Source organism: Nonomuraea sp. NPDC049419 (assembly GCF_040676995.1).
GTDB lineage: Bacteria > Actinomycetota > Actinomycetes > Streptosporangiales > Streptosporangiaceae > Nonomuraea > Nonomuraea salmonea.
The window spans coordinates 29,724-122,472 of the sequence record NZ_JBFAQB010000026.1 but is presented as its reverse complement, the minus strand read 5'-3'; the positions used below and the strand labels follow the sequence as shown (position 1 = coordinate 122,472).

General features: G+C 71.7%; 84 protein-coding genes. 41 read left to right on the top strand and 43 right to left on the bottom strand.

Translation table 11 applies throughout. The features are described 5' to 3' along the window. Positions 1-85 precede the first annotated feature (85 nt). The 4 genes from pafA to prcB form a co-directional block, all read right to left on the bottom strand. Positions 86-1,444, bottom strand: a complete 1,359-nt coding sequence (pafA, locus tag AB0K12_RS43485) for a Pup--protein ligase (RefSeq protein ID WP_364574307.1) — start codon at positions 1,442-1,444, stop codon at positions 86-88. 131 nt (positions 1,445-1,575) lie between these two features. Then, positions 1,576-2,100 carry a hypothetical protein gene (locus AB0K12_RS43480; protein ID WP_364574305.1) on the bottom strand — a complete coding sequence of 175 codons (525 nt, stop codon included), beginning with the start codon at positions 2,098-2,100 and terminating at the stop codon, positions 1,576-1,578. Between the two features lie 250 nt (positions 2,101-2,350). After that, on the bottom strand, positions 2,351-3,193 hold the full coding sequence (gene prcA, locus AB0K12_RS43475; RefSeq protein WP_364574303.1) for a proteasome subunit alpha: 843 nt from the start codon (positions 3,191-3,193) through the stop codon (positions 2,351-2,353). 22 nt (positions 3,194-3,215) lie between these two features. Next, positions 3,216-4,064, bottom strand: a complete 849-nt coding sequence (gene prcB, locus AB0K12_RS43470; RefSeq protein ID WP_364574301.1) for a proteasome subunit beta — start codon at positions 4,062-4,064, stop codon at positions 3,216-3,218. A gap of 196 nt (positions 4,065-4,260) precedes the next feature. Between prcB and AB0K12_RS43465 the strand changes: the two genes are divergently transcribed. Further along, positions 4,261-5,355, top strand: coding sequence for a DNA polymerase IV (locus AB0K12_RS43465; protein ID WP_364574299.1), 1,095 nt, complete (start codon positions 4,261-4,263; stop codon positions 5,353-5,355). A 9-nt stretch (positions 5,356-5,364) separates the two neighbouring features. Here AB0K12_RS43465 and AB0K12_RS43460 read toward each other — a convergent pair whose 3' ends face one another. After that, positions 5,365-6,363, bottom strand: a complete 999-nt coding sequence (locus AB0K12_RS43460; RefSeq protein ID WP_364574297.1) for an endonuclease VII domain-containing protein — start codon at positions 6,361-6,363, stop codon at positions 5,365-5,367. Positions 6,364-6,394: 31 nt separating this feature from the next. Further along, on the bottom strand, positions 6,395-6,604 hold the full coding sequence (locus tag AB0K12_RS43455; RefSeq protein WP_355428146.1) for a ubiquitin-like protein Pup: 210 nt from the start codon (positions 6,602-6,604) through the stop codon (positions 6,395-6,397). 166 nt (positions 6,605-6,770) lie between these two features. Here AB0K12_RS43455 and AB0K12_RS43450 point away from each other — a divergent pair, with 166 nt between their 5' ends. Further along, a complete protein-coding gene (locus tag AB0K12_RS43450; protein WP_364574317.1) occupies positions 6,771-7,154 on the top strand; it encodes a hypothetical protein in 384 nt (127 codons plus the stop codon). Positions 7,155-7,196: 42 nt separating this feature from the next. Here AB0K12_RS43450 and dop read toward each other — a convergent pair whose 3' ends face one another. From dop to AB0K12_RS43420, 6 genes are all read right to left on the bottom strand, one after another. Next, positions 7,197-8,711: a depupylase/deamidase Dop gene (dop, locus tag AB0K12_RS43445; RefSeq protein ID WP_364574294.1), complete on the bottom strand. Its 1,515-nt coding sequence runs from the start codon at positions 8,709-8,711 to the stop codon at positions 7,197-7,199. Positions 8,712-8,797: 86 nt separating this feature from the next. Then, a complete protein-coding gene (locus tag AB0K12_RS43440) occupies positions 8,798-9,922 on the bottom strand; it encodes an acyltransferase (RefSeq protein WP_364574292.1) in 1,125 nt (374 codons plus the stop codon). Positions 9,923-9,944: 22 nt separating this feature from the next. Next, positions 9,945-10,970 (bottom strand): pyridoxal-phosphate dependent enzyme, encoded by a 1,026-nt coding sequence (locus tag AB0K12_RS43435; RefSeq protein ID WP_364574290.1) that lies wholly within the window; start codon positions 10,968-10,970, stop codon positions 9,945-9,947. A 10-nt stretch (positions 10,971-10,980) separates the two neighbouring features. Then, complete coding sequence (gene hypF / locus AB0K12_RS43430) at positions 10,981-13,374, bottom strand: carbamoyltransferase HypF (protein ID WP_364574288.1); 2,394 nt, start codon at positions 13,372-13,374, stop codon at positions 10,981-10,983. Positions 13,375-13,666: 292 nt separating this feature from the next. Next, positions 13,667-15,430, bottom strand: coding sequence for a proteasome ATPase (gene arc, locus AB0K12_RS43425; RefSeq protein WP_364574286.1), 1,764 nt, complete (start codon positions 15,428-15,430; stop codon positions 13,667-13,669). A gap of 204 nt (positions 15,431-15,634) precedes the next feature. Continuing rightward, positions 15,635-16,486: a tRNA (adenine-N1)-methyltransferase gene (locus AB0K12_RS43420; protein ID WP_364574284.1), complete on the bottom strand. Its 852-nt coding sequence runs from the start codon at positions 16,484-16,486 to the stop codon at positions 15,635-15,637. A 55-nt stretch (positions 16,487-16,541) separates the two neighbouring features. Here AB0K12_RS43420 and AB0K12_RS43415 point away from each other — a divergent pair, with 55 nt between their 5' ends. The 3 genes from AB0K12_RS43415 to AB0K12_RS43405 all read left to right on the top strand — a co-directional run bounded on the left by AB0K12_RS43415 (position 16,542) and on the right by AB0K12_RS43405 (position 19,470). Continuing rightward, on the top strand, positions 16,542-17,636 hold the full coding sequence (locus tag AB0K12_RS43415) for a GNAT family protein (protein ID WP_364574282.1): 1,095 nt from the start codon (positions 16,542-16,544) through the stop codon (positions 17,634-17,636). Positions 17,637-17,859: 223 nt separating this feature from the next. After that, complete coding sequence (locus tag AB0K12_RS43410; protein ID WP_364574280.1) at positions 17,860-18,363, top strand: hypothetical protein; 504 nt, start codon at positions 17,860-17,862, stop codon at positions 18,361-18,363. Positions 18,364-18,633: 270 nt separating this feature from the next. Beyond that, a complete protein-coding gene (locus AB0K12_RS43405) occupies positions 18,634-19,470 on the top strand; it encodes a sugar nucleotide-binding protein (protein ID WP_364574278.1) in 837 nt (278 codons plus the stop codon). A 105-nt stretch (positions 19,471-19,575) separates the two neighbouring features. Here AB0K12_RS43405 and AB0K12_RS43400 read toward each other — a convergent pair whose 3' ends face one another. Both AB0K12_RS43400 and AB0K12_RS43395 read right to left on the bottom strand, forming a co-directional pair. Then, complete coding sequence (locus AB0K12_RS43400) at positions 19,576-21,087, bottom strand: FHA domain-containing protein (RefSeq protein WP_364574276.1); 1,512 nt, start codon at positions 21,085-21,087, stop codon at positions 19,576-19,578. Between the two features lie 344 nt (positions 21,088-21,431). Next, positions 21,432-22,568, bottom strand: coding sequence for a site-2 protease family protein (locus tag AB0K12_RS43395; protein WP_364574274.1), 1,137 nt, complete (start codon positions 22,566-22,568; stop codon positions 21,432-21,434). 111 nt (positions 22,569-22,679) lie between these two features. Between AB0K12_RS43395 and AB0K12_RS43390 the strand changes: the two genes are divergently transcribed. The 3 genes from AB0K12_RS43390 to AB0K12_RS43380 all read left to right on the top strand — a co-directional run bounded on the left by AB0K12_RS43390 (position 22,680) and on the right by AB0K12_RS43380 (position 25,483). Beyond that, on the top strand, positions 22,680-23,540 hold the full coding sequence (locus AB0K12_RS43390) for a RecB family exonuclease (protein WP_364574272.1): 861 nt from the start codon (positions 22,680-22,682) through the stop codon (positions 23,538-23,540). Between the two features lie 90 nt (positions 23,541-23,630). Then, positions 23,631-24,803 (top strand): sensor histidine kinase, encoded by a 1,173-nt coding sequence (locus AB0K12_RS43385; RefSeq protein ID WP_364574315.1) that lies wholly within the window; start codon positions 23,631-23,633, stop codon positions 24,801-24,803. Beyond that, a complete protein-coding gene (locus AB0K12_RS43380) occupies positions 24,800-25,483 on the top strand; it encodes a response regulator transcription factor (protein WP_346114457.1) in 684 nt (227 codons plus the stop codon). Before AB0K12_RS43385 ends, AB0K12_RS43380 begins: the two co-directional genes overlap by 4 nt. A gap of 32 nt (positions 25,484-25,515) precedes the next feature. On the opposite strand, the gene AB0K12_RS43375 is transcribed toward AB0K12_RS43380, so the two are convergent. The 8 genes from AB0K12_RS43375 to metH form a co-directional block, all read right to left on the bottom strand. After that, a complete protein-coding gene (locus AB0K12_RS43375; RefSeq protein ID WP_364574313.1) occupies positions 25,516-26,493 on the bottom strand; it encodes a dipeptide ABC transporter ATP-binding protein in 978 nt (325 codons plus the stop codon). A gap of 32 nt (positions 26,494-26,525) precedes the next feature. Further along, positions 26,526-27,551, bottom strand: a complete 1,026-nt coding sequence (locus tag AB0K12_RS43370; RefSeq protein WP_364574269.1) for an ABC transporter ATP-binding protein — start codon at positions 27,549-27,551, stop codon at positions 26,526-26,528. Continuing rightward, entirely contained in the window at positions 27,548-28,561 is a 1,014-nt protein-coding gene (locus AB0K12_RS43365; protein WP_364574267.1) for an ABC transporter permease, read from the bottom strand. The genes AB0K12_RS43370 and AB0K12_RS43365 overlap by 4 nt, the downstream gene beginning before the upstream one ends. Positions 28,562-28,648: 87 nt before the next feature. Then, complete coding sequence (locus tag AB0K12_RS43360) at positions 28,649-30,415, bottom strand: ABC transporter substrate-binding protein (RefSeq protein ID WP_364574265.1); 1,767 nt, start codon at positions 30,413-30,415, stop codon at positions 28,649-28,651. A 50-nt stretch (positions 30,416-30,465) separates the two neighbouring features. After that, positions 30,466-31,458 (bottom strand): ABC transporter permease, encoded by a 993-nt coding sequence (locus AB0K12_RS43355; RefSeq protein ID WP_345385906.1) that lies wholly within the window; start codon positions 31,456-31,458, stop codon positions 30,466-30,468. A 237-nt stretch (positions 31,459-31,695) separates the two neighbouring features. After that, positions 31,696-32,229: a cellulose synthase gene (locus tag AB0K12_RS43350; protein ID WP_364574263.1), complete on the bottom strand. Its 534-nt coding sequence runs from the start codon at positions 32,227-32,229 to the stop codon at positions 31,696-31,698. A 100-nt stretch (positions 32,230-32,329) separates the two neighbouring features. Further along, complete coding sequence (locus AB0K12_RS43345; protein WP_345385910.1) at positions 32,330-32,974, bottom strand: HAD family phosphatase; 645 nt, start codon at positions 32,972-32,974, stop codon at positions 32,330-32,332. Between the two features lie 104 nt (positions 32,975-33,078). Next, positions 33,079-36,543, bottom strand: coding sequence for a methionine synthase (gene metH, locus AB0K12_RS43340; RefSeq protein ID WP_364574260.1), 3,465 nt, complete (start codon positions 36,541-36,543; stop codon positions 33,079-33,081). A gap of 253 nt (positions 36,544-36,796) precedes the next feature. Here metH and AB0K12_RS43335 point away from each other — a divergent pair, with 253 nt between their 5' ends. Continuing rightward, entirely contained in the window at positions 36,797-37,651 is an 855-nt protein-coding gene (locus AB0K12_RS43335) for a PAC2 family protein (RefSeq protein WP_364574258.1), read from the top strand. 366 nt (positions 37,652-38,017) lie between these two features. After that, positions 38,018-38,353, top strand: coding sequence for a TetR/AcrR family transcriptional regulator C-terminal domain-containing protein (locus AB0K12_RS43330; RefSeq protein WP_364574256.1), 336 nt, complete (start codon positions 38,018-38,020; stop codon positions 38,351-38,353). Positions 38,354-38,365: 12 nt separating this feature from the next. Here the strand turns inward: AB0K12_RS43330 and AB0K12_RS43325 are convergent, their stop codons facing one another. After that, on the bottom strand, positions 38,366-39,088 hold the full coding sequence (locus tag AB0K12_RS43325) for a CbiX/SirB N-terminal domain-containing protein (protein WP_364574254.1): 723 nt from the start codon (positions 39,086-39,088) through the stop codon (positions 38,366-38,368). Between the two features lie 124 nt (positions 39,089-39,212). Further along, on the bottom strand, positions 39,213-40,379 hold the full coding sequence (locus tag AB0K12_RS43320; protein ID WP_364574252.1) for a uroporphyrinogen-III synthase: 1,167 nt from the start codon (positions 40,377-40,379) through the stop codon (positions 39,213-39,215). A gap of 229 nt (positions 40,380-40,608) precedes the next feature. Here AB0K12_RS43320 and AB0K12_RS43315 point away from each other — a divergent pair, with 229 nt between their 5' ends. Next, positions 40,609-41,088, top strand: a complete 480-nt coding sequence (locus tag AB0K12_RS43315; protein WP_364574250.1) for a peptide deformylase — start codon at positions 40,609-40,611, stop codon at positions 41,086-41,088. Here the strand turns inward: AB0K12_RS43315 and AB0K12_RS43310 are convergent. The 3 genes from AB0K12_RS43310 to AB0K12_RS43300 are packed head-to-tail and all read right to left on the bottom strand — an operon-like array spanning position 41,030 to position 42,861. Continuing rightward, positions 41,030-41,311 (bottom strand): WhiB family transcriptional regulator, encoded by a 282-nt coding sequence (locus tag AB0K12_RS43310; protein WP_345385920.1) that lies wholly within the window; start codon positions 41,309-41,311, stop codon positions 41,030-41,032. The genes AB0K12_RS43315 and AB0K12_RS43310 overlap by 59 nt on opposite strands. A 30-nt stretch (positions 41,312-41,341) precedes the next feature. Next, positions 41,342-42,271 carry a glycosyltransferase gene (locus AB0K12_RS43305; RefSeq protein WP_364574247.1) on the bottom strand — a complete coding sequence of 310 codons (930 nt, stop codon included), beginning with the start codon at positions 42,269-42,271 and terminating at the stop codon, positions 41,342-41,344. After that, complete coding sequence (locus AB0K12_RS43300) at positions 42,268-42,861, bottom strand: HAD-IIIA family hydrolase (protein WP_364574245.1); 594 nt, start codon at positions 42,859-42,861, stop codon at positions 42,268-42,270. The genes AB0K12_RS43305 and AB0K12_RS43300 overlap by 4 nt, the downstream gene beginning before the upstream one ends. Before the next feature lie 179 nt (positions 42,862-43,040). Between AB0K12_RS43300 and AB0K12_RS43295 the strand changes: the two genes are divergently transcribed. The 9 genes from AB0K12_RS43295 to AB0K12_RS43255 all read left to right on the top strand — a co-directional run bounded on the left by AB0K12_RS43295 (position 43,041) and on the right by AB0K12_RS43255 (position 52,299). After that, positions 43,041-44,669: a carbamoyltransferase C-terminal domain-containing protein gene (locus tag AB0K12_RS43295; protein ID WP_364574243.1), complete on the top strand. Its 1,629-nt coding sequence runs from the start codon at positions 43,041-43,043 to the stop codon at positions 44,667-44,669. Further along, the gene (locus AB0K12_RS43290; RefSeq protein ID WP_364574241.1) at positions 44,669-45,649 is read left to right on the top strand and encodes a glycosyltransferase; all 981 of its coding nucleotides are present in this window, start codon (positions 44,669-44,671) and stop codon (positions 45,647-45,649) included. The genes AB0K12_RS43295 and AB0K12_RS43290 overlap by 1 nt, the downstream gene beginning before the upstream one ends. Positions 45,650-45,720: 71 nt before the next feature. After that, entirely contained in the window at positions 45,721-46,740 is a 1,020-nt protein-coding gene (locus AB0K12_RS43285) for a glycosyltransferase family 9 protein (RefSeq protein WP_364574311.1), read from the top strand. After that, positions 46,737-47,924 (top strand): glycosyltransferase, encoded by a 1,188-nt coding sequence (locus AB0K12_RS43280; protein ID WP_364574239.1) that lies wholly within the window; start codon positions 46,737-46,739, stop codon positions 47,922-47,924. The genes AB0K12_RS43285 and AB0K12_RS43280 overlap by 4 nt, the downstream gene beginning before the upstream one ends. 2 nt (positions 47,925-47,926) lie before the next feature. After that, positions 47,927-48,472 (top strand): SIS domain-containing protein, encoded by a 546-nt coding sequence (locus AB0K12_RS43275; protein WP_364574237.1) that lies wholly within the window; start codon positions 47,927-47,929, stop codon positions 48,470-48,472. After that, positions 48,469-49,806: a PfkB family carbohydrate kinase gene (locus tag AB0K12_RS43270; RefSeq protein WP_364574235.1), complete on the top strand. Its 1,338-nt coding sequence runs from the start codon at positions 48,469-48,471 to the stop codon at positions 49,804-49,806. The genes AB0K12_RS43275 and AB0K12_RS43270 overlap by 4 nt, the downstream gene beginning before the upstream one ends. Next, positions 49,803-50,477 carry an SDR family oxidoreductase gene (locus AB0K12_RS43265; RefSeq protein ID WP_364574233.1) on the top strand — a complete coding sequence of 225 codons (675 nt, stop codon included), beginning with the start codon at positions 49,803-49,805 and terminating at the stop codon, positions 50,475-50,477. Before AB0K12_RS43270 ends, AB0K12_RS43265 begins: the two co-directional genes overlap by 4 nt. After that, the gene (locus AB0K12_RS43260) at positions 50,468-51,340 is read left to right on the top strand and encodes a glycosyltransferase family 9 protein (RefSeq protein WP_364574231.1); all 873 of its coding nucleotides are present in this window, start codon (positions 50,468-50,470) and stop codon (positions 51,338-51,340) included. The genes AB0K12_RS43265 and AB0K12_RS43260 overlap by 10 nt, the downstream gene beginning before the upstream one ends. Next, positions 51,337-52,299 carry a UDP-glucuronic acid decarboxylase family protein gene (locus AB0K12_RS43255; protein WP_364574229.1) on the top strand — a complete coding sequence of 321 codons (963 nt, stop codon included), beginning with the start codon at positions 51,337-51,339 and terminating at the stop codon, positions 52,297-52,299. The genes AB0K12_RS43260 and AB0K12_RS43255 overlap by 4 nt, the downstream gene beginning before the upstream one ends. Before the next feature lie 116 nt (positions 52,300-52,415). On the opposite strand, the gene mshC is transcribed toward AB0K12_RS43255, so the two are convergent. From mshC to AB0K12_RS43230, 5 genes are read right to left on the bottom strand one after another with little or no spacing between them, the layout of a single operon-like run. Beyond that, positions 52,416-53,639, bottom strand: coding sequence for a cysteine--1-D-myo-inosityl 2-amino-2-deoxy-alpha-D-glucopyranoside ligase (gene mshC, locus AB0K12_RS43250; protein ID WP_364574227.1), 1,224 nt, complete (start codon positions 53,637-53,639; stop codon positions 52,416-52,418). Between the two features lie 10 nt (positions 53,640-53,649). Then, on the bottom strand, positions 53,650-54,300 hold the full coding sequence (locus AB0K12_RS43245) for an NRDE family protein (RefSeq protein WP_364574225.1): 651 nt from the start codon (positions 54,298-54,300) through the stop codon (positions 53,650-53,652). Between the two features lie 33 nt (positions 54,301-54,333). Then, entirely contained in the window at positions 54,334-55,098 is a 765-nt protein-coding gene (locus AB0K12_RS43240) for an SCO1664 family protein (RefSeq protein ID WP_355429520.1), read from the bottom strand. Then, positions 55,095-55,643 carry a DUF3090 domain-containing protein gene (locus tag AB0K12_RS43235; protein WP_355429523.1) on the bottom strand — a complete coding sequence of 183 codons (549 nt, stop codon included), beginning with the start codon at positions 55,641-55,643 and terminating at the stop codon, positions 55,095-55,097. The genes AB0K12_RS43240 and AB0K12_RS43235 overlap by 4 nt, the downstream gene beginning before the upstream one ends. Positions 55,644-55,652: 9 nt before the next feature. After that, the gene (locus tag AB0K12_RS43230) at positions 55,653-56,339 is read right to left on the bottom strand and encodes a histidine phosphatase family protein (protein WP_364574222.1); all 687 of its coding nucleotides are present in this window, start codon (positions 56,337-56,339) and stop codon (positions 55,653-55,655) included. A 64-nt stretch (positions 56,340-56,403) separates the two neighbouring features. On the opposite strand from AB0K12_RS43230, the gene AB0K12_RS43225 reads away from it, so the two are divergent. Next, on the top strand, positions 56,404-57,351 hold the full coding sequence (locus AB0K12_RS43225; protein WP_364574220.1) for an aldo/keto reductase: 948 nt from the start codon (positions 56,404-56,406) through the stop codon (positions 57,349-57,351). Between the two features lie 148 nt (positions 57,352-57,499). Continuing rightward, complete coding sequence (locus AB0K12_RS43220) at positions 57,500-58,339, top strand: hypothetical protein (RefSeq protein WP_364574218.1); 840 nt, start codon at positions 57,500-57,502, stop codon at positions 58,337-58,339. 86 nt (positions 58,340-58,425) lie between these two features. Here AB0K12_RS43220 and fabI read toward each other — a convergent pair whose 3' ends face one another. Together fabI and AB0K12_RS43210 are read right to left on the bottom strand one after the other, a co-directional pair. After that, the gene (gene fabI, locus AB0K12_RS43215) at positions 58,426-59,190 is read right to left on the bottom strand and encodes an enoyl-ACP reductase FabI (RefSeq protein WP_364574216.1); all 765 of its coding nucleotides are present in this window, start codon (positions 59,188-59,190) and stop codon (positions 58,426-58,428) included. A gap of 1 nt (position 59,191) precedes the next feature. Beyond that, the gene (locus tag AB0K12_RS43210; protein WP_355429537.1) at positions 59,192-59,887 is read right to left on the bottom strand and encodes a beta-ketoacyl-ACP reductase; all 696 of its coding nucleotides are present in this window, start codon (positions 59,885-59,887) and stop codon (positions 59,192-59,194) included. A gap of 77 nt (positions 59,888-59,964) precedes the next feature. Between AB0K12_RS43210 and AB0K12_RS43205 the strand changes: the two genes are divergently transcribed. Beyond that, complete coding sequence (locus tag AB0K12_RS43205; RefSeq protein WP_364574214.1) at positions 59,965-61,458, top strand: TldD/PmbA family protein; 1,494 nt, start codon at positions 59,965-59,967, stop codon at positions 61,456-61,458. Beyond that, entirely contained in the window at positions 61,455-62,822 is a 1,368-nt protein-coding gene (locus tag AB0K12_RS43200) for a metallopeptidase TldD-related protein (RefSeq protein WP_364574212.1), read from the top strand. Before AB0K12_RS43205 ends, AB0K12_RS43200 begins: the two co-directional genes overlap by 4 nt. Before the next feature lie 261 nt (positions 62,823-63,083). On the opposite strand, the gene AB0K12_RS43195 is transcribed toward AB0K12_RS43200, so the two are convergent. Continuing rightward, positions 63,084-63,296, bottom strand: a complete 213-nt coding sequence (locus AB0K12_RS43195) for a dodecin (RefSeq protein WP_344873910.1) — start codon at positions 63,294-63,296, stop codon at positions 63,084-63,086. Positions 63,297-63,394: 98 nt separating this feature from the next. Between AB0K12_RS43195 and AB0K12_RS43190 the strand changes: the two genes are divergently transcribed. Continuing rightward, complete coding sequence (locus AB0K12_RS43190) at positions 63,395-63,709, top strand: DUF3099 domain-containing protein (protein ID WP_355429547.1); 315 nt, start codon at positions 63,395-63,397, stop codon at positions 63,707-63,709. 305 nt (positions 63,710-64,014) lie between these two features. Here AB0K12_RS43190 and AB0K12_RS43185 read toward each other — a convergent pair whose 3' ends face one another. The 5 genes from AB0K12_RS43185 to AB0K12_RS43165 form a co-directional block, all read right to left on the bottom strand. Further along, the gene (locus AB0K12_RS43185) at positions 64,015-64,869 is read right to left on the bottom strand and encodes an NTP transferase domain-containing protein (RefSeq protein ID WP_364574209.1); all 855 of its coding nucleotides are present in this window, start codon (positions 64,867-64,869) and stop codon (positions 64,015-64,017) included. Beyond that, positions 64,862-65,851, bottom strand: coding sequence for a GTP 3',8-cyclase MoaA (gene moaA, locus AB0K12_RS43180; protein WP_364574207.1), 990 nt, complete (start codon positions 65,849-65,851; stop codon positions 64,862-64,864). Before moaA ends, AB0K12_RS43185 begins: the two co-directional genes overlap by 8 nt. A gap of 195 nt (positions 65,852-66,046) precedes the next feature. Continuing rightward, positions 66,047-66,550, bottom strand: coding sequence for a hypothetical protein (locus AB0K12_RS43175; RefSeq protein ID WP_364574205.1), 504 nt, complete (start codon positions 66,548-66,550; stop codon positions 66,047-66,049). A 145-nt stretch (positions 66,551-66,695) separates the two neighbouring features. Continuing rightward, positions 66,696-67,979 (bottom strand): hypothetical protein, encoded by a 1,284-nt coding sequence (locus tag AB0K12_RS43170; RefSeq protein ID WP_364574203.1) that lies wholly within the window; start codon positions 67,977-67,979, stop codon positions 66,696-66,698. 70 nt (positions 67,980-68,049) lie between these two features. Further along, complete coding sequence (locus AB0K12_RS43165) at positions 68,050-69,885, bottom strand: AMP-dependent synthetase/ligase (RefSeq protein WP_364574201.1); 1,836 nt, start codon at positions 69,883-69,885, stop codon at positions 68,050-68,052. Between the two features lie 146 nt (positions 69,886-70,031). Between AB0K12_RS43165 and AB0K12_RS43160 the strand changes: the two genes are divergently transcribed. Beyond that, positions 70,032-71,513 carry an oligopeptide:H+ symporter gene (locus tag AB0K12_RS43160; RefSeq protein WP_364574199.1) on the top strand — a complete coding sequence of 494 codons (1,482 nt, stop codon included), beginning with the start codon at positions 70,032-70,034 and terminating at the stop codon, positions 71,511-71,513. Between the two features lie 11 nt (positions 71,514-71,524). Further along, positions 71,525-72,133, top strand: a complete 609-nt coding sequence (locus AB0K12_RS43155; RefSeq protein ID WP_355429566.1) for a trimeric intracellular cation channel family protein — start codon at positions 71,525-71,527, stop codon at positions 72,131-72,133. Positions 72,134-72,136: 3 nt separating this feature from the next. Here AB0K12_RS43155 and AB0K12_RS43150 read toward each other — a convergent pair whose 3' ends face one another. Beyond that, complete coding sequence (locus AB0K12_RS43150) at positions 72,137-73,570, bottom strand: PLP-dependent aminotransferase family protein (RefSeq protein ID WP_364574196.1); 1,434 nt, start codon at positions 73,568-73,570, stop codon at positions 72,137-72,139. 63 nt (positions 73,571-73,633) lie between these two features. Here AB0K12_RS43150 and AB0K12_RS43145 point away from each other — a divergent pair, with 63 nt between their 5' ends. Further along, complete coding sequence (locus tag AB0K12_RS43145; protein WP_364574194.1) at positions 73,634-74,236, top strand: hypothetical protein; 603 nt, start codon at positions 73,634-73,636, stop codon at positions 74,234-74,236. 80 nt (positions 74,237-74,316) lie between these two features. Beyond that, the gene (locus AB0K12_RS43140) at positions 74,317-76,071 is read left to right on the top strand and encodes a glycoside hydrolase family 15 protein (protein WP_364574192.1); all 1,755 of its coding nucleotides are present in this window, start codon (positions 74,317-74,319) and stop codon (positions 76,069-76,071) included. Positions 76,072-76,101: 30 nt separating this feature from the next. On the opposite strand, the gene AB0K12_RS43135 is transcribed toward AB0K12_RS43140, so the two are convergent. Continuing rightward, entirely contained in the window at positions 76,102-77,010 is a 909-nt protein-coding gene (locus AB0K12_RS43135; protein WP_364574190.1) for a transglycosylase SLT domain-containing protein, read from the bottom strand. Between the two features lie 331 nt (positions 77,011-77,341). On the opposite strand from AB0K12_RS43135, the gene AB0K12_RS43130 reads away from it, so the two are divergent. Together AB0K12_RS43130 and AB0K12_RS43125 are read left to right on the top strand one after the other, a co-directional pair. Next, entirely contained in the window at positions 77,342-78,022 is a 681-nt protein-coding gene (locus AB0K12_RS43130; protein WP_364574188.1) for an AMP-binding protein, read from the top strand. A gap of 240 nt (positions 78,023-78,262) precedes the next feature. Then, positions 78,263-80,323: a serine/threonine-protein kinase gene (locus tag AB0K12_RS43125; protein WP_364574186.1), complete on the top strand. Its 2,061-nt coding sequence runs from the start codon at positions 78,263-78,265 to the stop codon at positions 80,321-80,323. Between the two features lie 12 nt (positions 80,324-80,335). Here AB0K12_RS43125 and AB0K12_RS43120 read toward each other — a convergent pair whose 3' ends face one another. Next, entirely contained in the window at positions 80,336-81,619 is a 1,284-nt protein-coding gene (locus AB0K12_RS43120; protein WP_364574184.1) for a cation:proton antiporter, read from the bottom strand. Between the two features lie 131 nt (positions 81,620-81,750). On the opposite strand from AB0K12_RS43120, the gene AB0K12_RS43115 reads away from it, so the two are divergent. From AB0K12_RS43115 to AB0K12_RS43070, 10 genes are all read left to right on the top strand, one after another. Beyond that, positions 81,751-83,544, top strand: a complete 1,794-nt coding sequence (locus AB0K12_RS43115) for an aldehyde ferredoxin oxidoreductase C-terminal domain-containing protein (protein WP_364574182.1) — start codon at positions 81,751-81,753, stop codon at positions 83,542-83,544. A gap of 172 nt (positions 83,545-83,716) precedes the next feature. Continuing rightward, a complete protein-coding gene (locus AB0K12_RS43110; RefSeq protein ID WP_364574180.1) occupies positions 83,717-84,475 on the top strand; it encodes an SDR family NAD(P)-dependent oxidoreductase in 759 nt (252 codons plus the stop codon). 2 nt (positions 84,476-84,477) lie between these two features. Then, a complete protein-coding gene (locus AB0K12_RS43105; RefSeq protein WP_364574178.1) occupies positions 84,478-85,935 on the top strand; it encodes an adenylosuccinate lyase family protein in 1,458 nt (485 codons plus the stop codon). Further along, positions 85,932-86,879 carry a thiamine pyrophosphate-dependent dehydrogenase E1 component subunit alpha gene (locus tag AB0K12_RS43100; protein ID WP_364574176.1) on the top strand — a complete coding sequence of 316 codons (948 nt, stop codon included), beginning with the start codon at positions 85,932-85,934 and terminating at the stop codon, positions 86,877-86,879. Before AB0K12_RS43105 ends, AB0K12_RS43100 begins: the two co-directional genes overlap by 4 nt. Beyond that, positions 86,872-87,846, top strand: coding sequence for a transketolase C-terminal domain-containing protein (locus AB0K12_RS43095; protein ID WP_364574174.1), 975 nt, complete (start codon positions 86,872-86,874; stop codon positions 87,844-87,846). Before AB0K12_RS43100 ends, AB0K12_RS43095 begins: the two co-directional genes overlap by 8 nt. 40 nt (positions 87,847-87,886) lie before the next feature. Further along, positions 87,887-88,372, top strand: a complete 486-nt coding sequence (locus AB0K12_RS43090) for a VOC family protein (RefSeq protein ID WP_364574172.1) — start codon at positions 87,887-87,889, stop codon at positions 88,370-88,372. A gap of 34 nt (positions 88,373-88,406) precedes the next feature. Next, positions 88,407-89,252 carry an amidohydrolase family protein gene (locus tag AB0K12_RS43085; RefSeq protein WP_364574170.1) on the top strand — a complete coding sequence of 282 codons (846 nt, stop codon included), beginning with the start codon at positions 88,407-88,409 and terminating at the stop codon, positions 89,250-89,252. Beyond that, positions 89,249-90,337 carry a Gfo/Idh/MocA family oxidoreductase gene (locus AB0K12_RS43080; protein WP_364574168.1) on the top strand — a complete coding sequence of 363 codons (1,089 nt, stop codon included), beginning with the start codon at positions 89,249-89,251 and terminating at the stop codon, positions 90,335-90,337. Before AB0K12_RS43085 ends, AB0K12_RS43080 begins: the two co-directional genes overlap by 4 nt. After that, positions 90,334-91,347: a LacI family DNA-binding transcriptional regulator gene (locus tag AB0K12_RS43075; RefSeq protein WP_364574166.1), complete on the top strand. Its 1,014-nt coding sequence runs from the start codon at positions 90,334-90,336 to the stop codon at positions 91,345-91,347. Before AB0K12_RS43080 ends, AB0K12_RS43075 begins: the two co-directional genes overlap by 4 nt. 353 nt (positions 91,348-91,700) lie before the next feature. Next, complete coding sequence (locus AB0K12_RS43070) at positions 91,701-92,660, top strand: arabinan endo-1,5-alpha-L-arabinosidase (protein ID WP_364574164.1); 960 nt, start codon at positions 91,701-91,703, stop codon at positions 92,658-92,660. The last annotated feature ends 89 nt before the right edge of the window (positions 92,661-92,749 follow it).

Below are 92,749 nucleotides of genomic sequence, written 5' to 3'. Positions count from 1 at the left end.
CCGCCGGACGACCCGCCTGCCACCCCGGAACCACACCGCGGTTCAGGGGCGTGGTTCCGGGGCGTGGTTCCGGGGCGCCCGCCGATCACATCCCGGCGATCAGCTTGTCGACCCGCTCGTCCACACTCCTGAACGGGTCCTTGCACAGCACCGTGCGCTGCGCCTGGTCGTTGAGCTTGAGATGCACCCAGTCGACGGTGAAGTCGCGCCGCTTCTCCTGCGCCTTGCGGATGAACTCGCCCCGCAGCCGCGCCCTGGTCGTCTGCGGCGGCACCGACTTCGCCTCGAAGATCTTCAGATCGGACGCCACCCGCTCCACCGAGCCGCGCTTCTGCAGCAGGTAGAACAGGCCGCGCTTACGGTGCACGTCGTGGTAGGCCAGGTCGAGCTGGGCCACCCGCGGCGACGACAGCGGCAGGTCGTACTTGCGGCGGTAACGCTCGATCAGCTGATATTTCGTCACCCAGTCGATCTCCCGCGACACCAGGTCGAGATTGCCCGTGTCGACCGCGGTCAGCGTGCGCTCCCACAGCTCCAGCACCTGGTGGGCGATGGCGTCGCCGCCGCGGCGGTCGACGAAGTCCTTCGCCTTCGACAGGTATTCCTGCTGGATCTCCAGGCTCGACGCCTCGCGCCCGTTGGCCAGCCGCACCCGCCGCCGGCCCGTCATGTCGTGAGAGACCTCGCGGATCGCCCTGATCGGGTTCTCCAGCGACAGGTCGCGCATCACCGTGCCCGACTCGATCATGCGCAGCACCAGGTCGGTCGCGCCGACCTTCAGCAGCATGGTCGTCTCGCTCATGTTGGAGTCGCCCACGATGACGTGCAGGCGGCGGAACCGCTCGGCGTCGGCGTGCGGCTCGTCCCGCGTGTTGATGATCGGGCGGGACCGCGTCGTCGCGCTGGAGACGCCCTCCCATATGTGCTCGGCCCGCTGGGAGACGCAGTAGACGGCGCCGCGCGGCGTCTGCAGCACCTTGCCCGCGCCGCACACGATCTGCCGCGTCACCAGGAACGGGATCAGCACGTCGGCCAGCCGGCCGAACTCGCCGTGCCGGCCCACCAGGTAGTTCTCGTGGCAGCCGTAGGAGTTGCCGGCCGAGTCGGTGTTGTTCTTGAACAGATAGATGTCACCGGCGATGCCCTCTTCGCGCAGCCGCTTCTCGGCATCCACCAGCAGGCCCTCGAGGATGCGCTCCCCGGCCTTGTCATGGGTGACGAGCTCGATGACGTTGTCACACTCGGGTGTTGCGTACTCAGGATGGCTGCCCACGTCGAGATAGAGACGTGCGCCGTTGCGGAGGAAGACGTTGCTCGATCGGCCCCAGGACACGACCCGCCGGAACAGGTAGCGCGCGACCTCGTCGGGGGACAGCCTGCGCTGGCCCCTGAACGTGCAGGTCACGCCGTACTCGTTCTCCAGCCCGAAGATGCGACGATCCATCACCTCACACTATGCCCACGGATCGGCGAGCGGGAGAGATCTTCGCACGTGTTTTCCGGTCCGGGTCCCGCGAGACGCGTTTTCGTCCCCCGCGCCCGCCCCCACGGGGCGCGGGTCGTCCACGACGTACGTCAGGGGGTGAAGATCTCCTGAACCTTGACGATCTGCCCCTTGTAGACGGTGATGAGCGAAGGCCGCGGCGTCTTCCCGTGCCGCTTGATCAGCGTCGCCCTGGAGCACCGCTTGACGCCCAGGCTGCTGTTAAGGCTGACCGTCAGCTCCGCCTGGGAGGCCTTGCAGCCCAGCGCCGACAGGTAGACGACGTCCTTGGCGATGCGCGAGGCGTACGCCATCGCGTCGCCCTCGGGCGGGCCCGCGAAGTAGCCCTCGGTGTGCTTGCCCTTCTTCCACTTGACCGGCACGTACTCGGCGACGCCGCCTCGCACCGCGACGATCTGGCCGCGCAGGATCCCGTTGCGGCGGGAGTGGATGCCCTTGGTGAAGTCGTGCTTCGGGTCGGGCTGGAACGAGGTGCCGAAGGTCTTCGGCGCCTTGAACTTCGGAATCGCGGGGGCCGCCTGTGCCGGCGCACCGGAGGCCAACAGCACGGCGGCGGCGGCTCCGGCCACCAGCAGGCCACGTAGTGGAGTTGTCACGGCTCTTAAGATCCACGAGCGGCCCGGCAAGTTCGGACGTATCACAGTGAAACAGGTCACACTCCCCCGGCCCTCACGTCCGCGCCTGGGAGCCCTCCCACCCCGCAACGGAACCCCAGACGCCCCACCGGCGCTCAAAGCCCGCAACGGGCCCCTCACGGCCCGCCCGGGGGCCTCCTGAAGCGCCGGGAGCAGCCGGACACGACAGTGGGGCCGCCGGATCGGCGGCCCCACCGGATGACGTCAGGAACTACAGCGGCGACGAACCGTCGTCCACCGGACCCTCGGGACCCGTGGGCGGCGGCGTGGACGGCTTGTCGCCGGACGACGGCGCGCTCGGCCCGGCAGACTCACCCGAGGACTCACCCGAGGGCTCGCCCGAAGGCTCTGCCGCATCGGCCGGCGGGGTCGAGGTCTGGGCGAGCAGCCGATCGAGCCGCGCCCCGGTCAGCCGCAGGAACTTGCGGTGCTCACGGTTGCGGTCGAGCACCGCCACCTCGAGCTGACCCACCGGCGGCCGCTCACCGCCCGGCTCGGTCAGCGCGGTCAGCGCCACCTCCAGCGCGTCGGCCAGCGTCATCGACTCGCGGTAACGCTCCTTCAGCCGGGACGCCACGGCCTCGGCCTGCCCGCCCATCGCCGCGAAACCGTGCTCGTCGAACACCGAGCCGTCGAAGGTCAGGCGGTAGATCGCGTCGCCGTCCTTCGTCTCGCCCACCTCGGCCACGACGACCTCGACCTCGAGCGACTTGATCGACTCGGTGAAGATGCGGCCCAGGTTGGAGGCGTAGAGGTTGGCCAGGCCGCGCCCGGTCACGTCGGAACGGTCATAGGTGTAACCGTTGATGTCGGCGTAGCGGATGCCGCCGAGCCGCAGCTCCTCGAACTCGTTGTAGCGCCCCACGGCCGCGAAGCCGATGCGGTCGTAGATCTCGCTGATCTTGTGCAGCGCCCTCGACGGGTTGGGCGCCACGAACAGAATGCCGTCGACATATTGGAGCACGACCACGGAACGGCCCCGCGCGATGCCCTTGCGCGCGTAGTCGGCCTTGTCCCGCATGATCTGCTCGGGGGACGCATATCCGAATGGCATGGACACAGTGGTGATCCTTTGCTTAGCGCAGCGGGGCGATGGGACCGTCGGGCGAGATCAGGCGGGCGTCGAGCATCTGCTGGACGTAGGTGCTCACCTCGTCGTCCGACAGGCGGCGGAAGCCGTCGGCGTCGATCACGGCCACGACCGGCCAGATCTTCCTGGTCACGTCGGGCCCACCGGTCGCCGAGTCGTCGTCGGCGGCGTCGTAGAGCGCCTGGATCAGCGTCATCACCATGTCGTCGGCCGTCGAGCCGTCGCGGTAGAGCTTCTTCAGCGACCCACGCGCGAAGATCGAGCCTGAGCCGATCGCGTCGAACCGCTCCCGCTCGTAAGGCCCGCCCGCCACGTCGTAGCTGAAGATGCGGCCCTCGTCCTTGTCGGGGTCGTAGGCGGCGAACAGCGGCACCACCACCAGCCCCTGCATCGCCATCGCCAGGTTGCCCCTGATCATCGTGGCGAGCCTGTTGGCCTTGCCCTGGACCGACATCGTGCGGCCCTCGAGCTTCTCGTAGTGCTCCAGCTCCACGCGGTAGAGGCGGGCGAACTCAAGACCCGTGCTGGCCGTGCCCGCGATGCCCATGCACGAATAGTCATCGGCGCGGAACACCTTCTCCACGTCACGCTGCGAGATGATGTTGCCGGACGTGGCCCGCCGGTCGCCCGCCATGACCACGCCACCGGCGAAGGTGGCGGCCACGATCGTGGTCGCGTGCGGAACCTGGTCGCCGATCGGGGTGGCCAGCATCTCGTCGCGCCGTGGCAGCAACTCGGGCGCGTACGAGCTGACGAACTCCGTGAACGAGGAACTCCCGGTGTTCTGGAAAAGCTGATTCACCAAGCCGACGGGCAGATCCCTGTGCGATGCCACGCGACTCCCTCCAAACGTTCAGTGTTCCTAGGGCGACCCTACTCATGTTGGGTTGCTGTCTGCACTTCCCACGATCAGCTCACGGCGAACCAGGATCGCCCTGCCGCCCGAAAGATTCCGTACGCCCGAAAGGTCGGTAACCGCCCTCCGCAACCACTCCCCCAGCCCGCCGCCACGCTCACGCCATACTGGCGACATGGGCACCACGCCCCAGCGAGACTGGATCCTGCACCTCGACCTCGACCAGTTCATCGCCGCGGTCGAACTCCTGCGCCACCCCGAACTCCGCGGCAGACCCGTCGTCGTCGGCGGCACCGGCGACCCCACCCAGCCACGCACCGTCGCAGCCACTGCCACCTACGAAGCCCGCGAACACGGCATCCACTCCGGCATGCCCCTCCGCACCGCGCTCAGGCGCTGCCCCGACGCCGTCTTCCTGCCCACCGACCCACCCGCCTACGAGGCCGCCTCCCAACGCGTCATGGCCGTCCTGCGCGAACACCCCGTCCGCGTCGAAGTCTGGGGCTGGGACGAAGCCTTCATCGGCGCCACCACCGACGACCCCGAAACCCTCGCCGCCACCCTCCAGCACGACGTACGCCGCCGCACCCACCTCGACTGCTCCATCGGCATCGGCGACAACAAGCACCAGGCCAAACTCGCCTCCGCCTTCGCCAAACCCGCCGGCATCCACCGCCTCACCAGCGACGACTGGGCCGACGTCATGAACGACCGCCCCACCGACGCCCTCTGGGGCATCGGCGCCAAAACCGCCAGAAAACTCGCCGCCCACGGCTTGCACACCGTCGCCCAGCTAGCCGCCGCCGACCCCCGCGACCTCGCCCGCCACTTCGGCCCCACCAACGGCCCCTGGTACCGCTACCTCGCACTCGGCAAAGGCGAAGCCGAAGTCGTCACCACCCCCTGGATCGCCCGCGGCCACAGCCGCGAGACCACCTTCACCCACGACCTCACCGACCCGGCCGCCGTCGCCGCCCACCTCACCACCCTCGCCACCCAGGTCGCCCACGACGCACGAGAAGCCGGCCGCGAGATCACCCGCGTCACCGTCAAGATCCGCACGACCCCGTTCCAGACCAGAACCCGCCAGACCACCCTCACAACCCCCACCACCGACCCCGCCGCCATCACCGAGGCCGCCCACACCACCCTCGCCCGCCACGACCTCACCCGCCCCATCCGCCTCATAGGCGTGGCCGTGGAGTACACGATGCCCGACCCACCCACCACCTCAGAAGAACCAGAGCCGGGCCCCACTCCCGGCCCCTGACACCACCCCTCACCCCACCCGCGTCACCCGCGCATAGAACTCCGACCGCAACTCCTCCTCGGCCCTGATCAGCTCCTCCAGTTCCTCATCCGACACCGCCACCTCACCGAAATCCCCGACCGTCGCCTCCACATAGCAAAGCGCCCGCCGCACCACCCCCGGATCATCACGGAACTGCCCGATCCCGGTATTGCACGGCAAACACAACGCATGCCGCACCGCCCCCGACCGATGACAATGATCCACATGCTCCGGCGGCCGATCCCAGCACACCACGCACAACCCGTGCTGAGCCGCAATCATCCGCTCGACGTCCTCATGCCGCACGCGATAACGCCGCGACAAGTGATATGTCCGCGACGGCGCCACCGGAGAATCACCACGCCCCTCAGGAAGGACCACGAACTCCGGCCAGAGCACCTCCCCTTCCAAATAGAGCGCGGCCAGCTCCAGCAACACCAGGTTGTCGGTGAAATGCCCCAGCCCGTTGTTGCAGTTGAAACAGAGCACGCCACGCACCCTGCCGGTCGCGTGACAGTGATCGACGAACGTCCCGGGAACGACCTGGCAGATGGCGCAGAGCCCGCCCTGACGGGCGAGCATGCGCCCGAAGTCGTCCTCGGTGATCCCATAGCGGTACTGGAGCAGATAGTTTCGCTCGCTCCCGTACTTCTTGACCTTGTTCTCCCGCGTCACGATGGTGTGGCACGGGCGGCAGTAAGCAGTCAGGCCGTCTTTCATCGCGTTGTTACTGCCGAACTCGGTCGTGCTTTTCACGTCCGCACAACGGGGGCAATACTTGCACCCTTCGGGCACCTGCACCCGCTCGCGCACGGTTTTCCCCTGTTCGGCCTTGCGTTTGCGATAACTCGCGGTGGAACGCCGCCGGAAGCAGACCTTGCAGTAGCGCGCCCGCCCATCGGACATGCGCTTGTTGGCCCCGAACGCAGCAAGCTCTTTCACTTCCTGACAGTCAGGACACCACTTCAATCCGTCCGGCGTTTCCACCCGATTACCCCTTATGCCTGTCCGTTTTGCCCTACTCCCCGCCCTTTTGGACGTAGCTGCGCACGAATTCCTCTGCGTTCTCTTCGAGAACTTCGTCTATTTCGTCCAGAATGGAGTCGACGTCGTCCGTGAGCTTCTCCTGACGCTCCTGGACGTCCGGCGCCACCGATGCCTCGGTCTCCTCGACCTCGTTCTCGCGCCGCCCGGTCTGCTTCTGACCACCGGTGTCCTTGGTTGCCATGTCCTACCTCCGTTGGGGGACTGCCTCTAGGCATATCTTCCCCGAACCGGGCGACATTTCGCGCCGATCGCCCCGCGATCTTGCCGGCTTGACTGGATAGCGAAACTATCCAATACTGGATCCCCGTATCCACAGGAGGTGTGAGATGTCCGAAATGTCGTTGACCATGGCCGGTGTGCTCCTCATCACAGTCCCGCTCGTCGCCTACGGCGGCACGACGCTGCTGACGTTCCTCATGCGGAACGTCCCCGGCTACCTGGACAACCCGGTGCGCCGCGGCCTGTGGCGGGCCGGGCACGCGCATGCGGGCGTGCTGGTGCTGTTCGCACTGGTGGCGATGCTGTACGTGGACCAGACGGGGCTGCCGGAGCCGGCGCGGATGGCGGCGCGGGTGCTGATCGCGGCGGCGCCGATCCTGATGCCGCTGGGTTTCTTCCTGTCGGTGGTGCGTCCGCGGGACACGAGGCCGAGCCGGTTGATCTGGCTGGCGGTGGCTGGTGGGGTGTCGCTGGCGGCGGGCACGCTGACGCTGGGGGTGGGCCTGCTGTGAGTGCGGGCCGCCCCTGGCGGGTGTCCGCCAGGGGGCCTGGTGTCATTCGCCGCCGGTGAGTGCGGAGACGAGGTCGGCGGCGGTGCGGCAGCGGTCGAAGAGTTCGCCGACGTGGGCCTTGGTGCCGCGGAGGGGCTCGAGGGTGGGGACGCGCTGGAGGGATTCGCGGCCGGGGATGTCGAAGATGACGGAGTCCCAGGAGGCGGCGGCGACGGATTCGCTGTATTGGCTGAGGCAGCGGCCGCGGAAGTAGGCGCGGGTGTCGGTGGGCGGGTGTTCGACGGCGCGCTGGACTTCTTCTTCTGTGACGAGGCGTTGCATGCGTCCGCGGGCGACGAGGCGGTTGTAGAGGCCGCGGTCGGGGCGGATGTCGCTGTATTGGAGGTCGACGAGCTGGAGTCTGGGGTGTGACCAGGCGAGGCCGTCGCGGCTGCGGTAGCCCTCGAGGAGTTCGAGTTTGGCGACCCAGTCGAGTTCGCGGGCGAGTTGCATGGGGTCTTCGGCGAGGCGGGTGAGGACGGATTCCCAGCGGTCGAGGATGTCCTTGTTCATCTCGTCTTGGGCGGTGCCGCGCTCTTCGACATATTTGCGGGCCTGCTCGAGGTATTCCATCTGGAGCTGGACGGCGGTGAGCTTGCGTCCGTCGCGCATGGGGATCTCGTAGCGGCAGCTGGGGTCGTGGGAGACGGCGCGCAGGGCTTGGACGGGGTTTTCGACGGCGAGGTCGCGGGTGAGGAAGCCCTCTTCGATCATGGCGAGGACGAGCGCGGTGGAGCCGAGTTTCAGGTAGGTGCTGATCTCGGACATGTTGGCGTCGCCGATGATGACGTGGAGGCGCCGGTATTTCTCGGGGTCGGCGTGGGGTTCGTCGCGGGTGTTGATGATGGGGCGTTTGAGGGTGGTCTCGAGTCCTACTTCGACTTCGAAGAAGTCGGCGCGCTGGCTGATCTGGAAGCCTTCGCCGCGGCTGTCCTGGCCGATGCCGACTTTGCCGGCGCCGGTGACGACCTGGCGGGAGACGAAGAAGGGGGTGAGGTGGCGGACGATGTCGGCGAAGGGGGTGGCGCGCCGCATGAGGTAGTTCTCGTGGCAGCCGTAGGAGGCGCCTTTGGCGTCGGTGTTGTTCTTGTAGAGCTGGATGGGGGCGTTGGAGGGGATGGCGGACGCGCGGGTCGCGGCGTCGTACATCACCCTTTCGCCGGCTTTGTCCCAGATGACGGCTGCCCGGGGGTTGGTGCACTCGGGCGAGCTGTACTCGGGATGGGCGTGGTCGACGTAGAGCCTGGCGCCGTTGGTGAGGATGACGTTGGCCAGCCCGAGGTCCTCGTCGGTGAGCTGGGTCGGATCCGCCACCTCCCTGGCCAGGTCGAATCCGCGCGCGTCGCGCAGCGGGTTCTCCTCCTCGAAGTCCCATCGTGCCCTGCGCGCGCGGGCCGCCGAGGCGGCCAGGTAGGCGTTCACGACCTGTGAGGAGGTCACCATCGCGTTGGCGCCTGGCTGGCCGGGTACGGAGATGCCGTACTCGGTCTCGATGCCCATCACCCGACGCACCGTCATGCAACACCCTCTGTTCGTCCGGGTCTGTCTATCCGCCGTTTATATGCCCGAGCCTATGCCCTTCACAGTGCCCCAGGGTCACAGAGTTATGGCACCGACGCCTTTTCAACCTGTACAACCGGAGCTGATGTGATTTGCGGGGATCTGCGGGGCTTGAGTAGCCGCTGGATGGGGCGTTCGGCAAAGGAGTAGACGAGATACGACACCACGATGGCGGTCAGGGTCGTGATCGTGACGACCGCCCAGGGGGGAAGATCCCCGACGAGCAAGGGGATGAGGGCGACCGCGATGACGCTATGGAACAGGTAAAGCGGGTATGTCGTGCCGCCGAGCGCGGTGAGCAGCCTGGAGGGCCTGAGCCGGACGAGGCCGAGGGCGACGAGGGCCGTCGCGGCGAAGACGAGGGTGATGGTGACGATGACGCCGGCGTCGGTGACCGGCATGTTCTTGAACCCGGCGGCGTCGATCCTGCTGTGCACGCGGCCGAGCGCGGATTCCCAGGACAGGCCGTATCCGGCGAGCACGTAGAGCCACGGGAGCCAGGCGTTGCCGTGCTTGTGGATGAGGTAGAGGGCCATGCCGGCGACGAAGTAGGGGGCGTACTTCGGCATGACGATCTCGTCGACCACGGGGTTCTCGAGCTGCCTGGCGATGACGACGGCGGCCAGCCAGACGCCGCCGAAGACGAGCACCCGCCGGTACGTGACGCCGACGATCACCAGGATGGCGATGAGGAGGTAGAAGCGCAGCTCGGCCCAGAGCGACCAGTAGACGCCGCTGGCATCTGTGATCTTGAACAGCCGCTGGAACATGGTGGCGTTCACCAGGTATTCGGCTGGGGAAAGTTTTGGGTTGAGCGGCTTGGCGGCGGTGAGCCCGTAGAGGACGGCGATGGCGGCCAGGCTGAGCCAGTACGCGGGGTAGAGCCGGACGAGCCTGGATCGTGCGAACGCGCCGAGGCCGCGTCCCCAGACGCTCATGAGGATGACGAACCCGCTGATGATGAAGAACAGCTCGACGCCGAGGATGCCTAAGCCCGCGAGGGGGGCCAGTGCGGGGAAGAGTTCGGCGGGCCGGTCTCCCCACACGCTGGCGTAGGCGACCAGGTAGTGGAAGGCGACGACGGCCAGGGCGGCGAGGAAGCGCAGCAGGTCGAGCTCGGCCAACCGGCCGTTCTCCCGTGCGTGTCTGGGCCGGTTCGGAGCGTGCACGCCATCTTTGACGTATCAGTGATCACTCTGGTTCCACTGGTCCCTCTGTTCCCACCAGCAACACACGTGAGGTGTCGTCGAGGCCGAGGGCGTCGCGGGCGGCGGGGGTGAGGGCGAGCAGGCCGGCGGCTCCCGCGGCGCCGCAGCCGGACAGAGCGATGCCGTGGCCGGCGAGCAGCCGGGCGGCGGCGCCGGCCTGCTCGTCGGTGACGGTGACGTAGAGGTCGGCGAGGTGGCCGAGGAGGCGGTGGGCGAGGAGCGAGGGTTCGCGGCAGTCGAGCCGGCCGAGTGTGGTGTGGCCGCCCGGGACGCGGACGGGGCGGCCCGCGCGGGCGCTCTCGGTCAGGCAGGGCGCACCCTCGGGTTCGACCACGACGATCTTGGGCCGATCGCCCCACCGGTCGCGTACATATCCGGCCGCGGCGGCGGCCAGCCCGCCGACGCCCGCCTGGACGACCACGTGCGTGTACGGCCCGGTCTCGGCGGCCTCGTCGAACAGCACGGTGTAGCCGCGCATGACGTCGAGGGGGACGTCGGTGTAGCCGGGCCATGAGCTGTCGGACACGAGGCGCAGGCCGTGCGTTCTGGCGTCGTCCAGGGCGGCCGCCATGCTGGCCTCGTAGTCGGGGCCGCTGCGGCGTACCTCGGCGCCGAGGCCGCGCAGCCGGTCCGCGAACGTCTCGGGCACGCCTTCGCCGAGGTGGACGACGCAGGGGACGCCCGCCTCCGCGGCTCCTGAGGCGACGGAGATGCCGTGGTTGCCGGCGCTGGCGCAGACGAACGGGGCGCCGCCGGGCTCGCGTTCGTGGAGCAGGTGGACGGCGTACGCGCCGCCGAGCGCCTTGAAGCTGCCGAGCCCCATGCGGCCGCTCTCGTCCTTGACGTCGGCGGCCAGGGTGCCGGCCAGCCCCGGGACGGTGCGCAGGGGCGTGGGCCGGTAGCGGGGGTGGCGGGCGAAGCGGGCGCGGGCCCGCCTGGCGTGCCCGGCCCCGATGAGTGCACGGTCGTCCGCGGTGTACGGGGTGCGGGCGGGGTTGAGGAACTCCATGATCGCCATGCTAGGCGGGGTGGTCGCGGGCGGCGGCGACGGCGGCCTGGCCGAGGCTGAGCCCGCCGTCGCCGGGTGGCACGCGTACGTGCCGCAGGACCCGGAACCCGGCCGCCCGCAGCCGCTGCAGGGTGCGTTCGAGCAGGAGCGCGTTCTGGAAGAGCGCGCCGGTGAGCGCGACGGCGGTCAGGCCGGTGGCCTGCCTGAGCGCGGCGCAGGTGCGGGTGACGGCGGCGGCGAGGCCGTTGTGGAAGCGTCCGGCGATGACGGCGGGGTCGGTGCCGGCGGTGAGGTCGTCGGCGGCGGCCCGCACGAGATCGGCCGCCTCCAGGACGAGGAGGCCGCCGACGGGGGCGAGCCCGGCGAAGGCCGGCTCGCCGGGGGCCGGCTCAGCGCGGGCCGGCTCAGCGCGGGCCGGCTCAGCGCGGGCCGGCTCAGCGGCGGCCGGCCCGGCCGGGGATGGCCCTGCGGTCATGAGTCCGGCGGTCTGTCTCAGGGCGGCCGGGTAGGCGCCGGTTTCGGCTGGGTCGGTGAGCTGTTCGAGTTCGGCGGCGGCCTGCCCCTCGTACGTGATGGTGTCGCGCAGGCCGAGCAGCGCGGCGACGGCGTCGAACAGGTGGCCCGCGCAGGAGGTGAGCGGCGCTTCCTGGCCGGTGCCGGCCTGCTGGAGTGCGCCGGCGAGCCGGTCGCGCAGCTCGGGGTCGCAGGGGTGGCCGCGCAGGTAGGCGGCGGCCATGCGCCAGGGGCGGCGGGCGGCGGCGGGCCCGCCCGGCATGGGCACCGGGGCGAGGTGGGCGAGGCGCTGGTAGCCGGTGAGGTCGGCGCGCAGGAACTCGCCGCCCCACAGGGTGCCGTCGGGTCCGTGCCCGAGCCCGTCGAGGACGACGCCGATGACGGGGCCGAGGTCGCCGTTGTCGGCCAGGCAGGCGGCGACGTGGGCGTGGTGGTGCTGGACGGCGACGTGGTCGACGCCGGTGAGCTCCAGGGCGTGGCGGGTGGCGAGGTGGCCGGGGTGCGCGTCGTGGGCGACGATCTCGGGGTGGATGCCGAGCAGGGCCTGGTAGTGGCCGATGGTCGCGGTGAAGGTGCGCAGGGTGTCGTGGTCGTCGAGGTCGCCGAGGTGCTGGGAGAGGTGGGCGCGGCGCCCTTGCAGCAGGCAGAAGGTGCCGGCGACGGTGGCCCCGCAGGCGAGGACGGGTCGTGGGGCGGGGCGGCGCAGGGTGATGGGTTCCGGGGCGTGACCACGGCCGCGGCGCAGCACGGTGATCTCGCCGGCGATGGGCCGCAGGACGGTGTCGTCGGCGCGGCTGTGGATGGCGCGGTCGTGGGTGAGGAAGGCGTCGGCGATGCCGGACAGGCGGGTGAGCGCGTCGGCGTCCTCGTAGGCGAGGGGCTCCCCCGCGACGTCGCCGCCGGTGAGCGCCAGGGGCGCGCCGAGTTCGGCGAGCAGAAGGTGGTGCAGCGGCGTGGCGGGGAGGGTGATCCCCAGCGTGCGGCGTCCCAGCGCGCCCGAGGACGCTGAGAGGGCGATGGGGGCGTCTGGGCGGAGGGGTAGCAACACCACGGGTCTGGTGGGGCTGGAGAGGAGGGCGGCGGCGGTGTCGTCGATGACGCAGTACTGCCGGGCCTGGTCGAGGTCGGCGGTCATGACGGTGAACGGCTCCTCCGCCCGGTGCTTGCGTCCGCGCAGGGTGGCGGCGGCCCGTTCGTCGGTGGCGGCGACGGCGAGGTGGTAGCCGCCGAGCCCCTTGACGGCGACGACGCGGCCGGCGCGCAGGAGGGCGGCGGCGCAGGCGACGGGGTCGCCGCACAGTTCGGTGCCGCGCGGGTCGCGCAGCGTCAGGGTGGGGCCGCAGGCGGGGCAGCAGGTGGCGGGGTCGTGGTGGCGGCGGCTCGCGGGGTCGTCGTGTTCGCGGGCGCAGTCGGCGCACATGGTGAAGGGCGCCATGGTGGTGTGGGGCCGGTCGCCGGGCAGGGCGCGGGTGATGCTGAGGCGGGGGCCGCAGTTCGCGCAGCCGGTGAAGGGGTAGCGGTGGCGGCGGTCGGTGGGGTCGGCCAGTTCGCGCAGGCAGTCGTCGCAGGTGGCGGTGTCGGCGAGGGTGGCGGCGCGGGGCCTGGCGGGGTCGGTCGCGGCGATGGTGAAGCCGCGGTGGCCTGCGGGTTCGCCGCTGACGACGGTGACGCGCTCGATCTCGGACAGGGCGGGGGCGTCGCGTTCGAGTGCGGTGAGGAATTCCTCGACGCCTTGGCAGGCGCCCTCGACTTCGATGTGCACGCCGGTGACGTCGCCGCGCACCCGGCCGGACAGACCCAGGCGGTTGGCGAGCGAGTGGACGAACGGGCGGAAGCCCACCCCCTGGACGATGCCTTCGACGTGCACGTCTACCCGTTTGAGCGTGGTCACAGGGCCAGTGTGCGCCTGTCGGGGGTGGCGTGCATGCGTATCGGCTCGTGTCGGCGCGCCGCATGGAGGGACGTTTCCGTCCTTCCTGGACGTACGCGACACGTGTGAGGGCTGGGCGCACGTCCGAAACCCACCGGCAGGTCCGAAACCTGCGCCGCGTCCGAGGCACTACGGCCTGTCCGAAATGGCCCACCGTCCCCACTCGGTGAGGGCCGGCCGAGGTGCGAGCGGGGCGTGGAGATGCGGCAGGGCCGCGCGGTGGTGGCCGCGCGGCCCTGCCGTCCGAGAGGTTCTACAGGTATTGGCCGGTGTTGGCGACGGTGTCGATGGACCGGCCGGCTTCTGTGCCCTGCTTGCCGGAGACCAGCGTGCGGATGTAGACGATCCGCTCGCCCTTCTTGCCGGAGATGCGGGCCCAGTCGTCGGGGTTGGTGGTGTTGGGCAGGTCCTCGTTCTCGGAGAACTCGTCCACGCAGGCCGTGAGCAGGTGCTGCACCCGCAGGCCCTTCTGGCCGGTTTCGAGGAACTGCTTGATGGCCATCTTCTTGCCCCGGTCGACGATGTTCTGGATCATCGCGCCGGAGTTGAAGTCCTTGAAGTAGAGGACTTCCTTGTCGCCGTTGGCGTAGGTCACCTCGAGGAAGCGGTTCTCCTCGCTCTCGGTGTACATGCGTTCGACGACGCTCTGGATCATCCCCTGGATGGTGGCCTCGCGGGAGCCGGAGTGCTCCGTCAGGTCGTCGGGGTGCAGAGGCAGGTCGGAGACGAGGTACTTCGAGAAGATGTCCTTGGCCGCCTCGGCGTCGGGCCGCTCGATCTTGATCTTGACGTCCAGGCGGCCGGGCCGCAGGATCGCCGGGTCGATCATGTCCTCGCGGTTGGAGGCGCCGATGACGATGACGTTCTCCAGGCCCTCGACGCCGTCGATCTCCGACAGCAGCTGAGGGACGATGGTGTTCTCCACGTCGGAGGACACGCCGGAGCCTCGGGTGCGGAAGATCGAGTCCATCTCGTCGAAGAACACGATCACCGGGGTGCCCTCTGAGGCCTTCTCGCGGGCGCGCTGGAAGACCAGGCGGATGTGCCGCTCGGTCTCGCCGACGTACTTGTTGAGCAGCTCCGGGCCCTTGATGTTGAGGAAGAAGCTCTTGCCGGACTGGCCGGTCTTCTCCGCGACCTGCTTGGCCAGGGAGTTGGCGACGGCCTTGGCGATGAGCGTCTTGCCGCATCCGGGCGGGCCGTAGAGCAGCACGCCCTTCGGGGGACGGAGCTTGTGCTCGCGGAACAGGTCGGAGTGCAGGTAGGGCAGCTCGATGGCGTCCCTGATCTGCTCGATCTGCCGCATGAGGCCGCCGATCTCCTCGTAGGAGATGTCGGGGACCTCTTCGAGCACGAGCTCTTCGACTTCGGACTTGGGTATGCGCTCGTAGACGTAGCCGGAGCGAGGTTCGAGCAGGAGCGAGTCGCCGGCCCTGATGGGCTGGCCGACGAGCGACTCGGCCAGTCGCACGACGCGCTCTTCGTCGGCGTGCGAGATGACCAGGGCCCGCTTGCCCTCGTCGAGCAGTTCTTTGAGCATCACGATCTCGCCGACCTCTTCGTAGCCGAGGGCTTCGACCACGTTGAGCGCCTCGTTGAGCATGACCTCCTGGCCACGCCGCAGCGAGTCGACGTCGACGGACGGGCTGACGTTCACCCGGAGCTTGCGGCCGCCGGTGAACACCTCGATCGTGCCGTCTTCTCTGGCCTCGAGGAAGGTGCCGAAGCCGGATGGCGGCTGCGCCAGCCGGTCGACCTCCTCCTTGAGAGCGACGATCTGGTCCCGGGCCTCCTTGAGTGTGGCGACCAGGCGCTCGTTCTGGCCTGTCACGGCCGCGAGATTCGCCTGCGCCTCATGGAGACGTTCTTCGAGGACCCTGGCCTGACGGGGTGACTCGGCCAGCTTCCGCCTCAGCGCGGTGATCTCCTCCTGGAGGAAGGAGACCTGTGTTGAAAGATCAGCGACCTCCCGTTCGCGCTGCGCGGCTCGAGCCTCAGCATCATCGCGAGCTGCCACGCCCCGTCACCTCCTTCCCAGTCGAGGGCGACTACTAAGGACCTTACCTATCTCGGGCCCCTCCGTAACCTGGCCGGGCAGTGTTCGTAGAGTGACATTCAGTATTCGGCGAATAATCCCCAATAGTGCGTTTAATACTCCCAGCATAGGAACACTGCGATCTGTTCCCGTGTCACGCACCAACGCGCCCTCGTGGCCAAATTGTCATAGTTCTTCAGTCGTCCCCTTCGGTCGGCGGCGGCGCGGCGGCGGGGTCACGCCGTCGGCCATGCGGCGGGCCGAGACGAGGAACCCGGTGTGGCCGATCATGCGGTGATCAGGCCGTACGGCGAGCCCTTCGACATGCCAGTCGCGAACCAGGGTCTCCCACGCATGCGGCTCGGTGAAACACCCGTGATCGCGAATGGCCTCGACCGTCTTGGACATCTGCGTGGTCGTGGCGACGTAGCAGCAGATCACGCCGCCCGGCGTGAGGGCCTTGGCGGCGGCGTCGACGCACTCCCACGGGGCCAGCATGTCGAGGATGACGCGGTCGACGTCGGCCTCGTCGATGGAGGCCACGAGGTCGCCCACGACCAGGCGCCAGTTGTCGTCCATCGGGCCGCCGTAGAACTTCTCGACGTTCTTGCGCGCCACGTCGGCGAACTCCTCGCGGCGCTCGTAGGAGGTGACGTGGCCGTCGGGGCCGACCGCGCGCAGCAGGAAGCAGGTCAGCGCGCCGGAGCCGACGCCGGCCTCGATGACGCGGGCGCCGGGGAAGATGTCGGCCATGCCGACGATCATCGAGGCGTCCTTGGGGTAGATGACCGCCGCGCCGCGCGGCATCGCGAGCGTGTAGTCCTGCAGCAGATGGCGGAAGGCGAGGTATTGGGTGCCGCCGGACGAGCGCACCACGGAGCCCTCGGGCTGCCCGATCAGGTCGCTGTGGGGGATGGCGCCCTTGTGGGTGTGGAAGACGCCGTCCTCTTTGAGCGTGATCGTGTGGCGCTTGTTCTTGGGGTCGGTGAGCTGCACCTGATCCCCTGCCTGGAAAGGCCCATGCCTGCGGAAACCCATGGCGGCAAGGTTATAGGGCTTTCGGGCGCGTCAGGACGCACGATATCTATGGGGGATGCTCCCTCGCGACGTGATCTCCACCGGCCCGCTCATCCTGCGTCCCCCCGTGGAGGCGGACGCGGCGGCGATCGCCGAGGCGTGCGGCGACGCGGTGACGGGGCGGTTCCTGCCGTGGCTGCCCCGGCCGTACGCGGTGGAGGAGGCGCTGGCGGAGGTCAAGCGGGCGGCGGTGCGGTGGGAGGACGGCGGGGCGGCGTACGCGATCGTCCGCGACGGCCGTTACGCCGGCGGCGTCTGGGCGAGCCCGCCCGACCACTACGAGACGGCCGGGCTGGGCTGCCTGGTGGCGCCGTGGGCCCGGGGCGGCGGCGTGGCGGCGACGGCGGTGCGGGCGGTGACCGACTGGCTGTTCGACCACGGGGTGCGCAGGGTCGAGGTGCAGGCCGAGGTGGAGAACGTGCCGGCGCTGCGGATGGCCTACCGCTCCGGGTTCGTCGAGGAGGGCCGACGGCGTGACGCGGTGCGGCTGCGTGACGGGCGGTGGGCCGACGTCGTGACGTTCGCCAGGCTGCGGGGCGAGGGGGTGGCGGGCGCCGAGCCGTACCTGCCGTTCTTCCCCGGCGGTGAGCTGAGCGACGGCGTGGTGCGGCTCGCGCCGATGGGGCCGGGCGACGCGGGCGACTTCCACCGGATGATGGCCGAGCCGAGCGTGTCCGCCTTCTCCGTGGGGCCGCCGACCTCGCTGGAGGACGACGAGCGGCGCTGCCGCTACACCGGCTACTGGTGGCGGTCGGGGCAGCGCATCGAGCTGGCGATCAGGGACGCCGCCTCCGACTCCTTCGCGGGGCATCTGCAGCTCATGCAGGTCGCGCCGGCGCTGGGGCAGGCGATGATCGGCTACTCGCTGGTGCCGGAGTTCCGCGGGCGCGGGTTCATGACGCGGGCCGTACGGCTGCTGGTGGACTGGGCGTTCGCGGCGACGCCGCTGCACCGCATCGTGGCCGGCACCGACGTCACGAACACGGCCTCGCACGCGGTGCTGGAGCGGGCCGGGTTCCAGCGGGAGGGGCTGCACCGGGAGCTGCTGCCGCGGCGGGACGGGACGCGGGCCGACGACGTCTACTGGGCGGTCGTACGCTCCGGGTCCTGAGCGGCGATGAGGCGCGGCCGGGCAGGGGCCGGCGACGGCGCCGGCTCGGGGACGGGTGGGGCCTCCGTGACGGGACGAGCGTCACGAGTGAGCAAAAATCCCGATTTCCTGTTGGAGGCTGGTCAAGAGCCGCGTCGGGGGCGATAGTCAGGGAACCCGCAGGTGAGTTTCGTGCGAACGGGCTGCGCGAGCTCGCCGCCTCCCGCCTCGAGGGATCACCGCGATGCCATACAACCGTGTCGATGTCGCCGTGCGTGAACTCATCACCGTGTTCTCCGGCGTGGAGCTCACGGACCTGATCGATCGGCTGGCGCGTGCCGCCGCCGCGGTCGCGGGCACCGCGTACGCCGGGTTCGTCCGCGTGGACCCGCTGCGGCAGGACGCGTGCTGCGTCCACGTGCACGGCCCGCCCGGCGACCCGCTGCGCGTGCGGGCGTGGCTGCGCGAGTCGGGGGTGCTGAAGGAGCTGGCCACCTCCCGGCAGGCGCTGCGCCTGGCCAGGGACGAGCCGGTGGGCGAGCCCGGTTTCCTGGCGATGTCCGTGCCGGTGCCGGCGCGCGATCACGCGTTCGTGTGGGTCGCGGGGCGGGAGTTCTGCGAGGCCGACGAGCACCTGCTGAGCCGGTACGCGACGGCGGCGGGCCGGGCTCTGGAGGCGGCGATCGGGATGGAGGCGGCGGTGCGGCTGTTGCGCGGCGTACGGGCCTTCCGGCCGTCTCCGCTCTGATCCCCCGCTCTGATCCCCCCGGCTGCTTCGGGACGGGCCGGATCGCGGAATCGGGAGGACCGGTTCCGGGGTGCTTTTCCCCGTGGACGCGGCCGGTAATCGCGTTCCCGTACGGAAAGATCTTCCTATTGGGCCGGACGGAAAGAGTAATGCGAATTTCCGGGAGTTGCGGATTTCGCCGGTGATTCCGCCGCTCTCCCGCGGGCAGCCGGATCCCCGACCGCGCCGGGGATCCGGCCTCCTCCTGAGGAGGTTGTAGCGTGGCCGCTCATGAGGGTGCTGATCGTGGGTGGCAGCGGGTTCCTGGGCGGCGAGCTGATCCGGCTGTGCGCCGGCCTCGGCCACGTGGTGGGTGCGACCCGCTTCAGCGGGCGGGCGGGCGGCGGGTCCTCGCCGGCCGAGTGGTTCCCTGTCGATGTGCGGTCGCGGGCGGCCGTGGCGGAGGTGGTCGGCGGGTTCCGTCCCGATGTGACGATCAACGCGGCGTACCGGCCGGGTGACTGGGCCACCACGGCGGACGGGGCGGCGCACGTGGCGGCGGCGGTCGCCGGCTCGGGTGGCCGGCTGGTGCACGTCTCCAGCGACGCCGTCTTCTCCGGAGACGCCCCCTCCTATGACGAGACGTGCCCGCCCGACCCGGTCAACCCGTACGGGGCGGCCAAGGCGGCGGCCGAGACCGCCGTGCGGGCCCTGGTGCCCGGGGCGGCGATCGTCAGGACGTCCCTGATCGTCGGTGGCGGCGCCTCGGCGCACGAGACGTTCGTACGCGCGCTGGCGACCGGCTCGGCCTCGGGCGTGCTGTTCACGGACGACGTACGCTGCCCCGTCCACGTCGCGGACCTGGCGGCGGCCCTGCTGGAGCTCGCCGAGCGCGACCTGCCCGGCGCCCACCATGTGGCGGGCCCCGATGCCGTGAGCCGCTATGAGCTGGGCCTGCTCATCGCCCGCAGAGACGGCCTGCCGGAGGAACTCCTGCGCCCCGGCCTCCGCGCCGCCGCAGGAGTGCGGGGCCCGCTGGTGGTCAACCTGGACTGCTCGGCCACCCAGCGTCGTCTCCGGGTCCGCCTCCGCGGCGCCTCGGAGTTCCTCAAGCCCACCCGGTCCTGACAGCTCGACGGCACGCGGCTCCGCCCGCACCTCAATCCAACGCGAAGCGCCCGCTCCTCCGGGACGGGTCCGGAGGGGCGGGCGCCCTGGCGTCGGAGACCGGGGTCAGCCGCGGTGGGCCTCGAAGCGGAGGGTGCGGGAGACGCCGACGCGGACGGTGGTGCCCGGTGCGATGGTGACGGGTTCGTTGGGCGGGATGTCGTAGAAGTTGGGGTCGCCGGGCGGCTGGATCTGGGTGCCGTTGACGGAGCCCAGGTCGACCAGGTTGACGTCCCAGCCGTCGAGGGCGACGCGCAGGTGGCGCCGGGAGACCGAGCCGTCGGGGCTGGTCACCTTGGCGGGCCTGGCGCTGCCGCCGGCCACCTCGGGGGCGCGCTCGGGGTCGCGGCCGAGCAGGTAGTCGCTCTCGAGGGGCAGCGCGGTGCCGTCGTCGAGGATGAGGACGCCGAGCGAGGGGCGCGGGCCCTTGTAGGGGACGAGGGTGCGCTGGACGAGGGCGATGCCGCAGACCGCGCAGTAGGGCACGCGCGGGTCGTTGAAGTGGTCGTTCTTGCAGTCGACGCCGTAGACCATCGGCCGGTCGCCCTGCTCGGGCTGCTCCTGCTGCGGCGGGCCCGGGTGGTCGAACTGGTCGGGCGGGCCGAGCACGGGCGGCGCGGGCTGGTCGTAGTGGTCGGGCGGGCCCATGTGCTGGGGCACCGGGTGGTCGCCCGAGCCGTTGCCGGAGGGCTGCGGCTCGTCGTAGGTGGGGAACTGCTGCTGCTCGGGCAGCGACGGCTGCTGCTCCTGCGCCGGCGGGTAGGGCGGCTCGGGAGGGGTGAGGTAGGCGGGCGGCTCGTGGTAGCCGGAGTCCTGCTGCTGGTAGGAGGGCTCGGGCTGGTAGGGCGGCGGCTCGGGGGCCGGGTGGACGGGCTGGGGACCCGAGTGGGCGGGCTGGGGGCCCGACTGCGGCCCAGGCGTGAACGGGGGCTGGTCGGCCAGCGGGTAGGGGGGCCGCTGCTCGGCGGGCTGCTGCACCGGCTCCGGCGGGGCGGGCGGCGGCTGCTGGGCGGGCGGCTGGATGAGGTCGGGCTCCATGTGCAGGCCGGTGGCCGGCATCTCGCTGGTCAGCATCCTGGCCGGGGCCGGCGCCTGCGGGGCGGGCTGGTCGGTGAGGTCGCCGATGAGGCCGCCGCCGTGGACGACGCCGCCGTCGAAGCGGACGGCGTGGTGGGGGCTGCCGGCGCCGGGCAGGCTGAGCTCGACGCGGTCGACGGGGCCGGTGACGAGGCGGTCGGCCCAGGTCAGGGAGTCGCTGCCGGCCAGCCGCGTGTCGCCGCCAGGAGTGGTGACGGTGGCGGAGGCGGAGCCGCTGACGAGGACGGCGACGCCGTCGCCGACGGGGCCCGCGACGGCGCAGGTGGCCGGGTCGCCCGCCATGTTGGCCGCCAGCACCTGCGCGGCGCGGCGGGCCAGGGCGCGGCCGTCGCCGCCTGATTCGGCCGTCTCGCGCAGCGCCTCGAGCAGCGCGTCGGCGGCGGACTCGGCCGAGTCGCACACCAGCAGCAGGCCGCCGGTGTAGGCGACGAGCCCGTTTCCGGGAAGCGGACGCACCACTCCGAATCCATGGCCGGTCATGCGTCCTCCCTCAAGACGACCGTGCTGCGCTCATCGGTGCCCTCGCTGCGCTCGGTCACTCAACTCTCCTCCCCGGAAGCCGGCGATGTTACGGCACCCCGCACTGCCGTGCCGGCCACCAGCCATACGCATACCCAGACGCAGAGGCCGTGTCGCGGCCCCGTCGTCTCGATTCGATGAACCGGTGGGCCGCAACAAACCTCTTAACTGTGCAAGTTTGGCCAAACAGAACACTATCGGCCAGTCGTCGCATCGCAGAAATCGCACGGGGACCGGCGGCGGCCGGCGCGAAACTGCTGGACACGACCCTATCGATGGGCCGCCGCTTAAACGAGTGGGACAAATCAGACGCCGATGAAAACCCTGTTCACATCGGCCGTGGCGAGCACGCCGTAGATCTCGCCGCCGGGCTCGACGAGCAGGTATTCGCTGCCGGGAGCGTCGCGCATGGCCTCGATGAGCGCCTCGCCCTCCAGGTCGGCGCCCAGGATCATGGTGCGCTCGAGCGACTTGGCCAGCGAGCCGACGTTGACCCAGGGGCGGCGGTGCTCGGGGGTGGCCTGGACGGCCGCCTCGTGCACGATGGCCACCGGCCTGCCCTCGTGGTCGACGACGACCATGGCGCCCGCACGCTGCTCGCCGGCCTGGCGCAGCGCCTCGGAGAGCGGTGTCTCAGCGGTGACCGGGATCGCCCTGCGGGCCAGCGAACGGGCGTTGACCTGCGGGATCCGGGCCCGGATCTTGGCGACGCGCAGCGACTGGCTGGCTCCCATCCAGATGAACGAGGCCAGCACCAGCGGCCACACCAGGTCGGCGAAGTCGAAGTCGCGCTCGCTGGTCAGCGCGGTCACCAGCGGGAAGGCCACGAGCGCCACGGCCAGCACCCGCCCGCCCCAGGCGGCCACGACGGTGCCTGAGCCGGGGTTGCCCGCCAGCTTCCACACGCCGGCGCGCAGCATCCTGCCGCCGTCGAGCGGCAGCCCCGGCAGCAGGTTGAAGACGCCGACGATGAGGTTGGCGAACCACAGCTGCCAGGTGAGCACCTCGAGGATGCCGCCGTCGTTGATGAGGAAGAGGTCGGCCAGCCCGCCGAGGCCGGCCAGCGCGAGCGACAGCGCGGGCCCCGCGGCGGCGACCATGAACTCCTTGCCGGGGGTGGGCGGCTCCTTCTCGATCTCGGAGACGCCGCCCAGCAGGTAGAGGGTGATGCGGCGGACAGGCAGTCCGTAGGCCTTGGCGAGCACGCTGTGCGCCAGCTCGTGCAGCAGCACGGAGACGTAGAGGAGGACCGCGAAGACGAACGCGATGCCGTAGGCGGCGAACTCGTCCAGGTACGGCAGCATCTGCCGCATCTGTGGCCCGAACATCACGGTGATGAAGCCCGCCACCAGGAACCACGTCCAGGAGACGTACACCGGAATGCCGAAGGGTCTGCCCATGCGTAGTCCGGAGAACTCCTGCCGCGGGCTCTGCTCGCTCACCGCACTCCTCGTCCAATACGTGCTGTTGCTGCCTTGATGCTACGCGCCGGATCACGTGATCCTGGTTCCGCGAAGGTTATTCTGTCGGCGTCTTGACCTAGAGTGCGGTGCATGACGTTGACCGAGCCGGTGATCATCGGAGCTCTCTCCCCGTCCCGGGCGGGCGATTTCATGACCTGTCCCCTGCTCTACCGCTTCCGGGTGATCGACCAGCTCCCTGAGAAGCCGTCGCAGGCGGCGGTGCGCGGCACGGTGGTCCACGCGGTGCTGGAGCGGCTCTATGACCTGCCTGCGCCGCGCCGCTCGGTCCAGGCGGCGCTGGAGCTGCTGGAGCCGCAGTGGGAGCGGCTGCTGGCCGACGACCCCCAATACGCGCAGATGTTCGCCGACGAGGCGGAGCAGGCCGAGTGGCTCGCGCAGGCGCGAGGCATGCTGGAGCGCTACTTCACGCTGGAGGACCCGACGCGGCTGGAGCCGGCCGAGCGCGAGCTCTATGTGGAGGCGGTGCTCGACGGCGGGCTGATGCTGCGCGGCTACGTCGACAGGATCGACGTGGCGCCGACCGGCGAGGTCCGGGTGGTCGACTACAAGACGGGCAGCGCGCCCGGGCCCGACTTCGAGGCCAAGGCGCTGTTCCAGATGAAGTTCTACGCGCTGGTGCTGTGGCGGCTGCGCGGCGAGGTGCCGCGGCTGCTGCAGCTGGTCTATCTGGGCGGGCGGGGCGAGGTGCTGCGGTACGCGCCCGACGAGGCCGACCTGCTGGCCACCGAGCGCAAGGTGATGGCGCTGTGGGCGGCGATCGAGCGGTCGCTGGAGACCGGCGAGTGGCGGGCGCGGCGCAGCAGATTGTGCGACTGGTGCGACCATCAGGCGCTGTGCCCCGAGTTCGGCGGCACCCCTCCCCCGGTGCCCGACCGGCAGCCGGGCGACACCGTGCGCAGCAGCCGGCGGTCGGCCACCGACGAGCTCTGACCGCCCCCAGCTCGGGGATCAGATGGGTGCTTTTCCTCCCGTGGGAGGAGGTTGCGGGCTCTCACCTGGTCTTACAGTGAAGCGGTGCGCATGGATCGGAGCAGGCTCCACGACACGGTGCTCGCCGGGGTGGTGGCCATGGCCTCCGTGGCGCTGTTCGTGCTCTACGGGCCCGAGCGGCTGCAGGCCGAAGGGCTGCCGGTGCACGGCATGCGGCCACCGGACGCGCTCGGCGGGCTGCTGGTGGTGCTGGCCTGCGCCCCCATCGTGGTGCGGCGGCGCTGGCCGCTGAGCGCCCTGTGGGCGGGCCTGCTGCCGGAGACGCTGCTCAGCTCGCTCGGCTACGGCACGGGCACGTCGAGCCTGTCGGGGATGGTGCTGCTGTACTCGGTGGCCTCGCACCGGGGGCTGGCGATCTCGCTGGTGGCGCTGGTGGTGTCGCTGGTGGCGTATCTCGCGGGCGCGGCGGCGGGTCCCGTCGGGCCGGTGGCCTGGAACCAGTACGTCATCGTCGCCGTGGTGCTGGTGGCGGTGTGGGGGGCGGGCAGGAGCCTGCGGCTGCGCCGGGCGTACATGGAGGAGCTCAAGGACCGTGCGGCGCGGCTGGAGCGGGCGCACGCGGCCGACACCAGGGCGGCGCGGGCGGAGGAGCGTTCGCGCATCGCCCGCGAGCTGCACGACGTGGTGGCCCACCACGTGAGCGTGATGACGGTGCAGGCGGCGGCCGCGCGGCGGGTGCTGGCCACCGACCCCGAGCTGGCGCGTGAGGCGCTGTCGGCGGTGGAGCACACAGGGCGGCTGGCGATGACGGAGATGCGCAACATCGTGGGCGTGCTGCGCACGGACGCGCAGGCGGAGCTGGGCCCCCAGCCGGCCGTGCGCGACCTGCCCGCGCTGGCGGAGCTGATGCGGGAGGCGGGGCTGCCGGTGCGGCTGCAGGTGGAGGGCACGGAGGTGGCGCTGCCCGCGGGGGTTGACCTGGCGGCGTACCGGACGGTGCAGGAGGCGCTGACCAACAGCCTGCGGCACGCGGGCGCGGGCGCGAAGGCGACGGTGACGGTCCGCTACGAGCCGGGCGAGCTGGACGTGCGGGTGGAGGACGACGGCGTGGGCGCGGCTGCCGGGGAGCCCAGGTCCGCAGGGCACGGCTTGGTCGGCATTCGCGAACGTGTCACGCTCTATGGTGGAATCCTGAACATCGGTCCGCTGCCGGGGGGCGGTTTCGAAGTGCGGGCCCGGTTCCCGTTGAAGGACGGCCAATGACGATCAGAGTGCTGCTGGTGGACGACCAGCCGCTGCTGCGCACCGGTTTCCGCCTGATCCTCGAGGCCGAGCCCGACATCACGGTGGTGGGCCAGGCGGGCGACGGCAAGGACGCGCAGGAGCAGACGAGGGCGTTGCTGCCCGACGTCGTGCTGATGGACATCCGCATGCCGGGGGTCGACGGCATCGAGGCGACCCGCCGCATCGTGCGGGAGGCGGCGCCGGCCGCGCACGTGCCGAAGGTGCTGGTGCTGACCACGTTCGACCTCGACGAGTACATCGTGGAGGCGCTGCGCTCGGGCGCGTCGGGGTTCCTGCTGAAGGACGTGCCGCCCGACGAGCTGGTGCAGGCGATCAGGGTGGTGGCGGCGGGCGACGCGATCGTGGCCCCGAGCGTGACGCGGCGGCTGCTCGACAGGTTCGCGACGCGGCTGCCCTCGGCGTACGAGCAGGCGGCGCCCGCGCGGCTCGACCGGCTGACCGAACGGGAGCTGGAGGTGCTGCGGCTCATCGCCAAGGGCATGTCCAACGCGGAGATCGCGGCCAAGCTCGTGGTGAGCGAGACCACGGTCAAGACGCACGTCGGCAACGTGCTGACGAAGCTGGGGCTGCGTGACCGGGTGCAGGCCGTGGTGCTGGCGTACGAGACCGGGTTGATCACGCCGGGCGCCATCTCCTAGGACAGGGGGGCGCCCGGCGCGCGGAGGTGCGGCTAGCCCGCCTTGGCGGCGGGCGTCTCGGGGGCGTTCTCCGGGAAGTGGCAGGCCACCTGGTGGCCGCCGGCCAGCTCCTGCAGCGGCGGCTCGACCGTCTTGCAGATCTCCTGCGCCTTCCAGCAGCGGGTGTGGAAGCGGCAGGCGGGCGGCGGGTTGAGCGGGCTCGGCACGTCGCCGGTGAGCCGGATGCGCTCGCGTCCCTTGGCGCCCTTGGGGTCGGGCACGGGCACGGCCGACAGCAGCGCGTTGGTGTACGGGTGCATCGGCGAGGTGTAGAGCTGCTTGCGGTCGGCCACCTCGACGATCTTGCCGAGGTACATGACGGCGACGCGGTCGCTGATGTGCCGCACCACCGACAGGTCGTGGGCGATCACGACGTAGGTCAGGTCCAGCTCGCGCTGCAGGTCCTCCAGCAGGTTGACGACCTGGGCCTGGATGGACACGTCGAGCGCGGAGACCGGCTCGTCGGCGATGATCAGCTTGGGCTTGAGCGCGAGCGTACGGGCGATGCCGATGCGCTGGCGCTGCCCGCCGGAGAACTCGTGCGGGTAGCGGTTGTAGTGCTCGGGGTTGAGCCCCACCAGCTCCAGGATGTCCTGGACGGCCTTCTTGACGCCGTTCTCGGTCTGCACGCCCTGGATGCGGAACGGCGCGCCGACGATGGCGCCGACGGTGTGGCGGGGGTTGAGCGACGAGTAGGGATCCTGGAAGATCATCTGCATGTCGCGCCGGAGCGGCCGCAGCCGGCTCTGGCTCATGTGCGTGATGTCCTGGCCCTCGAAGACCACCTTGCCGGCGGTGGGCTCCAGCAGGCGGGTGACCAGGCGTCCCGTGGTGGACTTGCCGCAGCCGGACTCCCCCACCAGGCCGAGCGTCTCGCCCTTGTACACCTCGAAGCTGATTCCGTCGACCGCCTTGACGGCGCCGACCTGCCTTTTGAGCAGGCCCTTCGTCACGGGGAAGTGCTTCTCCATGTCCTGCACGGAAAGAAGCAGCTCGTTGTCGCTCACTGGGTCTCCAGCACTGGCTTGATCTCGTTAACCCACAGGCTCTGCCGCTCGTCCCTGCTCATGTGGCAGCGCACCAGGTGGCCGCCCTCGGTCTCGGCGAGGGCCGGCACCTCGGTCGTGGCCTTGCCGGCGGTGCGCTCGGCGTACGGGCAGCGGGGGTGGAAGGCGCAGCCCTGCGGCACGTTGATGAGGGACGGCGGCGAGCCCTTGATCGGCAGCAGCCGCTCGGTGGGCTCGCGGTCGAGCCGCGGCATGGAGCCCAGCAGGCCCCAGGTGTAGGGGTGCTCGGGGCGGTAGAAGACGTCGTCGGTGGTGCCGTACTCGACGCACTTGCCGGCGTACATGACGAGGATGTCGTCGGACAGCTCGGCGACCACGCCCAGGTCGTGGGTGATGACGATGAGCGCGGAGTTGAACTCGCGCTGCAGGTCGCGCATCAGGTCGAGGATCTGCGCCTGGACGGTCACGTCGAGCGCGGTGGTCGGCTCGTCGGCGATGAGCAGCTCGGGGTCGCACGACAGCGCCATGGCGATCATGGCGCGCTGGCGCATGCCGCCGGAGAACTCGTGCGGGTAGCTGTCGACGCGCCTGGCCGGCTCGGGGATGCCGACGCGGCCGAGCATGTCGACGGCGTGCTTGCGGGCGACCTGCTTGGAGACGTCGTTGTGGATCCGGTACGCCTCGATGATCTGGTGGCCGACCGTGTAGAAGGGATGCATCGACGACAGCGGATCCTGGAAGATCATCGCCATCTTCTTGCCGCGCAGCTTGCGCACGTGCTCGGTGGAGGCGCCGATGAGCTCCTCGCCGTCGAGCCAGATCTCGCCCGAGATGCGAGCCCGGCCGCCCTTGTGCAGGCCGAGCACGCCGAGGCTGGTCACGCTCTTGCCGGAGCCCGACTCGCCGACGATGCCGAGGGTCTTGCCCCGCTCGACGCTGAACGACAGCCCGTCGACGGAGCGGACGAGGCCGTCGTCGGTCGGGAAGTGGATCTTCAGGTCCTTGACGTCAAGGAAGCTCACGACAACCTCACCCTCGGGTCGACCACGGCGTACAGCAGGTCGACGACCAGGCTCGCGACCACCACGAATCCGGCGGCGACGAGCACGACACCCATGACCTGCGGCAGGTCCTGGTTCCTGATCGCCAGGATGGCGAACTGGCCGAGCCCGGGCAGAGTATAGGTGGTCTCGGTGAGCACGGCGCCGCCGATGAGCAGGCCGAAGTCGATGCCGAACAGGGTCAGGATCGGGGTGAGCGCGGCGCGCAGGCCGTGCTTGACCACCACCTGGTTCTCCCGCAGGCCCTTGGCTCTGGCGGTGCGGATGTAGTCCTCGCCCATCGTCTCCAGCATGCCCGCCCGGGTGAGCCGGGCGTACGTGGCGGCGAACAGGAACGCCAGCGTGATCCACGGCAGCAGCAGGTTGTACGCCCATTGCAGCGGGTTGACGGTGAAGTCGGTCCAGGCGCCGCCCGGCGGCGTCCAGCCGAGGCCGTAGCTGAAGACGACCAGGGAGATCATGCCGGTGAAGAAGATGGGCAGCGAGACGCCGGCCAGGGCGGTGCCCATGGAGATCCGGTCGAAGAAGCTGCCTCTTCGCAGGGCCGACAGCACGCCGACGCTGACGCCGCCGATCACCCAGAGCAGGGCGGCGCCGATGGCCAGCGAGAAGGTGGTCGGCATGCGGTCGAGCAGGTCCGGCCAGACGGGCTGGCCGGAGATGAAGGAGTAGCCGAAGCAGGGCGCGGGGCACTGCTCGACGCCGGCGCCGTAGTTGTACTCGGCTCCGGCGACCAGGCCCTTGACGAACCTGCCGTACTGCACGACGACCGGGTCGTTGAAGCCGAGCCGTTCGGCCACCAGGTGGACGGTCTCCGGTGTGGCCGCCCGGCCGACGTACCGCGACGCAAGGGCCTCGGGTGTCGCCCCGGCCCACTGCGGCACGACGAAGAAGATGCCGAACGTGACCATGCTGATCAATATGAGCATGGCGATCGCGCCGATCAGACGCCTGATGATGTATGTGACCACCGCTACCGGCCGAGTGGCCCGCCCGCCGGGGCGGGCGGGCCACTCCTGCCTTCACCTGCCTTCGCTAGATCCCCGAACCTCGCCTGGTCACTCGACGCCGAGCAAGATGTAGTCGTACATGCTCTGGCCCTCGTTGTAGGCGACGTTCGTCACGCCCTGACCGCGCATGAGCAGCGACTTGGCCCACACGACCGGCAGGAGGGACGCGTCCTCCATGACCTTCTTGTCGACCTCGACCCACAGCTTGGCGCGGGCGGTGTCGTCGAGCTCGGCGGAGGCCTGGTCGATCAGCTTGTCGACCTCCGGGCTCTTGACGCTGAGGTTGTAGTTGCCGGCCTTGCGGATGGTGCGGCTGTCGACGATGGCCTGCATGAAGCCGTAGCCGTCGGGCCAGTCGGAGCCCCAGCCGTGCGTGGCCAGGCCGATCTTGTTGCTCTTGACGTAGTCGGTGTTACCGGCGTAGTCGGAGAAGTAGCTGGAGGCCGGGAAGCCCTTGAGGTCGAGCTTGATGTTCACCTTGGCGAGAGCCTGCTGCATGGCCTCGGCCAGCGCCTTCTCGCGCGGGCGGTCCGATCGGAACGCCATGGTGGTCTCGAAGCCGTTGGGCTGGCCGCAGGCGGTGAGGGCCTGCTTGGCCTTCTCGACGTCACCCTTGTTCTCGGGGGTGGCGTACAGGTCGAACTTCTCCTGGCCGACGATGGGCGGCGGCATGACGTTGGTGGCGATGTCGCCACCGGCCAGCGGGCCTCCGTAGGCGGTCTGGTTGGCGACGCGGTCGGCGGCCCACATCACGGCCTTGCGGCACTCGACGTTGTCGAGCGGCGGGTTGTCCGGGATGACCGAGACGTACCAGAGCCTGGGGATCGTCGGGTTGTCCGTACGGGCCTTGAGCGCCGGGTCCGGCAGCACCTTGCCCAGCGCGGCGGGCTGCATGCCGGTGCCGGGGATGTCGAGGTGGATGTCACCCGCGATCAGCTGGTTGTCGAGGTCGTCGGCGTTGACGTTCAGCTGGACCTCGATGCGGTCCGGCAGGGCCGGCCTGTTCGGGTCGGTCGCCGGGTCCCACTGGTCGTTGCGGACCAGGGTGAAGCGCTTGCCGATCTCGTTGGTCTCGAACTTGTACGGGCCGGAGGAGACGACGTGCTCCTTGTACTTGGCGCCCGTGTCCTTGTCCTTCGGCACCGGAGCCGTCATCGGCATCTGGACGATGTAGTCCATCGACGCGAACGGCTTCTTCAGGTGGAAGACGACGGTGCTGTCGTCGGTGGCCTCGACGGCGGACTTGTAGTCGACGTCCGGGGTCTTGTAGACGCCCTTGAAGTCCTTCGGCCAGTCGAGCAGCTCGTTGAGGTAGGAGGGGCCGTGCGCGAAGGTCTCCTTGTCGAAGGAGCGCGCCACCGCGTAGGCCACGTCCTTGGCCGTGATCGGGGTGCCGTCCTCGAACTTCAGGCCGCTCTTCAGCTTGTACGTCCAGGTCTTGCCGCCGTCGCTGGCCTCGCCGAGCCCTTCGGCCAGGTCGGGGATGACGGTGTTGCCCTCGGGGCCGGGACCCGGCTTGTACATCGTCAGCGTCCGCCAGTAGAAGCGGCCGAAGTTGAACGAGTAGCCGTAGTAGGTGTCACCCGGGTCGAGGCTGTCCCAGTCGGAGGAGTGGGCCGCCTTCAGCGTCCCGCCCTTCTTCGTGGACGGGTTGTAGACCGAGGTGAGCGCGGCGTTGAACGCGGGTTGCGCGGCACCGCCTGACGCCGACTGGGCGGGCTGCTGTGAGGTACTCCCACCTCCGCCGCCACAGGCGGAGAGCACCAGGGCGAGGACCGCTGTCGCGGCTCCGGCCAGTGCGTGTTTCCTTCTCATTGACTAACCCCTTGATGAGTGAGATGCGGGGGATGAAGCGTTGGCGGGACTCAGTGCGCCCGTGGGTCGAAGGCGTCGCGCAGTCCGTCGCCGAACAGGTTGAACGCCAGGACCGTGATGAAGATCGCCAGCCCCGGGAAGAGCACGAAGTGGGGCAGTGTGTAGAAGCGGACCGCCTCGGACAGCATGCCACCCCAGGTCGGGGTGGGTGGGCTGACGCCGACGCCGAGGAACGACAGCGCGGCCTCGAAGAGGATGTTGGTCGGGATGAGCAGCGTCGCGTAGACCAGGATCGGCGCGAGCAGGTTCGGCAGGATCTCGCGGAAGAGGATGTAGCCGTGGCGGGCGCCGAGGCTCTTGGCGGCGTCGACGAACTCGCGCTCACGCAGCGACAGCGTCTGGCCGCGCACGATGCGGCCGATGCTGGGCCAGCTGAAGAAGCCGATGATGAAGATCAGCATGGCGATGCGCAGCCCGTTGCCCTCCAGGCCGAACCCCTCGTCGGGGATGACGCCGGCCAGCGCGATGGCGAAGACCAGCAGCGGGAAGGCGAGGAAGACGTCCATGAGCCGGCCGATGATCTGGTCGACCCAGCCGCCGAAGTAGCCGGCGATGACGCCGAGCGTGGTGCCGATGATGACCGACAGCAGCGTGGCGACGAAGCCGATCAGCAGCGAGATCCACGCGCCGGCGACGATGCGGCTGAAGATGTCGCGGCCGTTGACCGGTTCGACCCCCAGCAGGTATTCGCCGCCCACGCCGCCGAAGGCGCCCTTGGGCAGCAGCGTGTTCGGGTCGATCTCGTCCTGGTGGAACTCCAGGGGCGGGTGGCCGAACACGGAGATGATCGGCGAGGAGAAGATCGCGACGAGGATCAGCAGGATGACGATGATGCCGCCGGTGAGTGCGACCTTGTCGCGGCGCAGCCGCATCCAGGCGATCCTGGTGAGGGATCGGCCTTGGATGGCCTTGCCCGTCCCGGCGAGGACAGCCTCCGGGTTCGCCTCGGCTGCTGATCCGGGAACGTCGAGCGGTGCGGTCATTCCGTAATGCCCCCTGCTGACAAGACGACGCAGTCATTGCGTGCTGACTCTAGACCGCTTGTCGCGACCTCATGGGGCAGAATCTATGGCCTGAGCTGCGCTGACTAGTCCCTCAGGCCGCTATGTGGCCAATCCGTGATTGTTGCGAAACTCATTCGTATTGATCTTGAACGGATTGTCTAGGGCGAGTTCCGGTTACGTCTCGGAACCGTGACATAGTCACGCGGGGTGTCCGGTTCAGCTGATGCCGCGCCGCTTGAGGAGCTCCTCGATGTCGGAGAAGTCGTCGTCGCCCTTGCTCGCCGGCTTCTGGCTCACGGCGGGCTGCGGCTTGGCCGCCCCGGCGGGCTTCTGGCCCGGCTTCTGGCCCGGCTTCTGGCCCGGCTTCTGGGCTGCCTGCGGGCCCGCCGCTCCGGCGCCTGCCTCCGGCGTCTCGGCGACCGGCTGCTTCCGCCCCGAGGACAGCTTCCTGCCGCGCATCACCCCGGACACCACGAACAGCACGACCGACAGCCCGGCCAGCGCCACGCCCGCCCACACCGTCGGTTTGAACACCAGCCCCGTCACGAAGCCCACCACGGTGGTGCCGATCGTCCACAGCGACTGCAGCGCGTCCGTGAGAAGGGCCGCCATCGGCAGCAGCGCCCATGCCGTCACCCGCATGCCGGCCGCCGCGCCCCGGCGCCGGAACGCCAGGAAGGCCAGCACCAGCCCGGCTATGGTCGCACCGGCGCACAGCGGCAGCCAGGCGATCGCGTTGAAGGTGTCCATCTCGCCGCCCCCTAGTCCGTGGCTCTTGCTTTACCATCCTGGCACGCGAAGGCCCGTGCGCCTCCTCCGTGAGAACCACTTTTCCCTTAGGGGAACGTGCCTACGGCCCCAGAAGTGCCCTCAGGTCCGCGACCCCTACGTCTGTCAGGGACGTCACCACCAGCCGCCCCGGCGCCTGCTCGACGGGCAGCAGGCTCGGCACCGCCACGACCGCGCAGCCGGCCGCCGTCGCCGCGGCCACCCCGTTCGGGGAGTCCTCCAGCACCACGCAGCGCACCGGCTCGGCCCCGAGCCGCCGCGCGGCCGTCAGGTAGGGCTCGGGGTCCGGCTTCGTGCGGGTGACGTCATCGGCCGTCACCACCAGGTCGAACCGCTCCCTGCCGACGCTCTTCAGCACCGCGTCGGCGATCGGCCGCAGCGAGGAGGTGACCAGCGCCACCGGCACCCCCTCATCGCGCAGCGCGTCGAGCAGCTCGGACGCGCCCGGCATCACGGGCACGCCGTCCTGCAGCCGGGCCACCATGCCGTCGATCATCCACTCCCGCACGGCCTGCGGCGCCACCTCGGCGCCCGAGACCGCCAGCATGTAGTCGACCGTGCGCTCCATGGAGCCGCCCACCAGGTGGGCCTGGTGCTCGGGCGTCCACGCGGCGCCGAGCCTGGCCATCACCCCGGTCTCGATCTCCAGCCAGACGCGCTCGCTGTCCACCAGCAGGCCGTCCATGTCGAAGAAGACGGCGTCCATGAAGTGCTCTCCCCGATCGGTCGGCGGTTCTCACCGGGTCACGCTGCCGCCCCTGCGCGCACGGCGAACCGCCCGATGCCGGGCGCGCGGCGGGACCGGGCGGGTCAGACGTTGAAGTATTTCGCCTCGGGATGGTGGGCGACCAGCGCCGAGGTGGCCTGCTCGGGGTGGAGCTGGAACTCCTCCGACAGCGTCACCCCGATGCGCTCGGGGTCGAGCAGCTCGAACAGCTGCTTCTGGTCCTCCAGGTTGGGGCAGGCCGGGTAGCCGAAGGAGTAGCGGCAGCCCTGGATGTTGACCTTGAGCATGTCGTCGAGCGACTCGTCGCCGCCGATGCCCCACTCCGCGCGCACCCGGGCGTGCCAGTATTCGGCCAGCGCCTCGGTGAGCTGCACCGACAGGCCGTGCAGCTCGAGGTAGTCGCGGTAGGCGTCCTTGGCGAACAGCTCGGCCGTGGCCTCGGAGATCTTGGCGCCCATGGTGGCCACCTGGAAGCCGACGACGTCGACCTCCCCGCTGTCCTTCGGGCGGAAGAAGTCGGACAGGCACAGGTGGCGGTCGCGGCGCTGGCGCGGGAACGTGAAGCGGGTGCGCTCATCACCGGCGTCGTCGAGGATGATCAGCGAGTCGCCGTCGGAGACGCACGGGAAGTAGCCGTAGACGACGGCCGCCTCCAGCAGGCCCTCGGTCTGCATGCGGTCGAGCCACATGCGCAGCCGCGGCCGGCCCTCGGTCTCGACCAGCTCCTCGTAGCCGGGGCCTTCGCCGCCCCTGGTGGGCTTGAGGCCCCACTGGCCGAGGAACAGGGCGCGCTCGTCGAGGAAGGCGGCGTAGTCGGTCAGCGAGATGCCCTTGACCAGGCGGTCGCCGTGGAAGGGCGCGCGCGGCACCGGGTTGTCGGCGGCGACGTCGGAGCGGGCCGGCAGCTCCTCGACGGGCGTGCGGACGAGCGTGGCGCCGGTCTTGACGCGCCGCTCGCGCAGCGGCGGCAGCGTCGCGCCCGCCTCGCCGCGCTTGACCGCCATGAACGCGTCCATCAGCCGCAGCCCCTCGAACGCGTCGCGGGCGTAGCGCACCTCGCCCTCGAACAGCTCGGCGAGGTCCTGCTCGACGTAGGCGCGGGTGAGCGCGGCGCCGCCGAGCAGCACGGGGTAGCGCTGCGACAGGCCCCTGGAGTTCATCTCCTCCAGGTTCTCCTTCATGATGACCGTCGACTTGACCAGCAGGCCCGACATGCCGATGACGTCGGCCTTCTGCTCGTCGGCCGCCTCGATGATGGCCGAGACCGGCTGCTTGATGCCGAGGTTGACGACCTGGTAGCCGTTGTTGGACAGGATGATGTCGACGAGGTTCTTGCCGATGTCGTGGACGTCGCCCTTGACGGTGGCCAGCACGATGCGGCCCTTGGTCTCGCCCTCGACGCGGTCCATGTGGGGCTCGAGGTAGGCGACGGCGGCCTTCATCACCTCGGCCGACTGCAGCACGAACGGCAGCTGCATCTGCCCCGAGCCGAACAGCTCGCCGACCGTCTTCATGCCGTCGAGCAGCACGTCGTTGATGATCTCCAGGGCGGGCCGCTGGTCGAGCGCGGTGTCGAGGTCGGCCTCGAGGCCCTTGCGCTCGCCGTCGATGATGCGCCGCTTGAGCCGCTCCCACAGCGGCAGCGCGGCCAGCTCCTCGGCCTTGCCGGCGCGCATGGCGGCGGCGTCGACCCCTTCGAACAGGTCCATGAAGCGCTGCAGCGGGTCGTAGCCCTCGCGGCGGCGGTCGTAGACCATGTCGAGGGCGACCTGGCGCTGCTCGTCGGGGATGCGCGCCATCGGCAGGATCTTGGAGGCGTGGACGATGGCGGAGTCGAGCCCCGCGTTGACGCACTCGTTGAGGAACACCGAGTTGAGCACCATGCGGGCGGCCGGGTTGAGGCCGAAGCTGATGTTGGACAGGCCCAGCGTGGTCTGCACGCCCGGGTAGCGGCGCTTGAGCTCGCGGATCGCCTCGATGGTCTCCAGGCCGTCGCGCCTGGTCTCCTCCTGGCCGGTGGCGATGGGGAAGGTCAGGCAGTCGACGATGATGTCCTCGACCCGCATGCCCCAGTTGCCGGTGAGGTCTTCGACCAGGCGGGTGGCCACCCGCACCTTGTGGTCGGCGGTGCGGGCCTGGCCCTCCTCGTCGATGGTGAGGGCGACCACGGCGGCGCCGTGCTCGCGGACCAGCCGCATGATCTTCTGGAAGCGGGAGTCGGGGCCGTCGCCGTCCTCGTAGTTGACGGAGTTGACCGCGGCGCGCCCGCCCAGCATCTCGAGACCGGCCTGCAGCACCGCGGGCTCGGTGGAGTCGAGCATGATCGGCAGCGTGGAGGCGGTGGCGAAGCGGAAGGCCAGCTCCTTCATGTCGGTCACGCCGTCGCGGCCGACGTAGTCGACGCACAGGTCGAGCATGTGGGCGCCGTCGCGGGCCTGGTCGCGGGCCATCTCGACGCAGTCGTCCCAGCGGCCGGCCAGCATGGCCTCGCGGAAGGCCTTGGAGCCGTTGGTGTTGCAGCGCTCGCCGATGGCGAGGTAGGAGGTGTCCTGGCGGAACGGGACGGTCTGGTAGAGCGAGGAGGCGCCGGGCTCGGGGCGGGGCCGGCGCGTGGCGGGCTGCTTGCCGCGCACCTTCTCGACCACCTGGCGCAGGTGCTCGGGCGTGGTGCCGCAGCAGCCGCCCACCAGCGACAGGCCGTAGTCGCGGGTGAAGGTCTGGTGGGCCTCGGCCAGCTCCTGCGCGCTCAGCGGGTAGTAGGCGCCGTCGGCGGTCAGCACCGGCAGGCCGGCGTTGGGCATGCAGGACAGCTTGAGCCTGGAGTGGCGGGCGAGGTAGCGCAGGTGCTCGCTCATCTCGGCGGGGCCCGTCGCGCAGTTGAGCCCGACGATGTCGACGCCGAGCGGCTCGATCGCGGTGAGCGCGGCGCCGATCTCCGAGCCGAGCAGCATGGCGCCGTTGGTCTCGATGGTGACCTGGGCGATGATCGGGATGTCGCGGCCGGCCGCCTCGATGGCCCGCTTGGCGCCCACCACGGCGGCCTTGACCTGGAGCAGGTCCTGGCAGGTCTCGATGATGAGCGCGTCGGCGCCGCCGGCGATCAGGCCGGCCGCGTTGTCGCGGTAGGCGTCGCGCAGGCTCGCGTAGGGCAGGTGGCCGAGCGTCGGCAGCTTCGTGCCTGGGCCCATGGAGCCGAGCACGAAGCGCGGCTGGTCGGGGGTGGCCCAGTGGTCGGCGGCCTCGCGGGCGATGCGGGCGCCGGCCTCGGAGTATTCGAAGACGCGGTCGGAGATGTCGTATTCGCCGAGCGCGGCGAGGTTGGCGCCGAAGGTGTTGGTCTCGACGCAGTCGACGCCGACCGCGAAGTAGGCGTCGTGGACGCCGCGCACGATGTCGGGGCGGGTGACGTTGAGCACCTCGTTGCAGCCCTCGTGCCCGTGGAAGTCGTCGAGCGTGGGGTCCTGGGCCTGGAGCATCGTGCCCATCGCCCCGTCGGCCACGATGACGCGCTGGGACAACACTTCTCGGAAGGACGGGGAGATGCTCATGAGGTTCAGCTTATCGGGTGGGCTTCGAGCGCCGCTCGCACGCCACTCGACCGCCTCAGGCCACGGCGGGAGCCCCTGCCAGTACGGCGTCGGCGGGGTGCGGCGGTTCATTCCGGGCGTTTCGTGATCGTTGTCTTGCGGGGCGCGTTCGCGGGTCGCGAACGGGGCAGGGCGGCATTAGGGGGGAGATCGGTGACGGCGATGCCTCCTCACCGCATAGGCTTAGCGGGACGAAGGGAAGTGGAGGCGACACGTGATAGAGCTCGAAGGGCTCCCCGAGCTCGTCGACCCGGTGCTCATCGCCGCGTTCGAGGGGTGGAACGACGCGGGTGAGGCTTCCAGCGGCGTGATCGCCCATCTCGAGTCGGCCTGGAAGGCAGAGCCGCTGGTGGCGCTCGACCCCGACGACTACTACGACTTCCAGGTCACCAGGCCCGTGGTGGAGATGACCGACGGGCTGGCCCAGTCGATCGTGTGGCCGACGACGCGGCTGCTGCGCGCGCGGCCCCCGGGCGTCGAGCGCGACGTGGTGCTGCTGCGCGGCATCGAGCCCAACATGCGCTGGCGCTCGTTCTGCGACGACATCATCTACGCCTGCCGCGAGCTCGGCATCGAGCTGGCCGTCATGCTCGGCGCGCTGCTCAACGACTCGCCGCACACCAGGCCCGTGCCGATTCTCGGCGGCGCCACCACCGAGGGGCTGGCCCGCTCGACGGGGCTGGAGCTGAGCCGCTACGAGGGCCCGACCGGCATCGTGGGCGTGCTGCAGCACGCGTTCGGCAAGGCTGGGCTCGACGCGATCTCGCTGTGGGCGTCGGTGCCCCACTACGTCGCGCAGCCGCCCAACCCCAAGGCGACGCTGGCGCTGCTGCGCCGGCTGGAGGACGTCCTGGAGATCCCGATGCCGCTGGGCGACCTCGACGAGGAGGCCAGGGCGTGGGAGCGCGGCGTCGACGAGCTGGCCTCGCAGGACAGCGAGGTGGCCGAATACGTCAAGGAGCTCGAGGAGCGCAAGGACGCCGCCGAGCTGCCCGAGGCCAGCGGCGACGCGATCGCGGCGGAGTTCGAGCGCTACCTGCGACGTAGAGATCGCGACACGGACAGCTAACCCTCAGGTAGTAAATCTGCCCAATTTTCTCGTTTTCAGGTAATAATCGGGGACCACCAGATCCCGACAAGCCGGGACTCAGAGTTGGCCGGCCGAAAGCTCCGGCTTCGCACGTGATGCCTACATCCTCCGACCGCGCACGTTAGGCATGCCATGGCGACATCCCATGTTGACCCGCACCAGAGGAGCCAGGACACCCGGCGGCGCATCCTCGAGATGGCCGTCTCGCTCAGGGAGGACCGTGCCGGCGGCTCGGTGGACCACTTCCTCGCGCTGCTCCAGGATCGACTTCCCCTCTGGTTGAGCATTCTTCATGATTTAGCCCATAGCGCAGGAAAAGGGTCCGTTTCCGACAATCTTCTGCCTGTGGCGCGGGCGGGCATCGACTATTACATCGACGTCCAGAGCGCCGCGCTGCCGGCCTTCACCTCGCCCAACGTCACCGTACGCTTCCGCCAGGCCATCAAGGAGACCGAGCTCGGGCCTCGTACGGAGACCACGCCGCTGGCCGCGTACCTGGCGGCCGAGCAGCGGCTGGGCCGCATCAGGGCCGACGTCGACCCGGAGGCGAGCGCGCGACTGCTGGTCGCGGGCTGCTTCCACCGGGCCTACATCGAGATGTTCGTCGGCGCCGACGCCGCGCCGTCCAGGGACGCCACTGCTCGCGAGATCGTCCGCGAGCTGCGCCTCGACCCCGCCTGATCTTCTTTCACGTCATGCCCGGCGCAGCGTGCGGGGCATGGCGGCGGAGCGGCGTACGGCCTCGTCGTAGCGGTGCCAGATCAGCGCCGCCACGTCGAGGTCGGCTCCCAGCGGCTCGCTGACCACCGCCGCGGGATGGCCCGCGGCCACCGCGGCCAGCCGGTCGTGGAAGAAGCCCGGCGCGAGCACGTACGAGGCGATCGCCACCCGCGCGGCCGGGGTCGAGGCGAGCCGTTCCATGGCCTCGTCCAGCGACGGCGTGCCCGCCGACGCGAACGCGGCGGTCACCGGGCGGGCCAGCCGCACGGCGAGCTGGTGCGCGGCGGCGCGCACGTCGGCCAGCGCCGCCGGGTCGGACGAGCCGGCCGCGCCGAGCAGCACCGCGTCGGTGGCGCGCAGGCCCGCGCGGGCCAGTTTGCGCGCCAGCGCCGAGGTGAGCAGCCGGTGCGGGCCCAGCCAGCGGGCCACCACCGCCTCCGGCCGGTGCTCGGCGACGACGCGGGGCAGATCGACGTGCACGTGGTAGCCGCCGGCCAGCAGCAGCGGCACGACCACCACCGGCCCGCGCACGGCGGGCAGCACCTGCGCCAGCAGCGGCGAGCTGAGCTCCAGGTAGCTGAGCTCCACGCGGTGTCCTGGACGTGCGGCCCCGGCGGTCCGCGCCAGCGCGGCCAGCGTCCGCTCCCCCGCGGGGTCGCGGGTGCCGTGGGCGGCCAGGACGAGCGTGGGGGTCATCGGCCGGCTCCGGCGGGAACGGGCCACGGCATGCGGAACTCCTCGGTGTGCGGGGCAGCTGTCATCGACGGCCACCGGCCCCGGGCGGGCCAGGTGGCGGAGTCGGGGGTGGGTGGTGCGAGGGTCAAAGGCCGGCCTCGTACAGGCAGGCGAGCCGGTAGCCGCGCTTGACGACGGTCTCGACGATCCCGCCGGGCCCGAGCGCGCGGCGCAGCCGGGTGATGGCCATCTCCACGGCGTGCTCTGCCGAGTCGCGGGCGACGCTGCCCGGCAGCACCGTACGCAGGTCGGCCCGCGACACCACGTGGCCCGGCTTGTCGGCCAGGCGCTTGAGCACCGCCATCGGCGCCGGCGGCAGCGGCCGCAGCTCGCCGTCCACGACCACGGCGTGGCCGCGGATCTCCAGCCGGTGGCCGCCCGCGACGAGCCGGGTGACGCCGTGCTCGGGCAGGTGCCTGGCCAGGGCGCGGGCGAGCGCGCCGAGCCGGGAGCGGTCGGGCTGCAGGGTGGGCACGCCGCGCGAGGCGAGCGGGTCGGCGGTGACGGGGCCGACGCAGGCCGCCACGACCGAGCCGCCGAACGCGGCGAGCAGCGCCTCTTCGAGCCCGTCGGCGCGGGCGGCGTTCAGCATGGCGTGCACGGCGGGCGCGCTGGTGAAGGCCACCGCGTCCACCGAGCCAGAGACGGTCTGGCTGATGAGGCGGCGCAGCGGCGAGATGTCGCGGTACGGCAGCCACCGGTAGACCGGGATCTCGATCACCTCGGCCCCGGCGGCGCGCAGGTCGGCGACGAAGTCGCGCAGCGGCTCGCCGTGCTGCTGGACGGCGATGCGCCGCCCGCGCAGGTCCTGGGCGAGGAGGTGCTCCTTGACCTCATGGCAGGACTCGGTCGAGGGGGTCCAGTGGTCGTTGAGCCCGGCGGCGCGCACCGCTCCCCTGGCCTTGGGGCCGCGGGTGAGCAGGCGGGCGCCGGCGAGGTGCTCGCCGAGCTCGGCGGACAGGCCCCAGCCCTCGGCGGCGGCCATCCAGCCGCGGAAGCCGACACCGGTGGTGACGACCACGTCGTCGAGCGGGGCCCGCAGGCTCTGCCGGGTGGCGGCGAGCAGGTCGGCGTCCTCGGCGAGGGGGACGAGGCGGATCGCGGGGGCGCTGACCACGCGGGCGCCGCGGCGCTCCAGCAGGGCGCCGAACTCCTCGCGCCGTCTCGTCGCGGTCACGCCGACGGTGAAGCCCGCCAGCGCGTCGGGCGCCGTCTCCGGTGACGAGCCGCCCTCCAGGGGAAGCGCGCTCATGCGTGCACCTCCAGATAGTCGGGGACGCCTGGCCGGGCCCCGAGCACCCGGTCAGGCATCACAGGTGCGTGTGACGCAAGTGAGATCACCCTCCGATACTGCTTTCGGGTGGTTTCGCCCGGGGGTCTCCTCTGTTACCGCTGTGCTACAAGGCTGCGGTGGCGTGATTGGCCCGGCGCGGGCGGGGGAAACGTTCTCCGTGACGAGGCCGCCTATCGGGGAGTCGCGGGTGACGGTCCTGCCTATTCGCATGTTCGGCGATCCGGTGCTGCGCACGGTCGCCGAGCCGGTCAAGGATTTCGATCGGGAGCTGCGCCGGCTGGTGAAGTCGCTGACGGCGACGCTGCGGGCGGGCGCGGGGCGGGCCGGGCTGGCGGCCCCGCAGCTCGGCGAGCCGGTACGCGTGGTGGTCTACGACTACGACGGCAAGTCGGGCCATCTGGTCAACCCGCGGCTGGAGTTGTCACAGCGGCGGGTGACGGCCGATGAGGCGTGCCTGTCGGCGCCGGGCGTGTGGTGGCCCCTGGAACGTTCCTACATGGTCACCGCGCGTGGCCGTGACATGTTCGGCAAGCCTGTCACCGTCAGGGCGCTCGGCACGCTGGCGCGGGTGCTCCAGCACGAGACCGACCACCTCGACGGCGTGCTGTTCAGTGACCACCTCGAAGCGGACGAGCGGGAACGTTTTCTCGCGGCTCTGCCAGGCTGAGCTCGCGCCGCTGCCCGGGGTCGGTGCCGCCCCACACGCCGTACGCCTGCCGGGTGTCCAGGGCGTATGCCAGGCACGGCTCGCGCACGGGGCAGCGGGCGCACACCCGCTTGGCCCGGTCGGCCTGCGACTGGCTCGGCCCCTCCATCGAGATCGGGAAGAACAGCTCGGGGTCGAGGTCCAGGCAGGCGGCTCTGCGTGTCCAGTCGAGCATCATCATCATGCTCCTCGCGCCTACCCATGCCTCAAGGCGTCATACCTCGCCGAGCAGGCGGTCCCAGTCCCGCAGGAAGCGGTCCAGCCCGTAGCGGGCCAGAGCGGCGGCCCTGGCGGCCTTCCCCGCCTGGCCCGCCCGCTCGGGGTCCCCCGCGAACTCGGCCAGCGCGTCGGCCAGCACGTGCACCTTGGTCGACAGCACGCCGGCCTCGGGCGGCACCGCCTCGATCGCCTCGGTGGCGGCCAGCGCGACGACCGGCATGCCGAGCGTCATGGCCTCGATGAGGGCGAGGCCGAGCGAGGTCCAGCGGTAGGGGTGCAGGTAGACGCGCCGCTTGGCCAGCTCGGCGTGCATGACGTGCTGGGGCAGGTCCTCGTACGTGCCGTACGGCAGCCCGTTCACCTTCATGCCGAACACGTCGAGCGGCACCCGCTCGGCGAAGCGCGGCAGCAGGTCGGTGCCGGCGACGCGGGTGCGGCGCACCGGCTCGTTGACGACGACACCGGCCCTGGCCAGCTCGCCGCTGTAGAGGTGCCCTGGGTCGGGGACGCCGTGCTCGATGACGCGGGTGGGGGCGCGGCCGTTGTCCCAGTAGAGCTCGTTGAAGTGGGTGACGTGCACGAGCGTGACGTCGCTCTGGTCCGCCAGCGGGTGGCGGGTGCGGGGCACGTCGCCCGCGGGGGTGTTGTGCTCGACGTAGACGGCGGGCAGGCGGGAGACGCGCGGGCCGAGCCAGTCGCGGGCCAGGTCGATCTCGTACGGGCGCTGGTAGACGACGGCGTCCACCTGCTCGTCGCGCAGCCGGTCCCAGGGCACCTCGCGGGCGCTGTCCGGCCAGTCGTACGTGGCCGCCCGCCCCCGGCCATCGGGACCACGGCCGGGGACGAGCGGGAGCAGGTACTCGTGCGACCCGCGGATGAACGCGCTGGTCCACGAGCCGTGAACGTGCCAGAGGAGGATCTTCACCAGCGGCTCCAGCCCATGGCGCGGGCCCAGGGGGCCGAGACGGCGGGCACCGGGTCCTCCGCGCCGCTCAGCACGCGCTCGACCACGTCGCTGAGGTCGTCGGCGACCTCGGGCGCCCGCTCGATCTCCTCCTCCAGGGTCTGCTCGGTGGGCACGAGGATGCCCCTGGCCCCGGCGGCCCTGGCCGCCTCCATGTCGCGGCCGATGTCGCCGACGACCACGCAGTCGCGCGGGCTGACGTCGAGCACCGCGGCGGCCCTGATCACCAGGCCGGGCGCGGGCTTGCGGCAGGTGCAGCCGTCGGCGTCGTCGTGCACGCAGATCGCCCACGCGTCGAACGGGCCGAGCAGCTCCTCCACCTTGGCGTTCACCTGGTCCATCTCGTCCGGCGACAGCAGGCCCTTGGCGACGCCCGACTGGTTGGTGACCACGGCCACCGGCACGTCGGCGCGTCTCAGCCGGCCCAGCGCCTCCACCGCGCCCGGCATGGGTTCGACCCGGCCGGGGTCGCCGTTGTAGGGCACGTCCCTGATCAAGGTTCCGTCCCGGTCGAAGAGCACGGCCCCGGGACGCCGCTTTTCGAACACCATTCACCTCCGTCGCGTGCCCGGCAGCTACCCGGGGCCCGGCTTGGCAAACAACTACTCAGCGTGAGCAATCCCAGGCGGCCATGCCCGTTTTGGCCTTTTCCGACCCCGTTCGGGGTGGCGTCAGGTTTGAGAGCCGCTTCTCTCGGTAGCGGTTCTCGACATCCTCAGGGGGAGGAAGCATGAGATTTCTCGGCATCAACGCGATCTTCCACGACCCGGCCGCCGCGCTCGTGGCCGACGGGAGGATCGTGGCCGCGGCCGAAGAGGAACGCTTCAGCCGCCGCAAGCACGGCAAGAGACCGCTCGCCTTCTCCGCCTGGGAGCTGCCCGAGCTGGCCGCCGCCTGGTGCCTGAGCGAGGCGGGCCTGTCGCCCGAGGACATCGACGCCGTCGCCTACTCCTACGACCCTTCGCTGGTGGTCCAGCGGCCGGAGGGCGACTGGGAGGACCTGCGCACCCGGTACGCGGTGCGCGCCCCGGCCTTCCTCGCCACGGCGCTGCCCGGCCTGGACCCTGGGCAGGTCAGCTACGTGCCGCACCACGTCGCGCACGCGGCCTCGGCGGGCCTCGCCTCGCCGTGGCGCGACTGCGCGGTGCTGGTGTGCGACGGGCGCGGCGAGAACGTCTCCCACCTCGCCGGCCGCTACCGGGGCGGCGAGCTGGACATCCTCGCCACCCAGGAGCTGCCGCACTCGCTCGGCCTGATGTACGAGGACGTCACCCAGCACCTCGGCTTCCTCCGCTCCAGCGACGAGTACAAGGTGATGGCGATGGCCTCCTACGGCCGCCCCCGCCACCTGGAGGCGCTGCGCGAGGTGATCTACGCGACCGGCGACGGCGGGTTCCGCGTCGAGCCCGTCGACTGGAACGTCTACGCCAAGGCGCTGAAGAAGGGCGCTCCCTGGACCTCCGACCACGCCGACCTGGCCGCCAGCGTGCAGGCCCGGCTGGAGGAGGTGCTGCTCGAGCTGGTGCGCTGGCTGCACGAGCGGACCGGGGAGCGGCGCCTCGCGCTGGCCGGCGGGGTGGCGCTCAACTGCGTGGCGAACACGCGGCTGCTGGACGAGGGGCCGTTCGACGAGGTGTGGGTCCAGCCGGCCGCCGGCGACTCGGGCACCGCGCTGGGCGGGGCGCTGCACCTGGCGCAGGTCTACGGCGAGCCGGCCGCGCCCATGAGCTGCCCTGCCCTGGGGCGCGGCTTCACCGACGAGGAGCTGGGGGCGTGGCTGGACGTGGCGCGGGTGCCGTACACGCGGCCGGCCGACCTGGGCGCGGCGGTGGCGGCCGAGCTGGCCGCCGACCGGATCGTGGCCTGGTTCCAGGGCCGCTCCGAGTACGGGCCGCGAGCCCTCGGGCACCGGTCCTTGCTGGCGCATCCGGGCGATCCGCGCAACACCGAGCGGCTCAACGACGTCAAGGGGCGCGAGCAGTTCCGTCCCGTCGCGCCGATGGTGCTGGAGTCGCGGGCGCGGGAGATCTTCGGGCGGGGGCCTGTGCCGTCGCCGTACATGCTGTTCGTGCACGACGTGCACCCGGACTGGGCGGCGCGCATCCCCGCGGTCGTGCACGTGGACGGGACCGCCCGCATCCAGACCGTCTCGCCCGAGCGGCAGCCGCTGATGGCGCGGGTGCTGAGCGAGTTCGAGGCGCGGACGGGGCTGCCCGTGGTGGTCAACACGAGCCTCAACACCGCAGGGCGGCCGATGGTGGACGACCCGCGTGACGCGCTGGAGTGCTTCGGGTCCGCACCCGTGGACGTGCTGGCGCTCGGGCCCTATCTGGTGCGGCGCGGGGAGGTGTTCGGCTGATGTTCACCGTGGTGATCCCCACCGTCGGGCGGGCCACGCTGCGCGAGACGCTCGCCGCCGTGGGCTCCGACGTGCCGGTGATCGTGGTGGACGACCGTCGCGGCGATCCCGGGGCGCTGCACGTTCCGGCGCACGTGCGGGTGGTGCGCTCGGGCGGGCGCGGGCCCGCGGCGGCGCGCAACGCGGGCTGGCGGGCCGCCGACACGCCGTGGGTGGTCTTCCTGGACGACGACGTGATCCCCGCCTCCGGGTGGGCGCAGGCGGTCTGGAAGGACCTGGTGGACCTGCCGCCCGAGGTGGCGGGCAGCCAGGGCAGGATCCGGGTGCCGCGGCCCGTGCGGCGCAGGCCGACCGACGCCGAGCGGCACACCGCAGGGCTGTCGGGCGCGCTGTGGGTGACGGCCGACATGGCGTACCGGCGCGAGGTGCTGCAGGCCATGGGCGGTTTCGACGAGCGGTTCCCGCGCGCGTACCGGGAGGACGCCGATCTCGCGCTGCGGGTGTCGCGGGCCGGGCACCGGCTGGTCAAGGGCGACCGGGTGACCACGCATCCCGTCCGTGACGACGGGTTCTGGGCGAGCGTGCGCTTCCAGCGGGGCAACGCCGACGACGCGCTCATGCGGCGGCTGCACGGGCCCGGCTGGCGGGCGGCGATCGGCGGCGCGCCGGGACGGCTGCGCCTGCACGCCGCCACGACCGCCGCCGGCCTCACGGCCGCCCTGCTGGGCGTCACGAGCGCCGCCACAAGAGCCCGCCGCAGGGGCGCGAGCGCGGGCCCCGGTGTGGGCCCCGGTGTAGGCATCGCGGCGCTGGCCGCGGGTGCGGTGTGGGCCGCGCTGACCGCCGAGTTCGCCTGGCGGCGGATCGCGCCGGGCCCGCGTACGCCGGGTGAGGTGCTGCGGATGGCCGTCACCAGCGTGCTGATCCCGCCGGTCGCCTGCGCGCACCGGTTGCGGGGGAAATGGAGAGTGCGGCGATGACAGGTCCTGCAGACCGCGGACCAGACCCGGGACCGGACCCTGGCCCCGGCCGTGCGCCCGATCGGGGGCGGGTGCTGGTGGCGCGGCTTGACGATGCCGGTGACGTGCTGCTGGCCGGGCCCGCCGTGCGCGCCGTGCGCACGCGGGCCGCCGAGGTCGTCTTCCTGGCCGGCCCGAACGGCAGGGCGGCGGCCGAGCTGCTGCCCGGCGTGGACCGGGTGGAAACCTGGCAGGCCCCGTGGATCGACCACACGCCGCCGCCCGTCACCAGGGACCAGGTCGAGGACCTGATCGGCCGGGTCGGGGACGTGGACGAGGCGGTGCTGCTCACCTCGTTCCACCAGTCGGCGCTGCCGCTGGCGCTGCTGCTCAGGCTGGCCGGGGTGGCGCGGATCACCGCGATCAGCAACGACTACCCCGGCGCGCTGCTGGACGTGCGGCACGTCGTGGACGAGAGCGTGGACGTCCCGGAGGCCGAACGCATGCTCGCGGTCGCGCAGGCGGCCGGATTCACACTGCCACCGGACGATGACGGCGTTCTCGCAGTTCGGCGGCCATTGCCGGATATCCGCCCGGAAACAGGGCACTTGCTAGGCGCCGGCGCCGATGCCGGTGAAGGCGCGTATGTCGTGGTGCACCCGGGGACCTCGGCGCCCGCCCGTACCTGGCCCGCGGAACGGCACCGTCAGACGGTGCGGGAGCTGGCCGAGGACGGGCACCGGGTCGTCGTGACCGGCACAGAACGTGACCTCACCGCCTACGTGGCCGACGACGTCGCGGCCGATCTGGGCGGAGTGACCACCTTCGCGGAACTGGCCGCCGTCATCGAGCGCGCCGGCGTGCTCGTGGCCGGGAACACCGGTCCCGCGCACCTGGCCGCGGCGGTCGGTACGCCGGTCGTGAGCCTGTTCGCCCCCGTGGTCCCGCTGGTGCGGTGGGCCCCGTACGGCGTGCCCTCCGTCGTGCTGGGCGACCAGCACGCGCCCTGCCGGGGAAGCAGGGCGCGCGTCTGCCCGGTGCCGGGGCACCCGTGCCTGTCCCAGGTGACGAGTGAGCAGGTGGTCAAGGCAGTGAGGGAGCTGACGCAGTGAAGGTCGATCTCATCTCGGAGCACGCGGACCCGCTGGCGGCGGTCGGCGGCGTCGACTCCGGCGGCCAGAACGTCTACGTCGCCGCGCTGGCCGTCGCCCTCGCCGAGCGCGGGCACACGGTCGCCGTGCACACCCGGCGCTCCTCCGAGGAGCAACCCGAGTCCGTGCGCCTGGCGCCGGGCGTCACGGTCGAGTACGTCACCGCTGGTCCGGCGGCCCCGGTGCCGAAGGACGAGCTGCCCCCGTACATGCCGGAGTTCACCGAGCGCCTGGCCGAGCGCTGGGCGGCGCGCCCGCCGGACGTCGTGCACGCGCACTTCTGGATGAGCGGCCAGGCCGCGCTGCAGGCGGCCGGCGGGCTGCCGGTGGTGCAGACGTTCCACGCGCTCGGCACCGTCAAGCGGCGCTGGCAGGGCGAGGCGGACACCAGCCCGGCGCACCGGATCGACACCGAGCGCGAGATCGGCAAGCGGGCCGACGCGGTGCTCGCCACCTGCAGCGACGAGGTGAGCGAGCTGTGCGCGATGGGCATCCCGGAGCGGCGCGTCTCGGTCGTCCCGTGCGGGGTCGACCTGGAGGCGTTCCGCCCTGACGGGCCCGTGGCGCCGCGCACGGACGGGCCGATGGTGCTGAGCATCGGCCGCATGGTGCCGCGCAAGGGCGTGGACACGCTGATCAGGGCGATGCGCCAGCTCCCCGACGCCGAGCTGGTGATCGCCGGCGGCGGGCCGGGCGACGAGGAGGCGGCCAGGCTCAGGGATCTGGCCGACGGCTACGGCATGGGCCACCGCGTGCACGTCATCGGCAGCGTGCCCAGGCGGCATGTGCCCGCGCTGATGCGCGCGGCCGACGTCGTGGTCACCGTGCCCTGGTACGAGCCGTTCGGCATGGTGCCCGTCGAGGCGATGGCGTGCGGGGTGCCCGTCGTGGCCTCGGCGGTCGGCGGCCACCTCGACACGGTGGCGGGCTGCGGCGTGCTGGTGCCGCCGCGCAGGCCCCGCGCGCTGGCAAGGGCGCTCAAGGACGTGCTCGGCGACCCTCGGCGGCGCGCGGAGATCGGCGCGGCCGGCGCCCGCCGGGCCCGGGAGCGCTACGGCTGGCCGCGCGTCGCCGAGCTCACCGAGGCCGTGTACACGCAGGTCATCGACGGCAAGGTCGGCCGGCTGGCCGCCCTGGGGGGTTGATCATGGACGCGCATCTGGAAAAGCTCTGGAACGCCCTGGAGAAGGTCGATGACCAGGCGGCCGCCGTACGGGGCTGGGGCGGCCGGCTGGCCGGCGTGCTGTCGGCCGGGGGCCGGCTGCTCGCCTGCGGCAACGGCGGCTCGGCCGCGGAGGCCCAGCACCTGACGGCCGAGCTGGTCGGCAGGTTCAGGGACGACCGGCGCCCGTACGCGGCGATCCCGCTGCACGCCGACGGCTCCTCGCTGACGGCCATCGCGAACGACTTCGGCGCCGACCAGGTCTACGCCCGCCAGGTGCGCGCGCACGGCCGTCCGGGCGACGTGCTGGTGTGCCTGTCGACCAGCGGCGGCAGCCCCAACGTGCTGGCCGCCGCCGCGGCGGCGCGCGAGTGCGGCGTGACGGCCTGGGCCATGACGGGCCCGGGGCCGAACGCGCTGGCCGACCTCTGCGACGAGGCCGTCGCCGTGCCCGGCGAGACGGCCACCGTCCAGGAGGTGCACCTCGCGATGATCCACCTGCTGTGCGACGCCGTGGAGGAGGCGCTGTGAAGCCAGGCCCGCTGGTCGTCATCGGTGACACGCTGCTCGACGTGGACGTCGAGGGCGACGCCGACCGCCTCTGCCCCGACGCCCCCGTGCCCGTGGTGGACGTCTCGTACGAGCGGGCCAGGCCCGGCGGGGCGGGGCTGGCGGCGCTGCTGACCGCCCGCGACGGCGCCGACGTGGTGCTGATCACGGCGGTCGGCGACGACCAGGACGGGCACCGCCTGTGCGGGCTGCTGTCGGAGGAGCTCGACCTGGTACGCCTGCCGCTACGCGGCGGCACCGTGCGCAAGACGCGGATCAGGTCGCGCGGCCAGACGCTCGTCAGGCTGGACACCGGCGACGGCACCGCGCGCTTCTCCCCCACCGAGGAGGCGGCGCAGGCGATCCTGCGGGCCGGCGCGGTGCTGGTGTCCGACTACGGCAGGGGCGTCGCCAGGATGGCCCGCGAGCTGCTGCGCGATGTCTCCGTACCGGTGATCTGGGACCCGCATCCGCGCGGCGAGCAGCCGATGCCGGGCTGCGCGCTGCTGACGCCCAGCGAGGCGGAGGCGAAGCTGTTGTGCCCGTCCGGCTACCAGGGCCCCGACCAGGCGGCCCGCCGCCTGGTGCGGGCGCTGCGGGCCAGGGCGGTGGCCGTCACCACCGGCGAGCGCGGAGCCGCGCTGGCCGTGGCGGGCGGCCCGCTGACCACGGTGCCGCCGCCGGTGCGCGCGGGCGGCCAGGACGCGTGCGGCGCGGGCGACCGGCTCGCCGGCGCCGCCGCGCTGGCCATGCGCGACGGCGCGGACGCCGCGCAGGCGGTGGCCGCCGGCGTGGGCGAGGCGTCCCGCTTCGTCGAACGCGGCGGCGCCGCCTCGGTGAAGGTGCAGGAGCAGCGGCTCGGCGACCGTCCGCGCACCGCGCTGGAGGTGGCCGGGCTCACCCGTGCCCAGGGGGGCCGGCTGATCGCCACAGGCGGCTGCTTCGACCTGCTGCACGCGGGGCACGTGAGCCTGCTGCGGCGGGCCAGGGCGCTCGGCGACGCGCTCGTCGTCTGCGTCAACTCCGACGACTCGGTACGCCGGCTGAAGGGCCCAGCCAGGCCCATCGTGGACGTGCGCGACCGGGTGGAGGTGCTGCGGGCGCTGGGCTGCGTGGACGCCGTGCTGGTGTTCGACGAGGACACCCCGGCGGCGGCCATCGAGCGGCTGCGGCCCGACGTGTGGGTGAAGGGCGGCGACTACGAGGGGGAGACGCTGCCCGAATCCGAGGTACTCGGCAGGCTCGGCGCGGAGATCGTCGTGCTGAGCACGCTGCCGGGGCGATCGACAACCAACCTGATCAGGGAGATCCAGTGAACATTTTGATCACCGGGGGCGCGTCCGGGCTCGGCCTGGCCACCGCCGAGGCGGTGGAGAAAGAGGGCTGGAAGGCGCTCGTCGTCGACGTACGCGCGCCGGACCAGCGCTTCGAGCACGTGACGGCGGATCTCGCCGACCGGGGCGAGGCCGAGCGCGCGGTACGCGAGCTGGCCGAGCGGGCCGGCGGCCTCGACGGCGTCGTCACCGCCGCGGGCATCGACGCCTGCGGCCGGCTGGAGGACGTGCCGGCCGACGACTGGGAGCGGGTCATCAAGGTCAACCTGCTGGGCACGGCCTCCGTCGTACGGGCGGCGCTGCCGTACCTCAAGCACACCCGCGGCAAGGTCGTCACCTGCGCGTCCACGCTGGGGCTGCGTCCGCTCAGCGACGCGTCGGCGTACTCGGCGTCGAAGTTCGGCGTCGTCGGCTTCACCCGGGGGCTCGCGATCGAGCTGCGCGGGGAGGTGGGGGTGACCCTGCTGATCCCGGGCGGCATGCGGACGAGCTTCTTCGACGGCCGTCCCGAGCAGTACAAGCCGGGTCCTGAGGCCGGGCTGAACGACCCGGCCGACGTGGCCCAGGCGGTGGTGTTCGCGCTGCGGCAGCCGGCCGGATGCGAGGTGAGAGAGCTGGTCGTCTGCCCGTCCACGGAGACGTCATGGCCCTAGAGCTGCTGGCCCTGCGCGGGCTCGGCCTGGGCGACCTGCTCACGGCCGTGCCCGCGCTGCGGGCGCTGCGCCAGGCCTTTCCCGGGCATCGCATCACGCTGGCGGCCCCCCGGGCGCTGGAGGCGCTGCTGCCGCTGATCGGCGCCGTGGACGACCAGGTGGACGTCGCGGGGCCGGGGCCCGTGCCGTTCGAGCGGCCCGACGTCGCGGTCAACCTGCACGGCAAGGGGCCGCAGAGCATCGAGGCGCTGCAGCGCACCGAGCCGGGGCGGCTGATCAGCTTCGGCACCGGGCCCGCCTGGCAGGACGGCGTGCACGAGGTGCGGCGCTGGTGCGGGCTGCTGGAGTGGCACGGCATCCCGGCCGATCCGGCTGACCTGACGCTCGGCATCTCCGACCGTACGGGTCCCGCGATCGTGCACCCGGGCGCCGCCTACCCGGCGCGGCGCTGGCCGCCCGAGCGGTTCGCCGAGGTGGCGGCCGCGCTGGACGACGTGGTGGTCACGGGCAACGCGGCCGAGGTGCCGATCGCGGCCCGGGTCGCCGAGCTGGCGGGGCTGCCGCCGGAGCGCATGCTGGCCGGGCGTACCCGCCTGGCCGATCTGATCGACCTGGTCAGCCGGTCGCGGCTGGTGGTGTGCGGGGACACGGGGGTGGCGCACCTCGCGACGGCGTTCTGCGTGCCGTCGGTGGTGCTGTTCGGGCCGGTCTCGCCGATGTTGTGGGGCCCGCCGCCCGGCTGGCGGCACGTCGCCCTGTGGACGGGGCACCACGGCGACCCGCACGGCGAGCGGCCGGACCCCGGCCTGCTCGAAATCGAGGTGTCGGAAGTCGTGGAGGCTGCCATGGAGGTCACATCATGAGGGCGCTGGTCACGGGGGGCGCGGGTTTTCTGGGCTCGTACCTGTGCGAGCGGCTGCTGGACGAGGGCGCGGACGTCATCTGCATGGACAGTTTCCTGACCGGCGGGCCGCGCAACGTCGAGCACCTGCTGGAACGGCCGGAGTTCCGGCTCATCGAGTGCGACCTGACCGGATACGTGCACGTGCCCGACCGGCTGGACCTCGTCCTGCACTTCGCCTCGGCCGCCTCGCCGGCCGACTACCTGCGCTACCCCATCGAGACCCTGCGGGTCGGCAGCGTCGGCACGCTGCACGCGCTGGGCCTGGCCAGGGAGAAGGGCTCCAGGTTCGTGCTCGCCTCCACCAGCGAGGTGTACGGCGACCCGCTGGAGCACCCGCAGAAGGAGACGTACTGGGGGAACGTGAACCCGGTGGGGCCGCGCAGCGTGTACGACGAGGCCAAGCGCTTCGCCGAGTCGCTGACCACCGCCTACCGCCAGTCGCGCGGCACGAACACCGGCATCGTGCGGATCTTCAACACCTACGGGCCTCGCATGCGGCCGTTCGACGGGCGGGCGATCCCGACGTTCATCCGGCAGGCGCTGACCGGCGAGCCCATCACGATCACCGGTGACGGCAGGCAGACCCGCTCCATCTGCTACGTCGAGGACACCGTCTCGGGCATCCTCGCCATGGCGGCCGGTGACTTCGCCGGGCCGGTCAACATCGGCAATCCCGACGAGCTGACCATGCTGGAGCTGGCCACCCTGGTCAGGAAGCTGACCGGGTCGTCGTCGGAGATCCGCTTCATCGACAAGCCGGCCGACGACCCGAAGGTCAGGCGGCCCGACACGACGCTGGCGGCCGAGCTGCTGGGGTGGCGGGCGCGGGTGCCGGCCGAGGAGGGGCTGCGCAGGACGATCGAGTGGTTCGCGGCGGAACTGGCCGCGATCGAGCAGCTCGAAGGCGTCCAGGTGTGACGCGCCCCGCCCGGCCGCTCAACGGGGAACGGCCGGGCGGGGTGGCCGGGCGGGGTGGCCGGGCGGGGTGGCCTGGCGGGGTGGCCTGGCGGTGAGTCAGGTGGTGCGGGGTGGGATCAGAGTGCGACGCCGAGCAGGGCGTCGGTGAGGTCCTTGACCAGGGCGGGGGCGGCGGGGTCAGAGCCGGGGGCGGCCAGGGCGGCGTCGGCCCAGGCGTCGATCGCGGCCAGCGCGCCGGGCGCGTCGAGGTCGTCGGCCAGCCGCTCGCGCACCGTGGCCAGCAGGTCGCCGGCGGGCGGGCCTGAGGGCAGCGCGACCGCTGAGCGCCAGCGGGCCAGCCGCGCCTCGGCCGCCTTGAGCTGGTCCGGGGTGTACTCCCAGTCGGAGCGGTAGTGGTGGGCCAGCAGCACGAGCCTGATCGCCATCGGGTCGTGCCGCTCGCGCAGCTTGGAGACGAAGACGAGGTTGCCCTTCGACTTCGACATCTTCTCGCCGTCGAGCCCCACCATCCCGGCGTGGGTGTAGAACTTGGCGAACGGCCACTCGCCGGTCGCCGCGTGCCCCTCGGAGGCGCCGCACTCGTGGTGCGGGAAGATCAGGTCGGACCCGCCGCCGGCGACGTCGTAGCCGGCTCCCAGGTTGTCGAGGGCGATCGCGGTGCACTCGATGTGCCAGCCGGGCCTGCCGCGGCCGAGCGGTGTGTCCCAGGCGGGCTCGCCTGGCCGCTCGGCCCGCCACATCAGCCAGTCGAGCGGGTCGCGCTTGCCGGCCCGGTCGGGGTCGCCGCCGCGCTCGGCGAACAGGGCCAGCATCTCCTGCTCGTCGTAGCCGGACACCTGGCCGAACTTGGGGGCGTCGGCCACGCTGAAGTAGACGTCGCCGTCGAGGTCGTAGGTGACGCCCTTGGCCGACAGCCGGGTGATGAGGTCGGCGACCCGGCCGACGACCTCGGTGACACCGACGTACTCGCGGGGCGGCATGATGCGCAGCGCCTCCATGTCGCCGCGGAACAGCTCGATCTCCCGCTCGGCCAGCTCCTGCCAGTCGACGCCGGTCTGCTCTGCCCGCTCCAGCAGCGGATCGTCCACGTCGGTGGCGTTCTGGGTGTAGTGGACCTCGTGGCCCGCGTCGCGCCACAGGCGGCCGACGAGGTCGAAGGCGAGGTAGGTGTTGGCATGGCCGAGGTGGGTGGCGTCGTAGGGGGTGATGCCGCAGACGTACATCCTGGCCGTCGGCCCGGGATCGGTCTGCCGCACCTGCTTGGCCGACGTGTCGTAGAGACTCAGCGGAATGCTCTCACCTGGGAGCTTTGGAACGTTCTGGGCAGACCACGATCTCATGCCTTTGAGCCTATCTGTCCTGATCGGCGGTCAGGTCGGTGAAGTCGTACGTCACACTCTCCCGCGCGATGGAGACCCGCATCACCGACAGGGAGGCGAAGACGCGGCCGTCCGGCAGCTCGTGCCGGATGATGAGCGCGCCGCGGTCGTCGGAGGGCGCCTCGGCGGCCAGCTCGCTCCAGTCGCCGGCGGCGCGGAAGCGCGGCAGGTAGGCGGCCACCCGCTCGCTCTCGGGGTCGAGGCCGGAGTTGACGACCATGCTGGTGCCCTCGGGTAGCGGGGAGGTGGTGAGCCGCTCGCCGTTCCAGCTGAACAGCAGGACCCGGTCGAGGCCGGCCAGCACGAGGTGGAAGGGGTCGTAGCGGCCGAGGTCGCCGGTGGGCGGCTCGCCGGTGTACGCCGCCCGCAGCGCCAGGTCGCCCCGCGAGACCTTCGTGGTCTCGTCGGCGGCCCTGCCGTGCCCGTTGAGCAGGGCGGCGGCGCGGCGGGCCGCCGGGTTGACGGCCAGCCAGGTGCCGCCGGCCTTGAGGTCGCGCCCGCCGATCACGCCGGGGTAGTCGGGCCAGTGCTCGCCAGGCCCCTCCCACGGCCGGTCGGCGAACTCGTCCCTCACGCCCATGAGCGTCAGCTCGCGGCCGGTCCTCACGATCAGCGTGCACATGGGGCAAAGGCTAGTAAACCCGCCCGGATCGCCCTAGATCGGGGGCCAGGGAATGGCCGGCCAGCCCTCCGACGGGTAGGGGTGCACGCCGGTGTCGAGCAGCCGCCGCACCCGCTGCCAGGTGGCCTCGACCTCGGCCAGCGTCAGCAGCTCGCGCAGCTTGCGGCCGAGGTCGCCGGACTCGATGTCGCGCTCCAGCTTGGCCAGCACCGCCACCGCCTCGCGGGCCAGCGGCTTGCCCCGCCACTGCCACAGGACCGTGCGGAGTTTGTCCTCGACGGAGAAGCACACCCCGTGGTCGACCCCGTAGACGTGGCCGGTGGGCAGCGGCAGCAGGTGGCCGCCCTTGCGGTCGGCGTTGTTGACCACCGCGTCGAAGACCGCCATCCGGCGCACGACCGGGTTGCGGCTCTTGACCAGGCGCATGAGGTCGATCTCGCGCTCGGTGTCGATCCACAGCTGGCACATGCCGGGGCCGAAGGGCCCGTCGCGGTAGACCGTGGGCGGCACGACGCGCCAGCCGGTGGCCTGGGAGACCTCGAAGGCGGCGACCTCGCGGGCGGCGAGGGTGCCGTCGGGGAAGTCCCACAGGGGGCGCTCGCCGCGTACGGGCTTGTAGACGCAGGCCGCCGAGCGCGAGCCCAGCTTGACCGAGCAGTAGAGCGTCATGTTGGTCGCCTCGACCAGCCGCCCCGCGACCTCCAGCGTGCCGTCGCGCAGCAGCGTGAGGGCCTCCTCGTCATGCACGGGCGGCGGTGGGGCGGGCTTGACGGCCGGTTCGCTCTCGGGAGCGGTCATGAAGCCGCCTCACCCCCGCGGTAGCCGTTGAGACGGACGCAGACGTGCCCCGTGGCGTCGAGCGGCTGGCCGCACAGCGGGCACGGGGGCCGGCCCGCCGCGACGATCTGGAGCGCCCGCTGGGTGAAGGCCCGCGCGGCCCCGGCGCTGATGCGCACGCGCAGCACCGCGGGGTCGGGACTGTCGAGATCGTCTTCGTCGATGACCTCCTGCGCTTCTATCACCACCTGTGACTTCTCCGCATCCCAGGTCAGCGCCATGGTGCCGACGCGGAAGTCCTCCGCGACCGGCGTGTCGAGAGGAGCGTCGTCGGCCAGGTCGGCGGGAGCCAGCGCGGGCACCTGGGCGGTGCCGCCGCTGAGTCTCAGCACCTCGTCGAGCAGCTCGTCGAGCCTGCCCGCGAGCGCCGCCACCTGCAGTTTCTCCAGCGCCACCGTGGTCAGTCTGCCCTCGGCCCTGGCCTGCAGGAAGAAGACCCGCGCGCCCGGCCGCCCCAGGGCACCGGCGACGAACCTCTCCGGTGGGTCGTAGTCGAAGACCGGCATAGCCTGACCTTACGTGGTTCCGGGTCCGCCGCCGACGGCGGCATCGCTCCCGGTGATGTTTTCTCCCCCGTCTTTCTCCTCCGAATCCTCGGGAAGCTTCAATTCCCCCATATCGTTAATCCTGTGGACAAAGGGACGCAAGGGGGCATAGCGAATGACTGTGAGAGCGGCCGGATCAGCTGTTATCCGCTGAAAATGATCGAGATGGAGCCCCAGAGCGTCGGCCACGATCGCCTTGATCACATCGCCGTGGCTGCACACGAGGTAGACAGCCTTCTCCCCCAGGCGCCGATTCCACTCCCTGACCGCCGCGACCGCGCGATGCTGCATCTCCGCCAGCGACTCACCGCCGGGGAACGTCACCGCGCTCGGATGCGCCTGCACGACCGGCCACAGCGGCTCCTTGGCCAGCTCCTTCAGCGGCCTGCCGGTCCAGTCGCCGTAGCCGCACTCGATGAAGCGCTCGTCGATGATCACCTCCCGCTCGCGTCCTTCGGCGACCGCTTGTGCCGTTTCCCGGCAACGTTCGAGCGGGCTGGAGACAATGGCGTCGAGCCTGACGCCCGCGACGCGCCCGGCGAGCGCGGTGGCCTGCGCCCTGCCCGCCTCGCTCAGATGCACCCCAGGGGTACGGCCGGCCAGCACCGGCCCGGTGAGGTCCGTCAGCCCGTGCCGGACCAGAAGCAACGTGGTCATCCCGCAAGTGTCGCAGGCGTCGATCACGACGTTTCATCGGCCTGAACGGTAACCTGGCGGGATCATGGAGCAGCGCTATGTCGGCCACAGCGGCCTGTCGGTGTCCCGGCTGGGGCTCGGCACGATGACCTGGGGGCGTGACACCGACGCGGACGAGGCCGCGGCCCAGCTCCGCACGTTCCTCGACGCGGGCGGCAACCTGGTCGACACCGCCGACGTCTACACGGGCGGCGACGCCGAGCGGCTGCTCGGCCGCATGCTGCGCGACTCCGTGCCGCGCTCGGAGCTGGTCATCTCCACCAAGGCCGTGGTCACGCCCGCGGGCCGCCGCCCGCGCGACGCCTCCAGGCGCCACCTCATCGCCGCCGTCGACGACTCGCTCAACCGCCTCGGGCTCGACTACGTCGACCTGTGGCAGCTGCACACCTATGACGAGGAGGTGCCGCTGGAGGAGACCCTCGCCGCGCTCGACGCGATCGTCTCCTCCGGCCGCGCCGTCTACGCCGGCGTCTGCGACTACACCGGCTGGCAGCTCGCCGCCGCCGCCGTCACCCAGAAGATGGTCCCCGGCCGCATCCCGATCACCGCGGCCCAGACCGAATACTCGCTGCTGGCCCGTGAGCCCGAGCGCGAGCTGCTGCCCGCCGCCGCACACCTCGGCGTCGGCGTGCTGGCCTGGTCACCGCTCGGGCGCGGAGTGCTGACCGGCAAATACCGCACCGGCATCCCCGCCGACTCGCGGGCCGCGACGCCCCACTTCGCCGACTTCGTCCGCCCCTATCTGGACGAGCGCAGCCGCCGGGTCGTCGAGTCCGTCATGACCGCGGCCGACGGCCTCGGCGTGTCGCCGCTGGCCGTGGCCCTGTCATGGGTGCGCGACCAGCCGGGCGTCGCCTCCGCCATCGTCGGCGCCCGTACGCACGCGCAGCTCAAAGGCGTCCTGCCCGCCGAGGACGTCGTGCTGCCGATAGAGATCCGAGAGGCCCTCGATGACGTGTCGTCACTCGACTGAGGCGGCCGCCCGCCACCGCCGCACTGAACGAGAGGTGCCCTCGCGTATCACTAGTCGATACCGAATCGCAACTTCAGCCACGAAAAGCCTGCGTCTTCCGGCCGATGTCCAGCAAGATTTCTTCCGGAAGCGACGCAGGAGGGGACGGATGGGGACCAGAACCGCGATCTCGGTCGGAGTACTCGCGGTGGCGCTGGTGGCCGTCCCGGTGGGTGCTCCCGCCGCGTCGGCCACCGCCCAGGACTGCACGCGCGACGGGGGTCTGCTCTCGGGGGTGACCAACACCCTGTGCGACGTCGTCCAGGCCGTCACCGGCACGGTCGACACGCTGACCGGCGGCACCACCAGCAAGGTGACCGAGGGGCTCGACAGGACCACCGACGAGGTGCTCGGGCGGGTCGGCGAGGTGCTGCCGAACGGGCGCGCCAAGTCCGCCCCCGACGAGGAGGATGAGCGGCCCGCCACCACGCCCAGGCCGACCCGGGAGCCCGAGCGCGACGAGGAATGCCTGTCCGTGCTGTCGTGCACCGATCAGAGCACCGTCGACCGGCTCACGCCCCAGCCCTCCGCCTCGCCGTCGGCCACCCGCACCGAGCAGCCCGGCGAGGGCCTCATCTCCGCCACCGCCACCTCGCTCCCCCAGCCGGTGCCCGCCAGGCCGCGGACGACCCGGCCCGAGCGGCAGGAGAGCGGCGTCCATCGGGCGGCGCCGAAGAAGAAGACCGCGCACGCCGAGGAGCCGCGGGTCGACCTGCTGTGGCCCAACCCGTTCCAGCACGAGCTGGCCGTGCCGATGCAGGACCAGCGCGTCGTACGGCCCAGCCCGCCGGCCTCCGACGTGATCGGCACCGTGCTGACCATCGCGCTGCTCGGCTCCGCGGTGCTGGCGACCCGGATCGTCCAGCAGCGGCGGCACGGCAACGAGCCTGCCGAGTCGATCCCCTTCGAGCCCGCCCACGCCGGCAACGGCCGCCACCGCCTGGCCTGAGCAGCGCCCTCGATCAGGGCCCGAGAACCCGCCAGGACAGCAGAAGACCCCCGGCTCAGGAGCCAGGGGTCTTCTGCTGGAAAGGGTCAGCCGCCGATGGCGTGGACGCCGCCGTCGACGTGGACGATCTCGCCCGTCGTCGCGGGGAACCAGTCGGACAGCAGCGCCACGCACGCGCGGGCGGTGGGCAGCGTGTCGGCGAGGTCCCAGCCCAGCGGCGCCTTCGCGGGCCAGCTGTCCTCGAACTCCTGGAAGCCGGGGATCGACCTGGCCGCCATCGTCCGCAGCGGACCGGCCGCGACCAGGTTGACGCGGATGTCGTGCTTGCCGAGGTCGCGGGCGAGGTAGCGGTTGCAGGACTCGAGCCCGGCCTTGGCGACGCCCATCCAGTCGTAGACCGGCCACGCCTTGGAGGCGTCGAAGTCGAGGCCGACGACCGCGCCGCCCTCCTTCATCAGCGGCAGGCAGGCCACCGCGAGCGACTTGTAGGAGTACGTCGAGACCTGGAGCGCGGTCGCGACGTCCTCCCACGGGGTGTTGAGGAAGTTGCCGCCGAGTGCGCTCTGCGGCGCGAAGCCGATGGAGTGGACGACGCCGTCGAGCCCGTCGACGTGCTCGCCCACGCGGTCGGCGAGGGTGGCGAGGTGTTCGGTGTTCTGGACGTCGAGCTCCAGCACCGGCGCCGGTTCGGGCAGCCGCTTGGCGATGCGCTCGACGAGGCTGAGCCGGCCGAAGCCGGTCAGCACGACCGTCGCGCCCTCTTCCTGGGCCAGCTTGGCCACCGCGTAGCCGATGGAGGAGTCGGTCAGCACGCCGCTGACGAGGATCCGCTTGCCGTCGAGAATGCCCATGTCAGTGCCCCATTCCGAGTCCGCCGTCGACGGGGATCACGGCCCCGGTGATGTAGGAGGCGTCGTCGCTGGTCAGGAAGCGCACGACGCGCGCGATCTCCTCGGGCGCGGCCTGCCGCCCGAGCGGGATGTTGGAGACGATGGCCTCGTGGTCGAGCTCGGCGGTCATGTCGGTGTTGACGAAGCCGGGCGAGACGACGTTGACGGTGATGTTGCGCGAGCCGTATTCGCGGGCCAGCGAGCGGGCGAACCCGACCAGGCCCGCCTTGGAGGCGGCGTAGTTGGCCTGGCCGGCCTGGCCGCTGAGGCCGACGACGGAGGAGATGAGAACGATGCGGCCGCGCTTGAGCCGCATCATGGGCCTGATGGCCCGCTTGGCCACGCGGTAGGCGCCGGTGAGGTTGGCGTCGATGACCTCGGTGAAGGTCTCCTCCTTCATCATGGCCAGCAGCGTGTCCTTGGTGATGCCGGCGTTGGAGACCAGCACCTCGACCGGGCCGTGCTCGGCCTCGACCTTGTCGAAGGCGGCCTCGACGTCGGCGGTGCTGGTGACGTCGCAGCGCACGCCGAACAGGCCCTCGGGCGGCTCACCCGATCGATAGGTGACCGCGACGGCGTCGCCTGCCGCGGCGAGTTCACGGGCGATCGCGAGGCCTATGCCGCGATTGCCCCCGGTGACGAGTACAGAGCGTGCCATGACACCTGACGCTATCCCCTACCGGCGGGTATCCGCTTGTCCGGGTGGCACAAGATCACAGGGTTAGGATCGTGGACATGCGCCAGATCGATCCCGATTTCCTGGAGCTGCCGTTGCGGCAGCTCGCGGACGCCGCTCTGCAACGCGCTCGCGACCTCGGCGCCGAGCACGCCGACTTCCGGCTCGAACGCGTCAGGGCAGAGTCGCTCAACCTCTATGACGCCCGGCTCGAAGGCGCCATGGACGCCGACGACCTGGGCTACGCGGTGCGCGTGGTCAAGGGCGGCACCTGGGGCTTCGCCTCCGGCATCCGCCTGACGCCCGAGGCCGCCGCCGTGGTGGCCGAGCAGGCGGTGCGCGTGGCGGAGGTGAGCGCCCCGATCAACAGGGAGCCCATCGAGCTGGCGCCCGAGCCGGTGCACTCCGGCGCGGTGTGGGTGTCCGACTACGAGATCGACCCGTTCGAGGTGGCCGCGTCCGACAAGGTGAGCCTGCTGGCCGACTGGTCGGCCGGGCTGCTCAAGGGCGCCGACCACGTCTCGGCGCGGCTGCTGCAGGTCAAGGAGCAGAAGTTCTACGCCGACACCGCCGGCACCTCGACCACCCAGCAGCGGGTGCGGATCCATCCCCGGTTCAACGCCATGAAGGCGGCGGGCGGCGGCTTCGACGACATGTCCACGATCGCGCCGCCGGTCGGCCGCGGCTACGAATACCTGACCGGCTCCCATTGGGACTGGCAGGGCGAGCTGGCCAGGCTGCCCGAGCTGCTGGCCGAGAAGCTGGCCGCGCCGTCCGTCGAGGCCGGCGCATACGACCTGGTCATCGACCCGTCCAACCTGTGGCTGACGATCCACGAGTCGATCGGCCACGCCACCGAGCTCGACCGGGCGCTCGGCTACGAGGCCGCCTACGCCGGCACCAGCTTCGCCACGTTCGACCAGCTCGGCGAGCTGGTCTACGGCTCACCCGTGATGAACGTGACCGGCGACCGCACCGTCGCCCACGGCCTGTCCACGGTCGGCTACGACGACGAGGGCGTGCAGGCGCAGAGCTTCGACATCATCAAGGACGGCGTGCTGGTCGGCTACCAGCTCGACCGGCGCATGGCGCTGATGAAGGGGCTCGGGCGCTCCAACGGCTGCGCGTTCGCCGACTCGCCCGGCCACATGCCGATCCAGCGCATGGCGAACGTCTCGCTCGTCCCCGCTCCGGGCGGGCCGTCGACCGACGAGCTGATCGCGGGCGTCGAGCGGGGCATCTACCTCGTCGGCGACAAGAGCTGGTCGATCGACATGCAGCGCTACAACTTCCAGTTCACGGCCCAGCGGGCCTACCGCATCACCGGCGGCCGGCTGGACGGGCAGGTCAAGGACTTCGCCTACCAGGCCACGACCACCGACTTCTGGCAGTCGATGGAGGCGGTCGGCGGGCCGGAGACCTACGTGCTCGGCGGCGCGTTCAACTGCGGCAAGGGCCAGCCGGGGCAGGTCGCGCCGGTCAGCCACGGGTGCCCGTCGGCGCTGTTCCGCGGCGTACGAATCCTCAACACGGTGCAGGAGGGCGGGAAGTGACGCCTCAGGAGATGGTGGAGAGGGCGCTGGAGCTCTCCCGTAACGACGACTGCGTGGTGCTGGTCGACGAGGGCTCCACCGCCAACCTGCGCTTCGCGGGCAACACGCTGACCACCAACGGCGTCGCCCGCTCGTCCCGGCTGACCGTCATCTCGATCTCCGGTCAGCAGGTCGGCGTGGTGTCGCGGGCGGCCGTACGCGACGAGCAGCTGCCCGACGTGGTGGCGGCGGCCGACGCGGCGGCGCGCGATGCCCAGCCGGCCGAGGACGCCAGGCCGCTGGTCGAGGCCGGCCCCACGGCGCCGCACTGGGGCGAGGAGGTGCGGCCGACCGACATCGAGGTGTTCGGGCGGTTCACCCCCGCGCTCGGTGAGGCGTTCGCGACGGCGGAGGCGGGCGGCAGGCGGCTGTACGGGTTCGCCGAGCACAAGATGACCTCCACGTTCCTCGGCACGTCCGCCGGGGTGCGGCTGCGCCACGACCAGCCGACCGGGCGGCTGGAGGTCAACGCCAAGTCCGCCGATCTCAAGCGGTCGGCGTGGACGGGCGTGTCCACCGAGGACTTCACCGACGTCGACGTCTCGGCGCTCGGCGCGTCGCTGGCGCAGCGGCTCGAATGGGCGAAGAACCGCGTCGACCTGCCCGCGGGCCGTTACGAGACGCTGCTGCCGCCGAGCGCGGTGGCCGACCTGATGATCTACATGTTCTGGTCGTCGGGAGCGCGTGACGCGCTCGACGGACGCACGGTGTTCTCCAAGCCGGGCGGCGGCACCCGCGTCGGCGAGCAGTTCGCCAGGCTGCCCGTCACGCTGACGAGCGACCCCGCGGCGCCCGGCATCGCGTGCGCGCCGTTCGTGACGGCCCACCGGTCCAGCCGGGAGAGCTCGGTGTTCGACAACGGGCTGCCGCTGTCGCGTACCGACTGGATCAAGGACGGGCGGCTGGAGGCGCTGCTGCAGACCCGCCACTCGGCCGAGCTGAGCGGGCTGCCGGTGACGCCCTCCATCGACAACCTGATCATGGCGGGGCCCGGCGAGGCCTCCATCGACGACATGATCGCCTCGACCCAGCGGGGGCTCCTGGTCACCTGCCTGTGGTACATCCGCGAGGTCGATCCCCAGTCGCTGCTGCTGACCGGGCTGACCCGCGACGGGGTCTACCTGGTCGAGCACGGGGAGGTCGTGGGCGAGGTCAACAACTTCCGCTTCAACGAGAGCCCCGTCGACCTGCTCGGCCGGATGACCGAGGTGGGTGCTGGACAGCGGACGCTGCCCCGGGAGTGGAACGACTACTTCCAGCGGACGGTCATGCCGGCGGTACGCGTGCCCGACTTCAACATGTCCACGGTCAGCCAGGCGAGCTGACCCCCCAGCGGCCCTGGTCCCCCGCTCATCGCGGGAGACCAGGGCCGCTTCGCGCCCGGAGGTCACACGCCCGGATCGTCTCCAGCCCGGCCGCTTGAGCCCGGCCGCTTCGGGCCCAGCCCCTTCGGGCCCGGCCGCCTCATGTCCTGGCCTTCTTCTCACCGCGGCCGGCTGGGCCGCCGTGAGGCGCTTGTGCGGCCGTTTCGGCGCCCTCTCGGGGCCTGAACGGCCTCCGGGGCTTTGCGTGGGTCTCGTGCCGGCTCAGGCGTCTTCGAGGCGGAAGCCGACCTTCATGCCGACCTGGAAGTGAGCGACCTCTCCCGCGTCGAGGTGCCCTCTGATCTCCGTCACCTCGAACCAGTCGAGGTGCCGCAGGGTCTCGGAGGCCCGCCTGAGGCCGTTGCGGATGGCCTGGTCGACGCTCTCCCCTGAGGTGCCGACGATCTCGGTCACGCGGTACGTGCGATCCGTCATCTCCACATCCTCCTTACTAGAAGGCCATGGTCGCATGACCCCCGCTCCCTGCCGGGGCGCGGTAGTGAGCTCGGCATGGCGGGACTACCGTGGAAGGTATGAAGGGGTGGCGCAGGAAACCGGAAGTCCACCAGGTCACCGACGCCAAGCCGTCGCTGTCGGCCGACATACACAAGCGCGAGATCAGCTACCTGATCAAGATGGGGATCCGCACGATCTGCCTGATCCTGGCGGTCGTGGTGCCGGTGCCGTGGCCGTACCGGCTGCTGTTCATCGCAGGCGCGGTCTTTTTGCCATACATAGCGGTAATCGGGGCCAATGAGAGGGGGAACCCTGGTCCGCCGCCTACCTTTCAGTCCCCGGAGGCTAACCAAACCGAGATACCGCTGCATCGACGCGAGATCGGGTCGTGACTAAGTCTTGACGCATCCCATGGGTTGTAGGTGTACGCTTTAGCCAAGCGCTCCGGTCCCCCGTCGGAGTGCTGGTGCCGGCGTTCCGGGCCCCCGTCGGAACGCCGATGAAGCGACGCCGGGTGGTTTGCCCCCGTAACCACCCGGCGTCGCCCTTTTCCCGGTTAGTGGTGGATCAACGCTCGCCATCGCCCCGAGTTCGATAGGGCGGCTTTCCCGAAATCGTTTACACTCGCTCCCTCCCCGTTATTCACAGGAAATCTTCAGGGAAGGGACGAGCTTGACTTCAAGAGTTCGTTCGAGTGTCAGTCGTCGGTCAGGGTCTCCTCGGTAGCGCGGCTCCAGTTCTTCGCCAATGTGGTCAGTCTGGCCACAGCGTCCTCAGGAGCCGTGCCGGCACCCTGGGCGAGCCCCAGCAGGTACGCCGTGAGCGGCGCGGCGGGCCTCGCCACCCCGTGGGCGACCTCCTTGGTGAGGTCGAGGATCTGGTCGCGGTCCACGCGGGCCGGGTCGACGCCCAGCTCCTTGCAGGCCAGGATGGTCCATTCGTGCAGTACGTTCATGCGAGCCTCCTCCAGGTCGTCCATTGTGTCGCAGTCGAACCAGGGGCGCCCTGGCAAGGTGAGCCGGACGCGTACGAGGGGGGCGAGCAGGCCCCTGAGTGAGCGGCCGTCGTAAGCGGCGAGCCCGGTCTTCAGCCCGTCCGCCGGCCACGCGCCGGCCAGCCACTGCTCCCGCCCGCCGTCATCCAGGAGTACGGCGCCGCCGCCCGCCTCGCGGGCGGCCCGAAGGAGCGCGGCGACGTGGCCCGCCCCCATGAACGGCAGGTCACCCGCCAGCACCATCACCCAGCCGGACGTCACGTGCGGCAGCGCGGCGGCGAGCGCGGGCACGGGTCCGCTCCCCGGCGGCTCCTCACGGACGTAGACCACACCGGGCACGGGCCGCCGCTCCGGGCCCGCGACGACGATGGCGCCGGCGCCGGAGACGGCCGCGATGACGTGCTCGACGAGCGGCCTGCCGCCCACGGTGAGCGCCGGTTTGTCCGCTCCGCCCAGCCGCCTGGCCCGCCCTCCGGCCAGGATCACCGCGTCGAACCCCGCGTCGAACCCCGCGCCGAACCCCGCGCCAGGGAGCGACGGGGCAGGGTCGTCAGCCACCGATGGCGGACATGGGGCGGGCCGGCTGGAGGAAGGTGGGGTCGTCGATGCCGTGGCCGGCGCGCTTGCGTGCCACGGCGGCCAGCCAGCGCTCGGCCAGCTCGTCGTCGGAGGCCCCCGCGCGCATCGCGGTCTTCAGGTCGGACTCCTCGGTGGCGAACAGGCAGTTGCGCACCTGGCCGTCGGCGGTGAGCCTGACCCGGTCGCAGGCGCCGCAGAACGGCCGCGTCACCGAGCCGATCACGCCGACCCTGTCGGGGCCGCCGTCCACGAGGAACCGCTCGGCCGGGGCGCTGCCGCGCTCTTCGAGGTCGTCGGGGGTGAGGTCGAACGCGTCGGACAGCAGCCCCAGGATCTCGTCGGCGGTCACCATGTCGGCGCGGCTCCAGCCGTGCTGGGCGTCGAGCGGCATCTGCTCGATGAAGCGCAGCTCGTAGCCCTGGTCGAGGGCCCAGCGCAGCAGCGGCACCGCCTCGTGGTCGTTGATGCCGCGCATCAGCACGGCGTTGATCTTGACGGGGCGCAGCCCGGCGGCGTCGGCGGCGGCCAGTCCCGCGATGACGTCGGCGTGCCTGTCGCGGTGGGCGAGCCGCTTGAACGTGCCGGGGTCGAGGGTGTCGAGCGAGACGTTGACCCGGTCGAGCCCGGCGGCGGCCAGCGGCTCGGCCAGGCGGGCCAGCCCGATGCCGTTGCTGGTCAGCGAGACCTGCGGGCGGGGGCTGAGCACGGTGGTGCGGGCGACGATGTCGACGAGTTCGCGGCGCAGGAGTGGCTCGCCGCCGGTGTAGCGGACCTCGGTGATGCCGAGGCGTTCGACGCCGATGGTGACCAGGCGGACGATCTCGTCGGCGGTGAGGAGCTCGGGCTTCGGGAGCCAGTCGAGGCCCTCGGGCGGCATGCAGTATGTGCAGCGCAGGTTGCATTTGTCGGTGAGGGACACCCTCAGATCCGTCGCCACCCGTCCGAACGAGTCTCGCAACACGGGGCGTCACCTCCTGTTCGTGTGCCCGGATCGCCAGCCTACGTCGGCCTTACGCCGGGCCGGAAATCCCCTGGTTTGTGCCTCGATAACACATTGTTCCCTAGATCGATTCCACGCTCACGTCCAAGGTTGCGGGGGTTCGCCCGGAGATGACGAACGCCCGGCCGGTGCGGCCGGGCGTTCACCGAGATGTGACTAGTGGTGGTGGCGGCGGCCGATGACCTTCACCCAGTCCTTGCCCTCGGACGGAGCCAGGTGCCTGCTGCCCTCGAACACCGCGCGCCAGGTGCCCGAGGAACGGGCCGGGACCTTGAGCGCGAAGTGGCCGTTGCCGCGCGTGCGCACGGTGTCGACGTGCTCCCAGCGGCCGCTGCCGGCCGGCTGGAAGAGGATGACGACCCGCTTCCAGGCCAGGCGGTGCCAGGTCTCCTGCTTCTTGCAACGGTCGGAGTGGATCACCGACACGAAGCCCTTGATGTAGTCCTCCTCGCACTGGACCGAGAGCTTGCCCCCGATGTACAGGGGGCGGCCCCGGAACGCGGGCTCGGGGTTCACGTCGAGCTGGAGGCTGGTGTGGCCGCCCGCGACATCCGGGTCGAGGCCCGGGTCCGCGAGCGCGGGCGTGGCGGCGGAGGTCGCCACCACCGTCGCGCCCATGGCAGCAGCCGCCAGGCCGGCGGCTAGACGTCGCATCTTCAAGACAACATTCCTTCCCCGTTTGCGAGACGGCCCCCGAAGCGGGGCACATCACCGCCAATAGACGCGCATGGGGAAGAAAAAGTTGCAGTAAAGCCGATCACGAATCGGCAACGACGCGTTTGCGCACGTCCATTACCGGAACGGCCTACTGTGCGATTTGGTGCGCTTTTGAAGTGTCTGGTGCGTAATGTCCAGTTCCGGTGTAGCGGACGCGCCAATAACCACCGGTACGCCCCTGCACCGTCTGGACGAACGCGCCGGACGCGTCCGTCGTCGCCTGGCCCGCCTTCTCCCAGGCCGAGGTGGTGTCGGGACGCCAGAGGATCTCCAGGCGCTGCTTGGCGAACGGGCCGTAGTCGGTCAGGCCGCGCGGATCGACCCTGGTGAGCGAGCCGCGCAGGCGCACGCCGTCGCCGCGGGCCGACTTCTCCGCCCGTACGGACGACAGCCTGCTCTCCCGCTTGAGCTCGAACGAGGCGTACTGGACGGCCGTCTTCCCGTCCTTGCCCTTGGCCGTGGCGGTGATCGTCCAGGTGCCGGCCGGGTAGTAGCGGTTCAGGCGCTTGTCCGGCAGGAAGCGCCACGTCTCCCAGCCGTCGGCCATCCGGGCGGGCGGCACCGGGATGCGGCGCCACACCAGCCGGGGCGGGATCACCTCGCCGGTCTGGGGCTGGACGCCGACCTTGGGCGCCGTCACCCCGACCTGGACCGGCTGCGGGTTCATGACGTGCTGCTGGGACGCGGGCTGCTGGGCGGGCGGCCGCACGCCGGCCTGCGCGGTCGCGGGCGTCTGGGTGGCGCGGGCCGGGGTGATCGCGTGCTGCTGGGCGGGCTGCCGGCCGGGCGCGAGGGCGGGAGGAGCCTTCACCGGGACCTGGGCGTCGGCCTGGGCGCCAGGCTGAGTGCCGGTTTGGGTGCCGGTTTGAGTGCCGGCCTGCGCGTCGGACCGCGCGGGGCTCTGGGCGTCGGACTGGGCTGTGCCCTGAGCCGCTTCTTGAGCCGCTTCCTGGGTCTCCTCCTGCGCCTCCTGCTGAGGCGGCTGCTGAGGCGGCTGCTGGACCGCCTCCTCGGGCTCGTCCTGCTCCGGGGTCTCGGTGTCGCCGGGTGGTGTGACCGGGGTGCCGGTCTGGGCGGGAGGCGCCGGGTTCTGGGGGGCGGTGACGGGTGGGGTGGCGGGACGTGGCTGCGGGGCGCCGGCCGGTGGGGCGCCGGGTTCGACCTTGACGGTGACGCCGTCCTTACCCCGCACCCCTCTGGCGATCACGTCGATCACCAGCCGGACGGAGCCGTGCGCCCCGACCACCGGTTGCGCGGGTCGTACGGTGATGGCACGGATGGCGGGCTCGGTCGCGGCGGAGGCAGCCGGTGCGGGCACCGTGAGCGACCCCGCCGCGAGCGAGACGAGAAGAAGGCTTCGGCTTGTGGTCATGATCGAGACGGTAGGAACCGGCCGGTAATGGGCACAGCCACAACACACGCCCCGAATGGCAAAGCCAGGATCAGCCTGAATAGAGCCCTTCGATGATGTCGGCGTACTTCGAGTGGATGATCCGCCTCTTCAGTTTGAGGCTCGGGGTGAGCTCCTCGGTCTCGGCCGTCCATTCCACGCCGAGCAGTGCCCATTTCTTCACCTGCTGCACGCGGGCCAGTTTCTCGTTGGCCGCGCGTACCGCCTCCTCCACCTCTTTGAGCACCTCGGGGTGCTCGGCCAGCTCGGCGAGCGAGCCGAAGGTGACGCCGCGCGACTGCGCCCAGCCTGGCGCGGTCTCGGCGTCGAGCGTGAGGATGGCGACGGTGTGCGGGCGCCGGTCGCCGTAGGCGAGCGCCTGGCCGATGAGGAGGTGCTGCTTGAGGTGGTTCTCGATCTCGGCGGGTGAGATGTTCTCGCCGCCCGCGGTGATGATCAGCTCTTTCTTGCGGTCGACGACGCGGTAGAAGCCGTCCTCGTCCACGGCGCCGATGTCGCCGGTGTGCAGCCAGCCGTCGGCGTCGATGAACCCGGCGGTGGCCTCGGGCCTGTTGAGGTAGCCGGCGGTGTTGAGCGGGCTGCGGGTGAGGATCTCGCCGTCCTCGGCGATGCGGACCTCGACGCCCGGCTCGGCCATGCCGACGCTGCCGAGGCGGTAGCAGGCGGGGCTGTTGCCGGTGAAGGCGCCGGTGGTCTCGGTCATGCCGTACACGTCGATGACCTTGAGGCCGAGACCGGCGTAGAAGTGGCGTACCTCGTCGGCTAAGGGGGCGGCGCCGGTGGCGGTCCACTCGGCGCGGTCGAAGCCGATCAGGCCGCGGATGACGGACAGCAGGGACGCGTCGGCCTTCTCGAAAGCGGCCTGGATCTCGGGCGTCATCGTGCGGCCGTACTGGCCGGCCTCGACGTAGGCGGCCCCGGCGGCCATGGCGGCGCGTACGGCGGCCTGCTGCTCCGCGGGCTGGGTGGCGAGCACGGCCTGCAGCCTGGCCATCATCTTCTCCCACACGCGCGGCACGCCGAAGAACATCATCGGCCTGACCTGCCCGAGCGTGGTGCCGAGGTTGGCGAGGTCGGTGCAGAAGTGCACGTGGGAGACCTTCACCAGCGGCAGGTAAAGGCTGAGTATGCGCTCGGCGATGTGGGCGTAGGTGAGGTAGGAGATCTGGGTGCCGCGCTCGGGCAGCGAGGTCATCCGGTCGGTGGCGGCGACCTCGTAGAAGATGTTGGTGTGGGTGAGCGGCACGCCCTTGGGGGTGCCGGTGGTGCCTGAGGTGTAGAGCACGGTGGCGACGTCCTCGGGGGTGACCGCGCGCCAGCGGGCCTCGACGGCGCCGGGGTCGGCGGCCAGGCGTTCGCGGCCGAGGTCGAGGAAGGCGTCCCAGGTCATGAAGCGGTCGCCGGCGGGGGCGCCGTCCAGCATGATGATCGTGCGCAGGCCGTCGAGGTGGTCGAGCACGGGCTCCCAGCGGGCCAGCTCGGCGGGGCCGCCGAGCACGGCGTAGCGGGCGCCGACGTCGCCGGCCACGAACGCGATCTGGTCGGGCGCGAACGTCGAGTAGATCGTGCAGCCCACCCCGCCGGCGTGCACGGCGCCCAGGTCGGCCAGCACGTGCTCGCTGCGGTTGACCATCATGAGCGCCACCGACTCCCCCGGCCGCAGGCCGAGCGCGGCGAAACCGGCGGCGATCTCCAGCACCCGTGTGCGGGCCTCGGCGTAGGTGAGCGTGCGCCAGCCGTCCCCTTCCGGGTCGGAGTAGGCGGGCGCGTCGTCATGCTGCTCGGCAGCCTTCGCGAGCTGCTCGCAGACGGTACGGCCGGCGATCTCTCGCAGGATCTCGGCCCGGACGTCAAGGACTTCGGCCATGGCACCCGCCTCCTGTCAGTAATCACTTATGCGAGTGGCATGCATCGCACCACAGCGCGCGGGTACCGGCAAGAGCTTGCGGAGAAAGATCCGTGTTGTTCACGTACAGTGATCGTAAGAATGCGCATGGTGCATGGGGGGCCCGCGTGAGTAACGGTGGCGGCAGGACGTTCTTCGGGCATCCGTGGGGGCTGGCCACGCTGTTCTGCACCGAGATGTGGGAGCGCTTCTCCTGGTACGGCCTGCGCGCGATCCTGGCCACGTTCATGGCCGCATCGCCCGCCCACCAGGGGCTGGGCCTGTCGCAGGAGACGGCGCAGGCGGTCGTCGGCGTCTACGGCGCGCTCATCTACCTGGTGGCGCTGCCCGGCGGCTGGGTCGCCGACCGCATCCTGGGGGCGCGCCGGTCGGTGTTCTGGGGCGGGTTCGTCATCATGCTGGGGCACATCAGCATGGCGATCCCGGTGACGACGCCGTTCTTCGTCTGGCTGGGCCTGCTGCTCATCATCACGGGCACCGGCCTGCTCAAGCCGAACATCTCGGTCATGGTGGGCCGGCTCTATCCCGAGGGCGACGACGCGCGCAGGGACTCCGGCTTCTCGCTGTTCTACCTGGGCATCAATCTGGGCGCGTTCTTCGCCCCGATCGTCGTGGGCTGGCTGGCCGCGGGCGACCGCTGGCATCTCGGGTTCGGCGCGGCGGCGGTCGGCATGGCGCTGGGCCTGGTGCAGTACGTGTGGGGCGGCAAGAGCCTGCGCGGCGTCGGCGAGCGGCCCGGCCTGCGCCTGACCCGGCGCGAGCGGCGCCGCTTCACCGGCATCGCGCTCGCCGCCGTGGCGCTCGTCGCGGTCGCGCTGGGCGTGTGGGCGGCGACGGGGACGCTGACGATCGACCGGCTCACGGTGGTGATCACCGTGCTCATCCTGATCGTGCCGATCGTCTACTTCGCCTACATCCTGCTCGGCAGCCACAACCTGACCGAGGACGAGCGGATCAGGATGAAGGCCTACATCTGGCTGTTCGTGGCGGCCGCGGTGTTCTGGATGATCTACGACCTGGCGCCCAGCAAGCTGCTGTTCTTCGCCGCCGACCACACCGACCTGTCGCTGTTCGGGCTGCCGATCCAGGCGGCCACCACGCAGTCGTTCAACCCGCTGTTCATCATGATCTTCGTGCCGGTGTTCGCGGCGCTGTGGCTGAAGCTGGGCACGCGGGTGAGCACGCCGCAGAAGTTCGCGTTCGCGCTGGTCATGGTGGGGCTGAGCTTCGTGGTGATGGCGCTCGCGGCGGCGCTGGCGGGCACCGGCAGGGTGTCGGTGTGGTGGCTGGTGCTGGTCTATCTGGTGCAGGTGTTCGGCGAGCTGTCGCTGAGCCCGGTCGGGCTGTCGGTGACGACGAAGCTGGCGCCCGAGGCGTTCAAGGGGCAGATGCTGGGCGTGTGGTTCATCGCGACGTCGGTGGGCGACGCCGTCGGCGGGCAGACCGGGCGCCTCGGCCGGGTGCTGTCGGATCCGGCCTATTACCTGGTGCTGGCGGCGATGGCGATCGTGGCGGGGGCGGCGCTGTTCATGTTCACGAAGAAGCTGCGGGTGATGATGGCCGAGCACCACGATCCGGCCATGCGGTAGACATTCCCAACGTGTCCGAACTTCTCGACCTGGCCGGAATCTTCGTCTTCGCGCTGTCGGGCGCGCTCATGGGCGTGCGCAAACGTCTCGACGTGGTCGGCATGGCGGTGCTGGCGGAGATCACCGCGCTGGGCGGCGGCCTCGTCCGCGACCTCATCCTGAACGTGCGTCCCGCCGCCTTCCAGAGCCTCGGCTACGTGCTGGTGCCGCTGGCCGCCACAGTGATCGTCTTCTTCTGGCATCCGCACGTCGCCAGGGTGATGCCGGCCATCCTGGTGCTGGACGCGGCCGGGCTCGGGCTGTTCTGCGCGGTCGGCACGGCCAAGGCCATGGAGTACGGACTCAGCCCGCTGCACGCCTCGCTGCTCGGCGTAACCTCGGCGGTCGGCGGCGGCATGCTGCGCGACGTGCTGGCGGGGGAGATCCCGACCCTGCTGTACGACCGCCAGCTCTACGCCGTGCCGGCCCTGGTGGGGTCCGCGGCGATGGCGGGGCTGGCGTCGTACGGGCTGCACGGCTGGCCGGCCACGCTGGCGGCGGCGGTGCTGGCGTTCGGGCTGCGGATCGCCGCGATGCGGCGCAACTGGCGGGCGCCGCTGGCCAGGGGCGTCGGCGAGTGAGCCTCAGACCATCCCGATGAGCGAGTCGCCCGGCCTGGGGGCGGCCAGCGGCCCGTGGTCGAGCGCGGCGCGCAGCCGGACGACGGCGTCCTCCAGCACCTGGGCCGGCTGGGTGAACGGCAGCCGCAGGTAGTTCTCCAGCGTGCCGTCCAGGCCGAACCACGGCCCTGGGGCCAGGCGCAGCCCGTGGTAGGCGGCGGCCTCGGCGAGCGCGGCCGAGCCGGTGCCTGCTGCCAGGCGTACCCAGAGGGTGCCGCCGCCCCTGGGCGGCTCGAACGTCCACTCGGGCAGGTGCTCGCGCAACCCCGCGATCAGCGCCGCGCGGGAGGTGCGCAGCGCGCGGCGGCGCTCGGCGCGCGTCTCCTCCAGCCGGTCGAACAGCCGCGCCACGACGAGCTGCTCCAGCACGGGGCTGGCCAGGTCGACCGACGCGCGGAACGTGGCCAGCCGGCGGATCAGCGCGGCACCCGCGCGCACCCAGCCGATGCGCAGCCCGCCCCACCACAGCTTGGACGCCGACCCGACGCTGATCACCCGGCCGTCGGTGTCGAAGGCGGCCATCGGTGAGGTGTGCGGCACCTCGTCCAGCGCCAGCTCGGCCCAGGTCTCGTCCACCAGCAGCGTGGTGCCGGCCCGGCGGGCGGCACCGGTGATCGCGGCGCGCACGGGGTCCTCCATGAGCGCGCCCGTCGGGTTCTGGAAGTCCGGCATCAGGTACGCCAGCCGCGCCGCCGACTGGCACATCGCCCCCGCCACCAGGTCCTGCTCCCAGCCCTCGTGCGAGACGCCGACCGGGACGATGCGGGCGCCGCGCCGCCTGGCGGTGTCGATGGCGTGCGGGTAGGTGGGCGACTCCACCAGCACCGGGTCGCCGGGCCCGGCCAGCAGTCCGAAGACGAGCTGCAGCGCGTGCTGGGAGCCGGTGGTGACGAGGATCTGCTCGGGCCTGGTGGCCACGCCCCGCGCGGTGTAGCGGGCGGCGATGCGCTCCCTGAGCGCGGGCAGTCCCATGGGGTCGTAGCCGTTGCCCATGCCGTAGCGGGGCAGGTCGGCCACCGCCTCGGTCATGGCCTCGGTGAGCGCGCAGGGGGCGGGCGGCGCGGCGGCGTGCAGCTGCACGAGGCCGTCGCCGTCGGTGCTGAGCCACGGGTTGTCGGCGGTGGTGGCCGGGTCGGGCAGCGCGGTCCAGCTGCCCGAACCCTGCCTGCTCTCCAGGTAGCCGCGCTCGCGCAGCAGGTCGTACGCCGCGGTGACGGTGGTCCTGCTGACCTTGAGCGTCTCGGCCAGGTGGCGCTCGGCGGGCATGCGGACGCGGATGGGGATCTGGCCGTCGAGGATGAGGGCGCGTACGCGGTCGGCGAGGGCGCGGTAGTAGGGGCGGGCGCCGGGATCGAGACCGGCGAGGCGGGCCACTTGCGTGGCGGACAGGTGCCGCATAAGGCCACTTTCCGCTATTGGCCCTGTTATGTGCAAGGGGATGCCTGCCACTGTGGAGCCGCTATGAGTGAAACCACCGTCCCACGGCCGCGCTCCTTCCCGGTGCGCCTCCTCCGCCTCTACGGCGGGCTCGCGATGTACGGCCTCGGCCTCGCCCTGCAGGTCGAGTCGGGTCTCGGCAACGGCCCTTGGGACGTCTTCCACCAGGGCGTCGCCCTGAAGCTCGGCCTGACCATCGGCACCGTCATCATCCTGGCCGGCGCGCTGGTCATGCTGCTGTGGATCCCGCTGAAGCAGAAACCCGGCCTGGGGACGATCAGCAACGTGGTGTTCGTCGGCCTGTTCGCCGACGCCGCACTCCATCTGCTGCCCACGCCCGATCTCCTCGCCGTCCAGATCGTCTACGTGGGTCTGGCGGTCGCCACCGTGGCCTTCGCCACCCTGTTCTACATCGGCGCCGGCATGGGCGCGGGCCCCCGCGACGGCCTCATGACCGGCCTGGTCCGCCTCGGCCTGTCCGTACGCGTCGCCCGGCTCGTCATCGAGGTCACCATGCTGGCCGCGGGCGCGCTGCTCGGCGGCACGGTCGGCCTGGGCACCCTGGTGTTCGCGCTGGCCATCGGCCCGCTGGTCCAGCTGTTCACCCGCTGGTTCCCCCTGACGTGATCCCGGGCGTCCCGGGCCGGACATGACGCGACATGATCGGCCCGGGCCCGGGATCACCCCGCGCCGAGTACCGTCTAGGCATGCGGATCGAGGATTACGCCCTGATCGGAGACATGCAGTCCGCCGCGCTCGTCGCGCGCGACGGTTCGATCGACTGGCTCTGCCTGCCCAGGTTCGACTCGCCCTCGTGCTTCGCGGCGCTGCTCGGCAGCGAGCGCAACGGGCACTGGTGGCTCGGGCCGACCGGGCGCAGACCGGCCACCCGGCGCCGCTACCGCCCCGACACGCTCATCCTGGAGAGCGAGTGGGACACCCCCACGGGCACCGTCCGGGTGATCGACTTCATGCCGCCGCGCGACCGCAACCCCGACGTCGTCCGCATCGTCGAGGGCGTCTCCGGCAGCGTCGAGATGTCCACCCAGCTGCGCGTGCGCTTCGACTACGGCCGCATCGTGCCCTGGGTGCGCCGCACCAACGGCCACCTCCAGGCCATCGGCGGCCCCGACTCCGTGTGGCTGCACTCCCCCGTGCCGCTCAAGGGCGGCGACTACGCCCACCGGGCCACGTTCACCGTCAACGAGGGCGACCGGCTGCCGTTCGTGTTCACCTGGCACCCTTCCCACGAGCCGATGCCGCCGCAGATCGAGTGCGAGAACCAGCTCGGCGAGACCGAGGCGTTCTGGGCCGAGTGGGTGGCGAAGTGCACCTACGAGGGGCCGTACCGCGAGGCCGTGGTCCGGTCGCTGATCACGCTGAAGGGGCTGACGTACGCGCCGACCGGCGGCATCGTCGCCGCGCCCACCACGTCGCTGCCCGAGGACCTCGGCGGGGTGCGCAACTGGGACTACCGCTTCTGCTGGCTGCGCGACGCGACGCTGACGCTCGACGCGCTCATCAGCTCCGGCTACCTCGAAGAGGCCGCCGACTGGCGCGGCTGGCTGCTGCGCGCCATCGCCGGCCGCCCCCAGGACCTCCAGATCATGTACGGCGTCGCCGGCGAGCGCCGCCTGCCCGAGCTGATGCTCGACTGGCTCGACGGCTACGAGGGCTCCCGCCCCGTCCGCATCGGCAACGAGGCGGTCAAGCAGCTCCAGCTCGACGTCTACGGCGAGGTGATGAACTGCCTGTTCACCGCCCGCACCCGCGGCCTGTGGCCGGACGACCGGGCCTGGACGATCCAGCGCCAGCTCCTCGACTACGTGGAGGACCACTGGGACGAGCCCGACGAGGGCCTGTGGGAGGTGCGCGGCCCGCGCCGCCACTTCGTGCACTCCAAGATCATGTGCTGGGCGGCGCTCGACCGGGCCGTCAGGTACGTCGAGCAGTTCGACCGCGTCGGCCCGGTCGAGAAGTGGCGCACGCTGCGCGACGCCATCCACGCCGAGGTGTGCGACAAGGGCTTCGACGCCGAGCGCAACACCTTCACCCAGTCCTACGGCTCGTCCGAGCTCGACGCCGCGCTGCTGATGATCCCCATGGTGGGCTTCCTGCCCGTCGACGACCCCAGAGTCGCGGGCACGGTCGCGGCCATCGAGAAGGAGCTGATGGCCGACGGCTTCGTGCTGCGCTACCCGCTGGCCGCCGACAACGACGTGGACGGCCTGCCCGGCGGCGAGGGCGCGTTCCTCGCGTGCAGCTTCTGGCTGGTCGAGGTGATGGCCATGCAGGGGCGCAAGGAGGAGGCGAAGGAGCTGTTCGAGCGGCTGCTGACGCTGCGCAACGACGTGGGGCTGCTCGCGGAGGAGTACGACCCCCGCTACGGACGGCTGGTCGGCAACTTCCCGCAGGCCTTCAGCCACGTTCCCCTGGTGCACGCGGCCCGCGCGCTGTCCTGATCCCTCACAAGCCGGTGCGGCGGCGTTCGCTCACGGGCCCGTGAGGCGGCGTTCGCCCTCCGTCGTGAGCACGAAGACCTGCCAGGCGTAATAGGCGTAGTAGGCGCGCGGGTCGCGCTTGATCTGGCGGGCGTGCAGCAGGATCGCGTTCACGTACGCCTGCGACGGGTTGTAGGCGTGCAGGGCCCTGCGGTAGTCGCGCGGGGCGCCGGTGGCCTTGAGGTAGTTGGCGGCGCCCATGACGGCGTCGCGCGGGTCCTGCACGTCGCCGCCCAGCCCGTACGCCTTCCAGGTGGCCGGCATGAACTGCATCGGCCCCTGCGCCCCCGCGTGGCTGTCCGACCGCACCCGGCCGAACTTCGTCTCCGCGAACATGACCGCCGCCAGCACCTCCCACTCGACCCCGAAGCGGCGTTCGGCCTTTTTGAAGTAGCCGAGCAGCTCGCCGGCCGGGCGGGCGTCGCGGGTCTTGAACACCGCGGACGGCTTGATCGGCCGGGTCAGGGCGAGCAGTTCGCGCAGCGCCGAGGTGTTGTCCTCGGCCTGCGCCTTGAGCTTCTTGGGCAGGCGGGCGAAGGCCTTGGAGGCGACCTCAGGGTGGCGGGCGGCCCAGCGGTAGAGGCGCTGGTGGTAGAGGGCGAGCAGCTCGACGTCCTCGGGCAGCTCGGGCTCGCCGCTCTTCGTCCACCCGTCGATGGCCTCGTTGAGCTTCTCGGTGGTCTCGCTGATCGCGGTGGCCAGGTCCGCCGCGCTCTTCGGGAGCTTCTTCCCCGGCTCGGGCAGCCGGTCGACTTCTGGCTCCTGCGTGGTGGGGGTTGCGGCGGCCGGGGACGGCTCGCTGCCCGCGCTCCGGGCCGGGGCGCCGCAGGCTGCCGTGAGCAGGAGCGCGGCGGCGGTGACGAGCGCGGGTGCCCGGCGGGGCCGGCGGCGTGCCTTCATGACTCCGGAACCTACCCCGTGTCCGGGGAGGGTGGGGGCGCTTGCGCTGTGGGAGCGCTCCCAAGAGATCGGGGATGATCGGTGTTCCTCGCGGTACTGCCCTCCGCAATGTTGCCAAAACGTTGTCCGGCGAACGCGCTGGTCAGCCCGGCCATCAGGGGCGTTCGCCGCCTGCCGGCCGGTGGAGGTGCCGGTTCCACTGGACCGCGGCGCGCCTGCCTCCCTACCCTGGAAGTTGTTGGGAGCGTTCCCACGGAGGGTTCTCGTAGCGGGCGTTCGGTCCGGTCTCAGCGTTGAGGCCGCCATGCCTGTCCGTACGAAGGATGGCGCGATGCGCGAAATGCCGCAGGGGGAGACCCCGATCCGGCACAGGAACGACGGCGGGGCGAACGGCGCCGCCTCACCGCTGTCCGACAGGCCCGGGAGGGCCGGGATGGTGGTGCTGTTCGAGGAGTGGGCGGCCAAGGCTCCGGAGCGGGCGGCGGTGGTGGACGGCGAGGGCACCGTCTCGTACGGCGAGCTCAACGCCGCCGCCGACCGCCTCGCCCGCCTCATCGAAGCCGGTCCGGGCAAGGCCGCCGGCTCTGGCGGTGGCACAGGCCCAGGCGGTGCCGCTGGTTCGGGCGGCACAGGTCCGGGCGGTGCCGCTGGTTCGGGCGGCACAGGTCCGGGCGGTGCCGCTGGTTCGGCGGCCGGTGGCACGGGTGACGTCCCTGGCGGGGCGGCCGGCGGGGTGAAGGACGGGGAGGTGGTCGCGATCGTCGCGGGGCGGACGGCCGGGACCATGGCGGGGATGCTCGCCGCGATGAAGACCGGCGCCGCCTACCTGCCGCTTGATCCGGATTATCCGGCGGCCAGGATCGAGGTGGTCCTGCGTGATTCGGGGGCCAGGACCATACTCGTTCCCGGCGGGCTGCGGGAGCGGCTGCCCGCTTTCGACGGCACCGTGCTGGAGCTGCCGGCGTTCGGGAGGGCGCGGCGGCGGGCGGCTCCTCCATCAACGGCCCTATGAACGGCCCCTTGAACGGCCCGTCAACGCCCGTCAACGCCCGTCAACGACGCTGCGCATGCTGCTGTGAACGGCTCGGCTGATCGCGAGACCTGGGTGCGCGCGGCTTCGGTCCGGCGCTGATCGGGGGCTCGGCGTATCGGGCCGTCCTGCGGGCGTGGCGGGCGGCGAGGCATGCGTGTGGAACCGGCGGGGGCGGGCTTATCGTATGGATCACAGCGATAGGTCCGTGAAAGGAGCGGGATGCCGGACATACGCCCGCTCCGCCCCGCCGATCCCGTACGCATCGGCGACCACCGGCTCGTCGGCGTGCTCGGCTCCGGCGGGCAGGGCACCGTCTATCGCGGCGTCGACGGCGCGGGCCGCGAGGTCGCCGTCAAGCTGCTGCACAGCCACCTCGCCCAGGACGGCGACGTCATGCGGGGGTTCCTGCGCGAGGTGGAGGCGGCGCGGCGGGTCGCCGCGTTCTGCACGGCGGCGGTGCTGGACGTCGGGATGCTGGACGATCGGCCGTACATCGTCAGCGAGTACGTCCCCGGCGACACGCTCCTCGCGGTCGTCCGCGCCTCGGGACCGCGCACCGGCGGGGCGTTACACCGGCTGGCGACCTCCACCCTGACCGCGCTGACCGCCATCCACCAGGCGGGGATCGTGCACCGGGACTTCAAGCCGGGCAACGTCCTCATGGGGCCGGACGGGCCGGTCGTCATCGACTTCGGCATCGCCAGGGCACTCGACGCGACCACCGCGACGTCGGGCGCGGTGGGGACGCCGGCGTACATGTCGCCCGAGCAGTTCCGCGGGGAGCGGGTGGGGCCCGCGTCGGACGTGTTCAGCTGGGCGGGCACGATGGTCTTCGCCGCCACCGGCCGCCCGCCGTTCCGCGGCGAGGCCCTGCCCGTGATCATGAACGGGATCCTGAGCGGCGACCCCGACCTGACCGGAGTGCCGTCGCCTCTGCACGACCTCATCGCGTCCTGCCTCGTCAAGGACCCTGCCGCCCGGCCCTCCCCCACCGACCTCCTGAGCATCCTGATCCGCCCGGCCCCCGCCGCGGACGCCACTCCGCCGCCTGTGCACGCAGCCGGGGGTGCGGACGTTCCCGATCGGGGCCGCAAGGTCGGCCGGCGGGTGCTCATCGGCGGGGTGGTGGCGGCGGCTCTCGGTGGGTCGGCGCTCCTGGTGCTGCGGCCGGACGACGGGCTCGCGGGGCGGACGGACGGCGGGATGCCGGCGAGTCCGGCCGTGGACGGGCGTGGCAGCGGGACGCCGGCCGCGACGCCGTCCGCGACGCCGTCCCCCGGCACCTCGTCGAGCGCTTCCTCCGGGAGCGCGGAGCCGTTCGGGACAGAGGCCGCCGAGCCGGCGGCGCTGCCGCGCGGCAGCGCGGGGGATCCGACGGCGCTGGCCGCGTCGGGGAGCACGGTGGTGTGCGGCACCGCCAAGGGAGTCCTGTTCGGCTGGGACATGCGCGCGCCGGCCACGCGCCTGGGTGACGGCGGCGAGGGGGTGACGTCGGTGGCGGCGGGCACCCTGGACGGCCGGACGGTCGTGGTGTCCGGGCACGAGGACGGCCGGATGCGTCTCTGGGACGCCTCCGGGAAACGGCTCGCCGGCCACCGGGCCGAGGACCGGATCCGCGGGGTCACCGTGGCGGGCCGCGCGGTCGCGGTGTCGGAGAAGTATGACCTCGTCCGGGATCTGCACAGCCTGGTCCGTCTCTGGGACGTCGCCACCGGCGAGCAGGTCGGCCCCGGCCTCTCCGACCACTACCAGGGCATGAAGGCCCTGACGTTCGGCCGCCTGGACGGCGATGACCTCCTGGTGACGGGCGACGGCGCCAACCGGGTGCGGCTGTGGCGGCTGTCGTCGGGGACGCTGATGCACTCGTTCACGACGGGCGAGGTCGGCGGCATCGAGCTGGTGGCGTGCGGGGAGCTCAAGGGCGAGCCGGTGCTGGTCTCCACGCATCTGGACGCCACCCTGCGCGTGTACGACCTGGCGACCGGCGAACGCAGGAAGAGGTGGGCCTTCAGCTCCTGGAGCCCGGACGACCGGGGCGTGACGGCACTGACCGCGGGCCTGTGGGGTGACACGCCGATCGCGGTGGCGGCGCACGCGCCCAGCGGCAAGGTGACCGTCCGGGTCTGGAACCTGAACGACGGCGAGGTCATCGGCGTCCTCGGTCTCCGTGACGAGAGGGCGATCTACCACGTGGCGATCGCCGAGCTGGACGGCCGGCCCGTCGTCGCCGGGTCGGACGAGCGGGGCGCTCTGCACGTCTGGAGCCTGGGGCCGTCCTGAGCAGGGGCGGGGTCACCGGTCGGAGGTGGCGGTGCGGCCGTCCCGGAGGGCGTCCACGTGGCGCATGATCGGCGTGGCCGTGATGCCGTGCAGCACCACCGAGACGACGACGGTGAAGCCGGTCACCGCCCACAGTTCCTCCGCCGGTACGCCGAAGTCCGCCACGCCCAGCGCGTACGCCAGGTAGAACAGCGACCCGACCCCCCGGATGCCGAAGAACGAGATGGCAAGCCGTTCCCGGGGCCCGGCGCGGCCGCCCCACTGGCTCAGCCAGCCCGCCAGCGGGCGGATCACCAGCAGGAGCAGCAGGCCGACGGCGGCGCCGCGCCAGGTGAGCGCCGCGAGGCCGCCGGCGGCGACGAAGCCCCCGAGCAGGAGCAGCAGCCAGGCGGTGAACAGCCGCTCGAGCTGCTCGACGAACCCGTGCAGCACGTTGTTGTAGCCGTGCCCGTGCTCGGCGCTCCTGATGGCGCAGGCGGTGACGAACACGGCGATGAAGCCGTACCCGTGGACGAGCTCCGTCACCCCGTACGCCAGGAAGGTGGCCGCGAGGGCGACGAACCCGTCGCGGCGCTCCGACAGGGGCGGCCCGCCCGCCGCGCCGCGGAAGAACAGCCGGCCGAGCAGGTACCCGATCAGCAGGCCCGCCGCCAGCCCCGCGGCGGTGCGGTAGAGGACGTCGGTCAGTGCCCACTCCCCCAGCCAGCCCGCGCCGGTGGACACGGCGACGGCGATGGCGGCGTACACGATGGGAAAGGCCAGCCCGTCGTTCAGCCCCGCCTCCGAGGTGAGGGCGAAGCGGACCTCGTCGTCGGCGTTCTCGGCGTCCACGGGCTCGCCGACGCTCACGTCGGAGGCGAGCACCGGGTCGGTGGGCGCGAGCACGGCCCCGAGCAGCAGCGCCGCCGCGAGCGGCCAGCCGGGCAGCGCGACGGCGGCCGCGGCCACCATGACCACGGTGATCGGCATGGCGAGGCCGAGCAGCCGCCAGGTCGTGGACCAGCCGCGCGGGCCGGTCCGCCGGTTGATGGCCAGGCCCGCGCCCATGAGGGAGATGACCACGCACAGCTCGGTGATGTGCTCCAGCACCGTTCGGTGGGTGATCGGGTCGGGCTCGGGCAGCCCGATGGGCAGCGCGAACAGCAGCACGCCCGCCACCAGGTAGACCAGTGGCAGCGACACGGGGCGGCGTGCCAGCAGGTCGGGGAGGATGGCGGCGAGCAGCGCGGCGGCACCGCCGAGCGCCAGCATGAGGTCGAGGGTGGACATCACCCCGGTCACTGCCCGGAAGATCACTCTTTATCACCACTTGCCCGTCTTCTTCCACCTGAGGGAAAGGGGGGTGCGCCTGGGCCGGGGTTGCGGATGTGCGGTGGTATGTGATGTGGTGCCGCCGATTCCAGCATCCGAGTTCGGGAGGCCGTGCGGTGCCGTTCATCGTCGATCTGAGCAGCGGGAACATCGAGAGGGAAGAGCGGACGGCGGAGAAGGGGCACTACGGCGGGTCCGTACTGGGGTTGCGGTTGCTCGGTGAGCGGACGGCGCCTGGGCTCGATCCGTACGATCCGCGCGCGCTGCTGTACGTCGCGGCCGGGATGCTCGGCGGGACGCACGCGCCTGGGCTGGCCAAGGCGGTGTTCCTGGCCAAGTCGCCGCTGACCGGGGTGGCCGGGGAGGCGCACGCGCTGGGGCCGTTCGCGGCGGGGATGCGGGCCGCCGGGGCCAAGGCTGTAGCGGTGACGGGGCGGGCCGAGCGGTTGTCGTACCTGCTGATCCAGGGCGGCGAGGTGAGCGTGCGTGAGTGCGGTGAGCTGAGCGGGCTGGAGGTGGCGGCCGCCACCGACGTGCTGCGGGAGCGGCACGGCGAGGATGCGCACGTGGCGGCGATCGGGCCGGCGGGTGAGAATCTCGTCCGGTACGCCAGCGTCGTCACCGACTACGCCTTCGCCGCCGGGCGTTACGGGCTGGGTGCGGTGTTCGGGGCCAAGAATCTGAAGGCCATCGTGTGCGTGGCGTCGGGTGCGCCGGCCGAGGTGGCCGATCCTGGGACTGTCGCGGCGCTCGATGCCGGCTACCGGGGTGCGCTCGCCACCAATCCGCTCGCCGCGCTGCAGGCCGGCGTGCCGGGGTTCGCCGGGTGGGTCGGGGACACGCTCGCCCCCGGGTACGCCTCCGTCCGCAACTTCTCCGTGCCCGGGCCGCCGAAGCTGCGGGTCCCGGTCGAGGAGGACTACGACGGGCGGGCGGTGGCCACGTCCGGAGCCTGTCCCGGTTGCCCGAACGACTGTCTCAAGGTGTACGCCGGGCGGACGGGTGGGCTGGGGCAGGAGGCGTTCCTGTCGCTGGGGTGGAATCTCGGCATCGACGACCTCGGCGCCGTGCTCGCCGCCAACGCCCGCTGCAACGACCTCGGCCTCGACCAGGTCTCGCTCGGCGGCACGCTGGCCTTCGCGATGGAGTGCGCGGGGCACGGGCTGCTGCCGGGCGGGCCGGCGTTCGGGGACGCGGCGGCGCTGCCAGAGCTGATCGAGGACGTCGCCACCCGGTCGGGCCCGCTCGGCGACCTGCTGGCGGAGGGGTCCGCCAGGGCGGCGCGGCGCCTGGGGTCTGAGGCGCGGACGTACGCGATGACGGCCAAGGGCGCCGAGCTGCCGTGCTTCGACCCGCGCCCGCAGCCCGGCATCGGCCTCGGGTACGCCCTCGCGCCCGGCGGCCCCCGCTACGACGCCCTGGAGCACGACCTCGACTTCGACCCGGTCGCCGGGCTCGGCTACAGCTTCCCCGAGGCCGCCAGGGTCGGCGCCGCCCCCGCCCCGGCCGGTGAGCTGAACGAGGAGCGCGGCCGGCGCAGCGCCCGCCTGCTACGCCTGTGGAGCGGCCTGGACGCGCTCAACCTGTGCGTCTTCGCCTCCACCCCGACCCGCCCGCTCACCATCGACCGCCTGACCACGCTGGTGACGGCCGTGCTCGGGGAGCCGTTCACGCTGGACGACCTGCTGGCGGCCGGCCAGGCCCGCCTGGACGGGATGCGCGCCTACGCCCTGCGCGAGGCCGCGACATCTGACGGCTTCCCCGATCTGCTGAGCGAGGACCTGCCGGCCCGCCTGCACGACGAGCCGATCACGACCGGCCCCTATGAGGGAGCGGCGCTGGACAGGGAGGCGTTCGCACGCGCACGCCGGGCCTTCTACGAGGAGCTGGGCTGGGCTGACGCCTCCTGACAGCACATACGCGCGCCGTGGACCGGGTTCGCGGTGGCGGAGGCTCGGTGCGGGGCGCGAACCCAGACGCGCGGTGAATTATCCCGATAAAAACGATTGAACCGCCTCTTGTTCCGTTCACTGGCTCCTTGTTAGGGTCTGGTCAAACGTTTGACCCGGAAGAGGGAGACGGATGCCTGTCACGATCGACCTGACCGGCCGTACCGCGCTCGTCACCGGCGGCGCGGGCGGTCTCGGGTTCGCCTGCGCCCGTGCCCTGACCGACGCGGGAGCCGACATCGTGCTTTCCGACCTCGAAAGCCCGCGCCTGAGCGAGGCGGCGGCGGAGCTGGGCGCGGCGGCGCGGCCGGCCGACCTCACCGACCGCGCCCAGGCCACGGCCCTGGTGGACGGGCTCGACCGGCTCGACGTGCTGGTGAACTGCGCCGGCATCATGCGCACCACGCCGCTGCTCGACATCGAGCCCGGCGAGTGGCTGCGCATCGTGGACGTCAACCTCAACGCCACGTTCTGGCTGACGCAGGCGGCCGGGCGGCGGATGGCCGGGCAGGGCGCCGGCTCGATCGTGACGCTGGCCTCGGTGGCCGCCCGCTCGGGCCGGCCGAACGCGGCCCACTACTCGGCGAGCAAGACGGCACTGCTGTCGCTGACCATGTCGGCGGCCGAGGCCCTCGCCCCCGTACGGGTGAACGCGGTCTGCCCCGGCGTCTTCCTCACCCCCATGTGGGAGGAGATCATCAGCGACCGCGACCGCCGCTTCGGCCCAGGGTCCGGGGAGGGCTACCTGAAGGAGGTCGGCGAGCGCTCGCCGCTCAAGCGGGTGGGGCGGCCCGAGGAGGTGGCGGCGGCGGTGTTGTTCCTGGCCAGCGACCTGGCGTCGTTCGTGACCGGCCAGGCGCTCAACGTCGACGGCGGACTGGAGATGAACTGACTTTGACCCCCCGGAGAACCCCGCCGACGACTCCCCAGACGGCCCCTCAGACGGCCCCCCAAACGACGCGGCAGACGTTCAAGCTGCTGCCCGAGCTGTTCGGCGACCCCGCGATGGCCGAGATCTTCTCCGCCGAGCGCACGGTGCTGGCCTGGCTGCGTACGGAGGCGGCGCTGGCCAGGGCGCAGGCGGAGACCGGCGTGATCACTCGGGAGGACGCGGCGGCCATCGCCGCGGCCTGCGTGCCCGCCACGGTGGACCTGCCGCGCCTGTGGTCGGAGGCGGTGAACGTGGGCTACCCGATCCTCCCCCTCGTCAGGATGATCGCGGCGGCGCTGCCCGAAGGGCCGGACGGGCGCGTGCACTACGGCGCGACCACCCAGGACGTCATGGACACCGGCCTGGCCCTGCAGCTCGGCGAGGCGCTCGACCGGCTGGCCGGGCTGCTGCGCCGGTTCGGCGACGCGGTGGCGCGGCTGGTGGAGGAGCACGCGGGCACGGTCATCGCGGCCCGTACGCACGCGCAGCAGGCGGTGCCGACGACGTTCGGGGCGAAGATGGCGGTGCTGCTGGCGGAGGTGACCCGGCAGCGCGAGCGGGTGGCCGCGACCGGGCGGCAGGTGCGGGTGGTGTCGCTGTTCGGCGCGGGCGGCACCTCGGCGGCCATGGGCGAGCGCTCGTCGGACGTCCGCGCGGTCATGGCGCGCGAGCTGGGCCTGCGGACGACCGAGGTGCCGTGGCACGTGGCGAGGGACGGCGTGGCGGAGTTCGGCGTGACGTGCGCGTCGCTGGCGGCGACGGCGGCCCGCTTCGCCCGGGAGGTCGTGGACCTGTCGAGGACCGAGGTGGGCGAGGTGCGGGAGGCGGGCGGCCACCACAGGGGCGCCTCCTCGACGATGCCGCAGAAGGCGAACCCGATCGGCTGCGAGGCCGTGATCGGCATGTCGGGCACGGCGGGCGCGCTCAGCTCTGGCCTGTTCCGCGCGATGGAGGCGGGGCACGAGCGGGCGGCCGGCGAGTGGCAGGTGGAGTGGTACGTGGTGCCGCTGCTGGCCGAGCTGGCCGCGGGCGCGCTGGCCACGGCCGCCGACGTGGTGGCGGGCCTGCGGGTCTATCCGGAGGCGATGCGCGCCAACCTGGACGCGGAGGGCGGCCTGATCATGGCGGAGGCGTACATGATGCGCCTGGCGCCGGCGCTGGGCAGGGAGCGCGCGCACGACCTGGTCTACCGGGCGGCGCACGAGGCGCGCGAGCAGGGCCTGGCCCTGGCCGACGCGCTGCGCGGGACGGCAGGGCCCGGCGATCTGGAGAGCCTGGGCCCGCTGCCCATCCCGCCGGAGTCCTACGTCGGCGACGCCGGGGCGATCTGCGCCGCGGCGCTCAATGCCTGGAGGCAAGCGCCCGCAGGGCAGGCGCCGGAGCGGGCGCCCGAAAGACGAGCGCAGGAGGAGCGAGCATGAGTGAGCGGCGGCTGGCGGACCTGCTGGCCATGTGGCGGATCCGCGCGTTCGAGGAGAAGGTGCGCGACCTGCGGGCGCAGGGCCCGATCGTCGGGTCGGTGCACTTGTGCATCGGGCAGGAGGCGATCCCGGTCGGGGCGTGCGGCGAGCTGGAGGAGCAGGACGCGCTGTTCGCGACCTACCGGGGGCACGGCTGGGCGCTGGCGCGCGGGGTCCCGGCGGAGCCGCTGTTCGCGGAGCTGATGGGCCGGGCGAGCGGGGTCAACGGAGGGCGCGGCGGTTCGGCGTACTTCACGGCCACCGAGTACGGCTTCCACGGCGAGAACTCGATCGTCGGCGCGGGCGCGCCGCTGGCCTGCGGGGCGGCGCTGGCGGGCCGGCACGACGGCTCCGGCCGGGCCGCGGTGAGCGTGTTCGGCGACGGCGCGATGAACCAGGGCGCGGTGCACGAGGCGATGAACTTCGCCGCGGCCTTCAAGCTGCCGGTGGTGTTCGTGTGCGAGAACAACCGTTACTCGGAGCTGACGCCGATCGCCGGCATGGTGGGCGACGCGCGGCTGGCCGGCCGCGCCGCCGCGTACGGGATGCCGGGCCGCCGCGTGGACGGCAACGACGCGGAGGCGGTGCGTTTCCACGTGCGCGACGCGCTGGAGGTGGCCCGCGAGGGCGGCGGGCCGACGCTGCTGGAGTGCATGACCGAGCGGCTGGTGGGTCACTACGTCGGGGACGCCGAGACCTACCGGCAGCCGGGCGAGCTGGACCGGATCAGGCGCGGGGAGCCGATCGCGCGGCTGCGCGCGGGCCTGCTGGCCGACGGCGTGCCTGAGCAGGAGATCGACGCGGTGGAGCGGCGGGCCCGCGAGGAGACGGAGGCCGCGGCGGCGGCCGCGCAGGCGGCGCCGCCCGCCGACCCGGCGACGGCGAGGGAGCATCTCTATGCGTGAGCTGACCTACGGCGAGGCCGTGAACGCGGCCCTGCACCGGGTGATGGAGGAGCTGCCGCAGACGCTGGTCTACGGCGAGGACGTGGCCGTGCCGGGCGGTGTGTTCGGGGTGACGCGGGGGTTGCGCAGGCAGTACGGCGAGCGGGTCTTCGACACCCCGATCAGCGAGTCGGCGATCCTCGGCAGCGCGGTGGGTGCGGCGATGTTCGGCCGCCGCCCGATCGTGGAGATCATGTGGGCCGACTTCTCGCTGGTCGCGCTGGACCAGATCGTCAACCAGGCGGCCAACGTGCGCTACGTCTCGGGCGGCCGGCTGACGGCGCCGCTGACGATCCGCACCCAGCAGGGCAACGCGCCCGGCGCGTGCGCGCAGCACTCGCAGTCGCTGGAGGCGCTGTTCCTGCACGTGCCGGGACTGCGGGTGTGCATGCCGAGCACGCCGCAGGACGCGTACGACCTGCTGGTGACGGCGGTGCACTGCGACGACCCGGTCCTGGTGATCGAGAACCGCACGCTGTACTCCGGCGCCAAGGAGCCGGTCGGGACCGATGGCCCGGTCAAGCCGATGGGCGGGGCGCGCATCCGCCGCGACGGGTCGGACGTGACGATCGTGACCTGGGGTGCGATGACGCACCAGGTGCTGGAGGCGGCCGAGCGGCTGGCCGGCGAGGGTGTCGAGGCGCAGGTGCTGGAGACGCCGTGGCTCAACCCGTTCGACGTCGGCGCGGTGCTCGGCGGCGTCAGGCGGACGGGCCGGCTCGCGGTCGTCCACGAGGCGAACGTCACCGGCGGCTTCGGCGCCGAGGTCGTCGCCCGTGTCACGGAGGCGGGGGCGCCGCTGCTCGCGCCGCCGATCAGGATCGGCACGCCGGACGTGCGCATGCCGGCCGCGCCGGTGCTGGCCGAGTCGCTGGTGCCGGACGCGGCAAGGATCACGGCGGCCGTACGGAACCTGGTCAAGGGCTGAGAGCCCGGTGGCCGGGCGATTGACTTCAGGAGGCGATGCGATGAGGGGCGTCTGGCATTTCTCGTTCACGGTGGCCGATCTCGACAGGTCCGTGGCCTTCTACCGCGACCTGCTCGGCTTCACGCTGGTGCACACGCAGACCCAGGACAACGCCTACACCCGACGGCTGGTCGGCTATCCGGACGCGGTGCTGCGGGTGGCCCAGCTCGCCGTGCCGGGGCAGCCGCGCGGCGTCTCCACGCACGACCTGGAGCTGGTCGAGTACGTACGCCCGCGCGACCCGGCCCGTGACCCGGCCCGTGACCCGGCCCGTGGCCCGGCCCGCCACCTGCCCGGCGCCGCCCACCTGGCGCTCACCGTCGAGGACGCGCGGGCCGAGCACGCCCGGCTGTCGGCGGCCGGGGTGCGCTTCGTCAGCCCGCCCGCCGAGATCACCGCAGGGGTCAACCAGGGCGGTTACGCCTGCTACTTCCTGGACCCGGACGAGATCACGCTGGAACTCGTCCAACCTCCTGCTACCTTGTGACGCTCAAACGATTGATCATGGGAAGGGACGCTGGATGACCGTCATCGACGCCCACCAGCACTTCTGGAACCTGGAGACGGGTTCGTACCCCTGGCTGACGCCGGAGTCGGGGCCGATCTTCCGTACGTTCGAGCCGCCCGAGCTGCTGCCCCAGCTCGCCGAGGCGGGCGTCGACCGCACGGTGCTGGTGCAGGCGATGGACTCCTACGCCGACACCGACGCGATGCTGGCGCAGGCGGACGCGTACGACGTGGTCGGCGCGGTCGTCGGCTGGGTGCCGCTGGCGCGGCCCGATGAGGCGGCCCAGGCGCTGGAGCGGTACCGGCGGCACGCCAAGTTCGCCGGGATCAGGCACCTCATCCACGACGAGCCCGACCCCGACTGGGTGCTCCAGGAGCCCGTGATCGAGGGGTTGCGGCTGCTGGCGGCGGCCGGGCTGCCGTTCGACGTGGTGGCGGTGCTCCCCCGGCATCTGGAGCACGTGCCGGTGCTGGCCGAGCGGGTGCCGGGGCTGCGCATGGTGATCGATCACCTGGCCAAGCCGCCGATCAAGGACAAGGGGTGGGAGCCGTGGGCGTCGCTGCTGGCGCGGGCCGCGCAGTGCCCTGACGTGTACGCGAAGGTGTCGGGGCTGAACACCGCGGCCGACGCCGGGACGTGGACCGGCGAGGACCTGCGGCCGTACGTCGAGCACGCGATCGAGCTGTTCGGCCCCGAGCGGCTGATGTTCGGCAGCGACTGGCCGGTGGCCACGCTGGCGGGCGACTACGCAAAGGTGTGGCGGGAGACGCAGGTCGCGCTGTCGGGCCTGGACGAGGCCGGCCGGGCGCAGGTGCTCGGCGGCACCGCCGCCCGCTGCTACGGGATGGAGGAGCAGTGATCGACGTGTTCGCGCCCATCGCGGCCGCCGCCGACCTGACGATCCCGGCGGAGCACCGCCGGCCGGTCGCGATCGCGGGCGCAGGGGCCATCGTGGACGCCGCCCACCTGCCCGCCTACCGGCAGGCGGGGCTGGAGGTGACCGGGCTGTTCGACCTCGACGCGGGCCGCGCCGCCGAGGTGGCCGCCCGGCACGGCGTGCCGCGCGTGTACGGGACGCTGGAGGAGCTGCTGGCCGACGAGCGGGCCGAGGTCGTGGACATCGCGGTCGCGCCGGGCGCGCAGCCGGGCATCGCGCGGCAGGCGCTGGCGGCCGGCAAGCACCTGCTGTGCCAGAAGCCGTTCGCGCCCGACGTGGCCACCGGCGAGGAGCTGGTGGACCTCGCCGCGGCGGCCGGCCGCAAGATCGCGGTCAACCAGCAGCTCCGCTTCGACGAGGGCATCGCGGCCGCCCGCGCGATGGTGCGGCAGGGCTGGATCGGCGAGCCGACGGCGATGACGTTCACCGTCGACATCTTCACCGACTGGAGCGCGTGGGACTGGCTGGTCACCACCGACCGGCTGGAGATCGTCTACCACTCGATCCACTACCTCGACGCGATCAGGTCCGTCCTGGGCGACCCCGAGCTGGTCTTCTGCACCGGCAGCCGGACGCCGGGCCAGGTCGCCAAGGGCGAGACCCGCACGATGAGCACGCTGGTCTACCCGGGCGAGGTGCGGGCGCTGGTGCACGCCACCCACGAGAACCGCACCGGCGACGGCGAGGCGGCCTTCCGCATCGACGGCACCGAGGGCGCGATCAAGGGCACGCTCGGCCTGCTGTACGACTATCCGCACGGCCGCCCCGACACCCTGGAGGTGAGCAGCCGGGCGCTGCCGACGGACGGGTGGCTGCCGTACCCGGTGACCCGCCGCTGGCTGCCCGACGCGGTGGCCGGGCCGATGGGGTCGCTGCTGCGGGCGGTCGCCGAGGGCGGCGAGCCGGAGACGTCCGGCGCCGACAACCTCGGCACGCTGCGCCTGCTCGACGCGCTCTACCGGTCGATGGACAGCGGCCGGAGCGTACGCCCGGGATCACCGGCATGAAGCGCGCCCGCGTGACGCTCGCCGACGTCGCCGCGATGGCGCGGGTCGACAGGGCGGTCGTCTCGCGCGTCGTCAACAAGGATCCGACGCTCAACATCCGGCAGGAGACGCGCGAGCGGGTGCTGGCCGCGATCGAGGCGCTGGGCTACCGGCCGAACGTGGCGGCGCGCAGCCTGCGTACGTCGCGGGCGCACATGTTCGGGCTGTTCATCCCCGACTTCGCCAACCCCGTCTACGCCGAGATCATCAAGGGCGCCGAGGCGGAGGCCGCCGCGCAGGGCTACGTGCTGGTCACCGGCAGCGCCACGGGGGCCGGCCTGGGCGAGTACATGGACCGCATCGGGCAGGGCCGCATCGACGGGCTGCTGCTGGCCGGCACGGGCGAGGACGCGGACCTGGCCGCGCAGCTCGACCAGGCGGCGATCCCGTGGCTGATGCTCAACAACCGCAGCCAGGGCGTCAAGCGCTATGTCATCCTCGACGACCAGCGGGCCGCCGCGCTCGCCGTCGAGCACCTCGTACGCCTGGGCCACCGCCGCATCGCGCACCTCGCGGGACCGTCGCGCGCCGACACGGCCGCGCGCAGGTCGGCCGGCTACTCGGCGGCGATGCGCGACGCCGGCCTGCCCGAGGGACCGATCACGGCGGCCGACTACACGCCGGCGGGCGGGGCCGCGGCGATGGCCCGGCTGCTGGCCGAGGCGCCCGAGGGCGAGCGGCCGACGGCGGTGTTCGTGGCGAACGTGGCCTCCGCCATCGGGGCGATGGAGGGCGTGCGGGCCGCCGGGCTGGAGATCCCGCGCGACGTGTCCATCGTCGCGGTGCACGATCTCGACCTGGCCAGCTATCTCAACCCGGCGCTCACCACCGTGCGGATGCCGCTGGCCGAGCTGGGCCGGCGCGGCGTGACACTGCTGGGCGGCCTGGACCCGGACGCGACGGTCGCCGAAGTGCTGACCGGCCCCATCGAGCTCATCCACCGCCGCTCCACCGCTCCCCCACCCCACTAGAGATCGATGGGAATGGCGGAGCGCGGCCGGACGCGGGGGCGTCCGGCCGGTTCCTGTGACGCGGCGCGGCTTCCGGCGGCGCTGATGCCAGAGCTTGTGTTAGCGCTAACATCGCGGGTCGAAAGTGGCCCGAACGCTAAGGACGTCAAGGCGCCCCGTCAAGAGCCGAGCCCGCCGGCATTCGCATCGCCCCAGGTCAAAGCCGGGTCGCAGAACCGGCGAACATGTAAGTTTCACACCCGGCCACCCGAGGGTTGACGCTCGCGGAAAAGCGCGCCTACATTGCCTGCGACGCACCCGGCGCAGCGTCCGGCGGAGCGAAGCGGTCACCTTTCCCGATCGAAGGAGGACCCTTGCGCCGCCTGTTCCGTCCCGTCGCCGCCATCGCGGCGGCACTCACGCTCATGGGAGCCGCGTTCGCCTATCCCGGCCCCGGCCGGGTGACCGGCGACGTGGTCGTGCACGACCCCACGATGATCCGCACCTCGTCCAACTACGTGCTCTACTCCACCCACGGCTACCTGGAGGCCCGCACCTCAACCGACCGCATCCACTTCACCAGGTCCGGCTCCGCCTTCCGCACGCCGCCGTCGTGGTGGCGGACGTACTCTTCGGGCAACGACCCGTGGGCGCCCGACATCTCCCAGCAGGGCGGGAGATACCTGATGTACTACGCGGTCTCCAGCTTCGGCTCGAACAACTCGGCGATCGGCCTGGCCACCAGCTCGACCGGCCAGCCCGGCTCGTGGAGCGACCAGGGCATCGTCTACTCCACGACGACGAGCTCCGACCACAACGCCATCGACCCCAACCTGCTCGTGGACGCCTCGGGCCGGTGGTGGCTGAGCTTCGGGTCGTACTGGACGGGCATCAGGATGATCAGGCTCGAACCCTCGACCGGCAAGCGCCACTCCTCCGACCGCACGCTCCACCACCTGGCGACCCGGCCGGACGCGCCGCACGCGGTGGAGGCGCCCGACATCGTCAGGCACGGCAACCATTACTACCTGTTCGCCTCCTACGACCGGTGCTGCGCGGGCCTGGACAGCACGTACAAGATCAAGGTGGGCCGCTCCACCAGCCCCACGGGCCCGTACGTGGACCGCTCAGGCCGCTCGATGCTGAGCGGCGGCGGCACGATGGTGCTGGAGACCCATGACCAGGTCGTCGGCCCCGGCGGGCAGAGCGTCATGTCCGACGCGGACGGCGACCTGCTCGTCTACCACTACTACGACCGCAACGACAACGGCACGCCGAAACTGGGCGTGAATCTCATCGGCTGGGACGCGGCCGGCTGGCCGTACGTGTACTGACCTGCGGTGGGGGGGGGGGGGTGGGGGGCCCCCCCCCCCCGGCGTTCTGGGGGGCCCCCCCCAGCCCCATGGAAAAGCCCGCCACAACG

What these genes read in the sequence shown, in the direction of transcription:
- prcA (WP_364574303.1), bottom strand. Translation starts at nt 3,193, where the DNA reads ATGCCATTCGGATATGCGTCCCCCGAGCAGATCATGCGGGACAAGGCC.
- AB0K12_RS43320 (WP_364574252.1), bottom strand. Translation starts at nt 40,379, where the DNA reads ATGAGCGCGCTTCCCCTGGAGGGCGGCTCGTCACCGGAGACGGCGCCC.
- AB0K12_RS43205 (WP_364574214.1), top strand. Translation starts at nt 59,965, where the DNA reads ATGCGCCAGATCGATCCCGATTTCCTGGAGCTGCCGTTGCGGCAGCTC.
- AB0K12_RS43075 (WP_364574166.1), top strand. Translation starts at nt 90,334, where the DNA reads ATGAAGCGCGCCCGCGTGACGCTCGCCGACGTCGCCGCGATGGCGCGG.
- AB0K12_RS43100 (WP_364574176.1), top strand. Translation starts at nt 85,932, where the DNA reads ATGAGTGAGCGGCGGCTGGCGGACCTGCTGGCCATGTGGCGGATCCGC.
- AB0K12_RS43220 (WP_364574218.1), top strand. Translation starts at nt 57,500, where the DNA reads ATGGGGACCAGAACCGCGATCTCGGTCGGAGTACTCGCGGTGGCGCTG.
- AB0K12_RS43090 (WP_364574172.1), top strand. Translation starts at nt 87,887, where the DNA reads ATGAGGGGCGTCTGGCATTTCTCGTTCACGGTGGCCGATCTCGACAGG.
- AB0K12_RS43145 (WP_364574194.1), top strand. Translation starts at nt 73,634, where the DNA reads ATGAGTGAAACCACCGTCCCACGGCCGCGCTCCTTCCCGGTGCGCCTC.
- AB0K12_RS43465 (WP_364574299.1), top strand. Translation starts at nt 4,261, where the DNA reads ATGGGCACCACGCCCCAGCGAGACTGGATCCTGCACCTCGACCTCGAC.
- AB0K12_RS43110 (WP_364574180.1), top strand. Translation starts at nt 83,717, where the DNA reads ATGCCTGTCACGATCGACCTGACCGGCCGTACCGCGCTCGTCACCGGC.
- AB0K12_RS43415 (WP_364574282.1), top strand. Translation starts at nt 16,542, where the DNA reads ATGCTCCCTCGCGACGTGATCTCCACCGGCCCGCTCATCCTGCGTCCC.
- AB0K12_RS43390 (WP_364574272.1), top strand. Translation starts at nt 22,680, where the DNA reads ATGACGTTGACCGAGCCGGTGATCATCGGAGCTCTCTCCCCGTCCCGG.
- AB0K12_RS43435 (WP_364574290.1), bottom strand. Translation starts at nt 10,970, where the DNA reads ATGGAGTTCCTCAACCCCGCCCGCACCCCGTACACCGCGGACGACCGT.
- AB0K12_RS43235 (WP_355429523.1), bottom strand. Translation starts at nt 55,643, where the DNA reads ATGCCGGTCTTCGACTACGACCCACCGGAGAGGTTCGTCGCCGGTGCC.
- AB0K12_RS43375 (WP_364574313.1), bottom strand. Translation starts at nt 26,493, where the DNA reads ATGGAGAAGCACTTCCCCGTGACGAAGGGCCTGCTCAAAAGGCAGGTC.
- AB0K12_RS43125 (WP_364574186.1), top strand. Translation starts at nt 78,263, where the DNA reads ATGCCGGACATACGCCCGCTCCGCCCCGCCGATCCCGTACGCATCGGC.
- AB0K12_RS43360 (WP_364574265.1), bottom strand. Translation starts at nt 30,415, where the DNA reads ATGAGAAGGAAACACGCACTGGCCGGAGCCGCGACAGCGGTCCTCGCC.
- AB0K12_RS43345 (WP_345385910.1), bottom strand. Translation starts at nt 32,974, where the DNA reads ATGGACGCCGTCTTCTTCGACATGGACGGCCTGCTGGTGGACAGCGAG.
- AB0K12_RS43195 (WP_344873910.1), bottom strand. Translation starts at nt 63,296, where the DNA reads ATGACGGATCGCACGTACCGCGTGACCGAGATCGTCGGCACCTCAGGG.
- AB0K12_RS43385 (WP_364574315.1), top strand. Translation starts at nt 23,631, where the DNA reads ATGGATCGGAGCAGGCTCCACGACACGGTGCTCGCCGGGGTGGTGGCC.
- AB0K12_RS43295 (WP_364574243.1), top strand. Translation starts at nt 43,041, where the DNA reads ATGAGATTTCTCGGCATCAACGCGATCTTCCACGACCCGGCCGCCGCG.
- AB0K12_RS43150 (WP_364574196.1), bottom strand. Translation starts at nt 73,570, where the DNA reads ATGCGGCACCTGTCCGCCACGCAAGTGGCCCGCCTCGCCGGTCTCGAT.
- mshC (WP_364574227.1), bottom strand. Translation starts at nt 53,639, where the DNA reads ATGAGATCGTGGTCTGCCCAGAACGTTCCAAAGCTCCCAGGTGAGAGC.
- dop (WP_364574294.1), bottom strand. Translation starts at nt 8,711, where the DNA reads ATGACGGTGCGTCGGGTGATGGGCATCGAGACCGAGTACGGCATCTCC.
- AB0K12_RS43210 (WP_355429537.1), bottom strand. Translation starts at nt 59,887, where the DNA reads ATGGCACGCTCTGTACTCGTCACCGGGGGCAATCGCGGCATAGGCCTC.
- AB0K12_RS43380 (WP_346114457.1), top strand. Translation starts at nt 24,800, where the DNA reads ATGACGATCAGAGTGCTGCTGGTGGACGACCAGCCGCTGCTGCGCACC.
- AB0K12_RS43095 (WP_364574174.1), top strand. Translation starts at nt 86,872, where the DNA reads ATGCGTGAGCTGACCTACGGCGAGGCCGTGAACGCGGCCCTGCACCGG.
- AB0K12_RS43225 (WP_364574220.1), top strand. Translation starts at nt 56,404, where the DNA reads ATGGAGCAGCGCTATGTCGGCCACAGCGGCCTGTCGGTGTCCCGGCTG.
- AB0K12_RS43190 (WP_355429547.1), top strand. Translation starts at nt 63,395, where the DNA reads ATGAAGGGGTGGCGCAGGAAACCGGAAGTCCACCAGGTCACCGACGCC.
- AB0K12_RS43405 (WP_364574278.1), top strand. Translation starts at nt 18,634, where the DNA reads ATGAGGGTGCTGATCGTGGGTGGCAGCGGGTTCCTGGGCGGCGAGCTG.
- AB0K12_RS43170 (WP_364574203.1), bottom strand. Translation starts at nt 67,979, where the DNA reads ATGACCACAAGCCGAAGCCTTCTTCTCGTCTCGCTCGCGGCGGGGTCG.
- AB0K12_RS43325 (WP_364574254.1), bottom strand. Translation starts at nt 39,088, where the DNA reads ATGACCCCCACGCTCGTCCTGGCCGCCCACGGCACCCGCGACCCCGCG.
- AB0K12_RS43450 (WP_364574317.1), top strand. Translation starts at nt 6,771, where the DNA reads ATGGCCGGTGTGCTCCTCATCACAGTCCCGCTCGTCGCCTACGGCGGC.
- AB0K12_RS43300 (WP_364574245.1), bottom strand. Translation starts at nt 42,861, where the DNA reads ATGGTGTTCGAAAAGCGGCGTCCCGGGGCCGTGCTCTTCGACCGGGAC.
- AB0K12_RS43130 (WP_364574188.1), top strand. Translation starts at nt 77,342, where the DNA reads ATGCGCGAAATGCCGCAGGGGGAGACCCCGATCCGGCACAGGAACGAC.
- metH (WP_364574260.1), bottom strand. Translation starts at nt 36,543, where the DNA reads ATGAGCATCTCCCCGTCCTTCCGAGAAGTGTTGTCCCAGCGCGTCATC.
- fabI (WP_364574216.1), bottom strand. Translation starts at nt 59,190, where the DNA reads ATGGGCATTCTCGACGGCAAGCGGATCCTCGTCAGCGGCGTGCTGACC.
- AB0K12_RS43410 (WP_364574280.1), top strand. Translation starts at nt 17,860, where the DNA reads ATGCCATACAACCGTGTCGATGTCGCCGTGCGTGAACTCATCACCGTG.
- AB0K12_RS43400 (WP_364574276.1), bottom strand. Translation starts at nt 21,087, where the DNA reads ATGACCGGCCATGGATTCGGAGTGGTGCGTCCGCTTCCCGGAAACGGG.
- AB0K12_RS43255 (WP_364574229.1), top strand. Translation starts at nt 51,337, where the DNA reads ATGAGGGCGCTGGTCACGGGGGGCGCGGGTTTTCTGGGCTCGTACCTG.
- AB0K12_RS43290 (WP_364574241.1), top strand. Translation starts at nt 44,669, where the DNA reads ATGTTCACCGTGGTGATCCCCACCGTCGGGCGGGCCACGCTGCGCGAG.
- pafA (WP_364574307.1), bottom strand. Translation starts at nt 1,444, where the DNA reads ATGGATCGTCGCATCTTCGGGCTGGAGAACGAGTACGGCGTGACCTGC.
- AB0K12_RS43455 (WP_355428146.1), bottom strand. Translation starts at nt 6,604, where the DNA reads ATGGCAACCAAGGACACCGGTGGTCAGAAGCAGACCGGGCGGCGCGAG.
- AB0K12_RS43230 (WP_364574222.1), bottom strand. Translation starts at nt 56,339, where the DNA reads ATGACCACGTTGCTTCTGGTCCGGCACGGGCTGACGGACCTCACCGGG.
- AB0K12_RS43165 (WP_364574201.1), bottom strand. Translation starts at nt 69,885, where the DNA reads ATGGCCGAAGTCCTTGACGTCCGGGCCGAGATCCTGCGAGAGATCGCC.
- AB0K12_RS43420 (WP_364574284.1), bottom strand. Translation starts at nt 16,486, where the DNA reads ATGGGTTTCCGCAGGCATGGGCCTTTCCAGGCAGGGGATCAGGTGCAG.
- AB0K12_RS43350 (WP_364574263.1), bottom strand. Translation starts at nt 32,229, where the DNA reads ATGGACACCTTCAACGCGATCGCCTGGCTGCCGCTGTGCGCCGGTGCG.
- AB0K12_RS43085 (WP_364574170.1), top strand. Translation starts at nt 88,407, where the DNA reads ATGACCGTCATCGACGCCCACCAGCACTTCTGGAACCTGGAGACGGGT.
- AB0K12_RS43245 (WP_364574225.1), bottom strand. Translation starts at nt 54,300, where the DNA reads ATGTGCACGCTGATCGTGAGGACCGGCCGCGAGCTGACGCTCATGGGC.
- AB0K12_RS43240 (WP_355429520.1), bottom strand. Translation starts at nt 55,098, where the DNA reads ATGACCGCTCCCGAGAGCGAACCGGCCGTCAAGCCCGCCCCACCGCCG.
- AB0K12_RS43275 (WP_364574237.1), top strand. Translation starts at nt 47,927, where the DNA reads ATGGACGCGCATCTGGAAAAGCTCTGGAACGCCCTGGAGAAGGTCGAT.
- AB0K12_RS43310 (WP_345385920.1), bottom strand. Translation starts at nt 41,311, where the DNA reads ATGATGATGATGCTCGACTGGACACGCAGAGCCGCCTGCCTGGACCTC.
- AB0K12_RS43260 (WP_364574231.1), top strand. Translation starts at nt 50,468, where the DNA reads ATGGCCCTAGAGCTGCTGGCCCTGCGCGGGCTCGGCCTGGGCGACCTG.
- AB0K12_RS43140 (WP_364574192.1), top strand. Translation starts at nt 74,317, where the DNA reads ATGCGGATCGAGGATTACGCCCTGATCGGAGACATGCAGTCCGCCGCG.
- AB0K12_RS43355 (WP_345385906.1), bottom strand. Translation starts at nt 31,458, where the DNA reads ATGACCGCACCGCTCGACGTTCCCGGATCAGCAGCCGAGGCGAACCCG.
- AB0K12_RS43135 (WP_364574190.1), bottom strand. Translation starts at nt 77,010, where the DNA reads ATGAAGGCACGCCGCCGGCCCCGCCGGGCACCCGCGCTCGTCACCGCC.